Source organism: Dyadobacter jiangsuensis, from assembly GCF_003014695.1.
Lineage (GTDB): Bacteria > Bacteroidota > Bacteroidia > Cytophagales > Spirosomataceae > Dyadobacter > Dyadobacter jiangsuensis.
Genome location: NZ_PYAS01000001.1, coordinates 461,372 through 576,714, shown reverse-complemented (window position 1 = coordinate 576,714; position 115,343 = coordinate 461,372). Strand labels below are relative to the sequence as shown.

The 115,343-nt window shown below is 52.2% G+C and carries 94 protein-coding genes (1 of these 94 cut by a window edge); 52 read left to right on the top strand and 42 right to left on the bottom strand.

The window, feature by feature from the left end; all coding sequences use genetic code 11:
• Positions 1-174: 174 nt before the first annotated feature.
• Together CLV60_RS02145 and CLV60_RS02140 are read left to right on the top strand one after the other, a co-directional pair.
• Entirely contained in the window at positions 175-888 is a 714-nt protein-coding gene (locus tag CLV60_RS02145) for a hypothetical protein (RefSeq protein WP_106593725.1), read from the top strand.
• A 187-nt stretch (positions 889-1,075) separates the two neighbouring features.
• A complete protein-coding gene (locus CLV60_RS02140) occupies positions 1,076-1,642 on the top strand; it encodes an ExbD/TolR family protein (protein WP_106593724.1) in 567 nt (188 codons plus the stop codon).
• 38 nt (positions 1,643-1,680) lie between these two features.
• Here the strand turns inward: CLV60_RS02140 and CLV60_RS02135 are convergent, their stop codons facing one another.
• On the bottom strand, positions 1,681-2,880 hold the full coding sequence (locus CLV60_RS02135; protein WP_106593723.1) for an MFS transporter: 1,200 nt from the start codon (positions 2,878-2,880) through the stop codon (positions 1,681-1,683).
• Between the two features lie 139 nt (positions 2,881-3,019).
• Between CLV60_RS02135 and CLV60_RS02130 the strand changes: the two genes are divergently transcribed.
• Positions 3,020-4,183 (top strand): hypothetical protein, encoded by a 1,164-nt coding sequence (locus CLV60_RS02130; protein WP_106593722.1) that lies wholly within the window; start codon positions 3,020-3,022, stop codon positions 4,181-4,183.
• 111 nt (positions 4,184-4,294) lie between these two features.
• Here the strand turns inward: CLV60_RS02130 and CLV60_RS02125 are convergent, their stop codons facing one another.
• Positions 4,295-4,981 carry a porin family protein gene (locus CLV60_RS02125; protein WP_106593721.1) on the bottom strand — a complete coding sequence of 229 codons (687 nt, stop codon included), beginning with the start codon at positions 4,979-4,981 and terminating at the stop codon, positions 4,295-4,297.
• A 69-nt stretch (positions 4,982-5,050) separates the two neighbouring features.
• Here CLV60_RS02125 and CLV60_RS02120 point away from each other — a divergent pair, with 69 nt between their 5' ends.
• Together CLV60_RS02120 and CLV60_RS02115 are read left to right on the top strand one after the other, a co-directional pair.
• Positions 5,051-5,485, top strand: a complete 435-nt coding sequence (locus tag CLV60_RS02120; protein ID WP_229210773.1) for a TfoX/Sxy family protein — start codon at positions 5,051-5,053, stop codon at positions 5,483-5,485.
• Positions 5,486-5,585: 100 nt separating this feature from the next.
• Positions 5,586-6,512 (top strand): DUF3078 domain-containing protein, encoded by a 927-nt coding sequence (locus CLV60_RS02115; protein ID WP_106593720.1) that lies wholly within the window; start codon positions 5,586-5,588, stop codon positions 6,510-6,512.
• On the opposite strand, the gene CLV60_RS02110 is transcribed toward CLV60_RS02115, so the two are convergent.
• Positions 6,513-7,424, bottom strand: a complete 912-nt coding sequence (locus tag CLV60_RS02110; protein ID WP_106593719.1) for a ClpXP adapter SpxH family protein — start codon at positions 7,422-7,424, stop codon at positions 6,513-6,515. It abuts the gene before it with no gap.
• A gap of 121 nt (positions 7,425-7,545) precedes the next feature.
• On the opposite strand from CLV60_RS02110, the gene CLV60_RS02105 reads away from it, so the two are divergent.
• From CLV60_RS02105 to CLV60_RS02085, 5 genes are all read left to right on the top strand, one after another.
• Positions 7,546-7,902 carry a winged helix-turn-helix transcriptional regulator gene (locus CLV60_RS02105; protein WP_106593939.1) on the top strand — a complete coding sequence of 119 codons (357 nt, stop codon included), beginning with the start codon at positions 7,546-7,548 and terminating at the stop codon, positions 7,900-7,902.
• Between the two features lie 80 nt (positions 7,903-7,982).
• Positions 7,983-8,720 (top strand): porin family protein, encoded by a 738-nt coding sequence (locus tag CLV60_RS02100; protein ID WP_106593718.1) that lies wholly within the window; start codon positions 7,983-7,985, stop codon positions 8,718-8,720.
• Positions 8,721-8,726: 6 nt separating this feature from the next.
• Positions 8,727-10,130, top strand: coding sequence for an AraC family transcriptional regulator (locus tag CLV60_RS02095; protein ID WP_106593717.1), 1,404 nt, complete (start codon positions 8,727-8,729; stop codon positions 10,128-10,130).
• Positions 10,131-10,205: 75 nt separating this feature from the next.
• The gene (locus tag CLV60_RS02090; RefSeq protein WP_106593716.1) at positions 10,206-10,397 is read left to right on the top strand and encodes a cold-shock protein; all 192 of its coding nucleotides are present in this window, start codon (positions 10,206-10,208) and stop codon (positions 10,395-10,397) included.
• 160 nt (positions 10,398-10,557) lie between these two features.
• Entirely contained in the window at positions 10,558-13,695 is a 3,138-nt protein-coding gene (locus CLV60_RS02085) for a ligand-binding sensor domain-containing protein (RefSeq protein ID WP_146151510.1), read from the top strand.
• A gap of 10 nt (positions 13,696-13,705) precedes the next feature.
• Here CLV60_RS02085 and CLV60_RS02080 read toward each other — a convergent pair whose 3' ends face one another.
• From CLV60_RS02080 to CLV60_RS02040, 9 genes are all read right to left on the bottom strand, one after another.
• A complete protein-coding gene (locus CLV60_RS02080) occupies positions 13,706-14,353 on the bottom strand; it encodes a response regulator (protein ID WP_106593714.1) in 648 nt (215 codons plus the stop codon).
• A gap of 96 nt (positions 14,354-14,449) precedes the next feature.
• A complete protein-coding gene (locus tag CLV60_RS02075; RefSeq protein WP_106593713.1) occupies positions 14,450-14,887 on the bottom strand; it encodes a response regulator in 438 nt (145 codons plus the stop codon).
• 89 nt (positions 14,888-14,976) lie between these two features.
• On the bottom strand, positions 14,977-16,299 hold the full coding sequence (locus CLV60_RS02070; RefSeq protein ID WP_146151509.1) for a T9SS type A sorting domain-containing protein: 1,323 nt from the start codon (positions 16,297-16,299) through the stop codon (positions 14,977-14,979).
• Positions 16,300-16,382: 83 nt separating this feature from the next.
• Positions 16,383-17,135: a hypothetical protein gene (locus CLV60_RS02065; RefSeq protein ID WP_106593711.1), complete on the bottom strand. Its 753-nt coding sequence runs from the start codon at positions 17,133-17,135 to the stop codon at positions 16,383-16,385.
• A gap of 30 nt (positions 17,136-17,165) precedes the next feature.
• The gene (locus CLV60_RS02060) at positions 17,166-18,050 is read right to left on the bottom strand and encodes a tail fiber domain-containing protein (RefSeq protein WP_106593710.1); all 885 of its coding nucleotides are present in this window, start codon (positions 18,048-18,050) and stop codon (positions 17,166-17,168) included.
• 53 nt (positions 18,051-18,103) lie between these two features.
• Positions 18,104-18,829, bottom strand: a complete 726-nt coding sequence (locus CLV60_RS02055; RefSeq protein WP_229210772.1) for a hypothetical protein — start codon at positions 18,827-18,829, stop codon at positions 18,104-18,106.
• 257 nt (positions 18,830-19,086) lie between these two features.
• The gene (locus CLV60_RS02050) at positions 19,087-20,214 is read right to left on the bottom strand and encodes a hypothetical protein (RefSeq protein ID WP_106593709.1); all 1,128 of its coding nucleotides are present in this window, start codon (positions 20,212-20,214) and stop codon (positions 19,087-19,089) included.
• Between the two features lie 84 nt (positions 20,215-20,298).
• Positions 20,299-21,504, bottom strand: a complete 1,206-nt coding sequence (locus CLV60_RS02045; protein ID WP_106593708.1) for a hypothetical protein — start codon at positions 21,502-21,504, stop codon at positions 20,299-20,301.
• A gap of 337 nt (positions 21,505-21,841) precedes the next feature.
• The gene (locus tag CLV60_RS02040) at positions 21,842-25,966 is read right to left on the bottom strand and encodes a hybrid sensor histidine kinase/response regulator transcription factor (RefSeq protein WP_229210793.1); all 4,125 of its coding nucleotides are present in this window, start codon (positions 25,964-25,966) and stop codon (positions 21,842-21,844) included.
• 217 nt (positions 25,967-26,183) lie between these two features.
• On the opposite strand from CLV60_RS02040, the gene CLV60_RS02035 reads away from it, so the two are divergent.
• The 3 genes from CLV60_RS02035 (at position 26,184) to CLV60_RS02025 (ending at position 35,230) form a co-directional block, all read left to right on the top strand.
• A complete protein-coding gene (locus CLV60_RS02035) occupies positions 26,184-29,534 on the top strand; it encodes a SusC/RagA family TonB-linked outer membrane protein (RefSeq protein ID WP_106593706.1) in 3,351 nt (1,116 codons plus the stop codon).
• Between the two features lie 15 nt (positions 29,535-29,549).
• A complete protein-coding gene (locus tag CLV60_RS02030; protein WP_106593705.1) occupies positions 29,550-31,343 on the top strand; it encodes a RagB/SusD family nutrient uptake outer membrane protein in 1,794 nt (597 codons plus the stop codon).
• A gap of 89 nt (positions 31,344-31,432) precedes the next feature.
• Entirely contained in the window at positions 31,433-35,230 is a 3,798-nt protein-coding gene (locus CLV60_RS02025) for a polysaccharide lyase family 8 super-sandwich domain-containing protein (RefSeq protein WP_106593704.1), read from the top strand.
• A 53-nt stretch (positions 35,231-35,283) separates the two neighbouring features.
• Here the strand turns inward: CLV60_RS02025 and CLV60_RS02020 are convergent, their stop codons facing one another.
• Positions 35,284-35,679 carry a DUF1801 domain-containing protein gene (locus tag CLV60_RS02020; protein WP_106593703.1) on the bottom strand — a complete coding sequence of 132 codons (396 nt, stop codon included), beginning with the start codon at positions 35,677-35,679 and terminating at the stop codon, positions 35,284-35,286.
• A gap of 28 nt (positions 35,680-35,707) precedes the next feature.
• Entirely contained in the window at positions 35,708-36,079 is a 372-nt protein-coding gene (locus CLV60_RS02015; RefSeq protein ID WP_106593702.1) for a VOC family protein, read from the bottom strand.
• Positions 36,080-36,166: 87 nt separating this feature from the next.
• Between CLV60_RS02015 and CLV60_RS02010 the strand changes: the two genes are divergently transcribed.
• Together CLV60_RS02010 and CLV60_RS02005 are read left to right on the top strand one after the other, a co-directional pair.
• On the top strand, positions 36,167-36,646 hold the full coding sequence (locus CLV60_RS02010; protein ID WP_106593701.1) for an energy transducer TonB: 480 nt from the start codon (positions 36,167-36,169) through the stop codon (positions 36,644-36,646).
• A 68-nt stretch (positions 36,647-36,714) separates the two neighbouring features.
• Complete coding sequence (locus CLV60_RS02005; protein WP_106593700.1) at positions 36,715-37,203, top strand: energy transducer TonB; 489 nt, start codon at positions 36,715-36,717, stop codon at positions 37,201-37,203.
• A 56-nt stretch (positions 37,204-37,259) separates the two neighbouring features.
• Here the strand turns inward: CLV60_RS02005 and CLV60_RS02000 are convergent, their stop codons facing one another.
• Positions 37,260-37,709, bottom strand: coding sequence for a carboxymuconolactone decarboxylase family protein (locus CLV60_RS02000; protein WP_106593699.1), 450 nt, complete (start codon positions 37,707-37,709; stop codon positions 37,260-37,262).
• 67 nt (positions 37,710-37,776) lie between these two features.
• Positions 37,777-38,349 (bottom strand): Crp/Fnr family transcriptional regulator, encoded by a 573-nt coding sequence (locus CLV60_RS01995; protein WP_106593937.1) that lies wholly within the window; start codon positions 38,347-38,349, stop codon positions 37,777-37,779.
• A 145-nt stretch (positions 38,350-38,494) separates the two neighbouring features.
• On the opposite strand from CLV60_RS01995, the gene CLV60_RS01990 reads away from it, so the two are divergent.
• The 5 genes from CLV60_RS01990 to CLV60_RS01970 all read left to right on the top strand — a co-directional run bounded on the left by CLV60_RS01990 (position 38,495) and on the right by CLV60_RS01970 (position 47,320).
• Positions 38,495-39,079, top strand: coding sequence for an RNA polymerase sigma factor (locus CLV60_RS01990; protein WP_106593698.1), 585 nt, complete (start codon positions 38,495-38,497; stop codon positions 39,077-39,079).
• A gap of 132 nt (positions 39,080-39,211) precedes the next feature.
• A complete protein-coding gene (locus tag CLV60_RS01985) occupies positions 39,212-40,399 on the top strand; it encodes a FecR family protein (RefSeq protein WP_106593697.1) in 1,188 nt (395 codons plus the stop codon).
• A gap of 192 nt (positions 40,400-40,591) precedes the next feature.
• A complete protein-coding gene (locus CLV60_RS01980; RefSeq protein WP_229210771.1) occupies positions 40,592-44,188 on the top strand; it encodes a TonB-dependent receptor in 3,597 nt (1,198 codons plus the stop codon).
• A gap of 12 nt (positions 44,189-44,200) precedes the next feature.
• Positions 44,201-45,964, top strand: a complete 1,764-nt coding sequence (locus CLV60_RS01975) for a RagB/SusD family nutrient uptake outer membrane protein (RefSeq protein ID WP_106593696.1) — start codon at positions 44,201-44,203, stop codon at positions 45,962-45,964.
• Positions 45,965-46,102: 138 nt separating this feature from the next.
• On the top strand, positions 46,103-47,320 hold the full coding sequence (locus tag CLV60_RS01970; RefSeq protein WP_106593695.1) for a PQQ-dependent sugar dehydrogenase: 1,218 nt from the start codon (positions 46,103-46,105) through the stop codon (positions 47,318-47,320).
• A 52-nt stretch (positions 47,321-47,372) separates the two neighbouring features.
• On the opposite strand, the gene CLV60_RS01965 is transcribed toward CLV60_RS01970, so the two are convergent.
• Positions 47,373-48,416: a serine hydrolase domain-containing protein gene (locus tag CLV60_RS01965; RefSeq protein ID WP_170118691.1), complete on the bottom strand. Its 1,044-nt coding sequence runs from the start codon at positions 48,414-48,416 to the stop codon at positions 47,373-47,375.
• Positions 48,417-48,612: 196 nt separating this feature from the next.
• Here CLV60_RS01965 and CLV60_RS01960 point away from each other — a divergent pair, with 196 nt between their 5' ends.
• From CLV60_RS01960 to CLV60_RS01940, 5 genes are all read left to right on the top strand, one after another.
• On the top strand, positions 48,613-49,539 hold the full coding sequence (locus CLV60_RS01960; protein WP_106593693.1) for a TraB/GumN family protein: 927 nt from the start codon (positions 48,613-48,615) through the stop codon (positions 49,537-49,539).
• 105 nt (positions 49,540-49,644) lie between these two features.
• Complete coding sequence (locus CLV60_RS01955) at positions 49,645-50,328, top strand: response regulator transcription factor (RefSeq protein WP_106593692.1); 684 nt, start codon at positions 49,645-49,647, stop codon at positions 50,326-50,328.
• A complete protein-coding gene (locus CLV60_RS01950) occupies positions 50,316-51,596 on the top strand; it encodes a sensor histidine kinase (protein WP_106593691.1) in 1,281 nt (426 codons plus the stop codon). The genes CLV60_RS01955 and CLV60_RS01950 overlap by 13 nt, the downstream gene beginning before the upstream one ends.
• A gap of 63 nt (positions 51,597-51,659) precedes the next feature.
• A complete protein-coding gene (locus tag CLV60_RS01945; protein ID WP_106593690.1) occupies positions 51,660-54,083 on the top strand; it encodes a TonB-dependent receptor in 2,424 nt (807 codons plus the stop codon).
• A 13-nt stretch (positions 54,084-54,096) separates the two neighbouring features.
• A complete protein-coding gene (locus tag CLV60_RS01940; RefSeq protein ID WP_106593689.1) occupies positions 54,097-54,774 on the top strand; it encodes a phosphatase PAP2 family protein in 678 nt (225 codons plus the stop codon).
• Positions 54,775-54,778: 4 nt separating this feature from the next.
• Here the strand turns inward: CLV60_RS01940 and CLV60_RS01935 are convergent, their stop codons facing one another.
• Both CLV60_RS01935 and CLV60_RS01930 read right to left on the bottom strand, forming a co-directional pair.
• Complete coding sequence (locus CLV60_RS01935; protein WP_106593688.1) at positions 54,779-55,273, bottom strand: MEKHLA domain-containing protein; 495 nt, start codon at positions 55,271-55,273, stop codon at positions 54,779-54,781.
• A gap of 3 nt (positions 55,274-55,276) precedes the next feature.
• A complete protein-coding gene (locus CLV60_RS01930) occupies positions 55,277-57,040 on the bottom strand; it encodes a thiamine pyrophosphate-dependent enzyme (RefSeq protein WP_106593687.1) in 1,764 nt (587 codons plus the stop codon).
• A 408-nt stretch (positions 57,041-57,448) separates the two neighbouring features.
• Between CLV60_RS01930 and CLV60_RS01925 the strand changes: the two genes are divergently transcribed.
• Both CLV60_RS01925 and CLV60_RS01920 read left to right on the top strand, forming a co-directional pair.
• Positions 57,449-57,646 (top strand): hypothetical protein, encoded by a 198-nt coding sequence (locus CLV60_RS01925; RefSeq protein WP_146151508.1) that lies wholly within the window; start codon positions 57,449-57,451, stop codon positions 57,644-57,646.
• Positions 57,647-57,694: 48 nt separating this feature from the next.
• The gene (locus tag CLV60_RS01920; protein WP_106593685.1) at positions 57,695-58,441 is read left to right on the top strand and encodes a TylF/MycF/NovP-related O-methyltransferase; all 747 of its coding nucleotides are present in this window, start codon (positions 57,695-57,697) and stop codon (positions 58,439-58,441) included.
• A gap of 43 nt (positions 58,442-58,484) precedes the next feature.
• Here the strand turns inward: CLV60_RS01920 and CLV60_RS01915 are convergent, their stop codons facing one another.
• Entirely contained in the window at positions 58,485-59,624 is a 1,140-nt protein-coding gene (locus tag CLV60_RS01915; RefSeq protein WP_106593684.1) for a glycosyltransferase, read from the bottom strand.
• 260 nt (positions 59,625-59,884) lie between these two features.
• On the opposite strand from CLV60_RS01915, the gene CLV60_RS01910 reads away from it, so the two are divergent.
• Positions 59,885-60,601 carry a class I SAM-dependent methyltransferase gene (locus CLV60_RS01910; protein WP_106593683.1) on the top strand — a complete coding sequence of 239 codons (717 nt, stop codon included), beginning with the start codon at positions 59,885-59,887 and terminating at the stop codon, positions 60,599-60,601.
• 48 nt (positions 60,602-60,649) lie between these two features.
• On the top strand, positions 60,650-62,113 hold the full coding sequence (locus CLV60_RS01905; RefSeq protein WP_106593682.1) for a lipopolysaccharide biosynthesis protein: 1,464 nt from the start codon (positions 60,650-60,652) through the stop codon (positions 62,111-62,113).
• On the opposite strand, the gene CLV60_RS01900 is transcribed toward CLV60_RS01905, so the two are convergent.
• Positions 62,103-63,071 (bottom strand): methylenetetrahydrofolate reductase, encoded by a 969-nt coding sequence (locus CLV60_RS01900; RefSeq protein ID WP_106593935.1) that lies wholly within the window; start codon positions 63,069-63,071, stop codon positions 62,103-62,105. The genes CLV60_RS01905 and CLV60_RS01900 overlap by 11 nt on opposite strands.
• A 683-nt stretch (positions 63,072-63,754) precedes the next feature.
• On the opposite strand from CLV60_RS01900, the gene CLV60_RS01895 reads away from it, so the two are divergent.
• Together CLV60_RS01895 and CLV60_RS01890 are read left to right on the top strand one after the other, a co-directional pair.
• The gene (locus CLV60_RS01895; RefSeq protein ID WP_106593681.1) at positions 63,755-64,840 is read left to right on the top strand and encodes a T9SS type A sorting domain-containing protein; all 1,086 of its coding nucleotides are present in this window, start codon (positions 63,755-63,757) and stop codon (positions 64,838-64,840) included.
• A gap of 195 nt (positions 64,841-65,035) precedes the next feature.
• A complete protein-coding gene (locus tag CLV60_RS01890) occupies positions 65,036-66,382 on the top strand; it encodes a Gfo/Idh/MocA family oxidoreductase (RefSeq protein WP_106593680.1) in 1,347 nt (448 codons plus the stop codon).
• A 61-nt stretch (positions 66,383-66,443) separates the two neighbouring features.
• On the opposite strand, the gene CLV60_RS01885 is transcribed toward CLV60_RS01890, so the two are convergent.
• Entirely contained in the window at positions 66,444-66,893 is a 450-nt protein-coding gene (locus CLV60_RS01885; protein WP_106593679.1) for a DoxX family protein, read from the bottom strand.
• 75 nt (positions 66,894-66,968) lie between these two features.
• Positions 66,969-67,550, bottom strand: a complete 582-nt coding sequence (locus CLV60_RS01880) for a Crp/Fnr family transcriptional regulator (protein WP_106593678.1) — start codon at positions 67,548-67,550, stop codon at positions 66,969-66,971.
• 21 nt (positions 67,551-67,571) lie between these two features.
• On the opposite strand from CLV60_RS01880, the gene CLV60_RS34105 reads away from it, so the two are divergent.
• The 4 genes from CLV60_RS34105 (at position 67,572) to CLV60_RS01865 (ending at position 74,724) form a co-directional block, all read left to right on the top strand.
• Positions 67,572-67,787: a hypothetical protein gene (locus CLV60_RS34105; protein ID WP_146151507.1), complete on the top strand. Its 216-nt coding sequence runs from the start codon at positions 67,572-67,574 to the stop codon at positions 67,785-67,787.
• A gap of 267 nt (positions 67,788-68,054) precedes the next feature.
• A complete protein-coding gene (locus CLV60_RS01875; protein ID WP_229210770.1) occupies positions 68,055-71,186 on the top strand; it encodes a SusC/RagA family TonB-linked outer membrane protein in 3,132 nt (1,043 codons plus the stop codon).
• A gap of 18 nt (positions 71,187-71,204) precedes the next feature.
• The gene (locus tag CLV60_RS01870) at positions 71,205-72,713 is read left to right on the top strand and encodes a RagB/SusD family nutrient uptake outer membrane protein (protein WP_106593677.1); all 1,509 of its coding nucleotides are present in this window, start codon (positions 71,205-71,207) and stop codon (positions 72,711-72,713) included.
• Positions 72,714-72,936: 223 nt separating this feature from the next.
• A complete protein-coding gene (locus CLV60_RS01865) occupies positions 72,937-74,724 on the top strand; it encodes an Ig-like domain-containing protein (protein ID WP_106593676.1) in 1,788 nt (595 codons plus the stop codon).
• A gap of 117 nt (positions 74,725-74,841) precedes the next feature.
• Here CLV60_RS01865 and CLV60_RS01860 read toward each other — a convergent pair whose 3' ends face one another.
• Complete coding sequence (locus tag CLV60_RS01860) at positions 74,842-76,044, bottom strand: epoxide hydrolase family protein (protein WP_229210769.1); 1,203 nt, start codon at positions 76,042-76,044, stop codon at positions 74,842-74,844.
• Positions 76,045-76,142: 98 nt separating this feature from the next.
• On the bottom strand, positions 76,143-77,036 hold the full coding sequence (locus tag CLV60_RS01855; RefSeq protein WP_106593675.1) for a helix-turn-helix domain-containing protein: 894 nt from the start codon (positions 77,034-77,036) through the stop codon (positions 76,143-76,145).
• A 354-nt stretch (positions 77,037-77,390) separates the two neighbouring features.
• On the opposite strand from CLV60_RS01855, the gene tnpA reads away from it, so the two are divergent.
• On the top strand, positions 77,391-77,858 hold the full coding sequence (gene tnpA, locus CLV60_RS01845) for an IS200/IS605 family transposase (RefSeq protein WP_106593673.1): 468 nt from the start codon (positions 77,391-77,393) through the stop codon (positions 77,856-77,858).
• 166 nt (positions 77,859-78,024) lie between these two features.
• On the opposite strand, the gene CLV60_RS01840 is transcribed toward tnpA, so the two are convergent.
• Positions 78,025-81,201, bottom strand: coding sequence for a metallophosphoesterase (locus tag CLV60_RS01840; protein ID WP_170118690.1), 3,177 nt, complete (start codon positions 81,199-81,201; stop codon positions 78,025-78,027).
• 266 nt (positions 81,202-81,467) lie between these two features.
• Between CLV60_RS01840 and CLV60_RS01835 the strand changes: the two genes are divergently transcribed.
• Entirely contained in the window at positions 81,468-82,043 is a 576-nt protein-coding gene (locus tag CLV60_RS01835) for a hypothetical protein (protein WP_106593671.1), read from the top strand.
• A gap of 45 nt (positions 82,044-82,088) precedes the next feature.
• Here the strand turns inward: CLV60_RS01835 and CLV60_RS01830 are convergent, their stop codons facing one another.
• The 8 genes from CLV60_RS01830 to CLV60_RS01795 all read right to left on the bottom strand — a co-directional run bounded on the left by CLV60_RS01830 (position 82,089) and on the right by CLV60_RS01795 (position 91,705).
• Positions 82,089-82,688 (bottom strand): dihydrofolate reductase family protein, encoded by a 600-nt coding sequence (locus CLV60_RS01830; protein WP_106593670.1) that lies wholly within the window; start codon positions 82,686-82,688, stop codon positions 82,089-82,091.
• Positions 82,689-82,836: 148 nt separating this feature from the next.
• A complete protein-coding gene (locus CLV60_RS01825; protein ID WP_229210768.1) occupies positions 82,837-83,568 on the bottom strand; it encodes a helix-turn-helix domain-containing protein in 732 nt (243 codons plus the stop codon).
• A gap of 120 nt (positions 83,569-83,688) precedes the next feature.
• Positions 83,689-84,660, bottom strand: coding sequence for an aldo/keto reductase (locus CLV60_RS01820; protein WP_106593668.1), 972 nt, complete (start codon positions 84,658-84,660; stop codon positions 83,689-83,691).
• 101 nt (positions 84,661-84,761) lie between these two features.
• Positions 84,762-86,891 (bottom strand): cation:proton antiporter, encoded by a 2,130-nt coding sequence (locus tag CLV60_RS01815; RefSeq protein WP_229210767.1) that lies wholly within the window; start codon positions 86,889-86,891, stop codon positions 84,762-84,764.
• Positions 86,892-87,467 carry a hypothetical protein gene (locus CLV60_RS01810; protein ID WP_106593667.1) on the bottom strand — a complete coding sequence of 192 codons (576 nt, stop codon included), beginning with the start codon at positions 87,465-87,467 and terminating at the stop codon, positions 86,892-86,894.
• Between the two features lie 69 nt (positions 87,468-87,536).
• Positions 87,537-89,384 (bottom strand): chloride channel protein, encoded by a 1,848-nt coding sequence (locus CLV60_RS01805; protein WP_229210766.1) that lies wholly within the window; start codon positions 89,382-89,384, stop codon positions 87,537-87,539.
• A 148-nt stretch (positions 89,385-89,532) separates the two neighbouring features.
• Positions 89,533-90,999 (bottom strand): HAMP domain-containing sensor histidine kinase, encoded by a 1,467-nt coding sequence (locus tag CLV60_RS01800; protein WP_106593665.1) that lies wholly within the window; start codon positions 90,997-90,999, stop codon positions 89,533-89,535.
• Between the two features lies 1 nt (position 91,000).
• Positions 91,001-91,705, bottom strand: coding sequence for a response regulator transcription factor (locus tag CLV60_RS01795; RefSeq protein WP_106593664.1), 705 nt, complete (start codon positions 91,703-91,705; stop codon positions 91,001-91,003).
• 138 nt (positions 91,706-91,843) lie between these two features.
• On the opposite strand from CLV60_RS01795, the gene CLV60_RS01790 reads away from it, so the two are divergent.
• The 8 genes from CLV60_RS01790 to CLV60_RS01755 all read left to right on the top strand — a co-directional run bounded on the left by CLV60_RS01790 (position 91,844) and on the right by CLV60_RS01755 (position 99,249).
• The gene (locus tag CLV60_RS01790) at positions 91,844-93,130 is read left to right on the top strand and encodes a spondin domain-containing protein (protein WP_106593663.1); all 1,287 of its coding nucleotides are present in this window, start codon (positions 91,844-91,846) and stop codon (positions 93,128-93,130) included.
• Between the two features lie 2 nt (positions 93,131-93,132).
• Positions 93,133-93,600 carry a YHS domain-containing (seleno)protein gene (locus CLV60_RS01785; RefSeq protein ID WP_106593662.1) on the top strand — a complete coding sequence of 156 codons (468 nt, stop codon included), beginning with the start codon at positions 93,133-93,135 and terminating at the stop codon, positions 93,598-93,600.
• 15 nt (positions 93,601-93,615) lie between these two features.
• On the top strand, positions 93,616-94,056 hold the full coding sequence (locus tag CLV60_RS01780) for a YHS domain-containing (seleno)protein (RefSeq protein ID WP_229210765.1): 441 nt from the start codon (positions 93,616-93,618) through the stop codon (positions 94,054-94,056).
• Positions 94,056-94,451: a DoxX family protein gene (locus CLV60_RS01775; protein WP_106593661.1), complete on the top strand. Its 396-nt coding sequence runs from the start codon at positions 94,056-94,058 to the stop codon at positions 94,449-94,451. The genes CLV60_RS01780 and CLV60_RS01775 overlap by 1 nt, the downstream gene beginning before the upstream one ends.
• Before the next feature lie 61 nt (positions 94,452-94,512).
• Complete coding sequence (locus tag CLV60_RS01770) at positions 94,513-95,019, top strand: DinB family protein (RefSeq protein ID WP_146151506.1); 507 nt, start codon at positions 94,513-94,515, stop codon at positions 95,017-95,019.
• The gene (locus tag CLV60_RS01765; RefSeq protein WP_106593659.1) at positions 95,007-96,812 is read left to right on the top strand and encodes an NRDE family protein; all 1,806 of its coding nucleotides are present in this window, start codon (positions 95,007-95,009) and stop codon (positions 96,810-96,812) included. Before CLV60_RS01770 ends, CLV60_RS01765 begins: the two co-directional genes overlap by 13 nt.
• Before the next feature lie 84 nt (positions 96,813-96,896).
• Positions 96,897-97,334, top strand: a complete 438-nt coding sequence (locus CLV60_RS01760; RefSeq protein WP_106593658.1) for a hypothetical protein — start codon at positions 96,897-96,899, stop codon at positions 97,332-97,334.
• 184 nt (positions 97,335-97,518) lie between these two features.
• A complete protein-coding gene (locus CLV60_RS01755; RefSeq protein WP_106593657.1) occupies positions 97,519-99,249 on the top strand; it encodes a tetratricopeptide repeat protein in 1,731 nt (576 codons plus the stop codon).
• Positions 99,250-99,273: 24 nt separating this feature from the next.
• Here the strand turns inward: CLV60_RS01755 and CLV60_RS01750 are convergent, their stop codons facing one another.
• The gene (locus CLV60_RS01750; protein WP_146151505.1) at positions 99,274-100,500 is read right to left on the bottom strand and encodes a hypothetical protein; all 1,227 of its coding nucleotides are present in this window, start codon (positions 100,498-100,500) and stop codon (positions 99,274-99,276) included.
• 163 nt (positions 100,501-100,663) lie between these two features.
• On the opposite strand from CLV60_RS01750, the gene CLV60_RS01745 reads away from it, so the two are divergent.
• The 4 genes from CLV60_RS01745 (at position 100,664) to CLV60_RS01730 (ending at position 105,864) form a co-directional block, all read left to right on the top strand.
• The gene (locus CLV60_RS01745; RefSeq protein ID WP_106593655.1) at positions 100,664-101,476 is read left to right on the top strand and encodes a hypothetical protein; all 813 of its coding nucleotides are present in this window, start codon (positions 100,664-100,666) and stop codon (positions 101,474-101,476) included.
• 76 nt (positions 101,477-101,552) lie between these two features.
• Complete coding sequence (locus CLV60_RS01740; protein ID WP_106593654.1) at positions 101,553-102,074, top strand: RNA polymerase sigma-70 factor; 522 nt, start codon at positions 101,553-101,555, stop codon at positions 102,072-102,074.
• Positions 102,075-102,152: 78 nt separating this feature from the next.
• Positions 102,153-103,118, top strand: a complete 966-nt coding sequence (locus tag CLV60_RS01735; RefSeq protein ID WP_106593653.1) for a FecR family protein — start codon at positions 102,153-102,155, stop codon at positions 103,116-103,118.
• A 127-nt stretch (positions 103,119-103,245) separates the two neighbouring features.
• The gene (locus CLV60_RS01730; RefSeq protein ID WP_106593652.1) at positions 103,246-105,864 is read left to right on the top strand and encodes a TonB-dependent receptor; all 2,619 of its coding nucleotides are present in this window, start codon (positions 103,246-103,248) and stop codon (positions 105,862-105,864) included.
• Between the two features lie 133 nt (positions 105,865-105,997).
• Here CLV60_RS01730 and CLV60_RS01725 read toward each other — a convergent pair whose 3' ends face one another.
• Positions 105,998-106,405, bottom strand: a complete 408-nt coding sequence (locus tag CLV60_RS01725; protein ID WP_106593651.1) for a Dabb family protein — start codon at positions 106,403-106,405, stop codon at positions 105,998-106,000.
• A gap of 400 nt (positions 106,406-106,805) precedes the next feature.
• On the opposite strand from CLV60_RS01725, the gene CLV60_RS01720 reads away from it, so the two are divergent.
• The gene (locus CLV60_RS01720) at positions 106,806-107,474 is read left to right on the top strand and encodes a hypothetical protein (RefSeq protein ID WP_106593650.1); all 669 of its coding nucleotides are present in this window, start codon (positions 106,806-106,808) and stop codon (positions 107,472-107,474) included.
• A 138-nt stretch (positions 107,475-107,612) separates the two neighbouring features.
• Here CLV60_RS01720 and CLV60_RS01715 read toward each other — a convergent pair whose 3' ends face one another.
• Complete coding sequence (locus CLV60_RS01715; RefSeq protein WP_106593649.1) at positions 107,613-108,050, bottom strand: hypothetical protein; 438 nt, start codon at positions 108,048-108,050, stop codon at positions 107,613-107,615.
• A 565-nt stretch (positions 108,051-108,615) separates the two neighbouring features.
• On the opposite strand from CLV60_RS01715, the gene CLV60_RS01710 reads away from it, so the two are divergent.
• A complete protein-coding gene (locus CLV60_RS01710) occupies positions 108,616-109,275 on the top strand; it encodes a tetratricopeptide repeat protein (RefSeq protein WP_170118689.1) in 660 nt (219 codons plus the stop codon).
• Here CLV60_RS01710 and CLV60_RS01705 read toward each other — a convergent pair whose 3' ends face one another.
• The gene (locus CLV60_RS01705; protein ID WP_106593647.1) at positions 109,276-109,848 is read right to left on the bottom strand and encodes a hypothetical protein; all 573 of its coding nucleotides are present in this window, start codon (positions 109,846-109,848) and stop codon (positions 109,276-109,278) included. It lies immediately after the preceding gene.
• Between the two features lie 211 nt (positions 109,849-110,059).
• On the opposite strand from CLV60_RS01705, the gene CLV60_RS01700 reads away from it, so the two are divergent.
• On the top strand, positions 110,060-110,530 hold the full coding sequence (locus CLV60_RS01700; protein WP_106593646.1) for a hypothetical protein: 471 nt from the start codon (positions 110,060-110,062) through the stop codon (positions 110,528-110,530).
• A gap of 12 nt (positions 110,531-110,542) precedes the next feature.
• Here CLV60_RS01700 and CLV60_RS01695 read toward each other — a convergent pair whose 3' ends face one another.
• The 4 genes in view from CLV60_RS01695 to CLV60_RS01680 are tightly spaced (at most 10 nt apart) and all read right to left on the bottom strand, a layout consistent with a single transcriptional unit that may run on beyond the window.
• Positions 110,543-111,706, bottom strand: a complete 1,164-nt coding sequence (locus tag CLV60_RS01695; protein WP_106593645.1) for a sialidase family protein — start codon at positions 111,704-111,706, stop codon at positions 110,543-110,545.
• Between the two features lie 10 nt (positions 111,707-111,716).
• Complete coding sequence (locus tag CLV60_RS01690) at positions 111,717-112,934, bottom strand: AGE family epimerase/isomerase (protein ID WP_106593644.1); 1,218 nt, start codon at positions 112,932-112,934, stop codon at positions 111,717-111,719.
• A gap of 10 nt (positions 112,935-112,944) precedes the next feature.
• Positions 112,945-114,441: a sialate O-acetylesterase gene (locus CLV60_RS01685; protein ID WP_106593643.1), complete on the bottom strand. Its 1,497-nt coding sequence runs from the start codon at positions 114,439-114,441 to the stop codon at positions 112,945-112,947.
• Positions 114,438-115,343 carry the 3' portion of a sodium:solute symporter family protein gene (locus tag CLV60_RS01680; RefSeq protein WP_229210764.1) on the bottom strand. Its footprint extends 1,704 nt past the window's final position, so only the last 906 of its 2,610 coding nucleotides appear in the window; its start codon lies beyond the right edge, outside the window; it ends in the stop codon at positions 114,438-114,440. The genes CLV60_RS01685 and CLV60_RS01680 overlap by 4 nt, the downstream gene beginning before the upstream one ends.

Sequence of the window (115,343 nt, the reverse complement as noted above, 5' to 3'; positions counted from 1 at the left end):
CCTCCTAATCTAATCCAATGTAACCGTCAGTGAAGTAGTAATTAATACGATTTAATTGTCGAAAATTCGCTACATACAACAAGCCCGAGATGCTGTCTTTTAGAATTAAAAAATTCTTTAATTAACTTTGTAACACAAAGTACTTTTTAAATATTTGAAGAAAAATCAACTGCTATGTCACTTCTAAACCGCCTGGCTGCATTTTACGTGGAAGCGAAAGGGAACAAATGGTTCCGCTACTTTGCCATCTTTTGCCGCATTGGTGTGGCTATGGCGTTTATTCCTTCGGGGATGGTGAAGGTGATGGGTGAAAGGTTTACGGCACTGCCCTCAAACCATCCGCTTGGTCACTACTTCGATGCGCTGCATCTGACCGGCTACTATTATACATTTATCGGCGCGGGGCAGTTGATCACGGCCGCATTGCTCCTCATTCCGCGTACGGCGGTACTGGGAGCTCTCATGGCTTTCCCCATCATGCTCAATATCTCCGTGCTGGTGTACGCCACCCGTTTTGAAGGCACCCGCATTGTTACGCTGATCCTCCTGGCGAACGCCTATTTGCTTTGCTGGTACTTCGACAGGCTGCGGTACATTCTGCCATTCAAGACAGCCGACCTCGGCCTACCGGCCTACAAGACAAGCAGCAACAAGTTCCCATTCGCATTTTTCGGACTGGTCATCGCCGCCATTGCGGCCGTCATCATCGGTAATGCCTACCTGTACGACATTCGTCCCGGCAACTCCGCCGAGGAATGTACGAATGGCTGCCCGGGCAACAGCGATCCCGAAGCCTGCCAACAGTTCTGCGACTGCATTTACAACCAGGGTAAGCCGCTGGATACTTGCCTGAAAGAATATGAAAATGCTCCCCGGCAGAAGAAATGAAAATCGTCCCGGTCCAACTGCTTTGCCGGGGCGATGCTTTGATAACCCAAATTGCTTCGTCAGCCCAAAGCAGCGGTTTGAGGTTTTATCGAAAAAGACTGACCTATTCTTGTTTTTATATAAAATTAAATTATATATTTGATCAGTAAGGTTAAATGCTCTTTTAAACCACTAACCAACCTGACAAATGGCAGCGATAGAAGTATCCGGCAACGCCCGCAGTACAGGCTCCGGCAGAATGAGAACCCGCATGTCCACACGTGTCGACATGACGCCCATGGTAGACCTCGGCTTTTTGCTGATCACATTTTTTATGCTTGCCACCACCATGAGCAAGCCTACTTCGATCTCCGCATTCTTTCCCGCCAAAGGAAACGAAGACGGCCTGCCAATCAAGGGATCGGGCGCCCTGACCATTTTTCTGGGTAGCCATGACCAAGTCTATTATCTGGATGGCATCGCTCCGAACGATGAAAAGGCTTCCGCCTCACTCAAAACCACAGACGCGGGAATCGGGCTACGGAACGTTATTTTCGCCGCACACAAGCGGGTAAGTACGCTCGAAGGCAGGCCCAGTGACGACCGCAATGCCCTCGTGATCGTGATCAAACCTACCGCAGTTTCCACCTACAAAAACATGGTCGATGTGATGGATGAAATGGCGATTACCAAGTCGCGGCGCTACGCTTTGGTGGATTACCTGACGGATGCAGAAAAGGAACTGCTCGGCGACAGGATCGAAGAAAAGAAATAGTACGTTTACATCCCTCCGTAACCGGACCGATCGCCCTCCTACTGAGCTACTTGCGATTTCCGTTCCGTTATGGCATACCATTGCAGGATCGTGAAAGCGGCGATGAGCAAGGGAGCGGCGATCAGGTTCACGACATTCCACCCCCAACGGTCGAGCGCTGCGCCGGCAGTGAAGGATGATAAGGTAGCAACGGCGTATACCATGAAGTCATGAAAAGCCTGGCTTTGGGCTCTGCCGCCCGTCGCGTACGACTTTGTAAGCAGTGCGGTGCCGCCGATAAACATGAAGTTCCAGCCAACGCCCAGGAAGATCAGCCCGGTGGTGAAATGGAACAGTTCCGTACCCGACAGCGCCAGGGATAAATGGAGAAGGAATATCAGAATCCCGCAGGAAATGACCCGAACCGCGCCAAAACGCTGAATAAGGTCACCGGTAAAAAAGGACGGCACAAACATGCCCAGCACATGCCATTGTATGACGAGCGAGGAATCATCGGCATTGTAGCCGCAGAGCTTCATCGTGATGGGCGTGGCGGTCATGACCATCACCATCACGGCTGACCCTACCGTCGAAGAGGCGATGGCGGCAATGAATGCGGGGCGTTTCAGAATCTCCGAAAGCGTGCGCTCTCCCTGCGCAGTTTCCTGGACAGCCGCCTGATGCGTGTCGTGCCGGATGCGCGAAACGGCCGCGACTGCCAGCAGCGACAGCCCCATGATCGACAAATAGGAATACAGGAAAGGGATTTCGCCGATGTCTTTGGTAAGCCGCGCAATGGACGGCCCCGCCACAGCCGCAAACACCCCTCCCGAAACGACCCACGAAATGGCCTTGCTGCGGTCGGCCTCCGGCACGGATTCCGCCGCCGCGAAACGGTAATACTGTGAAAAGCCCTGATATGCCCCGACAAACATATTACCGACGACGAAAAGCCAGAAATTAACCAGATAGATCCCCAGCGAAGTCAATGCCCCGGCCAGGAATCCCAGCCCGATCCCGATGATAAAGCCCGTTTTCCGGCCGTATTTTTTCATCAGCATCGATGCGGGAATCAATGCTGACGCTGTGCCGATGCTGACTACTGCGACGGGTAACGTTGCCAGCGCTTTGTCGGCAGCCAGATTATACCCGACAAGCCCCGACAATGCCGCGACCAATATGCCCACCGTCTGAAAAAAAGCCTGGCCGGCTACCAACGGGAAGATACTTGCAAGAAAACGGCCTTTCGGATCAGTCATAACAGGACTTCTTCATTTAATCGGGCGAAACCAACGCAATATTATGGTTATGCCCGAAACGTCCACACCTTTCAGTAGGTTATTTCGATTCGCCTCTTTCGTTTTGCTATTTTTAATCCCGTAAGGAAAACAATCCGATATGCATATACCTTCTCCGGACGAAGTGCGGGCCATTGCGGCAATCTCCGACCCGACGATCCGTAACCTGCGCATCACGCAATGCTATTGCGAACTTTCGGCAGCATTTATCGGCCGCACCGGCCCGGTTGCCAACTGGTGTACGTTTGCCACCTGGGCTTCGAAGCAGGCCGGCCAGAGCATCCGGCGCGAAGATCTGCTCCGAAGCGTGGAAGCCCGGCTGAACCTGGCCCAGCTGGAAGAGTTGAAGGTCCTCTGGCGCGTAGCCGATGAACTGGGAATCAATACCGGTTTGGAGCAAAAGCTGCACGGCATTATCCGCAACACCTGGCTTGCGGGCATTATCAACGGTATCAGCGAAGCCGTAGGCCGGGGTAACCGCAAAGTCTTCGAGGAAATAGGCTGGGAATTTGCGCGGTTCTTTTCTTCCGGTTTCGGTGACGAGGCTTTCGATCAGCAGCGCTTGGACGCTTTTTGCGCGACTTTGCGGCCAGGCAATCCACCCGACGGCCAGCAATATCTTAAACAGGCCTTTGCCCATTACCACGAGGCATTCTTTGAACAGGATGCCCAGCTACAAACGGAGTTACAGCTATTGGCCAATCTTGAAATCGGGTTTCATGAACAGACCCGCCTGCAACCGGAAATCGCGGCCTCGCTGAATGCAGCATTTACCGCTGACAAGGAGATTGTCCGCAAGAAGATCACCGATGCCTTTTTCCCGCCCGACAGCTGGCTGGCGCGGGCACGCCTGGCATACCTGAAAATCACGGGCAGGAAATCCCGGCTGGACGCGGCGATCGATCAACTCATGAATCGCTTGCAGGGTATCGTCCGCGAACAACTCACGGCGCATCTCATGACGTTGACAATCCCGCCCGATCTGCGTTTGTCACTGGGCAGGGATTTGAACAAGCCTTACCCGGCTGCTTTGCTGCACCTCTCGTACCCGGGCCTGACGGCATTGCTCTCACAAATAGATCCCACGCCCGATAACCTGGCTCAAAGCGGCGCGGTCGACTGGGCCGATTTGCCGGATCGCATGCATTTCATCGCAGAACTTTTCCGCTGTTACCACCTCGATCTGGCTCTTTATCACGATGCATTTACCCCGCAGCAAGTTGTTTTTATGAAGGAAGGAAAATTACCTTCGGGGCGGCTATGAAATAATCCATTGCGACTATTGGTAAGTCTTCAAAACAATTGAGCAAGAATTATTTTTTTCTTTCATGCGCATTGAAATAAGAAATTAAACGCACAAAAAAAGCTTACCTGATTATTTTTTAACAGGTATTAAAACTCCCAGATGTATGGATATACCTTTATTGTATACATCTCCGTTGGCCGCCAGCTTTCTTAATCCGTAATGATATCTTGCTTCTGTAAATATCTTGCCAAATTGTAACGGATAACTAACTCCGGCGCCGCCCGTCAATCCAAAATCGAATACCCGGTAGCCATGCGGTTGAGTCAGATCATATTCCATATAAGTATCCTCGACCAATACCCCCTCCTCGTATTTCCGGGTAGTTGTTTCTATTTTCTGAGGCCCTAAACGGAAGCGAAATTCGGGTCCCAGAGAAACGATACCCTCGAATTTACCGAACCGCGGCTTATATTGAAACAACACAGGAACTTCCACATAACCCAGCAAAATCTCACCAAACATCCGGGTCCTTTGCCGGGTGCTGCCCACAAGCCATTCCCCATCAATATCAAATTTTGCGCCGCGCTTTGAAAACCCCGGCTCTATTTGCAGACTAAAATATCGATGGAAAGGAATATTCAATAGCAGTGCCGCATTTATACCGGCTTTCGAATCATAATCAATTGGACTTGGCACTCGCATATTCGAGAAATTGACACCGCCGCGGAGGCCAACATTCATTTGGGCACTCGCATCACGGCAAAGAAATAAGAACAAAGCCGCGGAAATAATGGAAAACCGTATCATTTTTTTCATGAACTAATAGAGATTTGTGAGTTAGCTTATTCCAGAAACGGAAAGGATTAGTTATTCGATATTCCATGAATGCAGATTTTACAGCTTTTAGGTTTGCAAAAATATAACTACCTTAAATCGGGCTATTTCATCTTTCATTATATGGCATTCAACGAAATATTGAGCGATCGCATCCGGGAAGCATTGTCGGAGCAGGAAAACGTAGTCGAGAAGCGGATGTTCGGAGGCATTTGTTATATGGTCAACGATAAAATGTGCGTGGGGGTAATCGGCGAAGAGATGATGTGCCGCGTGGGGGAAGAAGCCTTCGAGTCGGCTCTCGAACGTCCGGGGTGCCGTGAAATGGATTTTGCCAGTCGGCCCATGAAAGGTTACGTGTATGTGAGCGACGAGGGCATGCGTACGCGCGAGGATTTCCAGTATTGGATCAATCTTTGTCTGGCCCACAATCCGCAGGCCAACGCTTCGAAAAAGAAAACCGCAACAAAAAAGGCCAAATTGTGAAAGCAAGCCCTTTTCGAGCAAATTTTAACGTCCAAAAACTTGCTTGAAAAGCCCAAACGCGGATATATTCGCCCGATTGTTAAATAGTATTTTTTCGGGTATGCACACAAGGACGGTAATTCCGGTTGTAGTTTTTCTTCTTATTTTCTCATTATCAGCAGCATTTGCACAAAACAAAGCAGAGTTCGCCAACGCCATCAATGCCGGCCGGCTCAAAACAGCCAAAGATACAGCCTGGCATAAGATCGAATTCGGGGCAAATCTCAACCAGGGGTCGTTTTCTTCCAACTGGACAGGCGGGGGCGTCAACTCCGTGGCGCTCGGTGTGTTTTTCAATGCATTGAACGAAAAGAAGAAGGGGAAGAACTCGTGGCGCAACGATTTCCAGTCGCAATACGGCATTGTCCGTAACAAGGGCCAGGAAAGCCGGAAGAACGTCGACCGGATTTTCTTCGATACCAAATATAACCGCGAGCTCTCCCCGAAATGGAGCTTCTTCGCCAACATCAACTTCCTGTCGCAGTTTGCCGCGGGTTATGAATACAGCGCCGCCACCGATACGGTTGCGTTCAAGAAAAAGGTTTCCGGCCTGTTTTCGCCTGCTTACCTGACCGAAGCGATCGGTATCGAGTACCGCCCGGCCCCCTATTTTTTCGTGGACCTGGCACCGGGCGCATTGCGGCAGACAATCGTCGCCGACCGCGACTTGTACGTCAACACGCCCGACCAGAAGAACTACGGCGTTCCCATAGGCAAGCGTGTGCGTACGGAAGCCGCGCTGATCCAGCTCGTAGCCAACTTTGACAAAGACATTGCCAAGGATGTCAATCTGAAATTCCGGTACCTGATGTTTTCAACCTTTCAGGATCCGCTGGAAATCGATAACCGCCTAGACGCCCAGCTGACGGCCAAGATCAACAAGTATGTGAATGTGAACCTGGGCGCTATCATGGTCTACGATAAAGATCAGAGTACCAAAATCCAGTTCGCCCAGGCGTTGAGCATCGGCTTCCTTTTTGCGCTGTAATCAGGAAACCGGGGATTTCCATAAGATACCGTTCGGCGTTGCATAGGTTTGCAAAAAGCCGTCCTTCGCGAGTGTGCTGAGTTGATTTTCGGCAGTGTCAAAATCCTGACCTGCCAGCACGGCAAATTCCTGGGTAGTGAGCGTCGGATACTTACTGAACAAATCCTGCCAGTTTTTGCTGTACCAGGCCTTTGGCGCGCCCGGATGCATTTTGGCAATCGCGCCTTCGAACACCTCGTAGGGTTTAAATCCGTACACTTTCTCATGCCGGCCTTCCCTGTTGAATACCAAGAGCGTAGGAAAGCCCCGGACCGCCCATTGAGCTGCCAGTTGCAGATCTTCCTGGAAAAGCACTACCGCACGGGTCCGGTAATCCTGTTCAAACAGCGCGACGTCCAGCCCGGCATAGCCTGCCGCTTCCGACAAATGCTCCCAGCGAGTGATGTTCTTCTTTTCCAGGAACACCATTTCCCTGATCCGCCGAAGGAACACGATGGCTTTGTCCTCATCCTGTATTTGCGCCGCTTTGAAAGCTACGGACGGCGGATAAGACGAATGTAAGGGATCTTCCAGCCACACGTCGCCCACGATAGGCATCTTGTAATAATGGCTCACCTCGTCCCAATGCGGCGCCACGTCCGTCGGCTTGCTGATGCCCCCGCTGTTATAGGACCAGTCGGGCAGCAAGCCGCCCATCCGGTATTCAACCTCCACCAGTTGTCCGTATTCCAGTTTCAGTTTCCGAAGCTGCGGCTCGATCCCCCAGCATGTGGAGCAGATCGGGTCGGTGAAGTAAATGATTTTGACCGGCTTTGTACCGGGTTCGATAGTGCCTTCAATGTTTTCAACAGGCGCCGACGGCAGTTCACAAATGCCGCTTTCGGTGTCGCAGAGCAATGGATTGTTTTTCATACACGAAAGTACCCTCCGCCCGGTTTCCGATTGTTATGAATTTCCCTTTGGTAACCAGTTACCTCTTGGAAACTATCAAGCGCGGTTTTACCTTTACGGACAACCCTATCAGGCAAAGAGCATGAAGAAACAGGCATCGTGCAATACCTCACAGCAATGCAGGAAAAGAATCCTCGCGATCAAGGACGCCATGGAGATCCTTTCGGGCAAATGGAAGTTCCATATTTTGGGAACGCTGCTGCTCAATGATAAAATGCGTTTCATGGACTTGCTGCGCGAAGTGGATGGCATTGCCGCCAAAATGCTCTCCAAGGAATTGCACGATATGGAAATGAACCAGCTCATCACCCGCCGCGTCCTGGACACGAAGCCCGTAACCGTGGAATACGAGCTCACCGAATACGGCCGATCCGTGGAGCCGATCATCAACGAAATCGCCGGCTGGGGAATGCTCTACCGCAAGGGCGTGGTGGCGTAATAAACACGAATAGACCTCCGGTTACTTAAAGTTTTTTTGTTAATTGCCGCCGATCTATTGTACCAAAAAACGAACTAGCCATGCGACCATTACCAAAACTCCTCAAAGTAGCCCTATCCGCAACTGCCTGCTATCTGATGGCCAACACAGCCCATGCTCAAATGAGCCTGGGATTGAAGGGAGGCGTCAATTTCAGCACCATTTCAGCCCAAAACAGCGGTATCGGCAATTTCGAAAACCGGACCGCCCCCAATTTTGCGGTGATCTTTAATTATCAGTTGGGACCTGCATTCAGCATTCAGGCCGAACCGGGTTTTTCGTCCCGCGGGGCAACTGTCCACCCGGTTCAAGAAGAGCCGGGTGTCGTCCTAACTCCCGGCTGGCCCTATCAACGGGCAGTGAAGGGAGTGGCCAAGTTCAATTATTTCGAATTGCCGATTGTGGCACAATACCGGCCTCACCTGACCGAAAAACTCGAAGCCATTATTTCGGCCGGACCTGAAATTCGCTTCCGTACCGGACCACAGAAGCTGGAAACCACCACCGCAACTTACATCAGCGGCGAGAAAACATCGTCGGTTACAATCACGAAATCCTACTCGGGCGGCGAAGCAGTAAGCACGTTCGACGCGGGCTTGACGGCCGGTGCGGGCGTTGCATATCCGATAGGCCGTTTTAAATTGTTTTTAGAAGGACGCTATCACCTGGGCTTGTACAATATTGCATCCAGCGCCGATGATCGGCGTGATGATGCTGTTAAAATTCACAATCGTGGCGCCTCGGTAGTTCTGGGCGTGACGGTACCCATACTCAAATAATCCATTATGCTGCCTGTAAATCTACCGTCCGCCCCCATATCCATCGCCGTTCTTCCATTTAATAACCTGAGCAGCGATCCCGAAGAAGAGTATTTCAGTGACGGTGTAACGGAGGAGATTATCAATGTGCTAAGTCGTGTGCCCGGCTTGCAGGTGGCGGGCCGGACATCGGCTTTCACATTCAAGGGCAAAGCATACGACCCGCAATCCGTCGGAGCGCAGCTGCAAGTCGGGCATATCCTGGAAGGCAGCCTGCATACCTCCGCCAGCCAGCTGCATATTACCGCCAAACTGGTGAATGCCGCAAATGGTACCGCCATCTGGTCTGAGCAATACGACCGGGAGCTGGAAGACATATTCGATGTGCAGGAGGAGATTGCACAGGCCATATTGGGCGCGGTGAAAATTGAGCTATTGGGTGAAGAGCCCGCAATGACATTCAAACGCTATACCCACAACAAGGAAGCTTACCAGCTTTATCTCCGGGCCCGGTATTACCACAACAAGTTCGGGGGAAGCGACGATTACCACAAAGCCATCGGGTATTTCCGGGAAGCGCTGGAAATCGACCCTGCTTATGCGATAGCCTACTCCGGCATTGCTTCCTGTTATCTGAACATGTGGTTTTACCGCCATATGCCGGCGGCGAAGGCTTTGCCCCTGATGAAAGAAGCCACGGGGCAAGCGCTCGCGCTCGACGACACCATTGCGGAAAGTTACCTCGCCCTCGCGCGCATGCAAATGCTGTACGAATGGGATTTCACCGCCGCGTCCGAGTCGTTCGCGAAGGCGCTGGAACTCAATTGGAATACGGCCGACCTCCATGGGCAGTACGCATTGTACCTCGCCCTGACCGACCACCCTGCGAAAGCTGAGGCAGAAGCCGCCCTGGCGCTGACGCTCGAACCATTCTCGCTGATCAACAATTTTTACGCTGCCTATGTATATTGGATTTCTGCCCGGTTCGACCTCGCCGTTGAGCAGGGACGTAAACTGGTAGCGTTGGACCCGGCTTTCTGGGGCGGACACATGATCACGGGGCTCAATCTGATCACGCTAAAACAATATCCGGCAGCCCAGGACGCGCTTGAAGCGGCATTGGAAATCAATTATAACGGCATTACGCTCAGCGCATGCGGAGTACTTTTCGGCTTGTCGGGCGAAATTGAAAGCGCGCGCGATATTCTCACGCAAATGAACGCATTGCACCAAACGAGTGTCGTGTCGGACTATGATATGGGGATCGTCAACGCATCGATCGGCGAAACCGAGACTGCGCTTGCGCATTTCCATGCGGCCATCGACAAACACGAGCCGCCGATGCTTTTCTTTAAGTATATCATAAGAGACTGGCTTTCAGGAAATTTATATGACGAGCGTTACCGAAGGCTGGTTGCCGTCCGCCATTAATTTTACAATTACCATATTTGCGTTACAACATCAGAATTTTATCCTACCTTTGAAGCTTAACAAAAAAGTAAAAGTATGAACAAGGGAAGGGTTAAGTTTTTTAATGAAACGAAAGGTTTCGGCTTCATTACTCCGGAAGATGGAGGAAATGACATTTTTGTACACACATCAGGGCTGAAAGACAATGTTCGTGAAAACGACCTTGTAACTTACGAAGTAGAGAACGGCCGGAAAGGTCTCAATGCTGTGAACGTTACGTTAGCCTGAGCCATCGCTTGACTCGGCATACAAAAAATCCTCCTTCCCGGAGGATTTTTTGTTTTAAGGACTTCGCACTACACATGAGCGACTACCGCGCATTTCGTTCATCGAAATACGTAGAATAATTTCTATATTGTCGATCATTCAGTACGCATTAGCCTTACCAGTGAATACAAGCGCCCATCCTTTTTATCTTTTGTTCTTTTTCCTGTTTTGCAATCCACTCTGTGCCTGGTCTCAACATGCCCGTCAGCCAGTAGTAGAGGAATTCCGCGTTGAACACTACACCGACGAGGATGGCCTGCCGCAAAACAGTGTGTATGCCATCGCGCAGGATGAACTGGGCTATATGTGGCTGTCTACCCAGCGCGGTCTAGCGCGGTTCGACGGCAAGAATTTCAAAGTTTTCGACGATTTCGGGAAAACCTATTCCGCGGCTAGCATCGGCTCTTTCCATATTGACCCACGTCCGGCCCCGGTCGGCTTTTTCGCGTTGAACGACGACTGGGAGTTTATTCACGTGCACCAGGGCAAGGCTACCCTCGACTCCGGCCTGCATCAATTCATTAAGCAGCAACCTTTTCTGTACCCTAGAAAGCACGAGGGGCATATCATGGAACGCCATCCAAGGCTTTACTACGGAAATCCTTATCCCAACTACGCGGTGTATCCCGTCGGCCGTGACCGCTTTTTCGTATTCAACGGCACCACGCTGGCTTACTACAAGCAAAAAAAGCGGGCGGGCAGCATCGGGTGGATCGATGAAGTTCCCTGGCACTTCTTCCGCACCGGAAATAACCTATATCACCTTAAAAATGGCCAACTCAGCCAGTTTCCCATTGATTCGACACCCTTCGGTCCGCGACCGGCCGTTTTAAGAGGGCCGCTCACCCAGGAGACTTTATACCGTCAAGGCAATTACCGAATGTACTGGAACAATGCAACGGAACAGACATTCATACAGCTGGGCACCTCGGTCTACCGGCTGGTACCCGAGCGGAATGGTGATTTAAACTCCGAACTGATCCTGACCGGGTTTGATTTTATCAAAGAACAGATCAACGCTATTTATTACGACGCCAAGGCCCAGCGCATCTTTATCGGCAGCCAGCTCAGCGGCCTTTTTGTATTAACCCGAAAAAAATTCAGCGCGCTGGCATCGCCCTACCCCAACACCGACCAGGTGTACTACGGGCAAACGCTGATCGACAAAAACACCATATTATCCAACCAGGGCATTGCCTACACCACCGACGGCTCCGGAAACATCACAAGCAGGCAGCTCCCACTGGTTACCAGCAGCGTGTTTTGGGACAAATCCAGTATTCTGAAAGACCATAACGGCTTCATTTGGTGTAAACGCGCTACCAGGCTGATGATGCTCACTCCCGACGGATCGGCCATGAAACTCGCCTGGACATTGCCGTCGGAAATCACGCAACTCTACCAGGGGGCCGATAAGACGATCTGGATCGCGACGCGAACGGAAGGCCTGTTTTCCATCAGCGCACCTTTCACGATTAACAGCCAGCCCTTGCCATTCCTCAAAGGGCCGCTCACCAATGTATCGTGGGTGGTGGAACAACCGGCCGGGACGCTCTGGGTCGGGACCGGCCAGGGGCTGTTTAAGGTTATACGGAAAACGAAGCAAGTTTCGGAAATCAGGGGATTGGAGGGTATCTATATCCGGAGCCTCTACCTCTCGCCCAATAATACCGAGCTGTGGGTAACGACCTACAAAGACGGCTTTTTTCTGCTTAGAAACGGAAAACTGACGCACTTCCCACTCGACCGCAAAGGCTATCTGGCCAATGCACACTGCATTGTTGAAGACAGAAACGGCTTTTTCTGGATTCCGACCAACCGCGGATTGTTTCAGGTATTAAAAAAAGACCTCTGGGATTATGCCGACAGACCGGCTGAGCTGTACTATCATCACTACTCGAAAACCGACGGGTTCAACACCAACGAATTCAATGGAGGGTGCGAACCCTGTGCGGTCCGGCTGCCTTCGGGAATAGTGTCGTTGCCCTCCATCAATGGATTGGTGTGGTTCAAACCGGAACAAGTTCCGGCGGAAATGCCCGATAAGAAAATTGTCATCGACCGGATCGAGATCGACCAGAAAACCCTGCTCGCGCCCCAGAAGCATATTTCCTTCCTGCAAAGTCAAAAGCAGCTGAAATTGGAGGTTAACACGCCGTTTTTCGGGAATGATTACAATGTCGAATTTTCCTATGCACTGGCTGAGCGCGGCAGCACACCTGCTGCCACCGACTGGCTCGCCATCGACGCGCCGGTTGCCAACAAGGCGACGATCAACATTTCCACCCTCGGCAAAGGGCATTATACCCTGCATGTTCGTAAAAAGAATGGCTTCGGCACCGGTAATTACGGGTACGAAACCCTCGACATCGACGTGCCGCCATTCTGGTACCAGACCTGGTGGTTTTACCTCTCGATCCTGCTGGCGGCTTTTCTGGCTGCATTCTTCTACCTGAAATACCGGATCCGGTCGGTGCAGCGAAGGAGCCGGCTGCTCGAACTTCAGATCAATGAGCGTACCAGCCAGTTGCAGGGTACGTTACGCGATCTGGAAAGTTCCCAAAACGAGCTTCTGAGCCAGATGCACCTGCAATCACGCCTGATGGCCTCCATCGCACACGACGTCCGCTCCCCACTCGGGGCAGCCATTATCGTCGCGGGTGAAATGCAGAAGATGATCGAGCGGCAACAGTTCGATATGGTGTCGCTTTTTGGCAAAAATATTGAGGATGCATTGCGCATGGTGAAGGGATCACTGGAAGACCTGCTGGCCTATGTAAAAATCCAGGTCTACAAACACGAGCCGAAGAGTGAAACCGTATCACTGCACGAGTTGCTGGAAGAGAATATGCAGCTCTACGGTAAAAACACGAAAATCAATTCCAACACATTCCTGAACCTGATACCCGCCGGCACGTTCATCGAAACGCACCAGCAACTGCTGAAAATCGTGATCCACAATATCATCGACAATGCCAACAAGTACACCGACAGCGGCGAGATCAGGGCTTATATTGCCCACCAAAACAACCGGCTGCAGCTGATCATCGAAGACACCGGCCGGGGAATATCCAAAGATCTGCTTGCATGGTTTATGGAAGACATACCCCTACCAGCATCATCGCCGCAGACCGGGATAGGACTTGCGATGATCAAGGAGCTGGCGCCGTCGGTGACCGATCGCATTGAAATGGAACGGCTCGAACCCGGTACGAGGGTGACATTGACGTTCCGGGCATTTTCGCAAAGTGGTACCTGACGATCGGAAGTCAGGGGCGTTCCGGAATTTCGGGCTCCCTGATTTTGGCAGCCAGGTCGATCACATTATCAACGCCCAGTTTTTCGAAGATTCTTGCCTTGTAAGTGCTGACGGTATTGGATTGAATGTCGAGGTGGGCAGCTATTTCCTTCACCCATTTACCGGCAATCAACAACTCGGTGATCTCCCTTTCCCGACCAGAGAGGCTTTTAATACCGAAGGGGCGCGTCCGCTTCTGCTTGCCGTACGTCGCCACATCGAGTAACCGCTCCTGAACCGCCTGGCTTACATAGCGGCTCTTTTTAACCACGGTCATAATGGCCTTGATGGTCTCGCTTTTTTCGGCGGTCTTGGATAGGAACCCGTTTGCGCCGGCGGCGATGAATGCGAGTGCGTTCTGTTGCTCATCGGCCGCGGAACACACCAGAATCGGCGTTTCGGGTTGAAACTGGCGGATTCTGCCCACCATTCCGGTCCCCTGTCCACCGGGAAGTTCGATATCGAGCAGGATCAGATCATACGCATTACCACGCATACGGGCAATTGCATGGTCGAAACTATCCGATTCGTCGATGCTGGCCTGGCTGTAAAGCTCTTGCAGCACAATTTTCATACTCATCCGAACCAGAAAGTGATCTTCAACGACAAGGATGTTCATGAGCTAAACGTATAGTAGAGGTTTTCCTATAAAACAATATGCAATTGTAGTAATAATTCGCAAATCATCATTTCTTAAATTTGCTAAAATCAAAACTTAGCCTTTCCGACGATTTTCAGGACCAGCCGCAATATCCGACAGGAGTATTTGCTGAATATCAAAACTGATAAACCGCAATCGTTGCGAGGCGCGGTGCAATGCCTCCGCTACCTCCACCGCGTCGGACTTCCTGGAAATTAACGCAGTGATGCCGGCCTTTGCAAATGCATAAATATATTCAAATTCATCGCCTAAATACACCACCACCGCTGCCTGCGGATTGGCCTTCTTAAAAGTATCGAGCAAAGCGATGTTTTTTCCATCGGCCACACCGACATCGAGGACCACGATGCTCGCGGGTTGGCCGAAAGTTACTGCAATCGCTTTTTGAAGCGTTTCCGCTTCGAAGATGGTAATATCAGGAAATTCACCGATGATAATGGTGCGTAAACCGATGTTCAGAGTGGGGTTATCCGTAACGATCAATATCGCCATGTTGCAGAGCGAGGTTATTCTTTTTAATGGGTGCAGGTTATTCTCCCGGGCTTATGAACAAAGCCCGGGAGAAGCCGGATGTCTTTGCGCTACCTGGTAACGGCTACTTTGTGTGTGCTGATAGTGCCGTCAAACAGGGTCACGGTTACGATATAGACGCCAGGCGTTAGTTTCCTGACATCGATTCCGTCGTTGGACACCTTTTGAACCTGCATAAAGTTCTGTCCGGCAGTATTTTTAACCGATACTTCCTTCACTTTGACATAACTGTCGATCAGTAATCTGTCCGACACCGGGTTAGGATAAGGCCTTATCGCCTCCCCTTTCACCTGCACATTACGGATCGCGCTATACGCGTAGGTATCGTCCTTGTCCACCATTTTCAGGCGATAGAGATTCTCGCCAGCCAGCGGCGCAATATCCGTGAACTTATAATTTACGAGTACTTTGCTTTCGCCCGTAGATGCCACCGAGCCGATCATAGCCCATTTCTTGCCATCGGCGCTGCGCTCCACTTCGAAGCGATCGCTGTTGGTTTCCTCCGTCGTTGCCCAGGCGAGCAGCGCGGTTTTCCCTTCCGCAACGGCCGTAAAGCGGGTGAGTGTCACCGGCAACGGCAGCGTAAGCGACGCGAATGTATAGGCCGTATAGGTGTTCGGTGCGAGTGGCGAAATGGTGGTGATAGAACCGGCCGTCAGATCGCTCGTGCCGCCCAGTATCGAGGTTACATCCACCTTCGAAGGAATCGCTACCCATTGTACACCGTCCCATCCTACAATCGATAGTTTGTTGAGCTGGTTGGTTGTCAACGTGCCGATCGCACTTCCGGCATCCCATGTCAAGGTCAGCGGAGTTGCATTGGTGCCGTCAATATCCCAATACTCAATCGTGCTCACGACGTCCACATTCGTACCCATGTTGCTGGTCGGGAAAGGCCCGCCGGTTGGTAGCGGCGCATAATTGGAACCTGTAAAAAGGTTGCTCGTAACGGCGGTGTTGGCATCGGCATGGAAGTAAGCGCCCATTACCCCGTCGGCGGAAGCCGCAAACTGGCCCACAAAACCGTTGTCGCCCACGGGAAACACGAATGCGCCCGCTCCGTACTTGCGTACGTACCCATCCACGTAACCCGCGTCGGACGCGCCTGTGGAAGTAAGGTTATCACCTGCGAAGTTGAGCACACCGAAATTCCCAGCCGCACGTTCGGTCAGGATTACGCCCGGCTGAGCGCCCCCGCCTCCGGTCACGAAATTATGGTTGCTGAAAAACGTCATCTCGGCCCCGCCGAAAATCGTCGTATTTCCCTGGCTGCCCTCCTGGGCCTGGGCCAGGTGCCCTGTTAGCAGAAGGGCTGCCGAGGCCGCCATGCTGAGCCATCCTTTTCTAGACGGGTTGGTATATTCTCGTTTCATTGATTCGTCTGTTTGTGGCATTAGGAAACCCTAACGACCTGTTGCGTTACTGTGGAAATTGAAATAATCTCAATTAATCAATTCTAGTTTTTATTACAATCGATACGGGTACCGGAGAAAAAAATCGCGGCGGTAGTCACCGAATCCGGCTTGACCCCGCTGACATGATCGGAATTTATCTGAAACGTTACCTTATCACCTGCTATAAAATAATTGGCAGAGGTTATGTCCTGCCAAGCCCCAACTCCATATGCCAATTCCGGCGAAACAGTATGACTTAAAAGACCCTTAGATACTGAAATCAAATCGATAGAGGTATTTCTGGTGCCAGTATTCCCGATAGCAACATTATAAGTGCCCACCGACCCGTGAAAGATATAGAATCCATTCTCAGGGATGGTATACTCCCCGGTTGCACTATTATAGGCACCGGATGGAGAGTAAGAAACATTGCCGGCAATCAGCTTTACAGGGGAATACACGCCGGCATCAGCTACTGGTGTAGTTGTATCATCCCCCTTCGCATCAAAGCTGGCACACCCTGCCCCGCTCGTTTGCCAGCTTCCCCCACCATTGGCATCGGAGGTAAATACTTTTCCAGCACCCTCAGTACCATCGGTAATGGTGACCTGCCCTGTCGTCTTGTCAATTCTCGTTTTACGTCCGGGCGTAGAGGCTTCCACTTCCAGGTTGGAATTCGGCTCGATGGTCGTTGGATTGGCTCCAATCTTCACCTGGGCAAAAGCGACGGAACAACCGGTAAGCAATACAACTGTAAACAGCGCCCTTGCTACCTTACTTCCGCAAGTATTAGATAATAGATATTGTGTTTTCATGTCGATATCGATGAGATTTAAAATGTTCGTTTACCGGCTCACGGATTTTGTGTTCTCCGCGCCGTTAAGCATATTTTCTACTTGGGTTAACCGCTTGCCGAACTCTGCATAGGCATCCTCTTTAAGCTTCAACTCCGCGCTAAGCTGAGCTTTCTCCTTTTTCAGCAGTTCTACTTCGTCGCTGAGCTCCTGCACCGATTTCACCAGCATCGGCACCAGCTTGCTGTAATCTACCTGCCAGGGTTTAACCTTTTCATCGGCACCGCCAACGGTAACCGCTTGCGGGTATACCTTGTGCAGCTCCTGGGCCAGTACACCTGTGGAAAGTGTTTTCCTGGAATCGGATTTGAAATTATAATCGTACACCCTGACCGCTTTCAGCGCCTCTAACCCGAATCGGGTCGAATGAATGTTCTCTTTCAGACGCTGGTCCGAGGTAGTATTGTAAATGACCCCTGCTACGCCATCGTACAGGATCGCCCCCACGCCGCCCGGAACGCCATCCACACTGAAAATGGCAAACGAGTGTTCAATCGTACCGGATGGTTTGGAAAGGTGAAGCGGCGCACCGCCTCTCCGCTGAATGCCAACCCAGCAATCGCCCGCGCCGGCGCTGATCTCGACTCCGTCCATATTGGATGTTCCCGTCCAGATTACCCCGGTTTGTGTGCCGGTTTGGGATAGGATCTTGGTCGTCCCCCGGATATCCAGGTAGGATTGCGGCGCGGCAGTGTTAATGCCGACGGCGCCGGATTCCATTACGACGGTGTGCGTGTTGGCGACCGACTCCACGTCCAGCTGAGCTCCCGGTGTGATTGCTGTGGGGTTTAATCCGATTTTTACCTGCGCAAAAGATGCATTCGGAACCGCCGCAGCAGCAAAAAGCATCATGGATAATAGTCGTCTTGTTTTCATAAAGAATCGTTGTGTTTTAACTAATAATCATTGAGAATATGGTTGCTGATCCGTTAGTCGATCTTCGTGACGGTCATGTATGCACGGCCGCAAGTACCGGTCCAGATGTTGTTTACCGGCGGGTTGCCGTCGGTTTGCATGGTGTAGCCTTCCAGCGAGATACCGTCGCCGGCATTCAGTTTTCCCGTATAAACCACCGATTGCCAGTCACCGGCGGTGAGGCCCATCGGGCTGGTACCTTTGAAGATCGGGCCGCCATTCTCGGACACTACCCAGATCCGCGTCCACAACGTTACGCCTGCACCTGTTGTACTGATACACGACAAGCCGACCTGCACCGAGTAGGTTCCGGCCACCGGAACGATAAACCGCTTGGTACTTGCGTTCCAGTCCGCTGCACCTAGCGTAGGGACAAGCGGAAGCCGCTGGTCGATCTGATCGTGGGTAGTGAAGGTGGGGATCGTAGCCAGGCCGGTAATGGCCCCGCTGAATGCAGTAACCGGAATCGCCAGTTCCGACTGGCTTTGCCAGGTTGCTACGCCATTCGCGTCGGAGGTCAGCACCTTTTTGTCGCCCTGCGAGCCGTCGGCGATGGTTAGTTTCCCCGTAGTTTTGTGAATGCTGATTTTTTTCGTCGGATCAGCACTTTCAACTTCAAGGTTGTTGTTGGGATCGATCGTTGTAGGATTGGAGCCAATCTTTACCTGACCGAAAGTGGCAGCGCCTGTTGCCAGGGTCATCGTGAGCGCCAGAGCCGAAAGGAGTCGAATTGCTTTCATGTAGTGATTTGTTTGTGGAACTTTGGTTGAGTTTGAAACAGAACAAACCTACTACCCCCGGATTATTTGAGCCTGTCGACATCAGAAATAGTTATCGTAGACTAAGCCCTACAAAGTAGAATTTATACTACTTTACAATAGGAATAATTCGCGTAATCAACTCCTGAATATCGACAAGAGCAATCCCGCTACAAAGCAAAAAAGTCTGCAAACCAGTGGAATGCAGACGCTCAGTATTCTTTAAAATATACTATTTCTCAACCCGCCCCCACGTAGCTACGGATATCAAAAACATTTAGACCCAGTACCACGGGAATCCCAGGTGAGGACTTAAACTGGATTGTCGTCGATCCGGGGGCAGTCGTGATCGTGTTCGAAATCGCCGATGAAGCTACGGGGCAGTAAGCCGGCCAGTCTCCAATCGCCGCAAGGCCTTTGATAAGCGTTTGTTCCATTGGAGTGAAGTCGGCGTCCGATGTGAGGGTGAGGGTAATACCGTCGGCCGCAAGTATGGAGCCCACCGCGTGGGTAAGGCTTCCGCTGTCTCCGAAATAGGTCTGCCAGTCGGAACTGTCGATCCACGGCGGAGTCGACTGCGACGCCCAGGCCTGGTGCAGCAACGAGGAATTGTACCATTGTCCAGGCGTGACGGTTACCACCGCAAAATGATCGAATTGTATGGAAACAGTGATTTTGCTCGACGCAAACTTCCTGCTTACGAGAAACGCCGCCGAACTGCCGGTCCATATCCCGAAATAGTTGGGGTCATCGCCCGGCACCCAGGAATTGGAAACGTCCGGGTCGTCGTCGGTCGAGTCGAAGAAGAAACTCGTTCCGGGCGATGCGCGTAATGTGTTTTTAAGGTCTGAAAACGAAGGGAAAAAGTCGGCAGGTTTCGCATTTGGGCCTTCATAGGGTTCCAGCGCCGCCTGCGCACCGCTGATCAGCAGTTGGGTGGCAAGGTCGGAGCGACCTATATTGGCCACCGAGGGGGCATTCACCATCGCCCATTGAAACCACACCGTCGGCAAGGTATTGGCGGGGGGCGGAGGCGAAAGCGTTTTCAGATAAGCCTGCCACTGAGCATAGGTATCGGCACCGATGTCTTCCACGAAAGCGCTCTCCGGGAACGACAGCCCGTTCACCACCGCGGCATACTGGCTGAAAAACGTCGGCTGCTGATAATACCAGCGGTTGTATTTGAGCGTGGCGGGAGGTACTACATTGAAACAATCCCACAGGGCCTGATCGCTTACAGGCACACCCGGCGGTTGCAGCAACTGGAAATGCCGGATGGATAAGTTGAGACTGGCGGCCAACCGGTTGTACCATCCGTCGGTAACGGCTGTCATCGTTTCGGCAGGGCTATCGTAGGTAGTTATCATTTTGCTTCCTGAATGATGGTTTCCGGGCACACGGTAAAAATCAAAAGAAGAAGGCTGGGATCACCCAGCCTTCCAAAGCAAACATTATGCAGCAGCCAGAATTTCGGCAGCAAATGCCTTGGCTGATTCGAAGAGCGAAATGCCCAGGCTCGAAGAATGGCCCACAAACTCACCGGCCGACAATACATTCACGCCCAGCACCACAGGTACACCCGGAATGCTGCTGGTAGTGATGGTCATATTGCCTTCCTGGTTAAACGACACACGGTTGGTCGACGTGCTGCCGCTATCACCGGAATAGAACGGCCAGAAACCGGACGAGCCGCTGGAAGTGATCGTCTGCTGATCGACAGAAGAATACTTCGCATTGGATGTAATGGTAATGGACATACCCGACGCAACGATCACGTTCGCCGAGAAATATTGCATGTTACCGTTCGGCCCGAATGTGTTGTTCCAGTTGATCGACGATTTATCGCTCCATGGATTGCCCGTTTGGTTGGCATAAGCCAGGCCCATTGCGGACGAGTAGTACCATGCACCCGGCGTGTTGGAAAACACCAGGATACGTTCAAAACTGGCGTCCACCGTAACATTGCTGGAAGCAAATTGCTCGCTGAGCGTCGAGGTGGAGCTGCTACCGCCCCACAGGCCGAAGAAGCCCGAGGTGGAGCCGCCAGCCCATGAGGTGCTTACATTTTTGTTCATGGTACCGCTGTTGAAATTGAAAGAGCGGGAAGGTGCGCTGGCCAGTTGGTTAACCATATCAGCGTAGTTCAGCTGCCAGTCGAAGTTGACCGGCAGGCCCTTTTCATTGGTATACACTAATGTGAGCTCATTCTGTGCCGTAGCGATGGGGTCGAGCAGAATGGCCGCGTAATCGGACGAACCGATGTTGGCCACCTCCGGCGCGTTGAACATCGCCCAGTTTCTGAACATGGTCGGGATCTGGTTCATGCTCGGTGCAGGTTGTGTTTGCACGTAGGCATGCCACGCCGCAAAGTTTTCGGCTCCGATATCCGCTTTCACGTCAATCTGCCGCGAAGGGACCAGTGCCGAAAGCAAGCCTCTGTAATTGTTATAAAACTGGTTACCACCGCTGGCAACAAACTGGGCGGTCAGTGTTTTCGGAGGGATATTGTTATAGTAAGCCCAGAAAGTCGGGTTTGCGGCAGTGCCGCTGGCGATCGGAGGTGCTGGCTGAATGATCTGAAAAGATTCCTCGCTCTGGCCTAATCCCTGGATCAAACCGTTGTACCAGCCGTTTTGTAAATCAAGAAAATTGCTCATTGTGACGTATGAATAATCCCCTGTTGTAAGACGTGCAGGATCCGTCCCCGTAATGATGCCTTTACAGGTAAGCCCGTTTTTTCAAGTGGTAGCTGATCTCCACCGTACAAAAGCTTTTGCCCGACAAAGGTTCGTAGAAATAATTCTTCAAAAACGACTACAAACACGTGTTTTGAAAAACAGGTGTTTACACTTGTTGGGGAGAAGGAGGATGGAAGGGGAGGAAAGGGAGGAGGGAGGAAGGGGAAGATGGGGGAAGGGTAAGATGGAGGAAAGGGAAGAGAGGGAAGTTTCCCCTTCCTCCCTTTCCTCCCCTTCCTCCCTTTCCTCCCTCTCCTTAAATTTCTACCTCCCCGGATTCCAACGCATATTCGGTAGGCGTTTTACCGAACTGTTTCTTGAATTCCCGGCTGAAATACTTCCGGTCGTCGTACCCTACGGCGTAGGCGACTTCGTAGATGGTCATTTTTTGCTGCCGCAAAAGTTGCGCGGCCCTTTTGAGACGGATCGATTTCAGGAAATCATTGACCGAAAGGTCTGTCACCGCTTTGAGTTTCTTATACAGCACCGACTGGCTCATCCCGATCTTTTCTGTCAGCATGGCCACGCCGAAATCCGGATTGTCCATCAGCTCCTCCGTAATCGCAACGATCCGGGACAGGAATTGCTCGTCCAGGGATTCAATCACCACATTCTGCGGCTGAAGCGTAATCTGGCGACTGTATTTTTGCTGCATGAGTTTCCTGGAAGCCAGCAGGTTCCGGACATTCAATTCCAGCAACTGGATACTGAAAGGCTTCGGGATGTAAGCATCCGCACCGGTTTTCAACCCGCTAAGCTGGTGGTTCAGCGAGGCTTTGGCCGTCAGCAGGATCACCGGAATATGGCTCGTACGCTCGTCGGTTTTCAGTTTCGCACACAATGCAAGCCCGTCCATTTCCGCCATCATCACGTCGCTGATAATCAGTTCGGGAATAGATTCGGTAGCCGTCGCCCAGCCCTGTTCGCCGTTTTCAGCCTGAACAATGCGGTAACGCCCGCCCAGCGCCCCGGCGATAAACGCCCGCACTTCTTCATTGTCTTCCACGAGCAGCACCACAGGTTTATCACCTTCGGGTTCCGCCACGCCTAACGCCGCAGCTTCCGCCAGAAGATTTGTTTCACCCGTGGCCATGGCCGCCTGCGTTTCCAGCTGTTCCGCTGCAAAATGCCCGTTTCCTTTTCGGAGCGTGATCGTGAAGCAGGTTCTCCCCTTCCGGTGCTGCTCCTCCACTGTACTTTCAACTGCGAGCTCCCCTTTGTGCAATTCCACAATGCTTTTGGAAAGCGCCAGCCCGATTCCGTAACCGGTGTTCTGCTTGCCGTGGTCGTAAATCTGGAAGAAGTTAGCAAACAGCTTACCGAGGTATTGCGGCGCAATGCCGATGCCGTCGTCTTCGATGCGGATCTTCACCCAATCGTTGTGTTCCGTGACTTTGAGCAAAACCTTCCCACCATCGTGCGTAAACTTGTATGCGTTGCTGAGCAGGTTGAAAATCACCTTCTCCATTTGCCCGGCGTCGAAATACAGCGAAGTTTCTTCGGCCTCATATTCAAACACCGATTCGATTTTCCGGTGCTGCGAAATGAAGCTGAAATCGCTGAAAACACCTCGCAGAAACGGCACGAGGTCGTTGTGCGTCACGTGCAATGCGAGGTGGTTGGTCTCGGCTTTCCGGAAATCCATCAGCTCGCTCACAAGCCGGAGCAGCCGGTTCGCATTTTTGCGTACCAGCGAGAGATTCGTTTGCACCTCCTCGTCCTGTTGGCGCGCCAGCATAAGCCCTTCCACAGGCCCCTGTATGAGCGTCAGGTGCGTACGGATCTCGTGCGAGACATTGGTGAAAAAATTCAGTTTTACCTGGTGCAGCTCATGTTCCCGCTTGAAAAGCGCGGTCATATAAAAGTACCGGGTTACAAAAAGCACGACCGCAAGCGCCGCAACCACATACAGGCAATACGCCCACCAGGTTTTCCATACCGGCGGCAGAACGTGGATTGTGATACTGGCAGGCGCTTTGCTCCAAATTCCATCATTATTAGCTCCTTTTACCAAAAAGGTATAGGTCCCCGGCGGCAGATTGGTGTAAGTGACTGACGACGCCTTCACATAGTTCCAGTCCTTTTCAAAGCCGTCGAGCCGGTAAGCATAAGCGTTCTTCTCGGGCTTGATGTAATTCAGCAGGGCAAAATCGATGGTAAAAATGTTCTGCGCATGCGTGAACGTGATTTCACGCGTCAGACCGATATCCTTTTGCAGCAGCTCGTCCTGCCCGCCGATGCGCACCGGCGTATTGAACAGTTTCAGCCCCGTAAACACAACTGGCGCGGCAAAATCATTGGTTTCAATAGCGGCAGGCATAAAACTCACCAGACCGTTAAGACCACCGAAAAATAGCTCGCCGGATTCATCCTGGTAATGGGTATTGGAAATAAACTCATTGCCGGGAAGTCCGTCGGCGACGGTGTAATGCTTGAAAACACGCCTGGCCGTATCGAACCGAGATAGCCCGTTGGAGGTGCTGATCCACAGATTACCCCGCTCGTCGTCGAGGATACCGAGCACATTATCGTTCGGCAGGCCGTCTTTCCGGGTAAAATTGATAAATGTATTGCTGGTACGATCGTAGCGGGTGAGCCCACCGTAATAGGAACCGATCCAGACGATTCCGCGCCGGTCTTCCAGCACGCAGTTGATAATTTTCGGGAACCGTTTTTCGGGAGATTCCCCGCGCGGCCTGATCCACTCGATACCGCCCGAATCGCTTCGAAGCACATTCACACCCTCATTGGTACCGATCCAGAGGTTGTGTTTCGAGTCTTCGTAAAAATTACGCACAAAATTCCCGCTTAGCTTAAACGGGGCCTGAGTACCGACGTTGAAATGCCGGAAAGTGCCGGTTTGTTTGTCCAGCAGGTCTACCCCCTTCTGATCGGTCCCGACCCAGAGCCGTCCGCGGCTGTCTTCGAAAACCGCACTGACATTATCCGAACTGAGCGACCCCGCATCCGCCGGATTGTTCCGAAATGCCCTGAACGTATCTCCATTGTAATAATTCAACCCGCCCAAATGCGTACCGATCCACAAGCCGCGGTTCTTATCCTGTACAATGGCTTTCACCAGATTGGAAGTCATGCCGGACGCGCCCGGTCCGCTCCTGAAATTCCGGACGGCGCCCGTGCGGATGTCGAGATGGTCGAAGCCGCCGCCCTCCGTACCGATCCACAGGTTGCCGGCCCTGTCCTTCACCACGGCGCTTACTACATTGTGGTTAATGCTGTACTTTGATTTTCCTGCCTGGTAAACCTTGAATGGTGTTTCATGCGAATACACAATGTTGACACCATTGTAGTAGGTGCCGAGCCACACCGAGCCGTTGGCATCCCGGAAAATATCATACAGTGAGTTCTGGCTCAGGCTAGTCGGGTTTTCGGCCTCGTGCTGATAGGTGGTAAATGTGCGTGTAGCCGGATCCAGAATGCTAAGCCCTTCCAGCGTCGCGATCCAGAGCTTGCCGGCCTTGTCGGTAAATATCTTGCGGATATTGTTGTGAGCCAAGCCATTAGCCCCCTCCCGTTTCTGGTAATGTGTAAATGTCTCCGTAGATGGATCCAGCAAATTCAGCCCGCCGTGCTTCGTACCTACCCATATATTACCTTTCCTGTCCTCCGCAACAGCTGTTACAAAATTGTCGCTCAACCCGCCCGTAACCGGGTAGCCCACAGCCGCATTGCCCTCGCTTTCACGCTTCGACATTCGCGCAACAAAACTCCTGAAACGGATTCCATTATTACCAAGCGTGATTCTGGTCAGCCCCGTGGTGGTTCCCACCCAAAGACGCCGCTGTGAGTCTTCGAAAATACAACGTATATCATCCCCCGCCAGGGTGGGTTCGGACGCGCCCCCATAATACTGCCTGAAACGCAAACGCTGCCGGTCGATGAGCTCATTCAGTCCGCGACCGGTACCCACCCACACTATCCCGCGGCTGTCCTCGAAAATACAGTTGACCGTATTGTTGCTGAGCTTGGCTTCCTCCCCCGGCTTCCCTGCCAGCACAGACTCGAACGAATCGCTTTCGGGTAAATAGCGGTTCAGGCCATGGCTCGTACCGACCCACAGTGTACGTTTCGAATCGCTGAGTGCCGAAAGGATATAGTTCCCGCTCAAACTACCCTTTACGGACGGCTCATGCTGGTATATTTTGAAATTACGGCCGTCAAACCGGTTGAGCCCGTAGCTGGTGCCGAGCCACATAAACCCGGCATGATCCTGCGCAATCGCCAGCACGGAATTCTGCGACAATCCGTTCTCTGCATTCAGCTTATTAAAAACCAACCGCTGGGGCGCCAGCCGCCGGGATGCCGGCCACTGTGCGTTTGCACCGGAGCGCGGCCCGCCTACGTACAACGCAATTATCATCAGGAGCACACTCCCTAATCTCATCATTTGTCGCCTCCCAGGCACAATTATGCCCACTGTTTTTTTGGTACTAAAATACGATAAAATTATCCCGCCGCTGAAAAACACCCCTATTCGAAATGGATTTTCACCCCGTCGGACGGCCCGGTTAGCGGAATTTTGTTTAAACATTTTTCTATCAAACAAAATAATCCACCTTCAAACCCCGGGAAATACGATGAAGTATTCTACCAAAACAAAAAATACCCCTCCTGCCCCGCTTCCGCCCGTGCGGCACCTTCGCGGTCGCGCGGGTGCGGCGTTCGTTGCGCTGTCCCTGCTGTCGGCCCCGGGCATTGTGCCGCTTGCCAGTGCCGCCCCGACCGCCTTCGCTCAGAAAGCAGCGGCCGAACTCACCGGTAAAGTAACAGACGAAAAAGGTGAAGGTCTTCCCGGAGTAAGCGTTATTCTGAAAGGCTCCCAGCAGGGAACCGTTACCGATGCCGACGGCCGGTTCAAGCTCGCGATCAGCGATGTCGCGGGCAAATCGCTCGTGTTCAGTTTTGTCGGCTATGAATCCAGCGAGCAGGAGATCGGCGGCCGGACCGAGTTCAGCATCAGCCTCGCTCCGCTGGCGAGTAACCTCAACGAACTCGTAGTCGTAGGTTACGGCGAGCAGAAGAAAGTCAACCTGACCGGCTCCGTGGCTACAATCGATTCCAAGAGCATTGAAAGCCGCCCTGTTACCAACCTTTCTTCGTCGCTTGCAGGCCTTGGGCAGGGTGTGTACGTGCGCCAGAGCTCGGGTAAGCCCGGCGACGACGGCGCCACGATCCGCATCCGGGGCACGGGCACTCTCAACGACAACAGCCCGCTGGTGCTCATCGACGGCATTATCGGGGTAATGGATGCCGTGAATCCTAACGACGTGGAGAGCATTTCCATCCTGAAAGACGCTGCTTCTTCGGCCATTTACGGTTCCCAGGCTGCCAACGGGGTCATTCTCATTACCACCAAAAAGGGCTCCAAAAACAAGACGACCGTTTCTTACAGCGGGTTGTTCTCGACGGCAAGCCCCAGCAACCTGCCGCAGTTCGTGTCCGATTATCCGCGCCACATGCGCCTTTTCAACGAAGGTGCCGCCAACATCGGCCGCGCAGTACCTATTTACTCGGATCAGACGATCCAAACCTGGGAATATGCCAAACAGCACCCCGACGAGCTGAATGTAAACGGCGTTCCCAACTGGCTCGCCTATCCCAATACCGACTGGGGCAAAGTGATTTTTGAAAACAACGTGGTCCAGAACCACAATATATCCGTGAATGGCGGAAGCGAAAAGTCACTTTTCAATATCTCGCTGGGCTATCTGAACAACCCTGGTGTAATGCAGAACACCGGCCTGAAACGCTACCAGCTCCGTGCCAACGTGCAGACCAAGATCGGTAATGCGGTAACCGTGGGTACGCAGACGTTCGCCCAGACCCAATCCAAAGACATGGGGAATACCGCCAATGCGTTCAACTTCCTCCGCCAGACCGTACCCGGTATTGTGCCCTATTACGACGGTCGTTACGGCCTCCCGGCGGCAGCGGACGAAATCCAGACCGCCAACGGCATCCTGGCCTACCTGAACACCACAGGCGGCAAAGATTCGGAATCGCGGTTCAACAGCACGCTTTTTGCGAATGTCGACATTCTCAAAGGTTTGAAGTTTGAAACCAAGATGAACTACCAGATCCGGTTTGCGGAATACAACTCGCATGCCATCCCGGTATTGCGCTGGAATTTCGCCAACAATGTGGCCGACGACGTGAACCAAACCAACGATCCGACCACAATGAGTACGCGGTACACCTACAACAAAAACTACCAGATCACCTTCGACAACGTTCTCCGATATAACACCACCATCGGGCGCGATCACGAGATTGGCGCATTAGCAGGGTACAACCAGTATTACTACAATTACTACGATATCGACGCCACAAAAACCGGCCTGATCGACTGGACCATTACGACCCTCGGCTCGGCGACCGATATGACCAACACCACGGGCACCGAATACGACCGTGCTATGCGCTCCTGGTTCGGAAGGCTCAATTACTCCTTCCGCTCAAAATACCTCTTTGAAGCAAACATTCGCTACGACGGTTCTTCAAGGTTCTCTCCGGATACGCGCTGGGGTACATTCCCGTCGTTCTCTGCCGGCTGGCGGATTTCCGAGGAAAACTTCTTCGCCGGCTTGCGCAACCACATTCCGAACCTGAAACTACGCGCTTCGTGGGGTAAACTGGGTAACAATGCCTCCGGCGATTACGATTACCAGGCCAACTACGGAAAGGTTAACTACTCGTTCAACGGCACGATCGCCTCCGGCCTCGCACAAGGCAAGATCGCCAACCCGTTCCTGAGATGGGAATCGACTACGGTAACCAACATCGGTCTCGACGGAAATGCGTGGAACAACCGCGCGAGCTTCGAATTGGAATGGTATGACAAATACACCGACGGTATCCTTACCACCCCGCCTATTCCGCTCACGGCCGGGACCGTTTCCGCACCCACACAAAACACCGCTGCGGTACGCAACCGCGGGATCGAGTTCTCGCTCGGATGGCGCGATAAAGTGGGCGGCGTGAACTACTCGATCAACGGGAACTTCGCCTATAACATCAACCGAGTGACGACCTACAAAGGCAAACTGAACGAGCAATGGGTTACCAATGCCGACGGAACACGAAGCTATACCAGCAACCTCGGCGACGTTTCGACCGGTGGTGATAACCGCATTCTGGAAGACCGCGCGATCAACGAGTTCTATCTCCGCGAACGTTATCGCGGCAACGGCACCTACAAAGCCGGCGGTGAGGTGGATATCAATGCGGGGCCGAAAGACGGTATGATCCGTACGCAGGACGACCTCGCCTGGGTGAATGCCATGAAAGCCGCAGGCTATTCGTTCTCGCCCGTGAACAGCGTGGGCAAGGCGCAGCTTTACTACGGCGATTTCATTTTCGCCGACCTCAACGGCGACGGCAACTACGGCAACAGCTACGACCGGAAATTTACCGGCACCACTTCGAACCCCAAATACGTATTCGGGGTGAATATGGATGCCAGCTGGAAAGGCTTCGACCTGTCGATGATCTGGGCAGGCTCGGCCGGTATGCAGTATTATTACAACTTCGAAGGGTATAACAACTCCATCGTCCGCGACGGTAACGGCATTGCATCGCGCGTGGCCGACGACCATTACTACTACAACGATGCCAACCCGAACGACCCTAATAACAACATCACCGGCTCGTTCCCGAGGCTGAAATACAATGGCGACGCCATTAACACGACTTCCAGCACCACCTGGCTGTACGACGCTTCCTACATCAAGCTGAAAAACCTGCAACTGGGCTATTCGATCCCCGATGTTTGGAGCAAAAAGCTGAAAATCAGTCGTGCGAGGCTGTTCCTTTCGGGTGAAAACCTGCTGATCATCACCAAATACCCGGGCCTCGACCCCGAGATCGGTGCCGGCGTAGGTTATCCGACCATGAAGCAATACTCACTGGGAGTGAATGTAACCCTTTAATTTTCAATCAGCATTATGAGATTTCCTGTTCATATATTCAAAAGAAAAGTCTGCCAATTCGGTATTCCGGCGCTTTCGCTGCTCGCGTTGAGCGCCTGCGAGCCCGACCTGCTCGACACCAGCCCTTACGGCTCCATTTCGTCGAATACGATGTGGACCACCGACAACCTCACCGACCTCGGCATGACCGGTGTCTACAACGGGCTGCGCCTCGGTATCAGCACCAGCTCCGCTTCCGGCCGGGAGCTTTACCACTTCGACCGCATGGGCATGAGCGGCCAGCAACGCGATGGCGACGCATTCATGAACGGCACCGCCACCGTGGGTAATGGCAACGTCAGCAGCGTATGGTCCGAGCTCTACGAAGGCGTGCACCGCGCGAACGACGCCATCAAAAATCTCACCGAAAAATCACCGTCCTCGCCCGAAAAGAAGGCGCGTTACATGGCCGAGGCCAAATTTCTCCGCGCTTACTATTATTTCAGGCTGAACCAGCTTTTCAAGGGTGTCCCTATCTACCTCGAACCCGTACAACTCGAAGAGATTACCAAAGGCCGCGAAACCGAAGCGAAAGTCTGGGAGCAGGTTGTAAAAGACCTCACCGAGGCCATCAACGAGCCTGCATTGCCCAACAAATATGCCAAAGGCAATGCTGCATTCGGGCATGTGACCAAAGGAGCGGCCTATGCATTGCGCGGCAAGGCTTATATGTATACCAAACAATGGGACCTCGCCATTGCCGATTTCGAAAAGGTGAAAGCGGCCGGTTATGCATTGTTCTCGGGCGCTGGCGCCGACAGCTACCGGTTGCTGTTCAAGCAGGCCAACGAGCAGAGCGACGAGGCGATTTTCTCCATCCAGCATATGGGCGTGAGCGGCTATGGTTCCACGACGCAGTTCTTCTGCGGCACCCGTTCTTCGACAGGTTCTTGCTGGAATACTTACCTGATATCCCCCAATGTCGTGGATTTGTATGAAAACAAAGACGGCAGCAAGTTCAACTGGGACGCGATCATCCCTGGCTATAATGCGATGCCCGTAGCCAAAAGAGAGGTTTACTTCCTGAGAAACAACCTCACAGCCACGGAAATCGCCGCCATGACCGCCAAAGGCCTCGATATGAGCCTCTACCTCCCCACCGGAAACGAGGAGCGCGTTATGAAGGCATACGAAAACCGCGATCCGCGTTTGCAAGCCAACGTGATCACTCCATATGCGTCCTACAACGGCACCACGCCCGTGGTTTCGCGCTGGCCCTACCGCGTCGCGAACGGGCTGCCCATTGCCGACCTCCGTACCGACACCGGTAACCTCTTCTACTACCTGCACCGCAAATTCGTTTACGAAGGCGCGCCGGGCGTGGAAATCGAGAACCGCACCTACGGCGCCACCGACTTCCCACTCATCCGTTATGCCGATGTGCTGCTGATGTGGGCCGAGGCGCTGAACGAAAAAGGCAATACCGCCGGCGCCGTTGCACTCGTGAACGAGGTGCGTACGCGGGCAGGTGTGGCATTGCTCAATTCCAATGCCGCTACAACCGTGGCCGGGCAGGCCGATCTCCGCGAGCGCATCCGCAATGAGCGCCGCGCCGAGTTCGTCAACGAGGGTATCGATTACTTCGATGAGCTGCGCTGGGGTACTTTGAAAGAAACCGTTTTCTATACCGGGAATGGCGTGAAACAGATTTGGGGAACGGTAGTGGTACCTTACGTTTGGTCCGGCGACTTCCTGAATACCTGGCCTATCCCGCAGTCGGAAATCGAGCGGAACGGCAACTTGCAACAGAATCCAGGCTGGATGAATTAAGTATATTCCCAAAAGCGGAGTGCGGCTTGGTCCGGCTCCGCTTTTGTATTTTGTCAAAAACAGGCTTATCCATTTAATTTCAAAACATCATGAAACAATGTAAGTCCTTTACCTCAATGCTTTTCCTGGCAATAACGATCGCTTTCCTGCCGGGTTCCAAAGTACACAGCCAGAACGATTTCACCACCATTTCTGACCGTATTTTTGACAATTTCCAGGCGACCAGCGCTTCCACCGTCGATACGCAGACCGCCTCCCTCCTCAGCACATTACAAGCCGACTTTTCCTGGCCGGATATCAATTACGCGTCCACCGCCCAAACCGACTGGGCGCCCGGCAACCATTTGGCCAGAATGGGTACCCTTGCCAAAGCCTATTCCAAACCCACCAGCATTTACTACGGCGACGCCGCCCTGAAAGCCAAAATCGAGGGCGTGATGAACTATTGGCTGGCATTAAGCCCCGCGCCAACCAGTACCAACTGGTTCTACCTGTCTATCAGCGTGCCCAAAGACATCGGTAACACGCTCATTTGCCTCCGGAGATCGCCGTCAGGCATTTCCCAAACCCTTGAAAACCAAATGATCGCCTGGATGACCAAAGGTGTTTCGATCACCGTATCGCCTGCGAAAGACGGCTCCAACCTCACGGACGTCGCGCAGCATTACATCATGCGCGCCTGCCTCACCGAAAACCAGAGCCTGCTCAACCAGGCCATTACCGCGGTGGCCGGGTCGATCGTCGTCACTACGGGCGAAGGTATCCAGATCGACGACTCCTACACCGCGCACGGCCCGCAGCTGTATGTGTACGGGTACGGGCGCGAGTACGTATCGGGCATCAGCAATATTGCGGTGTATGTGGCCGGCACCTCCTATGCATTTTCGAGCGACAAGCTGGCGATATTCTCGGATTTTGTCAGAAAAGGTTTCGTGAAACCTTCCCGCGGCGCCTATGCGGATTACAATCTCTACGGACGCGGTGTGAGCCGTGCCAATGCGGGTAAGGCCGATGTCGCCCTCATCGAAAAAGTGAAAGCATTCGACCTCCCCGCCTACGCCACCGAATACGACAATGCGATCCAGCGTATGCGCGGATTACAGCCGCCTTCGTACAATGTCTCGCCCGAGCACGTGCATTACTGGCGTACCGATTACACCGTGCACCACCGGCCCGGGTATATGTTCGGGCAGCGCAGCATTTCCAACCGCAATGCGAAGTCGGAAATGGGTAACGGGGAAAACATCAAGGGCTATTACCTGACCGAAGGCGTGAATTACATTGCCGTGAATGGCGATGAGTACTACAACATTTTCCCGGTTTGGGAATGGAACAAAATCCCCGGCACGACTGTCCCCGAGATTACGACCTACCCCGTGCGGACTTCCTGGGGCGTGAATTTCGGTACCGTGCCATTTGTGGGCGGCGTGTCCGACGGCGTCTACGGAGCCAGCGCGTTCGCGATGAACGATTACAGTACCACCGCTAAAAAAGCCTGGTTTTATTTCGATAATGAAATCGTTTGCCTCGGAGCGGGCATCAACTCGTCCGCGGCCCAGGCTATCAACACGACCGTGAACCAATGCCTCCTGCAAACCGGTGTGACGGTGTCCGACGCCTCCGACAATGTGAGCACCCTGGCCAACGGCTCACGTGATTATGCGGGTAATCTGAAATGGGCTTTGCAGGGTAATGTGGGCTACTATTTCCCGCAAGCAGGCCTCGTTTCACTGAGCAACCAAACGCAGACCGGAAGCTGGTCGTCCATCAATACCACCGGCTCCTCGGCCTCGGTATCGGCCGACGTTTTCAAGCTGTGGTTCAAACACGGTGTTGCTCCGAGCAATGCTTCTTATGCCTATTTCGTGCTTCCGGGCAAAACATCGGCTGCCGAAATGCAGGCTTACAATGCATCGGATATCAGCATATTAACCAATACTTCGACAGTGCAAGCCGTACGCCACAATGGACTGGGCATCTGGCAGATCGTATTTTACCAGGCCGGCGAATTCACCGCCGATCAGGTGACCGTCAAAGTCGACAAAGCCTGCGTGGTGATGCTGAAAAACGCCGCCAGTAGTGACGTCACTGTGCATATTGCCGATCCGGCGCAGAGTGCGCAGCAGGTTTATGTGGGTATTAAAAATAACCAGTTCACTACCATGAAAGCCGCGACCATCACCATGCCCGCAGGGGCCAGCGCAGGAAGCTCGGTGGAAACCCATATTACCAACAGCAACCCGGATTATCAGCAACCGGTTGAGCCTCTGGCCACCCTCACCGCCGTGGCCGATGCCTTCGTCCGCAGTGGCGGAAGCGGCAGCACAGCCGCCTACGCGACCACCAACTATGGTACCGATGCAGTGCTGACCGTGAAGAAAGAAAGCGCCGGATACGACCGCGAGACATTCATCAAGTTTGACCTGAGTACGGTTACCTCCACGCCGGATAGCGCTATACTGCAATTGCGGGTAAACAATGCTAACACGTCCATTGCAAGTACCAAATGGGCATTCTACCTGGTTGAAAACAACAGCTGGACAGAAACGGGCATCACCTGGTCGAACAAACCGGCGCATACCACCCGCCTCGGCGATATGACCGGCACCGTGAGCGGCTCCACCATCCGGTTCAATGTGTCGTCGGCGGTCATAGGCCGGCTTTCGGCCGACAAAATCCTGTCGCTGCACATTGTATCCGAGCCGACCACCACCGACGCAGCGGTGATCAGCAAAACCGACGCGAGTTTCAATGCAAGGGAAAACACCAATGCGCTCTACCGGCCGCAAGTCCTGATTTACGGCAACAACACCCCAAGCCCGCAAACATTGAAAGATTCCGTACTTACCACGGCCGATTCATACGTGCGCAGCAACGGCAATGCGGCCAACAACTACGGCACGCAGGGGTACCTCGTAGCCCGCAACAAGTCCGACGACACCCAGGAAGTGTATCTGGCGTTCGACCTGCACGGGATGCATCGCAATGTCTCGAACGCCAAAATCCGGCTCTGGGGCATTGAAAGCGGTCTCAGCACCGGCTGGAACCTCTCCGTGGCTTCCAACAACTATTCCACCAGCGCCACCCCGTGGACCGAAACCGGCGTGAACTGGAACAACAAGCCGCAGGCAGGCAGCACCATCGCCAGCGCCACCGCACCCGCAACGGCAGGGTATGTCTATTTTGATATTACATCCGCATTGGGTAGCATTTCGTCCGACAGCATCCTGACCGTCAGGATTGCCGCCACCACCGACGTTTACAGCTCGTTCCGGTCCCGAAACTTCGCCACGGATGCCCTCCGCCCCAAACTTATTTACGAGTACAGCAGCGGACAGTCGCCAACGCTTCCGGTGGAGCTGGTGTATTTCAGAGGAAATGCAGTGAATGACGCGGTAAGGTTATCATGGGAAACGGCCGCGGAAGAGAACAACAGCCATTTTGAAGTCGAGCGCAGCGCCGATGCCCGCACTTTCCACACGATTGGCCGCGTAGACGGTTTCGGAACCACCTCAATCGCTAGAAAATATGCACTGGTAGATAACGAGGTTGTGAGCGGGCGTGTTTATTACCGCCTCCGGCAAGTCGACCATGACGGAACGTCCACGGTTTCTTCCATTATTTCAGTGTTGTCAAAATCGAAGGAAACATTGTTCAGCATCGGGCCAAACCCTGCTTCCGAGCGCCTGGATGTATTTCTGGGTGACGAGGGTGCCGATGCCTCGCTGTCCATTATCAATGCGAATGGGCGCATACTCGCTGTAAAACAGGTTTCCAAAACGCCCACAGCCAATTTCGACCTCACCGGCTATTTGCCGGGCACTTATCTGATCCGCATCAGTAAAGGACAGACGGTGCAGACTCACCGGTTTGTGATTACAAAATAGGTTAATATCCCGCCGGCTGGTGCGCATTTGCCCCGGCTGGCGGTAATTATTGGTTAAAGAGTTTCGATTGTCGCCGCGATCCACTCCCGCACAATGGCCGACAATGCCAGCCTGCCCGCCTCAACAGCCTCCTTATTCTTGAAAGCGGCGATTGCCCGGTCGTTTTCTTTCCACGCCAGCAGCCGGGATGCATCCGCTACGAGCCGTTCTTTCGGCTGTTCCTTCACCTTCGCCCCGCGGTGGAAAACCAGTTGAATCTGCTTCGGAGGCTGAATTTTCATCGTAATCCTGTCTTCCGCTCCAACCGAATAGTTGGGGCCATTCCATTTGATGTTTTCTTCCAGCAACGGGCTGGCATCCAGAATAAGCAGGCGCAGCGCTTCGATCTCTTGCCGCAGCGGATGGTCAAGTTCATCTAAAAATTGGGTAACATTTTTGTTGAGAGGCATTTGAAAGGGAATTTATATTGATAAAAACCTAATCCTGAATCAGTTGACAAAACCGCAACGTATTCCCGTCCGCGTCCGTCACATAGAACTCCCTCCTTCCCCACGTCTGATCCACCGGCCCCTCGTGTACCGGTGACCCGGCCTTTTGCGACGTATCCAACCCCCGCTCCTTGTATTTCGCGAACAATACGTCCACATCTTCCACCCAAACATACACCACGGAACCGAACAACCTTTCACATTCGGCCGTCGTGATCTGGAAGTTGTCACCATCCCTACCCAGGTCTACCACCGGCGAATCGGCAGTATCGTCCGGGTCGGTCATTTTAAAATCCAGCACTTCGGTATAGTGCCGGATGGCCTCGGCCATGTTTGAGATTTTGAATAATGGGACGATCATAGCGGTCAGGTATTTTTCGGTTCAGTTGTTTTGAGGCTTGGATTATATCAAATTTTAGATGATATTTAATTAAATTATATATTAATCATGGATTATTTTAGAAATATCCTACCATTCATCCTGTCGATCGTATCCGCATTCACAAATGCACAAATTCGCGAGGTTCCGCTTCAAACTCACAATAGCATTCCATTCGTCTGCGAGCTACCCGCCCCCGGCCTTTCAAACAATGGGACGGCCACTAGAGAGTTGGACTGTTTACTGACCGTTGAGCAGCAACCTGAATACCCCGGTGGTCCCAAAGCGATGTACAAATTTATGGAAGCCAACCTTCATATACCTCCCGCCGCCAGACAGGCTGGCATTTCGGGAAAGGTTTTCGTCAGCTTTGCGATAAACAAAACAGGTGATATCACAAATGTTACTGTTTTAAAAGGGCTCGGATTGGGCTGTGATAGTGAAGCCGTCCGATTGGTAAAATCAATGCCTAAATGGAAGCCGGGCAGACAAAACGACCAATCTGTATCGGTCAAATACATGTTGCCGATTTTATTTAAATCAAAATAACTGACCAAAAGGCGTCTCTCCAATTGCTTGTAAAATACTCGTAGTATCCACGTTACGCCAAGTCAACCATGAATTACCTTTTCACTCCACTTCTATTTCTGCTTCCGATCCTTTGCGCTCCGGCCTGCGCTCGTGCCCAGGTACGCAAGGCTGCATTACCATTGGACACGGGTGTGCTAAACGTCGCGCAGCCCATTGTACCCTACGACATCCCTTCTAAACCCAGCTCGCCGTCGTCCGAAAAATATTTTGGCCCCGTCGAACAACAACCCCAATTCCCGGGTGGCACCAAGGCTTTGTACAAATTTATTGAAGCCAACCTTCGGATACCCTCAATGGCTAGGGAAATCGGCATTTCGGGCAAGGTATTTACCACTTTTACAATTGAAATAACAGGTGAGATTACTAACGTCACAGTTTTGAGAGGACTGGGATTTGGTTGCGACGAAGAAGCGATTCGTCTGGTGGAGTCGATGCCAAATTGGAAACCAGGCACACAGTCTGGCAAAATCGTGAAAGTCAAATACAATCTGCCGATTTCATTTATGACAAAATAGGTTATCGGAAATTTGCCGAATGCAAATCTCCGATAACCTAACCTGCGTTTCTATCTCTAATACGCCACCGTCTTCGTAGAAACCCCAATCCGGTTCAGGAAATTGATATGGCTGATGCAAATCATTATATCCCCGATCTCGCTGGTATTGAAATGCGTTTTGATATTGTCATAGGTGGCATCAGCGACGCCGTCGATGGAAATATGCGTGATCTCCTCTGTCAGTTGAAGGGCGGCTCGTTCGCTTTCCGTGAAGAGCGGGCTTTCTTTCCAGGCGGAGAGAGCGAATATCCTCCGGGTCGATTCCCCTATTTGCAAGGCCTCGGTGGTATGGTAATCGATGCAATAGGCGCATTTGTTGATCTGCGAGGCACGAATCTTGATCAGTTCGATCAACGTGCGGGGAATGGATGAGGCGTAGATCCGCTTTTCGATGGCTGCCATGTGCGTCCAATAGGAAGGTTCTTCTTTCCAGACGTCCAGGCGGTGTTTAACAACTTTTGACATGATTGACATTGTTTTGTTTTGGTATGACAAAATTCGCCAGCCATACAGAGGATCTTCTTAAACTGGTTTAAGAAACGGATTTCTTGCGTATCTCACTCAGGTATTCGGGGGTAAAGCCCAGGAACGAGGCGAGCAGGTACTGCGGTACGCGCTGCATAAAGGCGGGATAATTCCTGCTGAAATCCTGGTACAGATCTTCCTTCGATAGTTCGTACGTCTTTCGTATCCGCATTTGTGACGCCGCGTAGGCCCGCTGGAACATGAGGTGAAAGTATTCGTGGAGTTCGGGGAGCGCGGCCAGCAACTCCTGCTGCCGTGCGGCGGAAAGCACGAGCGCTTCCGTAGTCTCAACGGCACGAATGGAAAATTGCGCGACGCCGCCCTGCTGAAAAGCCATGAAATCGCTCGTCCACCAGTTTTCCAATGCGAAATCGATCGTTTGCTCCACGCCGTTCCGTCGCAGGTAATACAAATGCACGCATCCTTTCGCGACGAAAAACTTCTCATGGCACCGCTGACCTTCCAGCAGCAGCGGCTCCTTTTTTTTGAAAGTCCGTACCTCGAAAAAGTCGGCGATAGGTTCCAGTTTTTCTGGCTTTATCGAACTGTGGCGGGTAATATGGTCAATCAGTTGCTGCATCGGTACGCGTACGAATGGTGTGGGGATAAAATTACGTGTTTGGGCCTTTGGGTAAATCGCGCTGTCAAAAAATATGCGTTTTCGTGCACGCACCATAAATCATCCTGAGAGAAATTACTAAATTCGTTTTTCCCAAGAACTTTTTATGCACAACGACGACCATCTTGATGATCTGGAATTGTACGGCCTCGCAAAGTCCGGCGACGAAAACGCCTTCACGATGCTGTACCGCCGTCATTGGCAGAGCCTTTTCAACGGGGCCTATAAGCGGCTGCAATGCAAGGACCAGTCGCAGGACATCGTGCAGAACATATTCATCGATTTCTGGGAAAGGAGAAACGCCGTGGAAGTAGGCAACGTGCAGGCCTACCTGCATACGGCCGTCCGTTTCCAGGTTTTCAAATACACCGCCCGCCAGCCTCAGAACGCACAATTGCTCAACAGTTTTGAAGCAACCCTTGCAGCCGCAGGCCACGCCGACGACGCGGTGCTCGAAGAAGAAACCCGGACGCTTTTAAGCTTATGGATCCAGGCCTTGCCATTGAAACGTCGGGAGATCTTCTTGCAACACTATTTCGAGGGCCTGTCTACCTCCGAGATCGCCGCACGGCTCAATATCGCACAGAAAACCGTGCAGAACCAGCTCAATACGGCCACGATCGAGCTCCGGACGAAGTTTGATAAAATTTTGTGTCTCGACCTGATCGCATTCGCAATTTTCTTCCAATAATACCTTCCTGGGGGTTTTTATTCGGCCTTTTTTAAAAAAATTAGAAAAAATCCTGATCCGCTTTGGGAGTAATGGGAGCCTTCCGGTACATGTGTCAGAGAACGGCACCGAAACCGCCGTACGCCCCTACACATGAAAGCATTTAAAGGCCAGGAGGATTTCCTCAGAATGATACGGAAGTACCTCAGCGGCAATGCCGACGAAAAAGAACGTGCCTTTCTGGAAAGGTTTTACGAAAGCCGGGATAACGGGCAGAAAGTGCTCGACCATTACACCGACTACGACCGGGAAATGCTCGGCAGGGAAATGGAGGAGAATATCCTGCGCGGGATCGCAGCAAACCGCTCAAAGAGGCGCTGGCTGCTTACGTGGCCCCGGTTCGCGGCGGCGGCCGTTGTGCTGATCGCTTTGGGAATACTCTTCTTCTCCCGCCAGCGACCCGAAACACCTGCGCAGCATATTGCCGCACAACCGACCGATTTTGCGCCGGGAGGCGAGCGCGCCGTACTCACACTCGCCGACGGCTCCACGGTAGTGCTCGACAGCGCCGCCCTGGGACGCATTGCCAGCCAGGGTAATGCCACTGTCACGAAAAACGCGGATGGCGAGTTGTCGTACCAGGTAAGTGAAAACGACAAAACGGTAGCCGGCATGAATACGATCAGCACACCCGCCGGCGGGCAATACAGTATCAGGCTCCCCGACGGCAGCCAGGTATGGCTGAATGCGAAATCGTCGATCACTTTCTCGACCGCTTTTGCCGGCAAGGACCGCCGCGTGAAGGTGCAGGGCGAGGTCTATTTCGAGGTTAGAAAAGAAAATGGCAGGCCATTCGTGGTCGATGTAGACGGGCGGCAGCAGGTAATTGTTACCGGAACGCAGTTCAACGTAAATGCTTACACCGATGAACCGGAAATACGAACCACGTTGCTCGAAGGAGCCGTGCGCGTCGCTGACACGCGGCGCGAAAGCCTGCAACTTGCGCCCGGAGAGCAGGCCAGTTTTCAGACCGGCGGCAGGTTTCGCAAAGCGACCGTCGACGTAGCCGAAGCCGTTGCGTGGAAAAACGGGCTCTTCCAGTTTCGTGAAACATCGCTGGCTACCATCATGCGGGACATTGAGCGGTGGTACAATGTGGAGGTAACCTATCCCGAGGGCATTCCGCAAAAGCGGTTTTCCGGAAAACTGCGGCGCAACTCCAAAGCTTCGGAAATACTCGAAATATTAAAATTTGCCGGTGTGAATTTCCGTATCGAAGCCAGCGAATCGGCCGGATACGACGGCAGGATCGTCGTGCTGCCGGCCGAGAAGAACTTATAGTCCAGTTTGTTTTTCCACTTAACCTGACACTTAATGACAGCAAATCTACGAAGCCCCTAGCCCCGCCCACCCGGTTACAGAAAAAACCGCAGACGTGCTCGAACCACATCTACGGCCTCATTCAGGCTAACCGCCACGGCATTGCCGTGCAAGAATCTCACATCTTTTGTTAACCCAAACTTTGTAAAAGTAATGAATTTTCATTCACAAGGGAAGACTGTGCCCGATGCACAGCCGGGTTTCCTGTGCCCGCCACACAGGCCCTCGAAACTGCTGCGCATCTCAACGTTATCCAAGCACCAGATCATTATGCGCATTAACCTAACTATGATACTGCTGGCCGCCCTGCTCGTCCGGGCACAGGCAGGAAGTTTCGCGCAGCCTATTACGCTCTCCGAAAAAAATGCGCCCATCGAACGCGTTTTCGGGGTAATAGAGGCACAAAGCGGACATGTATTTTTCTATGACAGCGAGGACGTACGCGGACTGAAAGTGAGCGTCAATATGAAGAACGCTTCTCTTCAGGAAACATTAAAGCAATGCTTTCAGGGCCTCCCGCTGACGTACAAGATCGTAGACAAAACCGTGGTGGTGCGTCGGCTGGAAAGCCAGGCCAGAAAAGCGGCAGAATCGCAGCCGGTTTCGCTGGTCCGTGAGGTCCGGGCCGAAATCAGAATCACAGGAAAGGTGCTCGACGACAAAGGCGACGCATTACCGGGTGTGAGCATCCTGCTCAAAGGATCGAGCCAGGGAACGTCGTCGGATATCAACGGGAACTGGGAGCTGTCGGTACCCGAAAGAGGTGCTATCCTGGTTTTCAGTTTCGTAGGCTTTACTACCCAGGAGGTGACCGTGGGCAGCCAGTCGGCGATCGACATCACCATGGCGCCCGACATCCGCGGATTGGAGGAGTTGGTGGTGGTAGGTTATGGGGCACAGAAAAAGGTGAACCTGACCGGCGCCATTACGTCCGTCAATTCGGTGGATCTGAACAACCAGTCGGCATCCAACCTCTCGAACACGCTCGCGGGCCGCGCGCCCGGCGTGAACGTAACGAACACATCCGGGCTCTCGGGCGCGTCCTCGTCCATACGTATGCGGGGAAGCTTCGGCGATCCGCTCTATGTGATCGACGGTATCGTGCGCGACAAGGAGGCATTCGATGTGCTGGAAGCGAACGAGATCGACCAGATGAACTTCCTCAAAGACGCCGCTACGGCATCCATTTACGGTTCGCGGGCGGGTAACGGGGTGGTGATGGTCACTACCAAATCGGGCGTCCAGCAGAAACCCACATTCAATTTCCAATCGAACTATTCGACCAACCGCCCTACCCAGACGCTCCTTTCCGACCTGACTACCGCCGAGGATGAGCTCATTTACCAAAACCGCGTGGCGGAGTTCAACGGTACGCCGATCCCCAACGGACAACGCGAGTTCGACTATTTCAAAGACAAGCGTTACAATGTCCACGACTTCATCTGGCAAAACCCGTACAGCCACCGGCATTCACTGAGCGTGACAGGCGGTGATAAGAAAATCACCTACTATTCGCTGCTGAGCTACCGGGGCGAAGAAGGCTCTTACAAAAGCCTGGAAAACAGCAAGTTCAACATGCGCACCAATGTGACGGCGCAGATTAACGACGCTGTGAAAGTAGGTCTCAATATCGCTGCTTACCAGCAGAATTTCGACCGTTTTTACTGGCCTTTCACCGGCGACGATGATTTCGATGTGTCGGATTTGTACCGGGTGACTTTCAACTGGCCCAAATTGTACCCTTTCTACACCACCGCCGACGGCACGCCGGCCAACTATCCGACCGCGTACCCCGTGCAAACGCCGATGGGGAGCTGGCAGGCATGGAGCGTGATCGACCAGGTGATCGGCGACCGGTACATCAAGACCCGCAACCGCAATCTCAACTCGATCCTCACCCTGGACATCAAGCTCGACAAGCTCACTCCGGGGCTTTCGACCAAGGTGATCGGCAACTACATCGCAGAGGACTACATGCGGAAGAAATACATGACCTTCCAGAAAAACTATGTTTTCAACCAGGCCGATCCCAACGGTAACCGTTTCATCCCCGGCGCACCTGACGAAAACAAGATCAATATCTTCACATTCAGCCAGAACCAGCAGTCGCTGAACTACGTCATTTCGACCGGATGGAGCTACCAGTTTGACTGGTTTCTGAATTACAGCCGTACTTTCGGGAAACACGGTGTAGATGGGCTGGTGGTTTTCGAGCAGGCGCAGAATGGCTCCTACCTGGCCAGTGCGCAGTTGGAAGAGCCTTTGACCGCTTATGATCAGCCGTTTGTGTACTCCACCGACACCCAGCGCCGCAATGGCAGTGCCTTCGAGGAAATTGGGGCGAGAAGGTCGTGGATCGGGCGTTTCAACTACAATTTCGACAGCAGGTATATTGCCGAATTCTCGTTCCGTTACGACGGCAACACGCTGTTCCCGAAAGGAAAGCGCTGGGGCTTTTTCCCTTCCGTATCGGCCGCCTGGCGCATTTCGGAGGAGAATTTCATGAAAAACAATACTTCCTTCCTCCACGACCTCAAACTGCGCCTTTCTTACGGAACGACGGGTAATGACCTGGACGTGAGCAACAATAAAATCAACCCATTCTCGTACAGCTACCGCTACCAGAATGCGGGCAGCTATATATTCGGGGATAAACTGTACCAGAGCATTGCGCCGGGCGCAACACCTAACCCGAATCTGACCTGGGCTACATCGACTACCTACAACGCCGGTCTCGATTTCGGATTTCTCAAAAACCGCCTTTACGGAACGCTGGATGTATTCCTGAAAAAAGAGACCAACATCCTGGGCTCACGCGTGGTGACACTGCCCGATAACTACGGTCAGGGCCTGGCGCCTGAAAACTACGCGGCGCGGTCGTGGCGTGGCGGCGAGTTGTTCATGGAATGGCGCGATAAGGCATTCGATAACCAGATCAACTATTCGATCAATGCAAACATCGGTTATTCCAAAGACCGCTGGGACATTCTCGACGAGTCGGCGGCATTCCAGCCCGGCGGCAACCGTCACTTCCAGAGCCAGGTAGGACAGCCCGCCAACCGCATTATCGGTCTGAAAACCATTGGCATGGTGCGCACGCAGGATCAACTGGATGCATTGCTCGCTTCGGGTTTGAAACAATATGGCCGCAATCCCTACCTGGGCGGGCTCTATTTTGAAGATTTCCGCGGGGATGGCTATTCGCCGGGTCCCGACGGCAAGATCGACGGCAACGATATCCAGGTGCTTTCTACCAACGCGACGCCGCGCATCAATTTCGGTTTCGGGCTGAATGTTTCTTACAAAGGACTTTCGATCAACTCCCATTTCCAGGGCGTAGGCGCTTACGACCGCATTATCAGCAACCAGGAAGGGGAAGGCATGCGGCAGCATGGCGGTACCGTGCGCCCTTACTACCCTATCTGGGCCGACGACGTTTGGACGCCCGAAAACCCGAATGCCAAATATCCACGGCCCATCGGCCAGAACTGGTTTGAATCGGGCACCGGCGCTACGTCCTTCTGGATCCGGAATGGTGCTTACCTAAGGCTCAAAAACCTGAACATCGCCTACAATATCCCGAAAAAATGGGCTTCCATGCTTAAACTGGGCAGCCTGCAAGTATACGCGAACGGCACCAACCTGTTTGCAATGTCCAAAGTGAAGGAATTTCACGATCCGGAACAGAAGAACTACGATTCGTTCCCGATCATGAAAACCTATACCATCGGTCTCGATCTCAAATTCTAAGCTGAACAAGACATGAAGAAAATATTCTCCCTGATCATCGGTATCTCGCTTTTCTGCACATCCTGCAACGATGTGCTCGACGTTGAGGATATCAGCAATTACAATCCCGAGCTCGTATGGAACGATGCCAACCTCGCGAATGCTTACATGGCCAACCTCTACCCGATGTTCGGGAACTGGAACACCGGTGCCGACGCATTCAGCCAGCAGTTGGCAGGCATTAATTTCTATTCCGACCGGATTACGATCACCAATGGCGAATTCAAGCTCTGGAATTACAACCGCATCCGGCTGATCAACCAGGCTATCGTGGATGTCAATAAAGGAAGGCTTTCGGACGCCGTGAAGGCCAACATTACTGCACAGGCGCTTTTCATGCGTGCTTACACCTATTTTGAAATGGTGAAATTCCACGGCGGCGTGCCGTACATCACCGTGCCGCAGGATCGCTACACAGACGAGCTGGCCGTTCCGCGCAACTCCACCGCCGAGTGTTTCGACCTCATCGTGAAGGACCTCGATCAGGCGATTGCGGGGCTCCCCAAGAGGATAGTACCTACCTCCGCCGATTTCGGTAAAATCGACGGCAATTTTGCGCTGGCTTTCAAGGCAAAAGTATTGTTATGGAAAGCTTCCCCGCAATTCAACCCTTCGAAGCCGTTCAGCAATTCGTATTGGGCGGCCGCTTATGAGGTTAACAAAAAAGCCTATGAAGACCTGAAAGCACAGGGCTACGGACTGGTTGACAACTACTCGGATATCGCGCTGGTGGAACGAGGTAAGGAATCGATTTTTACCGTCATCAACTCCTATCCCAACAAGGTAGCTTCCTGGGACAATGGCGTACGCCCCGGTTCGGAAAGCCGTGGTCCGGCATCGGCAGTGCCTACCTGGGAGTTTATTAAGGAATACCCCATGAAGGACGGTAAGATGTTCAACGACCCCACCGGGAAGTATTACAAAACCGAAGAAGCGTTGCTGCAAAGTTTCTGGAAAGACCGCGATCCCCGATTTGACAAGTCGATCGTCTGGAATGGCAAGCTGTACGAGGTATCCGGAAAAGCCGGGAAGCGGCAGTATACCGCCCTGGGCGTCGCGCATGAACTGGATGATTTCGGTACCAATCCGAAAGCTGGTGTCAATTCCACGAACCTCGACCGCTATACAGGCTTTTTTATCCTCAAAAACAGCCTTCTGAAACTCGCCCAGGCAGAAGTGCAGCAGTACGACCTGGATTTCGTGGCGATGCGTTTCGCAGAGGTTATGCTCAACTACGCCGAGACTGCCAACGAAACAGGCAAGACCGCCGAGGCGCTGGATATTCTCAGACAAATCCGCAAACGGGCCGGTATCGAACCGGGAGCTGACGGCAACTATGGTATTTCTGCCACCTCGGCAGCTTCCATGCGCGAGGCGATCCTGGCGGAACGGAACGTCGAGCTGGCCTTCGAAGGCCATCGTTTCTACGATCTCCGTCGCCTCCGGATGCTCGACCGCCTCGATGGTACCACCAAACATGGTGTAGAAGCAATCGCCGTGCTTCCTAACGGGCAGGATATGCCCATCGGCGAAGCCCGTGAGAAAGCCAACAAGTACGAATTGGTGGAAACTAATTTTAAGTACAGCCTGCTGCAAGTGCCGCGGTCGGGGGTGAAGGTGAATGTGGTACCCGACAAGTACTATTTCTTTCCTATTCAGCGAGATATCCTCGACAGGAACAAGAGCCTCGAACAGAATAAGGATTGGGGAGGGACGTTCGACCCTACCCTGCCGTAACAAGCCCTATTCACTCACTTTTAACAAAGCCGGAAACGTTTTCTTCCGGCTTTGGCGTTCGTTGTGGAATGAAAATAGTAAATTCGCAACCACCCGCCCTGATCAACCCAGGGCTTTAAGACTAAACTTCCTGATAAAATGAAATTTGCAATCCACGCGTTCGTCGCCGGCGCATCCCTGGCCCTTGCGCCATCTCTTTCGATCGCCCAGCAGAGCGCCCCGGCTGCCGGCAGCCCCGTCGAGACCAAGAAACCCAATTCGGAATACAAGTCTGCATTCGCAGGCCAAACCCGCATCGGATCGGTCGTGACCAAGACCCCGTATGAAGGAAAAGTGCTGACTTCCTCCCTGGAAAGACCGTGGGGAATCGCGGTATTGCCCGACGGCAAGTTTCTGGTGACGGAAAAAGGCGGGACAATGCGTATCGTGTCGGCCACCGGAGAAATTGGAAAACCCATCGACGGTGTCCCCAAAGTAAATAGCGACGGCCAGGGCGGCTTGCTCGGAATTACCCTCGACCCCGCTTTTGCACAAAACAGAATGGTGTACTGGGCATTCTCGGAACCGCTTGCCGACGGTAACCTGACGGCCGTAGCCAAAGGGAAACTGTCTGCGGATGGAACAAAACTGGAAAATGTAAAAGTCATTTATCAGGCAACACCCGCGTACAAAGGCACACTCCACTACGGCGGCCGTGTGAAATTTGCGAAGGACGGAAACCTGTTCGTTTCCACAGGCGAGCGTTCCGACCTCGTTACCCGTCCGCAGGCGCAGGACCTCAACTCCGGCCTGGGTAAAGTGATCCGTATCACCACCGACGGAAAACCTGCCAAGGGGAACCCGTTCATCGGCAAAGAGGGTGCACGCCCTGAACTGTATTCTTACGGTCACCGCAACGTCCAGGGATTGGCGATCAACCCGGTTACAGGCGATTTGTGGGAAACGGAGTTCGGCCCGAGAGGCGGTGACGAGATCAACCGCGTATTGCCGGGTAAAAACTACGGCTGGCCTACCATCACTTACGGAATTGAATACAGCGGCAAGCAGATCGGTGACGTGATTCAGCAAAAAGAAGGAATGGAACAACCCGTGTATTACTACGACCCCGTTATTTCTCCGAGCGGCATCACTTTCTACGACGGCAAGCAAATCCCTGAATGGAAAAACAACCTGTTCATTTCATCGCTCAGCGGCATGCACGTTTGCCGTATCGTGATCAAAGACAACAAGGTAGTAGGTGAAGAAAGACTTCTTTCGGGCGAAAACCAACGTTTCCGCGACATCATTGAAGGACATGACGGCGCACTTTACGCCGTTACCGACCAGGGAAGGTTGTATAAAATAGGTAAGAAATAGATTTCAGGAGTATTCTCCATATGCGAAACCCCGTAACTGTCTGATCGACGGCTTACGGGGTTTTCTTCGTTTCTATCGCCACGATAGCCTGACCTTGCGCACCAAGATAGTACCCGAGCAGATCCGGGTAAATCTGAATGCCATTGTCGGAATTCGTGAAAATAACCAGTGCTCTGTTGGATTTGGGCAGTACAACGGCGAGGGTATGCACTCCGGGGTCATGACCTCCGTGCGACAATGCATATTCCTCCCTTCCTACCGGATCATATATTACCCAACCGAGCCCCATATACGAGTCGGTCTTCCGCGTGACCTGCCGGCTTGCCATTTCCCGGAACAATTCCTTGCTTACCCCGGCTCCGTTCAAAACCCAGGTAATGAACTTGCAGTAATCGGGCATAGTGGTTTTAAGCAAGTCCGCTGCGTTGGGCATTGCATTTCTAACCACTTCCAATTGTTTTAATTCGGCGTCGAAAGGGTAAGCAAAACGCCCCTCATCGGCTGAATTCCAGACAAATCGCGTGTCGTGCATGCCAAGCGGCTTGAAAATGATAGAATCGGCCAGTTGATCCAGCGAACGGTGAAATTTACTTTCCAAAGCGTGCCTCAGATACTCGAACCCTTCGCCGGAATACTGGTACCGGGTTCCCGGGTCAAATTGGAATGCCAGCTTTCCCTCCGGTAATTCCGATCGCCAATTTGGAAACCCGCTACGGTGCGTGAGGATATCCCTCGTGGTGAGCCGCGTGCTCCTGGGATCATCTTTTACGTCGGGATCTGTAAAGTAACGCGCCACGGGCTCGTCCAACCTCCACTTTCCCGCATTCACCAGATTAAGCGCGACCATCGAGGTGATTGTCTTGGTGATCGAGGCCACGTTGAAAATTGCGTCTTTCCTCGCCGGAACACCGGTTCTTAGTTCTCCGAAAGCGTGGATATCCTTCACACTCCCATTTTCGATATAGCCAACGGCCAATGCGGGAATGCGCTTTTCTTTTAGCCATTTTACTACGGCTACCGAATCCCGCATATCCGGCACGGAGTTGGGCTGTTGCGCGTTTGTGCTAAAACTTATCAGGACAAACAGCAAAATCATGTATTTAACAGGCACCCTCAGAAAACCTGTTACTTCCCAAAAACGAAATTGTGGTAAAATCTGCATCTCGGTATTTTTTTAGCTCCACCCATAAGAGAACAAATTCACCACACCGGTTACAAATTTTCAGAAACAATGTTTTCGAAAGTGCGCCTGCATCGTATTTTCACAATTCACCAGCAAACTGACGCTATCCATGAAAATTTTACCTTCCATTTGTATTGCGCTAATCCTATTCCAGATGGCGGCCAGCCATGCGTGGGCACAAAAAGGTAATCCGGACAGCGCGCCAAATCCCCGTACAATTCTTTGGAAAGTGACCGGGCCCAACTGTCCCAAACCTTCGTATTTGCTGGGGACGTTCCACCTCTCCGACGCCGAATGGCTTTTGAAAACACCTCAAATGAGCAAGGTCGTTGATAGTACAGAGTATATTCTGAATGAGCAATTTACAACTCAGCCGCCACCAATGACACCCAAAAAGGAGATCTTGAAGGCATTACCGCTGCTTGACAAAAAACAATTCGAGACGCTGGATTCATTCTTTGTCGCCCGCGTTGGTGAAGGTATCCGCAACAACCCTGATGCCGCGGCCATGACGGTGGCGGAGATGGAGTCAGCCATTATGGTAACGTTGGTGTCAGGAAACAATAAGGCCAATGCCTTTACAAAATTCATGGATAAAGACTTGTTTGAGTTATATGTGAAGCTCGGAAGACAGGGCGACCGCCTGGACCGGGTGAAAGTCACCGATTTCGACTCGACGGAAATCGGGCATGCGAGGCAATACCTTACCCGCGCCGTCAATTATACGATTGGGAGCGACAAACCGGATTGGAATTTCTACGGCATGCCTAGCGTAGAAGATACGCTTGCACACTACAAAACCATGAGATTTGAATATCATCTTGACAAATATTCCACCAACACTGCGAGTGCCCCTCATTTCGATTTTGTTCCTCTCGCGCAACGGAACAAAGAGTGGATGCCCAAAATCATATCTTGCATTTCAAGCCGGCCTACGTTGATTGCCGTCGGCCTCGGTCATTTATACTACAAAACGGGCGTGATCATGCTGTTACGCGCTGAGGGCTACCGGGTCGAACCGGTGATGTTTGATTGACTCTTGGCTAAATTGAACTTGCGTACGCCGGCGTATCAAATTCAGTCGCATCGGGCATAGTTTTCCTTCAAAAAGAATTCCAAATTGTTGCCTTAAATTGCCCGAATGAAGATCCTGATCATTGAAGACGAACCCGGCCTGGCCGAAAGCATCGGCGCCTACCTCACGGCGCAGGACTACCTGTGCGAGTACGCGGCCACCTGGGCGCAGGCACGCGAGAAAGTGGAGCTATACCGGTACGACTGCATTCTGCTGGATCTCATGCTGCCCGGCGGCGACGGGATGGACATCCTCGAAACGCTTAAACAGCAGGGACAGCAGGGACAGCAAGACGGCGTGATCATCATTTCGGCCAAGGGCGATTATGAGACCAAAATCAGGGGCCTGCACGCGGGAGCGGACGACTACCTGGCGAAACCTTTCCATTTACCCGAACTCGCCGCACGCATTTACTCGGTAATCCGCAGGCGGAGCTTCGCCAACCATAACCAGGTCGTACAGAGCGAATTGAAGGTAGATCTACTAAGCAAAATGGTGACCGTCAATGGTCAGGTGGTGGTACTCACGAAGAAAGAGCTTGATCTTCTGCTGTTTTTTATCGGGAACAAAAACCGGGTAATTTCCAAAAGCGCATTAGCCGAGCATTTATCGGGCGACATTGCCGATATGTTCGATAACCACGACTTCGTGTACGCGCATGTGAAAAACCTGAAAAAGAAGCTGAGCGAGGCCGGTTATGGCAATTATCTCAAAACGATTTACGGAACCGGGTATAAATGGGAAGGATGAAAAAGCTGCTCGACCAAAGCCTGCGCCCGTTGGTGATTTATGCATTCACGGTGCTGGTGATCAGCATTCCGGTGTATTTCCTGATCATCGACGTGATTTGGGAGAATGAGCTGGACAAGCACCATTATGCCATCCGCGAAAAGCTGGAAAAACGCCTCACACACCTCAGCCTGCCAGATACCGCGGTGGACAATATGATCGCCGTGCTCGATAAAATACAGCCCGGCTTCTCGTTCAACGAAACCACCACTCCCCGCCCCGACAGCCTTTATACCGTTATCCGGTTCGATAGTTTTATGAACGACCGTGAACAGTTCCGGTGCCTCACGACCGACATCCGCGTCAACCACAAACTGTACCGCGTGTTGGTTGAAACCAATATGGAGGAGGTCGACGAGACGATCCTGGCTATTGGCGGGGTGACCGTCTTTTTCATCATGCTGCTGCTTGCCGGATTTATCTATCTCAACCGCAAAACGGCCCTGCGTATCTGGCAGCCATTTTACGATACGCTGGCAGGCCTTCGCACTTTTCGCCTGGAAAGCGGCAAGGCCGTGCCGCTGCCGGTTTCGGATGTGACCGAATTTACCGATCTGAATGCCAGCCTGGATACCCTGATGCAAGGCAGCCTCGCCTCTTACCGCCAGCAAAAAGAATTCACTGAAAATGCATCGCACGAATTGCAGACGCCGCTGGCGATCGTCAAATCCCGGCTGGACATGCTCTTGCAAAGCCAGTCGCTGGACGCCGGGCAAATGCGCATCGTAGAGCAAGTGTACCAGGCGATCAACCGCGTTTCGCGCATCAATAAAAACCTGCTCCTGCTTGCACGTATCGAACACGCGCAATTTGAGGAAAAGGAACAAATAGCATTGGACGAAACGCTGGCAGGCGTTGCCGAGCAGTTCGCCGACCGTTTTGAAAACAATGCATTGCATTATACCGAAAGCATCGAACCGTTTCGGGTTGAGGCCAATCCGGTATTGACCGAAATCCTGGTCACCAACCTGCTTGTGAATGCGGTACGCTACACGCCAACCGGCGGGGAAGTACTTGTGCATTTGGCCGGCGGTGTGCTTACCGTTTCCAACACCGGCGCGGAGGCATTACTGGCTAAAAACCTTTTCAGGAGGTTCGCGCAGGCGTCGGACGAGCATGCAGGCAGTGGGCTCGGGCTCGCGATCGCGCGCGAGATATGCGACCGCTATGGCTGGCAGATCGGCTATGATTTCGCCCAGGGTATGCACCGGTTTTCTGTCCGCTTCTGAATTCGAAATTTCTTCCAAATCACTACTCATTTTTGCCATCAGATCATCAAACACAACATCTGAATGGCTTTCAAAAGAATCCTGACCTGCCTATGCTTCCTGCTTACCCTCTCGCAACTCAAAGCGCAGGTCAGCAAGGTAACGCTCTCCGGGCAGGTCACTTCCGTGGCAAGCGGGCAAGCACTCCCATTTGCCAATATTGTTCTCAAAACTGAAAATGACAGCGCATTTGTAACAGGCACCATTACCAACGAGCTCGGGCGATTCAGCCTCCCCGACGTTCGAAGCGGCAATTACCGCATTGAATGCGTGTCGCTGGGCTATAAAGCATTGCGCCAACGCATCACCGTGGGCACCCTGAGCCCCTTCCTCGATCTCGGCGAGTTCAGGATGGCCGACGATTCCCAAAATTTGCAGGAAGTGACCATCGCCGGCCAGGCAGCCGAGGGAGTCGACGATAAACTTGACCGGAAGACCTTCAACATCGGCCGGAACGTGAGCCAAAGTGGTGGATCGGTATTGCAGGCGCTGAAAAACCTGCCGGGTGTAACGGCCGGGGAAGATGGCAAAGTGCTGCTGCGCGGCAGCGACAAAGTGGCCATTCTGGTAGACGGCCGCCAGACAGCCCTCACCGGATTCGGCAGCCAGACGAGCCTCGATAACATCCCGGCTTCGGCTATCGAGCGGATCGAGATCATCAACAACCCATCGGCCCGTTACGATGCGAACGGCAATGCAGGCATCATCAACATTATTTATAAAAAAGAAAAAAAGGAAGGTTTCAACGGCAAAATAGGAATGGCCGCGGGACTGGGCGCATTGTGGGTACGGAAGGAAAACTTGCCTGATATCCGCCCGCAATACCGGAATACCCTCAAATTGAACCCTTCATTGGCCTTGAATTATAAGAAGAAGAAAGTCAATGTGTTTTTTCAGGGCGACTACCTGCACACGCCGACGCTCAACAAGAACGAGTTTGTAGATCGCTACTACGACAGCGGAGATACCGTCAGGCAGCAAACCAAGCGGAACCGGAGTACCAATGTAGTTACCGGCAAAACCGGCATCGACTGGACCTTCGATGAAAGCAATGCGTTGTCGGTTTCGGCGCTGTTCAGCAGCGAGAAGATCCTCGACCGCGGCGATGAACCGTTTTTTAATGCAAAACTGACCCAGCGAAGCCGGCTCTGGCAATTCCTGGAAGACGAATTGAAAACCACTGTGACCGCGAGCGCGTCGTACCAGCACAAATACGCGCAACCCGGACATTTGCTCAACATTGGCCTCAACTACACCTTCCACCGCGAAAACGAGCAGTATTTTTTTACCAACATCATACCCGATTTCACCGGCAAGGAGGCCTTCAAGCTGCTTTCGGATGAAAACGTGTTCGACTTCAATGCCGATTACATCCGTCCGCTGCGGTACGGCAGGCTGGAAGGCGGTTTGAAACTGCGCAGGCGTTTCATCCCGACCAATATGCAGTTCTTTCCGGGCGTCGCCACGCCGGGACGTAACTCCCCTATCGACAGTCTGGCCGGCGGCTGGGCCGACTACAAAGAGACCATTCCCGCAGTCTACGGCAATTATGTTTTTGAAAACAGGAACTTCGAGGTGGAAGCAGGTTTGCGGGTCGAGTATATCAATCTCCGTTACGACGTCAACCCGACCCACCCTACCTACCACTCCGACGGTTACACTTATGCAAAGCCTTTCCCTAATGTGCGGTTTGCCTATAAAATCGACGACCGAAACAAGGTGTCGCTGTTCTACAACCGCCGCGTCGATAGGCCCAATGAAGTGGACATCCGTATTTTCCCGAAATACGACGATGCAGAAATTATCAAAATCGGTAACCCTGCCCTCAAACCGCAGTTTACCAGCTCCTGGGAAGCGGGGTACAAAACCAGCTGGAACAATGGCTCGCTCTACGCCGCATTGTACCACAAGCAAATCAACGGAACCATTACGCGTATCGGCACGATCGTGCCCGGCAGCACTTTGATCTACAACATTTTCCAGAATGCCGGCAAGAGCTACAATGCGGGTGGCGAGCTGGTGTTGCAGCAAGATCTGGCGCCGTGGTTTTCGGTGAATATAAATGGGAATATTTATAAAAATACGGTCAATGCATTCTCCGTCGAGAACCTGTATCCTGTAAAATCCATTTACAGTGCCTCCAAACAAACGCTCACCTCCGGCAGTGCCAAAGTGAGCGCCGTATTGAAAGGCAAAAAAACCGAGGTGCAGGTGGTGACCATTTACCAGGCGCCCGACATCGTACCGCAGGGCCGCACAGGCTACCGTTTCTCGGTCGATGCCGGTGCCAAACGACAGTTGCCCAAAGGCGAGATCTTCATCAACGCCACCGACCTTTTCGGTACGCTGGTCATCCGCAAAACCGTGTACGGTGACGGCTTCCATTACAACAGCCGTGATTATTACGAGACCCAGCTAGTACGGGCCGGTTACAGTTTCAAATTTTAAAAATGATTACCCCATGCGCCTCCTCATCATTTTCCTACTGTTTTCAACTACTTCGTTTGCACAGTCGCTCACGGCTGCCGACAGTTTGCCCGTGCGTAAGCCGCTCACATTGCAGCAATTTTACGCACCTGCATCGCTGATCATCGGCGGCCTCATAGCCAACGGGCATTCGGAGGAATCCATCAAAAACGAACTCGCCGAAAGCCGGAACCGGCACATTCCGCGTTTCCATACACATATCGACGATTACATGCAGTTTTCGCCGCTGGTAGTCGCCTATGGCCTCGATGCGTTCGGTATCAAATCCAAAACCGACGTGCTCAACCGCACTGCGATACTCGTCAAAGGCGAGGCAATGGCACTCACCACGGCCACCATTCTGAAATCGGCCACGCATACACTACGCCCGGATGGGAGCACGTATAATTCCTTCCCGTCCGGCCATACCACCCAGGCATTCGCCGCGGCCACGTTCCTCAATGAAGAATACAAAGACCGCTATCCCTGGATGCCCTATGCGTCGTACACTGTCGCGTCATCCGTGGGCCTGCTGCGCGTCGCCAACAACCGGCATTACATCAGCGATGTCCTCGTGGGCGCGGGAATCGGGTATTTGTCGATGAAAGTAGCCTACTGGACTCACCGGTATAAAGGGGGAAAACCCCGGGCGAACTCGCAGCCGGTATATTGACAGGCTAAGTTCTTACCGGCCGGAACCACTCGGGACGTTTGAACTCGTCCGTCCAGAACAGCGCAGCCTGTCCCCACACCCGACCGTCCGGATCGCACAGCTGCCACACTATTCCATCGTAAATCATAAAACTCCGGCCGTATTTATCGACCCTGGGGCCTGAATAGTTGTAAACAATGCCATCGCGTAAGACAATTTCGAGCATTCGCTGCCGCTCAGGTCTGTCCTGCTCCGAGGCGCTCAGCCTCGACGGTACGGCAAGTATTTCCTCCGGCGTGTATTTAAATGAGGCCAGCGCATGCCCATTGGCATATATAAAATGCGGGTCGGCGTCGGTATTATGCGCTAGAATGCCGTAGGGAGCATCTTCGTGGAGCCATTGGTAGACGTTGGCTCCGGGAGCGGATGCTTCGGGAGCGGCATAGAGGGGTTGGCCTGATAGCTGTTGGAAACTGTCGCCGATCCGCCGGATCAACGTGTCTTTTGGTGTGAGGTTCATATACTACAAATTCTTCAGACGTGGATTTTTACCTAATACCTGATTGGGATCAACCGGAACTTCAATAAGCAGAGACTTCACCGGCCCCGCTTCTACGCGCCGAAGTATTTCATCGAGGTTACTAAGGTCGGTCGTGAGGCGTATGCCATCCCAATTGTTGGCCCGCGCAATCGCACAATAGTCAACCGCGCCAAGCCTCGAATGGTAGTACGCCGTGCCGATATCCGGCAAGACCTTTCTCAGTCCCTGCTCCACAATGCCGAATGTCTCATTGTTAAGCAGAAACACCACCAGCCCGAGATGACTCACCTCGCCCAGTGAGCCCGAAAACAACCGGAAGCAGCCGTCGCCGGTGAACAAAAATACCTGTCGGCCAGGATCTGCGAGTTTCGCACCTATGGCCACACCAAACGCCCCGCCCATGGCTGAGCCACGATACAGCGAAAAAAAACGGATATGGTTGTTCGGCCGCTGAGTCACATATTGGCGATCCTTGTAGGCGAGGCAAGTGTCATCGATTCCGATAGAACCCTTGGGCCACCAGCGGTCGAGATGCTGATACAATGCGGCCATATCCGCATACGCACCGCGCGCACGGGCAAAGGACTGGTCGTTCAAATCGGGCGGCGCTGTCTCCGCCGGGATGTTGACAAACGGCAATTGGGTTGCAGCATCTGCCAAAGTTTGCAGTAACGAATCCAGCGGCGCATTCACCCGATAATAGCGGCCATCTACCACATGCTGCAAACTGTTATCCACCAAGCCATAAGCCTGCGGAATATTGCTCAAATGAAATGTAGCAGCGGCAGATATCCTCCTGAAGTTGACCGTGTATTCATCCGGACACGCGCCGATCACCAGCAACACATCCTGCTCCCCCAATGAATGATATAACGAAACAGCCCTGTCGTTGCCGCCAAATGAAATATAACCATAGCCATAAGGATTGTTACGGCTGACGGCATTGGCGCCATTGATACTCCATATCACAGCGGCCTGAAGTACTTCGCTGAGCCGGGTGGTGAGGTCGGCGGCATGCGGGTAACGCGCCATTTCCTCACCGACGAACAACACCACGCGCTTCCCCTCTGTTTCCCTCCGGAATGTCGTCAGAAACGTCTCCTGGCAATGGTTCTCCCTTATGCGAGCGTTCGGTACGGTCGGAAGGAGATCTGAATCCGTCTGAGAAATGCTGAGCCCTTCATTGTCCAGTACCAGCACAACGGGCTTCGAACGATCCAGCTGTTCTTTGGCAAGCGATAGCTGTTCATTTAAAGTTGCCCTGCTGTCCAGCACAAAGACGGATTCAGGTAATTCGGCCCGCAGCTGCATGAGTATATTGCTACCATGTTCCGTTGTGTCCTGTAACGGTGAAAATCCGGCCGTGCTTCCGTTCGATACCGGTACGATATATACGGCGGGAATATCGTGCAGCTTGGCATCGCTTAATCCGCAGCATATGAGCTTGGTAGCGGCACCGGTAGTCGCAACGGACGCGGCAATCCGGCCGCTTGCCAGGTAGTATCCCAGCGGAATAAAACCCGCCGTATATTCCCCGATGGTCAGCAAGGATGGCATTCCGGTGTCCGTCCGGTCGAGTGGCGCGAGGTGTTTGAGCAGATGGATTACCCCTCCGCCGTTTACCCCGGCATACAATCGTATCCCCCAACTGCTTAATGTTGTAATGATGATCTGATAGCTGTCCAGATTAAACTGTTCGTCCAGTTCAATGATACAGGACGCGGATTCGCGCGCTTCTAGGCCCATGATGATGTTGTTGTTGAGTAAATGATCTGAAATGAATAACTATTCTGCTGTTGCGGCGATGCGTCAAAAGTAAAACTAGTTGTATTATTATAATGTCAAATCATTCATATTTTGTAGTAGATATTTATCTATAAATAAGAATAAATTCTATAACTTGAATATAGGGCTTCCCAATTCAATCTTGGCCTCTGAAATCGTTCCCCGCACCAACCTCACATTTTTGAAAATGTCGACGAAGTGTCGATGTCGGCCATATGATAATTTAACATCACCTTACACTAATCAATACAGCACTTTTAGGTCCTGTACAGGGGTTAAAATCTTGATACCAGGTTTGGAATTGCTGAGAATCTTTTCTATCGTTGATGCAAAATGCGAACAGTTGCGAGACCGATTATCCGCCTGGCTATGAAACAATTTGTACTGGAAACGCACCCGAAAGATCAGGAAACTGAGGGCGAAGAGCTGAGCCTGATTTTGAATGAACTGGTCGCCGACGACGAGCAAGGGCAGACCTTCATCTTTGCACTCGTCGCCTTAGCCATCCTCACGGGCTCGACATTGGTGGGTATCGGCTTGTATCTGGGCATTTTTTGGGGACTATGAGCATCTGCGCCTGAACATTTAATTCACTTACACTATACCTGCCAGTTTATGATCAATTCGCTTCTGTTGAAACCTTTTGGGCTACAAGTCTCCCGGATCAAAAAAGAAGAAAAATTTACCGATGATGAAACGTTCCTCGCATTGTACGAACAATGCAGGCCGTATACCATGACGTCCATCGAACGCATGTACGCTTTGTTCAATGCGGTGAAATATGTCGTGAAAAACAATATTCCCGGGGACTTTGTCGAATGCGGCGTTTGGCGTGGAGGAAGCTCGATGATGATCGCCCTTACCCTACTTCACCTGCGCAGCACCGACAGGCGGCTGTACCTCTACGACACTTTTGAGGGGATGTCGGAGCCCACTGAGCATGACAAAACTTTCCGAGGGGAAGATGCGGACAAGCTGCTCGAAAAAAACATCGATAATAAGGAAACATCGGTCTGGTGCTTAGCCGACATTACCGACGTGAAACAAAACATGGGTATCACGAAATACCCGTCGGCCAACATCCATTACGTGAAAGGCAAGGTGGAAGATACGATCCCATCCACATTACCAGCCAACGGCATTGCATTGCTTCGGCTCGATACCGACTGGTACGAATCCACTGCACACGAGTTGAAACACCTCTACCCGCTCCTGATCGTCTCCGGTGTGCTGATCATCGATGATTACGGACACTGGGACGGCTGCAAAAAAGCCGTGGACGAGTATTTTGCGGATAAACCGCTTTTGCTGAACAGAATCGACTACACAGGAAGAATTGCGGTAAAGTCTCAATCGCTTTAAAGTAACTGCGAAAAATCCAGTCAGTGCGAAACGTGGGAGCCTGTTACAACCCCGCGAACACTGACTGGATTTTTGTTTCCATACCATTGGCGCTAAAATGGGCCACTATCGTTTGCCTTGCCGCTACACCCAACCTACGCCGTAGGTCCCGGTCCCGGATCAGCATTTCAAGCGCAACAGCCAGGCCCTCGTTATCCTTTTCCCCGACGAGCAGGCCGTTTACACCGTCCTGAATCGCCTGGGGAATTCCCGCATGATAGGTAGACACAACCGGCTTCTCCATACTCATTGCTTCTAAAATAGAATTCGGCAAGCCTTCCATATCCCCCTTATGGTCAGTCCGACTGTTGAGCACGTAAATGTCGGCGTCCTTCATATGCTCGTTGACCACGCCGTGCGGCTTGGAACCGAGCAGCGATACTTTTTCGCCTAAGTTCAGCCTTTCAACCAGGTCCTTGCACAACGGCATCTCCGGACCATCGCCGATGATGCGCAGTTCCAGATTGTCGTACCGACCGCAAAGTGTGCTGAATGCCGTGATTAAGTCAGGTACACCCTTTTTGGCTACCAGACGGCCCACATGCTGTATCACGATTTGCTCCCGCTGCGGCGTTTCCGCCGGAGTGAATTTCTGCTCGTCGGCACCATAAGGAATCAAGTGCACCTTGCTGCTGAATCGGCTCAGGTTGAGCGTGTCGATAAAATGCGGGCTAACGATGATGACCGCCTTCGCGTATTCGATTACTTCCCGAATGCTATCCGCATACTCGCGGTTATTCAGCATGGCCGGAGCCGCGTCGATTCCATGAAAACTGACGACCATGGGTATGCCCAGCTTTTTTGCCACAGGCAGCATTTCAATTCCCGAGGGACCGAAATGGGCGTGAATCACGTCAATTCTCCCCTTTTGCAGTAAATCAGACACCCGTGACCGGTTTTGAAAGCTCAGCCTGTGCGCTTCCTTCCCTGCCAACACGCGTAAAACCTTCGTAATCAGCTTATCGGGCAAGCCCTCGTACGGGGCCAGGGTCAATTTTTTAGCATTGACAGGAAACTTATCTTCATTTTCGTAGCGATAAGTGAGCATCGTTACATCGTGATACCTGGACAAGCCAACTACCTGACGGTGTACAAACGTTTCACTAAGCGGGAAAAATGATTGATTGAATACCAGAATGTTCATATCGTAAAACTTCGGCCATATGCCGGTTGAATAGTGTGTAGATAAAAATGATCCGCAAAATTAAAAAACTTCCGATCGATGTTAACGAACCGTTCGTTAACCACGGATTACCGATGGTTGTAAAAAGGTCAAATATACATTCGCCGGTCTGCAATTCGCCCGAAAAGAGTTATAAATTGCACCTTCGGTAGCCGGAAACCGTCTGATTCAGGCGCTGACCAGCGACCTGCATACTACAAACACTATACTTTTATTTCAGCATGACAGAAAGAGAACCAGGAGTCGAACGCTTGTATCCGTCGATATTCGGACGCATGGCCACACGCTATTATTACCTTCGCCAACTTCGCCAGGCTATTGAAGATGTTGTCCGGGATTTTGTGGCGCGCGATTCGCGAAGCTTAACTTTGGCCGACTATGGATGTGGGAACAGGCCTTACGAGTCAATAGTGGCGCCGTACGTTCATAAATACATCGGTATCGACCTCCCCGGCAACAAAGTGGCCGATATTTTGATTTCTCCCGAGGGCCGAATCGAGCTGCCCGATGAAGCACTCGATGTGGTGCTATCGACCCAGGCGCTGGAACATGTTGTCAATCCGACCGAATATCTAAAGGAAGCGCTGAGAGTACTCAAAACCGACGGACAATTGATTCTGAGCACACATGGTTACTGGATGTTCCACCCCGACCCTACCGATTTCTGGCGCTGGACTTCCACCGGTTTGAAAAAAGTGGTAACCGATGCGGGCTTTGAAGTAATTCACTTCCGCGGGATCATCGGCCGGTCGGCCATGGGCCTCCAACTCTTCCAGGATGGCTTCACATTTGCGCTGCCGCCTTTCCTGCGACCCGTCCTGGCGATCATATTTCAACCGCTTATCTACCTCTTCGACCAGATTCCCTCGCAGGGCGGCAAGGATAAGGATGCCTGCACTTACATTCTTGTAGCGAAAAAGAACGCCCCGAAAGCTTAGTGATTCATTTCTCAGTCCGGAGCGGGCATGTAATCAAACTTACAGAAAATGCGGGTTGACCAAGAAATCAAGAGGGGGACTTTTTTTGTTTTTATATCCAAATACAGCAACATACTGATCGGGCTGGTAATCAATTCCATACTGGCCAGATTTCTATCCCCGAATGAATACGGTATTGTGGGAGTGGTGACCGTATTCATTACTTTTTTCAGCATCCTGGGCGACATCGGTGTGGGGACAGCGATCGTCCAAAACCGGGACCTCACGCGGAAGGACATTTCCGATATCTTCAAAATCAACATTCTGCTGAGTACCTGCCTCGGGCTGGCTTTCTACCTGCTGTCCTATGGTATTGCCTGGTTTTACGAAAGCGACGTTTACATCCGCATCGGTCAAATGCTTTCCATCAGCGTGTTTTTCAGCTCGTTATCGGGTGTCCCGAGGAGTCTGCTGATGCGGGAAAAATCATTCAAATTACTGGGTGGGATAGAAATCATTGCCAGCGTTACCACGGGGGTACTGGTTGTATTGCTTGCCGTAAAAGGTTACAGCTATTATTCGATCATCTGGCGATCGATCCTCTCGAACATCATGATTTGCGTAATGTGCTTTTACTTTTCCAAGCTGAGGCTCCTCGCAGGTTTCGGTTTCGACGGTTTCAGAAAAATTGCAAGGTATTCGGGTTTCCAGTTTGCATTCAACTTTATCAACTATTTCTCCCGCAATCTGGACAACATACTGATAGGCAAATTCATGGGCAACCAGAATCTGGGAATTTACAGCCAATCGTACCAGCTCATGATGTACCCGGTCGCGAACCTTACGCACGTGATCACGCCTGTGCTCCACCCCGTGCTCGCGCGCTATGTGGATCATCCGAAAACCATTTTTGAAGAATACCTGAAGGTCGTGAACATCCTGGCCATGCTAGGCATCCCCATTTCGGTGTTCGTTTTCTTTTCCTCGACGGAGATCGTCTACTTTGTACTGGGCTCCAAATGGATGGAAGTCGCTCCGGTCCTGCAAATTTTTGGCGCGTCCATCTGGCTCCAAATGGTCAATTCGAGCGGCGGTGCTATTTTCCAGTCTATGGGCCGCACGGATAAACTATTCAAAATGGGGATTCTCAGCACATTCACGACCATCTCGGCGACGCTGCTCGGCATTCTGTACTTCAAGTCGCTGACCATGACAGCCCTGTGCATTTCGGTCGCGATCGCCGCCAACTTTGTGATCGTATACTATGTGCTGATCAACAGAATATTAGGTGCAAGTTTCCTGAGATTCCTGAAAGTCATTGCGAAACATTTAAAACTGGCCGCAGTACTCACCCTTCTCCTGTATTTAACACAAGTTTTTGGCGATTTCAGGCAGGATAACGCCGGGCTGATCTACCTGTCCCTGATCAAATCGGCCATTCTGGCTATAACCTTCCTGGCATTTCATTTCGAAATGGTTATGGGTTTGATCAAAAAGGTTTTAGCCAATGTGGCCGGGAGGATCAAGTCGTAGGCCTGAGAACCGACTGTGTACGCTCCGATTTACGCACACCTTTATCTTTCAGCATCTGGCTGATCTGGCCTGCCATGTAAATCGACGCCTCGATTTCCGCTTTACGAATGGCGACGCTTTCGATATTGAAGCCAAATGGGATGGAACGTTCCATACAGAACGCGGTGAGCTCGGAGGCAATGTCGAGACAAATATTGACCGATCGTTCCAGAATATCCCCGGACTTCCGCAAGTCTTCTTTCACGTCCTCCGGAACATTGATGCCCAGCCAATCCATAAACTGCAACGTTTTTTCGGAGCCACAGGCGGTGATTGTGAAAATAATGGTCGGCGGGGTAATTTGCTCCCGATCACAACGCAGCGCGAGGTCTTCGATCACCTGCCGCGCATATTCGAGATTGAACACACATTGCGAGATGAAGTACGACACGCCGCACTCCATTTTGTCCAGCATCCGCGTATCCTCGTCTTGCAGGATCTTGTGGCGTTCAGGAATCGTCACCGCGCCGATGACGGATGTTTCCTCATTCTTACGCCAGATTTTGTAGGCTTCGGGAAGGCTCGTCTTCACGGGAAAGTCCGGCGCAGGTACGCCAACGAACACGGGGTAAAAACTTTGCTTGTTCAGTGCATCCAGCCATTCGGACAGCTCTTCCGGCGAAAACTTGCCGGCGGGGCGGTAGATGATCTTCGGAACATCCAGACTGCCGAGGTATTCCGAAGCAAAATGCAGCGGGTCGAGCGAATTCATGAACGGAAAAGGTCTTTCTTCCTTGGTGCGGGCTGATTCGTCCTGCACGTCATATACTACCAATGCATCAATATCCAGTGCGGCCAATCGCTCGATGGTTTTCTGGGCGATTTCGGTAACGCGTTCAATAGTGGTGTCGGCTTTGGGTGGCGTGATGCCATAAAGCACCACTCCTGATTCTTGGGATTTGATCTTGTTTAGAAACATGACATTACTTGATGGCCTTCCTGCCGCTTCGCTTAAAAAGAATACCTGCAAACGGACGTCCTGCTGCACTTACCTATTCCTCTTTTCGTCCATTCTTCAAACTAAACATCATTTTCTGGATTTATTACTAACCTGATTATCCTGCTGCGCATTTTTTTTATTAATCAGCATCCCGCTCACACCTGCCCGACTCCCGGCCACTCACGCCGGTTAACCAGTCATAGCAAGCCGAAAATCAGCTCAGATCTACCGATCACGTATACAATACACCGATCAAAGCCTATTCGGGAACGTCAGCTGACAAAATAGTACTGCACCAAGAAACAGTCGATCTAAAAAATTGAACTTTTCAAATACAGCACATTTGACGAATTTTTAATTCAAAATAACTATCAGCGAAACAGCTGTTTTTTATAGTTTCTTAAAATCCACTGCAAGAAATAGTTCAATATGATTTACAAATTACTTACTATCAATACAATATACCTTTTGGAAAGTATACGTTGAGATGTAATTCTACAAGAAAGAGGAGTATTTCATAGACAGTTGCATGTAGTTTTACATAACAAAACACTACGCTCAATTTTAGAAAAACTATTTAATATTCACAAAAAATATTTAATTATTTCAAGATATAGGATGTATATTAATATATAACAAATACCTACTAAACGTCCTGTATTATGAAAACACTTCACGCGTTGGGATTGATTTTGATGGTAAGTTTTCCGGCCTCCGTTTCGCTGGCCGACCCGTGTAGTTTGAGTGATGACCTGGTTGAATTAAACAGTGTTTCAGCCTCCGGTGGAAATTGCATCGTTAATGTTAAATACTCTTTTACACTCACTAAAAACAACGGCAACAAATTCGCTTACATCCATTTCTGGCTGACGAGCAACTACTCCGCTCCCGACTACAAAAAGGGCCCAACCAAAGATGAGCTCGGCGATGTATTGGCAACCATCGCGCTCAGCACCGACTCTCCCGTAACCCTGTTACCCGATTACGACCCGGATAACACGGTTACGCCACTGTTCGCAGGGCTCACGGTGAGTGAAACCGATCTGGGTGGCGGCTCTTTCAGGATAACCGTAGATAATATCCAGCTGATCGTTCCGGGCGCTTGCTCGGGATTACCTGACATTCAGGCCGATGTTTGGGCATCGCAGTCCAATGACAAGGAAACTCCACCCGTGCATTGCGTTCTCAAAGGAGGCAATGTGATTCTGCCCGTGACATTAGCCCGCTTCGACGGAACATTACTCGACAATGCGATCAGCCTTTCATGGACTACAACCGAACAAACGAACAGCCGTTACTTTGACGTCGAAAGAAGCGGCGATGCCCGGGAATTTGCGCAGGTAGGCCGGGTAGCTGTACGCGGAAACTCGCTGGCTGTGGAACGATATCAGTTCATGGACCTCCAACCGCTTTCTGGAATGAATTACTACCGCCTGCGGATCGTCGATTTTGACGGCGGTTCCGAAATCTCGCGCCTGATTGCGATCGACAACAGCGCGAACAGCATTGCATTTGAGCTGCTCGGAAATCCGGCGTCGGGCAGGGAGATCCGCTTCCTGCTGAAAAATGAACCCGCATCCGCTATTCACTTCTATAATCTGTCCGGAAAGTCACTTGGGTTTTCGCTGGCCAGGACAGGAAACGAATTCACGCTGAAACCCAAAGATCCTCTGACGGCAGGCTTGTACCTCATTTCGCTTCAAGGCATTAGCACAGGCCGCCGGACGAAAAAAGTACTCGTTCCTTAGCAGCACGACAGACAACCCCTGAAACCAATAGAGGATTGTGACTAAAGGGGGATTTTCGGCAGTAGCAGACGAAAGACTGCTACTGCTTTTTTTCTAAGTCCCTCAACGGCGCGGAAATCTGTGAATTTGCCTGCCACGGAAAGGTATATACCGGAGCCGCATTGCTTAGTAAATCGAATCAATACATTACAAGTCATGGCTAACAGACGCGAATTTTTAAAAACTACCGCAGCAGGCTCGCTGGGGATCGCCATCGGCGGTACGGCCATGGGTTTCAGCGCAAAGAGCTACAACCGCATTATCGGAGCCAACGACCTCATCCGCGTGGCAACGATCGGGGTCAACAGCCGGGGCAAAAGCATGAGCGGGACTTTTGCAGGTCAGAAAAACACGGAAGTAGGCACGGTTTGCGACGTGGACGAGCGGGCTATCCCGAAAGCCATTGAGGCAGTGATGGAGGCCAAACAAACCGCCAAACCCAAATCCGAAAAAGACTGCCGCAAAGTACTGGAAGACAAGTCGATCGACGCCATATATATCGCCACGCCCGACCACTGGCACGCGCCGCTTACAATTATGGGCTGTCAGGCGGGCAAGCATGTGTATGTGGAGAAGCCATTGAGCCACAACCCGCGCGAGGGCGAGCTCGCGATCGAGGCCGCGCGCAAGTACAAGCGCGTGGTGCAAATGGGCGCGCAGCGCAGATCCGCGCCTGTACTCACGGAAGGCATCAAACAACTGCACCAGGGCATTATCGGGCGTGTGTATATGGCCAAAACATGGTATACCAATAAAAGAAAGGCTACCTACCTGAAACCCGGCACTGTCCCTTCCTGGCTTGACTATGAGCTGTGGCAGGGACCGGCGCCACGCATGCCCTACAAGGAAGGCCTGATCCATTACGACTGGCACTGGTTCTGGCATTGGGGCACCGGCGAAGCGCTCAACAACGGTACGCACGAAGTAGACGTGGCGCGGTGGGGCCTCGGCGTAGACTTCCCGACGCGCGTGAGCTCGGTAGGAGGACGGTACGAATTCAAAGACGACTGGGAAACGCCCGATACGCAGATCATCGCCATGGATTACCCCGGCCGCATTTCGCTGGTATGGGAATCCAGAAGCTCCAATGGCCGCAAAATCGAAGGCCAGGACCGGGGGATTATATTCTACGGCGAGAATGGCAGCCTCGACACCGGCGGCGATGCTTACAAAGTGTACGATCTCGACGGGAAACTCATTAAAGAGGTAAACTCTCCCACCGAGGAAGCCGGTATGCAAGGCCGGAACCTCGCCAGCCCCAGCTTGGGCATGGACAACCTCCACGTGGCCGATTTCCTCGACGCGATCCGCAATAACCGCAAACCGAATTGCGACGTGGAGCTGGGTTACAAGAGCGTCGTAGCCATGCAGCTCGGCAATATCGCCTGGCGGGTGGGCCGCGACCTGAAAATCGATCCGAAGAACGGGCATATCATCGGAGACAAGGAAGCCGAGAAACTCTGGTCGCGCGAGTACGCGAAGGGCTGGGACCCGATTGTGTAAATGTAAGGGCCCCTGCAAAGACTCATTTGCAGGGGCCCATTCATCCTGTGTCTTTCCAAAATTAACCCGCCGGCGACAATTTCCTGTCGACCGAAAACCGCCCGCTGCCCTGTACGATCACTGCCAGCGCCAGTCCGATTACCAGCAAATGGTATTCATAACCTTCGCCCTGCTGGTTGCCGAACCAGTTCATAAAGAAGCCATTCTGAGTGTGCCCCCCCACAAAAATAATCCCGGCAAACAGCCCGATAATAGCCACCGACCAAACCCGTGAAGCGAAACCTGCGATCAATGCGATCGCGCCGGCAAATTCGATCAGGATCACCAGGAAGGCGATCAGCCAGGGTATTTGAAGGGTTTGGGTGAAAAACTGCATTTCACCGGCGAAACCCGGGCCGCCGAACCAGCCCAGTACTTTTTGCGCGCCATGCGGGAAGAGGATCAAACCTATGGTAAGCCGGAGAATAAGGCCGGTCCAGTCGTTGTTCGTTTTAAAAATGATTGCTTTCATTACTTTGCCAATTGTTGTTTGAGGCAGCAAAGGACCGGAAAGCGGCGGTCGAAAAAATTAAAGTAGTTGAAGAAATCAGCCCTTCGTCATTTTTTTACGGAGCATACTGAGAAATACAGGCGTAATGCCAAGGTAGGCGGCGATCTGCTTTTGCGGAATACGCTGCCCAAATGCCGGATACTTGCGGATAAATTGTTCATACCGCCCCGCAGCGTCCAGCGAAAGCGACTGGTCAATCCGCTCCATGTGGGCAATGAATGCATTTTGCAGGAGTATCCTGAAAAATCGCTCCATTTTGGGCACTTGTTCGTAAAGCTGGTCGAGGTCCGGCTTGGTGACTTGCAGCAATTCGGTATCCTCCAATGCCTCGATATGGTAGCGGCTTTCCCGGCCCGTCAGAAAGCTGAACAAATCGCCCACCCACCAACCTTCAATCCCAAACATCAGGATATGCTCAAACCCGTTTTCATCAAGTGAATACACCTTGACACACCCCTTCACAATGAAACTTTCCGACCGGCATACCTCACCCTGCCGCAAAAGAAGCGCCTTCCGCTTCAATACCTTCGGCTGAAACAGGGAAAGCAGCAACTCCGCTTCCGCCGCATCGAGCCGAACATGATTTTCAATATTTTGAATTAAGAGGCTGGTATTCATCGCCTGAACTTGCTGTTTATCATGAAAGAGGTGCTCCGCTCCAATCAAATTGCCGTCAAGGGCAGTTTACCTTACCGGAACGTGGAGAACGGAGATTGGAAATTAATACAACATCCCGATTCCCGAAAGTATACGGGTGAGATACTGGTGATCGGCCCACGCCCTGCTACCCAGCGCGTTGACTTCCCTACCCCTCTGTCCAGGGTGCATTTTAATCTTAATTTAAGGCCATTTTAACGGCGTTTAAATCTGCACGGGCCTTTTTTGGACTATATTTTTTAAAAATATTAATATCCCCCCTCCCCTGACATCATACCGAATTACGCCTGCTGAGCGGCATTAGGCGTTGGCATTGCCCTATTCGGAAAATCACTAAAACCTGAAATTATTACTAAACCTGTTGAAAATCATGACTAACATCCGCTCCCCCGTCGTGCCCGCACGGACGCCCTTCCACGTATTTTTTTTACACAAAACGCTTGATAAACACTAACTAATTTCTACATGAAAAGTTATGTACAACCGCCCGTCCTGCGGTCGGGATGGATTATGAAAATAGTCCTGCTAAACCTATTGCTCCTGATCTCGCTGTGCTCTCACGCCCGCACAGCCACCGACAAAAAAATCACCGGAAAAGTACTGGATTCCAAAGACGCCTCCCCGCTTCCCGGTGTGAATGTGCTCATCAAAGGGACCGGCATCGGTACTTCCACAGATGCTTCCGGAAATTACGAAATCAATGTCCCGAATGAATCCAGCGTACTCGTATTCAGCTTTGTAGGATTTTCCAGCCAGGAAATCACCGTGGGTAACCAGTCGGTAATCGACGTCAACCTCGCTACCGACGCAAAAGCTTTAACGGAAGTGGTCGTGATCGGGTACGGTACCGTCCGCAAATCGGACCTTACCGGTGCGGTGGCTACCATTAAGGGTGAGCAGCTCGTAGACAAGCCGGTTCCGAACGTTTCCCAGGCCCTGCAAGGCAAAATTGCGGGTGTCGAGGTGAGTGTCAACAGCAATGCGCCCGGTGCTGCGGCCAAGGTGCGCGTGCGGGGTATCGGCTCCATCAACTCCAACATCGACCCGCTCTACGTGGTGGACGGTGTGATCGGCGTAGATGGCAACTCGATCAACCCGAACGACATTGCCTCGCTGGAAGTACTCAAAGACGCCTCATCCACGGCTATTTATGGGGCCAGGGGCGCAAACGGGGTGATCATGATCTCGACGAAACGCGGCCGTGCCGGTGCCATGAAAGTTTCCTATGACGGGAATGTGAACGTGAGCGACCTGTACCGCCATGTTAAAACCCTGAATTCCGACGAATTTGTAAAGGTTTACAATGAGGCCTACGCTAACGGCACCAAATTTGACCCCGCCGGCGGTACCTGGGCGCCCCCGGCGGCACTCAACCACGCCAACTTCCCGCTATTGTTCGATGCCAACGACAAGCCGCTGTACAATACCAATTGGGAGAAAGAAGTGTACAAACCGGCTACCTCGACGAACCATTCGCTTAACTTCCAGGGAGGAAACGATAAGACGCTGTTCAGTTTGTCGCTGGGTTACCTCAATCAGAATGGTCTGATGGCGACCTCCGCTTTCAAACGCTACAACCTCCGGTTCACGGTGGATACGGACATTAATAAATGGCTCAGAGTCGGCGGAAGCCTCTCGCTGATCAGCAGCCGGCAGCGCATGGTGTCCGACGGTAACGGCGGGCTGAATGTGCCCCGCATGGTATCGGAAGAAGTGCCGATCCTGCCGGTGAAATACCCCGATGGCACCTGGGCGGGCAACAACGACATCGCCGGACTGGAAGGCGGGCCGAACCCCGTGAATATCGCCCACAACCGGTATACGATCAACAACACGCTCCAATCCCTCGGCAATACGTATTTACTATTCCATATTGCCAAAGACCTGGATTTCAAAACCGATCTCGGATTTAACCTGCAATCCCAGAAAAACAACTTCTTCTCCTCCCAGAACCTCGCGCACATGTCGGCCGACCAGGGCGGGGTGGCCAACATCCGGGGTTACCTGAACACCTACTGGCAGTCGGAGAACTACCTGACCTGGAACAAGACGATCAACCAGCGCCACCGCTTTACCGCATTGCTCGGGGCATCGTGGCAGCAGTACAACCAGGAAACCAATTTCGTTGAAACCCAGAACTTTATCGACGACATTTTCCAATGGCATACCCTCGGCTCCGGTTCCGTAAGAAGTTCCTCTACCTCAGCCGATTACAAATGGGCCATGAATTCGTATTTCGCCCGGGCGACCTATAACCTCGACGAGAAATACCTTTTCACAGCGACAGGCCGTTACGATGGCTCCTCGAAATTCGGAGCAAACAACAAGTATGCGTTTTTCCCGTCCGTGGGGGCAGCGTGGCGTGTTTCGGAGGAGGCCTTCCTGAAAGGCAACAAGACGATCACCAATTTGAAGGTACGCGCGAGCTATGGGCTCTCAGGGAACCAGGAAATTGGTCAGTACCAGTCCATTGCACAGATTCAGCCGGGAACTACCAACGCTACCAGCACGGTGTTGAACGGCGCATTGCAATCGACGCTGTTGCCGAGCTATTTGGGTAACCCTAACCTGAAATGGGAAAAATCCTTGCAGTTCGATGCGGGTGTCGAACTCGGCCTGGGAGAAAAAATTGACCTGACGGTGGACTATTACAACCGTGTCACCAAAGACCTTCTGCTGCAAGCGCCTATTCCATGGTCGGCCGGTGAAGTGAATGCGAATGTGTACCAAAACGTAGGTTCAGTCCGGAACTCGGGTTTTGAAGTGAGTTTGAATACAACCAACATCGAGACGCGTAACTTCTCCTGGACGACCAACTTCATATTTGCAACGAATGCGAACAAGATCCTGAAACTGAACAAGGGCAATGCCGATATTTTCCCCGGCCCGAACTTCCTCGGCCAGACCAACATCCTGCGCGTAGGCGAGCCGATAGGTTCGTTGTACGGCATGACGCGCATCGGGACTTACAGCTCCGATGAGGCAGCCCTTGCTGCCGAGCATAACCTGAAACCAGGCGACAGAAAGTACATCTACAATGCCGACGGAAGCAATTATTACAGCATTATCGGCCGTACGACCCCCAAATGGACGGGCAGCATCAACAGCACCATGAAGTACAAGGGCTGGGATTTCTCATTCAATATCCGTTTTGTGGAAGGCCTGAATACCGCCGCGACTTTCAAGCACTCGGTGGAAGACAGACAGACCATTGCAAACAGCCTCGCTACTGTGCTCGACGCTTGGACGCCGGAGCACCAGAATACGATGATCTCGCAGGTGCGTAACTACAAATTTGCGCAGGATTCGCATTTCGATACCTGGTGGGTAGAAAACGGCTCGTTCATCCGCGGCCAGAACTTCATGCTCGGCTATTCATTCAACGACCCTGTTCTTGAAAAACTGAGAATCGACCGGCTGCGTCTGTACGCAAGTGTTCAAAACCTGTTTGTGATCACGAAATACACGGGTTATGACCCCGAGGTTGACACATTCAACTCCGGCTATGGTGCCAATACCGCTTTCTCGCAAAACCTGGACTTCTTTGCCAATCCCCGTCCGCGGGTTTGGAACCTGGGCTTGACACTTACTTTTTAAACCGCAACTACAAAAGATATGAAAGTGCTAAAAAATATATTGCTGGCCGCTTCCTTGCTGACTATGGGTTCCTGCTCGGATTTCCTGGAAGAAACCCCGACGGGCTTCCTGACGCCCGAATCGGAGGCTTCCAGCAGCAAAGTGGCCCGGGCTTATGCCAACTCCGCCTATGTGAACTTGCAGGGACTTCTGGCCGGCCAGCCGGCTTCCTACGGCGGCAACACGTACAATCTGCTGGAATTCATGACCGGCAAGGCAAACAGCGACCTCGGCCAGACCGGATTCGTGAACTACCAGAACCTGGGTTACACCAATACCTCTTTTTACTTCGACACCTGGTGGCAGCAAATGTACCTCGGCGTAGGAGCCTGTAACCTGGCTCTGCAAAGTATTCCGGGCATTAATGCGGCCGGGCTTACCGACGAGGCCAAGAACAATATGCTGGCCGAAGTCCACACGCTGCGGGCGCTGTATTACTTCTACCTGGTGCGGATGTACGGTGCGGTTCCTGCCGTAACGACTACGCCTACCAGCCTCGACCTGAATGTCGCGAGAACACCGGCCAAGGAGATTTACGACAAGATCATCATCCCCGACCTGCTTGCTGCGGAAGCATCGACGCTGCCATGGTCGAACACGACGGGCAATGTATCCATGTCGGCGGTGGAATCGATCCTTGCGGATGTGTACCTTACCTACGCGGGTGCGGCGATCAACGGCGGGCAGCAATACTATGCCGAATCGGCGAAGCGGTCGCTAAATGTGATCCAGAAGGGTGGTTACTCCCTTTTCAAAAATTACACGGACATGATCAATCCGGCGAACAAGAACCTCGGCGAATTCATTTTCCAGGTGCAATATGCTGCCAGCGTGCCACTGACCAACCCACTCACGCCGCTGACGATCCCCAACTATTCGGGTATTTCGAAATATGCGGATGAGTACGGCTCGGTATACCCTACGCCCGAGTTTATCAAGTCGTTCCCGGCGGGCGACAAGCGCGTAGAAGAGAAGCAGTTCTTTTACACAACTGCGCCGAGCATTAAAACCGGCCAGCCTGTGAAGTTCAAGAACACCTACATTTACAAGTGGTTCGATGCAAATGCGGTCACGAATACAATCAAATCGGATTTGAACTACACCTTATACCGCCTCGCGGACGTGTACCTCATGTATGCGGAGGCGTCCAACCGCGCGGACGGCGCACCTAACGCGAAGGCGGTCGAGTACGTAAATGCGATCCGCACGCGCGCCAACCTGGCACCGGTATCGGGTTTAAGCCAGGCGGCATTTGAGCAGGAAGTATGGTCACAGCGCTATTTCGAATTGTGTTTTGAAAACAAAATGTGGTTCGATATGCTCCGGACCCGGAAAGTACGCAACGACGTGACCGGCAAATGGGATGATTTTGTAGGCCACAAAACCGTATTCGGTGCCACTTTCAGCGAAAAGCAGTTGCTGTTCCCCGTACCGAGACAAGAATCGGACGTGAACCCGAATTTGCTGCCTAACAATCCTGGATTTTAATTTAGAATAAGGTTAGAATGGAAACAGCCGGCTCTCTGAGTCGGCTGTTTTTGTTTGAACGGCTGCGCAGCGCGGGGTAGCTAGCGACTGTCTGAACAGTAAACACCCGCCTTTCGCACACATTCTTTTCGGCACTGCTTTACGGAGAATAATTATATTTATTTAAAATATAATTATATTTAATATGAAATTCATCACCGAGTGAACCCTATCATCCGTTACCATGAAAAACATTACCAGGCTTTTACCCGTCGGGGTTTGCTGCTTTGTAATTGTTGCAGCATTATGGCTTCCGGTCGCCGTTCTTCACGCCCAACCGCTAACCAGCCCCATTTGCTCTTCTACGTCACAACATCAGAAACTGATTCTTTCGAAATCCCAGAGACAAATTTTTGACGATGCACAGAAACGGTTGAAGGCCCACATGGCCGCTGCCAAAATGCAACGCACTCAGGCCGCCGACCAGGTTTACACGATTCCGGTCGTCGTGCATATCCTGGAACCCATCGGGCGTTCGCTGATCACCGACCTGCAAATCCATGAAGGCATCGCCGAATTGAACAAAGCATTCCGAAACCAGCTCGCCGAATCCGACGGGGTGGACACTCAAATCCAATTCCAGCTGGCGGTGCGATCTCCACAATGCACACCGACCACGGGAATCGACAGGATTTATACCAACAATGCGGCCTACACCACATTTGGTGTCACCGGGCCCGGCGGCTCCGGGTTACCCTATGACCAGGTGTATCCAATGGGTTACTGGAATAATCTCGAATACTACAATGTATGGCTTGTCAACTACATGGACCAGGCCGCTGGTCTGGCCGGATATCCAACCGGCGCTTCTTCGCCGACCGACGGCGTGCTGCTCGTTGCCAACTATTTCGGAACAAAGCTGCTCGCCCACGAATTCGGGCATGGCATGTTCCTGGGGCACACGTTCTCACGGGGAATCGGCGAAGGCGATCTTGGGACGATAGAATGCCCGCTCAACGACAACTGCGCGGCACAGGGGGATAACATCTGCGACACGGAGCCGGTCAATCAAAGCTCCAACTACCTGTGCCCCGGAAATCCTAACCCGCTTAATCCATGCAACAACAACAATCCGTACGGTAACGTCCTCAAAAATTACATGGGTTACAACAGTTTCAGCTGCCAGACGCAGTTTACCAATGATCAACGCACGAGAATGCGGAACGCTATTGAAACATTACGCTCCGGACTGATCAACAGCAAGGGGCTCGACCCCGTCGTGGCGGGACTGAATATCCCGAAAGGCACCAACGCGACACTCACCGCCACGGGCTGCAATGGGCTGATACAGTGGTACGACGCACCCGCCAATGGCAACCACCTCGGATCCGGCAGCAGCTACACCACGCCCATTCTCGAAGAATCCCGAACCTATTACGCCTCATGCCTCCGCGCCGACTGCCCCAGCGATGTGCGGGTGCCGGCTGTGGTCACCGTCGGCGCGCTGCCAGTGACGCTTGTCAGCTTCGGAGCGGAGCTACTGGATCAAAACCAGGTAATGCTAAGCTGGACGACGTCATTTGAAACCATGCACGACCATTTCGATGTGGAATCGGCCCCGGACGCTAAAACATTCCAAACGGCCGGGCAGGTATGGGAGCCTTTCCGGCTGGCAGCGGGGCTTTCGGAATACCAGTTTAAGCATTTACCCGATTTGCCGACGAACCTAATCTACTACCGGCTCAAACAGATCGATACGGATGGCAGCTACGCCTATTCCAAAACAGTGTCCGTGAGATTGCCCGAAATACGAGATATTACCATTAGCCCCAATCCGGCTGAAAACAACATCACCGTCAGCGGCGTCTCGCAAAACTGGGATATCGAAGTCATCAATGCAATTGGCGTGGTAGTGCAACAGACCAGGAATCAGCACCATATCGACTCAAAACGGCTCCCGGCCGGTCTTTACGTGGTGCGCGTAACGACACAAAACGGATACACCGTCTCCCGAAAAATCATCAAGAAATAACGCAAAACGCCGGCGGAGCGGTTAAAACCAAAACCCTCCGCCAGCGTCAACCCAAGTCCTTCCTCCTTCCTCCCCTTCCTCCCCTTCCTCCCCTTCCTCCCTCTCCCAATCATTTCATCAATCAATACTATAAAAAAAGCTTCTCAATTCCGTCGCGAAGCTGTCCGGCACTTCCAGCGCTGCGAAATGCCCTCCTTCGCTCATTTTACGGAAGCTGACGACATTCACAAAACGCTCCGCCCATTCTTTCGGAAATTGCGCTTCCCTCGGGTACAAAGCCACACCGGCCGGCACTTTCGATTTTTGCAGCGGCTGCGCCCCGCTCCATTGCGCGATGGCATCCGCCTTATACATCCGCATCGAGGTGGCGATGGTCTGCGTCGTCCAGTAGATCATGATGTTGGTAAGCAATGCATCGCGCCCGCCAAAGGCCGCTTCCAGGATTTCAGGGGACGCACCCGCATTACCGAAGCTTAGTATCCAGGCCGCCAGCCCGGTCGGCGAATCATTCAGTCCGTAGGCGAGCGACTGCGGCTTGGTGGCATGCACCATGGCATAGGCACCCTCGCTGTACCACCACTGCTGCACAAACTGGGCGAACTGCTTCTCGGCTTCGCTCATGGTAGCAGGATCTTCCTGGCCCATCGGATAGCCTACGTCGGTAAAATGCACACCGGACACCACATCGGGATATTTCGAAGCCAATGCCTTGGTAACGCCCATGCCCACATCACCGCCCGCCGCGTAGAATTTATCGTAGCCCAGGTTCTCCGTCATCAGTTCTTTCCAGAGATCCGCCACGGCCTCGCTCGTCATAGCCACTTTGCCCGAGAACCCGAAACCCGGAATGGATGGGATCACGAGGTCAAACCCCTGCTCGCCCTCGGTCAGGAGCGGGATGATCTTGTGGAAGCGGTAATAGCTATCCGGCCAGCCGTGCGTCAGGATAAGCGGTTTGGCATTTTTACCTTTTCCTTTGATATATTGAAAATGAACCTTCACGCCCTTCACATCGGCAATGTACTGCGGGTACTTATTGAGTTCGGCTTCCTGTTTGCGCCAGTCGTAGCTGGTGAGCCAGTATTGTACCAGTTCTTTCAGATAGGCTTCGCTCGTACCGAAATGCCAGCCCGAGCCTTCCGCTTCGCCCGGCCAGCGGGTGTTTTGCAAACGGCTTTTTAAATCATCCAGTACTTGCTGCGAAACCGATACTTTAAATACCTCCATGTTTTTCATAGTTGCGTTTTTTTTGGTTTGTGAAAAAGTGACCATCGAACTCAGAATGAGCGATGTGAGCATCAAAAAGCGAAGTGTTTTCATGGCGTCCTGTTGTTTGAATGAAACAAAGGTATCACCATGGAGCCGGGCGCCGTTAGGAAGGATTTCGGGAAAGATAGTAAAAAACTCCGCTGCACAAATCAGCTCTTCCGGTATTCGGTAGGCGTCATGTTCGTGAGTTTTTTAAACGATTTGTTGAAATGCGAGGCGTCCTCAAAGCCCAGCCAGTAGCAGATTTCCTGGATCGACAGGGCCGTCTGTTTCAGCAAACTTTTGGCTTCCATCACTACATATTCGTCAATAAAAGCCTTCGCCGGCTTGCCCAGTTCCGACTGTAAAACTTCGCTCAGGTATTTAGGGGTAATGTGCAATGCAGTTGCGTAAAACGCTACTTCCTTATGCTCCGGGAAATGCTCCGCGACGAGCTTTCTGAACGACTGGGCTATTTTTTCTCTGTTGGAAATACCATTTGAAACGCTATTGTAGGTACCTCCGTTAGGTGTGCGGCTCTCGGGATCGGCGTGAAACGACTCCGCCAGCATCAGCAGCGAATGGACCATCCCGGGAATGGCACTTCGGTCGTCTTTCAACTCTTTCAGCAAACCGAACAGGGAAGCCATTTTTCTGGTCTGATCGTCCGATAGCCGGATTACGTGCCTCCCCCCGTGGAAGAAAAAGGGAAGCGAATGCAGGAAGGCATTGTTTTTCATCCCCTCAAACAACTCCTCGGTGAAATAGACCGTGTCGTGCTCGGCGGTATAGTTTCCTGTCCACTGGCAAACCATCCCGGGCCCCACCGTGGTAAGGCAGCCGGCCGTCACCAGATAATCGGTGCTGCCGATCTTGAATACGTCGCCCTCGCCCGTGTAAGTAATGCCCAGCCCGAAAGTAAATGTCCTGAAGGGAAAGTTGACATGGGCGCTTTGATAGGTGTGCCTGTCGGCTAAAAAGAAGGGTACATTGAAACTATGGGCATTCTGATGTTTGAGAAATTCGTAAAGATTAAAGGACGTCAAGTTGAATTTTTTCTGCATAACATGCTGGTTTCGATGTTCCTGTTTGTTGATTGGCGGGCGAATGATTTTCCCGGCGCCCAAAATAGTAAAAATCCTTACTTCCCATTCTTAAATCCGCATTTGATATCGTCACCCATGAAAGCCATGAGCTATCTTTTCATGCGCGCAGCCGCGTTCGCCGACAGAATAGAGAAGAGGTTACGGCGAATTTTTTGCATATTGAGTAAGCGGTGCTCCTGAACTGCTGACTCGCCAGGCCGCAGAGCGGCTTCCTGTTTATAGAAAACGGCAAGCGGCCTCCGTCTTGGCCCCCGAGGGGCCTCCTCTAACACCCGCGTTACGATTATTAACCACACTATAATTGAATTGAACATGGCTAACACCTATTCCCAAATCTATCTCCAATTTGTATTTAGCGTTAAACATCGGCAATGCCTGATCCCTAAACATCACAAGGATGAGTTACATCGCTACATAACCGGGCTGGTGCAAAACAGAAATGCTAAAATGCTAGCGGTGCATTGCATGCCGGACCACACGCACTTATTCGTCGGGTTTAAGCCAGCAATGTCGATTTCAGATTTTGTAAAGGAAATCAAGGTTGAAAGCAACCAGTTTATCAATCAAAAGCGATGGACAAGCCATAAATTTGAATGGCAGGAAGGATACGGTGTTTTTTCATATTCTCAGTCGCACATAGATCACGTTGTCCGGTATATTCTTGGTCAGGAAGAACATCATCGCAAACGGACATTTGGAGAAGAATACCGGGATCTGCTGCGGAAATTTCAGCTATCGTTTGAAGAGAAACATCTGTTTGATTTTTTTGACACGCACTGATCCGGGGCGACGTGTATTAGGAGGCCCCTCCGGGGCCGAAACAAATAACGTTCACCTTCATGCTAGAAACAGGATGGCCCTCCGGGCCAATGAGTACAAAATATCTTCCCCGGACACCGTAACGCTGGCGTGCCTGACAAATAGCATCGGACACGCCAGCCAAGTGTTATTTTTTGATCACTTTATAATGCCGCACCTCGCCTTTGTACTGGCTGGAAAGAATGAAAATGCCCGCAGGAAGTCCCGAAATATCCAGCTCCTTCAAAGTACCCGGCGTGGACACGTAACGCCGCACGATGCCTTTCGAGTCCGTGATCCGCATTGTTTCGTATTCCAGCGGCTTGTCGAACACGATCCTGTCCTGATCTACGGGATTGGGATAAATAATAAACTCCGACGACAGGCCCCGGGGCTCAGTCATGGGCGCGAGGCGCGTCGGGGCGGTCAGCACTTCGGGACTCATGGTGATATCCATATCAAAATGCAGATCCGAGCTTGTCGCGCTGGTTTGGTGCAACTCTGCCGCTATCGTATTCTGTCCCAGCCTGAAAAAGCTCCCGTCGTTCGGCACCACGACCGTCTGCCAGGTATACTCCGGCGAGGCATTGCTGGCGGTTGTATTAAAGGTAACGGGAGTGGTAGTGCCCATATTCCCGTCCGGCAGGTTTAGCGCTTTGCCGTTGATATAAATAACCACGCCATCGTCTCTTTTGTAATTGATAATGAATGATTTATGATAAGCCATACTCTGCGAGCTTATGCGGGCCGTATGTCGGAAATAAGAAGTAATCCAACGCGTTGCACACGGCGTGGTAACGCAACCCGCGCGCAGGTAAGAGTTGGGCCCCAGGGCCTCGTAGCAATCCAGCTCAGCCTGACATGCCGGGAGAAGCGTCCTTTCCCCATCTTCGCGGTTAGGCGAATAGCCGAAAGGCGCCGGACCGGAGGGCCAGTTTGAATCTGAATCATAGTTTGGCGGGTCTTCCACATTCACTTCGTCGGGATCCTGTCCGCCTTTCCAGTTAAATATACCATGGTCGGGAGGGACGATGCCCCGGGCAAAATAGCGCCAGTAACTTCCTGCGTGCAGCAGCACCACGGTACCGCGGGGATTCAGGTTGTAGGCCTGGCCTCCTATGCCGCCTCCGCCATTCAGCCGCCCTACTACAAACTCGCCGGAATAGAAAGCGTGTAGTTTCGTCGGGTAAAAGAATATCTCCGGCTGATTGAACCCATACCGCCATTTGTATTCAAGCGGCGTGGATTGCTGAAAAGTGACATCGGTTTGTTTCACATCGTACAGCCAGATACCATCCTGGTTGAAATTTTTGGCGGCTAAGATTTTGTTATGGTCGCCCTGCGTGGGATCCAGGTTATAAGTTTTTGATATGCTGTTTATTTTGTAAAACCGCAGGCTTTGGTGCCATATCGGCTCGTAGTTGCCTTCGTTGAGACGCAAATAGCCCAGGTCCGAATCCTTGTAATAATGCCGCACAGTTACCTGCTGCTTTCCTGTTAGCTCGGGATTGGGTTTAATCGTCCAATAGCGGTTCATCACCCGCCAGTTGGAACTGAATGTCCTCACCCTGTTCGCCCACACATAGTTAAGCGAAGGGCCAAGCGCGCTTACCTCCGTTCTGCCGGGCGCTCCGCCCAGTTTTACTTCAAAGGGAGCTACGCCCGCTTTCCCGATGCTCAGGTCGTGCTTGTTGATCGACAGCAGCAGATTGCCTTTATTGTCGACGTAATGCGTGAAATTATCGCCTCCCGGCTGTGCATCCGCGCATTCGCATATGGCCGTGCGTACAGTATTGTCGGTTTCTGGCACGGTAAAGCCGTCCAGGTCTTTGAAAATCGTAAACTGGTCGACCACCTGTTTGTTGGCGCTGATATACTTGGCTGTCAACCGCTTGTTCTCCACCTCAATATACATCGACCCGCCCGACAACAATGCAGAGGCAGCCATAAGCCGGCTAACCAGGCCGGGATTTTTGACATTGCTGCTATATTCCTTTTCCCCCTTTCGCCCCCCAGCCCCGTTCACGACATACACGATCCCCTCATTTTTCGCGGCCGCACTGTTTTTGTAATAAAAGCAGGAGTTAGGCGTCCCGTCATAGCGGGCATTGTCCTGTGCATTACTGGTCAGCACGGGGTTGTGGGTATTGCTTACAAAATCGGCCGAAGCGGTCTTAAGTCCGCGCATCAAACGGGAGCGTTCATAACCGTGGCTATGCCCGGTCACGAGCAGGTCCACCTTATAGTCGTCCAGAATAGGCACAAGATTCTGCCGGATATACATCAATTCAGACTCGTCGTCCGAATTATGTGAACCACCCGTGTAGGGCGGCATATGCGTAAATACGATCACCCAGTTGATATCCGGATTGGCATTCGCTTTGGCAAGATCCCTCCTAAGCCACTGTGCCTGAACGCTGGCGGGCGCCAGAATCGACGACTTGTCATCACCTTCTTTTTCAAATCCAAAAGAATCCAGACTGATGAAGTGGATGTTGGCATAATCAAATGAATAATAGGCCTCGGTAAAGGACGGCTCCCCGCCTCCTTCACCGTTTGTAAAATTGTCGACAACACTATAATAATGGATTTTCTTATCTAACCTTCTCGCTTTAAGGTCATCTTCGGTCTTCGTGCTGTCGTAATAATCGTGATTACCCGGCGTAGCGAAGAATGGCGTCTGCCGGAACATAAAATCGTACCGCAACCTGCGCCGGTCGAAAACATGGTCCTGGTATTGGTCCTTTGTTCCCTGCTCATAAGCATTATCGCCCAGCCAGAGCCAAAGGTCCATCGGGCCCGTTTTGTTCACCGTCATATAGTCCTTCCACGAATTGATCACGCTATCCTGGCGGCTGGCCGTATCAGGTTGGGAAGGTGTATAGCCAAAATCGCCCAGTACCCACATTTTCACTTTCTTTTTAACACCCGGCAAGGGGGGCGTCCTGAAAAAGTTATCGGGTGTTTTTTCCAGCTGCTCGGGGAATGCCGGAGGTATCCAGCTGCCAATATAGTACCGGTACTGCTGGTCGGGTTTCAGGCCCGTGAGCGTGATGATGTGATCAGTGGTCGCCGCCGGCTCCTCCGCGATCGGCGACCCATTTCCGAGCAATTCATACTCCGGTTCCGATGAATAAACGACCCGCCCGATATTCTTGATATCGGTCTGCCAGCGGATGGTTATGGAAGCAGTTGAAGCAAACTCATTTAGCTTTTTTGAATACGCCATTTGCAGATACGGGCCGCGCGTTATTTTGGGTGTCTGAGCGAAACACGCCGAAAATAACAGGAGGCAAAATGAGAGCACAGATAGAGTCGGTCTCATAAGCATCAGGATTTAAAGATGGAAGAAGAGGGACTTGTATGCACAAATAATTGTATAGAAAAATTGCTATTTATTCTTTATATATCCAAATTAAATTCAATATATTTACCCATATGAAACCCTAATTATCAGACAGTTACATCTGTTTGCAGCATAGCCTCTATCGGTACTCGCCTCCCGTTTTGCGCGGGAAAGTGAGGTGGTAAATTATGGTGTTTACCAACGCGTTTCGAAACGTTTGCTCATCCCCTTCCTACTTTGAAATCATGATGAAAACGATACCCCTCCCCGGCAAAACCTGCCTTTGGATACTCCTGTTAATTGCACTGATATTAGCTTGTAAAGGCCCGGACGGCGACACCGGCCCTGCCGGCCCACAAGGTCCTCAGGGAACGCCGGGCCAAAACGGCGCACCAGGCCCCGCCGGACCCGCCGGATCGGCAAATCTCATTGTCTCGCCGTGGATCAAAGTCCCTAATACGGCCTGGCAGCGTGAGGATTCGACCTATTTCATGGTGACGCACGCCGATAATAATATCACCCAGGCGGTGCTCGACAGTGCCCTGGTGATGGCCTATTACCGCAATGAAGGCCGGCCTAATGTGGTATTTTCCCTGCCTTCCGCCAATGAAGAACTCACGCTGGGCTTTTTTATGCAGGTGCAGAACCAGGCCGGGGCGATCAATTTCGATGTGACCTATTTCAAACCCAGGCTTACGCCCATCGATTTCGATCTCGAATTTCGGTGGATTATCATCCCGCCCAACAAGCGGGGCCGCATCAGCATCGCCGACCTGAAAGATTATCAATTTGTTAAACAGCAACTGGGCCTGACTGACTAGCCAGGCCCGGTTACGTGCGGATACCATTATACGTGACTGAAATGCCTAGGCCTCTTCCCCCGGCAACGCCCCTGCCGGGCGGTAGGTGTTGATGATCATGCCGGTTGAGGTGACTTTCGAATCGACCAGCGACAGTGCTCCGGCGGGAACACCGCTCTCGAACAAACGCTTTCCGCCGCCGAGTACGACGGGCGCAATCCACAGCCGGTGTTCATCAATGAGCCCGGCTGAAATCAGCGTTTGCAGGAGGTTGCTGCTGCCCCAGATGTGGATTTCCGGACCTTCCGCTGCCCGCAAGCGCCCCACTTCCTCCACCACATCCCGCAGGATCTGCGCATTATTCCAGTCGAGGTGTTCGAGTGTTTGTGTCGCAACGTATTTCTTCGCTTTGTTGAATGCTTTTCCGATGGGATCGTCGTCGTGCAATGGCCAGTAGGACGCAAAAATATCATAAGTCCGGCGCCCCAGGAGTATCTCAAAATCTCCCGAGATAATTTCGCTGATGGTTTTATGCAGCAGGTCGTCCCCGTAATGCATAAACCAGCCGCCATGTTTGAATTCGCTGCTCGGATCTTCTTCGGGGCCGCCGGGCGCCTGCATGACGCCGTCGATTGACAGTTGGGTAATGGCGATGATCTTTCCCATGTAGTTTGCTCTTTGTGTTTTCAGTTGAATTGTGACACAACAAAGGTACATGGTCATTCTCCGTGAATGCGGGTGCAAACTTGCCAAAAGAAGGGGCTGATCACGCCTGGCCGGCGGCGCCTGGCCGCGCCCGGCCGGCATCAATATGCTATGCAGACCATTCGGTAGGCGCCTTTCCGAATTTCTTCTTGAAGGAATGGGAGAAATGCGACAGGCTTTCAAACCCCAGATCGAGGTAGATTGCCGAGGGCTTTTTCCCCTTGGCTTCGATCAGGTACCGGGCCTCCGCGAGCCTCCTTTCTTGGAGCCAATGCCGCGGCGCCATGCCGAATATGCGCTGAAAGTCACGCTTAAAGCCCGCCAGGCTCCTTCCGGTAAGCCTCGCAAACTTTTCGACCGGAACATTGTAGTGAAAATTGCTGAGCATGAATTTTTCCAGATCCATCTTGTAGGGTTCCGAAAAATCGAACAGCAGCTCTTCCAACTCGGGCATAGCGTGCATCAGCAAATGCACCGCCTCCTTCACTTTCAGCATCCCCAGCTTCTCCGTTACCGCTTCATGCGGGTTGCGGATATACGGCATCACCGATTGAAAGAATGCCCGCAGAAAATCGTTTACCGGAACCAGCACATTCGGCGGCCCGGAATACTTGTGCCCGGTTTCCACCTGCTCTTCCAGCGCGATGGTGCGCAGCAGATCCTCTTGCAGGCATATTACCACCGTTTGATAATCCTCGCCTTCGAGGGGTGTTTTGGTGATTTCTCCGAGCTGGTTCTTCTGCACCAGCAGCATTTCGCCCGCCCCCATCGAGATTTTCTGCGTGGCCGTTTCCAGTGAGAAACGGCCCGAGACCTGCAATATCAGCGTATTATGCTCCATGAAAGCGACTTTATCCTTCCTCTGCTTGGAGAAATAGGAATAAAATATCACTCCGGGGATTATTTCTGTTGGATTCGTCACACGGTAAAGATATAAAAAGAAGGGTCTGAAAGTATCCCGCTATCGTTGCAGGTATGTTCCGCCAACGATCGCCCCCGGAGCAAAATGCGTGTTAAGGGTTTCTATTTCCGCGGGGGTAAATGTGATACCCATCGCTTCCATGTTTTCGGGCAGCCGCGCGCGCCGGCTCATGCTCACGAGCGGCATGATGTGCCCGCCCTGCGCATTCACCCAGGCAATCGCAAGCTGCGCGGGCGTATGCCCTTTTTCCTTTGCCATTTGCTTCAAAACTTCCACCGTAGCCAGGTTTTTGATGAGATTTTCGCCCTGGAAACGCGAAAAATGATGCTGGTAACTGCCTGCCGGAAGCGGCGCTTTCATCTCGCCGGTGAGGAGCCCCTCGGCGGTATTGGCAAAAGTTACGACGCCAATGCCCAGTTCCTCCGCCGTCGGCAGCAAGTCGCTTTCGATCTGGCGGTCGGCGAGCGAATAGCCTATTTCCAACGCGGTTACCGGGTGGACGCTGTGCGCCTGGCGCAATTGGGCTGCGGTGATTTCGGAAACGCCCAGGTGACGGACCTTGCCTTCCGCAATGAGGTCGGCCACGGTACCGATCACATCTTCCACCGGTACGCTGCCATCGAGGCGGCATGGCTGGTAGAGGTCGATGGTATCTATCCCCAGCCGCACCAGCGAATAGTTGATGAAGTTCTTAATCGCTATCGGGCGCAAGTCCAACCCCAGCCATTGATTATTGTAAAAAACAGCCCCGAACTTGACGCTGATAAATGCATCGTCGCGACGGCCCCTGATCGCTTTGCCCACCAGCAATTCGTTGTGCCCGGCTCCGTAGAAATCTCCGGTATTGAGGAAATTAATGCCTTTGTCCAATGCAGCCTGAATGGTAGCAATGCTTTCGGATTCGTCGCTGGCCGTACTTCCCCAGACAGGTGACATACGCATACATCCTAATCCGAGTTTGGAAACAAGCGGGCCGTTCTGGCCCAGGTTCATTTTGGTTATCGTGGTCATCTTTTTTGTTGATTTTAACAATGCAAAGATGACCCATTGCCGCTCGGGGCCGATTTCCTCCACGGCTCAAATTACTTGCTTGTACGGTTCAGCCGGGCTGCCTACCCCGGGAACATCTTGCCGATCATCCGGCTGATCTCCACAAAATCGTCGTGATTGCTCACCGACCGCTTTTCGGTTTCATCCGCATTCTGTTGCGAGAATGGGTAAATCAGCAAAAAGGTGTTTTCCAGCGCATGTTGGTTCAGGAAATCAGGCATTTGGCCCATACGCGGGAAGAACGACGCCATTCCGCGTTTGGCCATGAACAATATCAGCCCCTCATCGGCCGCAACCGATACGGCAGCCTGCTCGGCCTCTCCCCAGTAGTCGATCGTGTGCAGCGACAGCTCAATGGCCGATTTGCCCGCTACCCTTTCAATAATGCTGATGATCGGCGCACTGGCGTAGAATGCCATTTCCGAGCCCGACGACTTTCCGATGTTCCATACCCGCAGCAGGGCATGGAAGAAGCCGGGCTCCTTGTCCGCTTTAGGAGGAATCAGGACAATGTATTTTTTAATGGTTGAAATAGGTTGGGCCGCGTGGTAAATCAGCGTATTCACATTTTCATTCTGCAAATAGCCATTCGTGAGATTGTAAACAAACGACGGAGTCAAACCTTTGCCGGGCTGCAAAGCGACGATCAGATCGGTGATCTTCTGCTCCTTGATCACATTACTTATGCCGGTAGCCACATCACTGTCGTACCGGGTCAGCGGCCGGATCTGCACGTCGGCTGCCGCAGCAAGGGTTACCGCCGTGTGGAGCGTTTTTTCCGCATTCCTGACGGACGATTCATTCTTTTCATCGTTGATCACATTCAATGCAAACAGCCGGTCCTTGTTATGCCCGGCCTTAATAAGCAAACCCAGGTTCACCGACTTTTCTACCGCATCTTCATAGTTGACGGCGATCAGGATATTCTCGGTTTCCGGATTCGCGCCCGACGCCGTTGCCTCATTGTCAGCCTCGGCAATCTTCGCCGCGCTCGACATCGAGACGAACGACGAGATCGTACAGGAAATGAGGATCAGCAAAATACTGCCATTGAGCACATGCTCGCTCAGCAAGCGAACCGGCTCCCCACTCTCGGTTTCGGAAAGAATGATGTTATAACCGACCATTACCGCCGCCAACGTTGCCGCGGCCGAGGCCGAGCTCAATCCGAAAATGATCATCCCTTCATCCTTCGTCAGCCGGAATGTCTTTTGCGTAAACACCGCCGCCAGGTACTTCCCGCCAATAGACGCCACGAGCATTACGGCAGCGACAATCAGCGTTTCCAGGCTTTTGAAAAACACGGTAAAGTCGATCAGCATACCTACGCTGATCAGGAAGAAAGGAATGAAAATAGCATTACCGACAAACTCTACGCGGTTCATCAGCGCGGAAGTGTGCGGGATGAGCCGGTTGAGTGCCAGACCGGCAAAAAAAGCGCCGATAATAGCCTCGATACCGGCCAGTTCAGCCAGCACCGCCGCGAGGTATATCATCACCAGCACAAATATGTATTGGGATATCTTGTCATCGACCTTCTTGAAAAACCACCTTCCAATGATGGGGAACACAAATAATACCGTGAGGCTGAATGCCGCCACGGAAAGTCCCAGCCGGAGCCAGAATGCGCTGTTTACCTCTCCCTGGGTCATCCCCACCACCACAGCCAGTACCAGCAGTGAAAGCACGTCCGTCAGCATCGTTCCTCCGACGGTGATATTGACGGAGAGGTTTTTGGCCACCCCCATCTTGCTCACGATCGGATAGGCAATGAGCGTATGCGAAGAAAAGAGGCTGGCAAACAGCACCGAGGTGAGCATCGAGAAATGCAGCACATAATAGCCTCCCAGCAATCCTAAAATGAATGGAACGGCAAATGTAAATACGGTGAATGTGATGCTCTTGCCCATGTTCTTCTTGAAATCGCCCATATCGATTTCAAGCCCGGCCAGGAACATAATGTAAAGCAGGCCGGTGGTACCGGTTACCACCACGCTGCTATCGCGGGAAAGGAGGTTGAGGCCGTTGGGCCCTACCACGGCACCGGCGATCAGCAGCCCCAGCAAATGCGGAACTTTGATCTTATTGAGCAGCAGCGGCGCACTCAGAATGATGATCAGTTCGAGCAGAAACTTCAATACCGGATCCTCGATCGGTAAACTGCCGATGTGGAGGTTGAGCAGCGTCATCATCTAGCGGTTGGTTAGGCGGTTTAGCTCAATGGAAAATTTCGCGGTGCAGGATTTGTCGATGGCTGTCGTCTGCATTCCCTTGATCAGATTCTTGTTATCACGGGTCAATTCCACATTCATTTCCATATTCTTCGCGGCCGACGAGTCGCTGGTATAATGGAGCTGGATGCTGGTACTATCGTACTTTGCCGAATACACCCTGACTACCTTGTTGTTATTGATCACACGGGTATAAAGCCCGGTGGAGTCACTTACAAATTCCCAGGTGTTGGAACGCAGATCCCCTATCACATATTCGCTGCAATTGGACTCCCGGCATACCGACTTACCCGCCCAGATCCCGGCGATCTCCTCGGGCCAGCGCTGGATTACAACCGCCGTGTCCTTCCGGGTCAGCAGGCTGTCGCGCATTCGCATAAGCGACTGGTAGTCAGCTTCTTTAATCGCAAATTCTTTCTCGCGCGCAAGTATGCCCTGCTCGCGTACGTCGAGCTCGTGGGCTCTTTCCTTGTCCTGGCAGCCGCTCAGCAGGCTCAGGGCGACGAGGGTAGCAAAAAGGTATCTGTTGAATGCCATAGCACGTGGTTCTGGTGAGAAATACAGGGCTGGCAAGTTAAAAAAGTATTCTTTTAAACAAAGGCAAAATCAGCCCGAATGCGCTTGAAGCAAGCTGCGGTAACGATCGAGCAACCTCGATTTTGCGATAAAACCGATGTAACGGCCCTGAGGATCAACGACCGGCAAATGCCAGGAACCGGTTTGGTCAAATCGGGTCACAATCCGGGCGACGGGCTCGTTTTCCCCGACGGTCGCCGGCGGCTGGCGTACGAACGACGCTACCGATAAGCCAGCAACTTCTCCCGTTGCAAAAAGGTAGGGATAGAGGTCTTTCACGAGGATCATCCCACGAAAAATACCATTACGGTCCACCACAGCCAGGTGGTTATGGCTGTTTTCATGCAATGCATCAACGAAATTTTCAAATGGCAGGTCGATGTCCACGACGGGCACGTCCCTGTCGATGAAATCCAGGGTATTCAACTGCGAAAGCAGGTTCCGGTCGTGTTCCCGGGTGAATATTTTGCCCTCATCGGCCAGCCTTTGCAAATCGGGAGAAATGGTAGAAAACCATTTGGAGATCAGGAACGACATCACGCCTACCACCATGAGGGGAATAAACAGGTCGTATCCCGAGCTGGATTCGGCGATAAGAAATATGGCCGTCAGCGGGGCATAAAGCACGCCGCTCATGACGCCCGCCATCCCCACCAGCACCAGGTTGGCTACGGGTACATCGGAAATGCCGATAAAGTTGCAGAATAATGCAAATACAAATCCGAGGGTACCGCCTGCAAAAAGCGACGGCGCAAAGTTACCGCCATTACCGCCGCTGAAAATGGTGATGGAACTGGCAAATGCTTTCAGGAGGCAAACAATCGTCAGAAACACCACAACCGCCCACCGCTGCCCGCCGACGATACCGAAAAAACTGTTTTCCATCAACTCCCCCACCTGCCCGTTGACCAGTGCCTTGACGGTTTCGTAACCCTCCCCGAACAACGGTGGGTACAACACGCAAAGTACCGACAGCATCCCGCCCCCGATCATGGCTTTTCTTAACCTTCCGCCTTTCAGGTTGCCAAAAAATCGCTCGACCTGATGCCCGATTACCACAAAATACCGGGCATAAAGTCCACACAATGCGCCCAACACAAGGTAAAAGGGCAGATTATGGTAGTTAAACGGGTGCCGGCTGCTGAAATGGAAAAGGGTTTCCTCATTGAGCAGCATTCTGGAAAGCACATTGCCGCAGACGGCAGCCAGTACGAGCGGTATGAAATCGGTGAACACCACACCGGTAAGCAGTATTTCGACAGCGAACATCATCCCGGCAATCGGAGCGTTGAATGCCGAAGCGATCCCCGCCGTGGCGCCCGCGGCAAGCAACAAAGTACGCTCGCGGTAATCGAGTTTATAGGTTTGTGCGAAATTGGATCCGATCGCCGAACCGGTTACCGCAATAGGACTTTCCAGACCGGCCGAGCCCCCAAGCCCCACGGTTATAGCACTTTGCACCACCTGGGAGTACATTTTTACCGGAGCCACGATACTGGAATTCTGCGCGATCTCGTGCAAAATGGCAGGTATGCCTTTCCGGTCATTGCCCCCGAAGAACAGGACAACGACAAGGGAAGTGAGTACGATCCCCAGGAAGGGGAACACCGCATAAAAGAAAATCTGGGTTTCGAAATGGACCTTGTGGGTAATCAGGTGATGAATGGCATGGACCAGCGATTTTAAGACCACACCGGCCAATCCAGCACTGCATCCCACCAATATCCCCGATAGGATCAGGAACTGCGACCGGGTAAGGATGCTTTTAAGCCAAAAGACAATGACTTCATAGAGTTTGAACTTTCTTAAACTGTACGCAGTCAGCCCCCTTTTGAATTTCAGGAATGAGCGAAATTTCTTAATGGTCGCTTGTTTCACAATAATCAGCTTAGTCTCCTTTACAATGCGCTCCCGTTAGCCGCTTAAAGTAAACGTAAAAATTTATGCGGGGCAAGCGTTGCCCGGCAACCCTTGCGGGGCAACCTTTGTCGGGCAACGCTTGCGCGGCAACGTTTCCCAGCCAATATTATGCCCGGTGCATGACAAATTCAAAAGCAGCACCTTTCCCACTCTCGCTGACTACCTCGATCGTGGTTTGATGTAATTCCAGTATTTTCCGAACGATCGCCAAGCCGAGGCCTGCGCCCTTCTGCCCCGACGGGTACATTTCCGCCTGCTTGTAGCGTTCGAAAATCTGCTCCTGGTAAGCCTTCGCAATACCTACTCCTGTGTCGGCAACCCGGATTTTGATCCCTTTACCGGAGTCTTCGAGGCGTACGGTAATCTGCCCGCCTTCCGGGGTAAACTTGAAAGCATTGTCGAGCAGGTTCTGGAACACCCGTTCCGTCAGCGCGATATCGGCAAAAACGGGCGGCAGGGCGGGAACGGTTTCCATCGAGAGCCGGATGCCCCGCTCGTCGGCTTTCAGTTGGTACGAGCTGAGGATGTCCGAAACCAGCTCATCCAGGGGAAATACCTCTTTTTGTACCGACACCACATTCGCTTCCAGTTTCGAGTATTGAAACAACTGGTCCACCAGCCCCGAAAGCTTGCGGGTCCCTTCCTGCACAATAGCCAGGTACCGCTCCTTCTCCGGCTCCGAGAGCGTATCCTTTTTGATCATCATCGTCTCGACGTACCCCTGCATAATCGAAAGCGGTGTCCGTAAATCGTGCGAAACATTGGCGATCAGTTCCTGCCGGAGCCGGTCGGTGGCGGTGATCTTTTCGATATTATCGACGATCACATCGGCCATGTCGTTGAATGTGGAGGTTAGTACGCCCAGGTTCCCCGTCGCATACCCGTGCACGCGTGCAGCGTGATCGCCATCCTTGAACCTTTTCACGACGCCGGCAATGCTGCATATGCTATCGGTGATGAGAAAGAATGTGACAATTCCCACGACAAACGCCCCAAGCAATGCAGCGAAAAAAATGTAGGCAGCCAGCCTGAAATTCAGGTCGTCGGTCAGCGAGGCGAGAATCTGTTTCTGGGTCTCGCTCGCGAGCACCGCGTACACATACCCGACCTTCACGCCGTTTTCCAGCACCGGTGCCACCGAGAAAATACTGGCTTCGCCGGGATGCTTCGGATTATCGCCCATGGGTTTACCGGCATCCGAGGCAAGCCATTCGCGCACGATCGCCATATCGACCCGCTTCATCTGTACGGAGGCCTGGGGCACCACGTAGTCGGTAATGTTCCCGAGCGTGTCGAGGAGGTATACTTCTACGCTCGGATTCGCGACCATGGTGGAATGGATAATGTCGTGCGTAACCGTCGTATCGGGCTTGCCATTTTTAATGGGCTGGGTAAATGTGGCCAGGTGCTGCGCGATTCCACCGTACAGCTGTTGGTGGGCTGTCATATAATACGACTTCGAAAACCGGGAGGCGATCATGACGAATATGATGCCGAGGATGATCAGCAGGCTCGTAAAAACACCGCTTATTTTCCAGAAGAGAAGGTTACCCCCGATGGTTCTTACTGACATTTCACAGATCTTCGTTAAACCGGTAGCCGATGCCCCAGGTGGTTAAAACAAATACAGGATTGGAAGCATCGGCCTCGATTTTTCCTCTCAGCCGATTGATATGCGTATTGACCGTATGCTCGTATCCCTCGAAATCGTAGCCCCACACGAGACTCAGCAGCTGCTTGCGGCTGTAACTTTTCCCCGGATTCGACGCCAACAGCACGATCAGTTCAAATTCACGCGGCGATAAATCGAGCCGTTCGCCGTGCAGCATTACCTTGCGCTTGTCCATATCGATTTCCAGCCCTGCAATACGGATCAGCTGCGGCACCGGCGCCGCGTAACGTGCCTTCTCCTCACTTCTTCTGAATATCACCCGCACCCGTGCAATAAACTCGCGCACGCTGAAAGGCTTGGTAAGGTAATCGTCGGCACCGGTTTCGAGGCCCATTACCTTGTCTATTTCCTCCGAACGCGCGGTAAGCATCATGATGGGCGTCTGCCGGTCGGCCTGCCTGATTTTCCGGCATATCTCCATTCCATTCAGGCCAGGCAGCATCACATCAAGTATGATCAGGTCAAAATTTTCGTCTTGCGCCCGCGTGAGGCCGTTCTGCCCGTTTTTCTCTGAGACCACCTTGCATCCCAGGTCCGAAAGGTGGATCGAAAGCAATTCGGTAATGTTGGTATCGTCCTCGACGATCAACACGTTTTTGGTGTCCATATCCGCTGATTTTCTGCAAAGTTTACAAATAAAACAGCGCGGAATACCGCTGTGATACTTTTGTTATAATTCCGTGACGCTGCCGGGATACCGTGTTGGTTGCTTTGCATCATCCAACGATTCAAAACGGAAACAGACATGATCAGATCACTACTCGGGCTGTCGCTGACGGCCCTCATTTTCGGAGCCTGCACCGACGACCACGACCCGCAGCCGACCGCCAAAACCCTTACCATTGAAAACGTCCTCGACGCCAAACCGCTTGTGCAATCGGGCACATTCAAAGGAACCGGCACGCCGCCCGTGATATTGCCGGGCCAATCGGTATCCTTCTCGTTTTCAGCCGCCAAAAACCAGCGCCTTACCTTCGCCACCATGTACGGATGGAGCAATGACCTTTTCTTTGCCCCTGCCAATCCGGGGATCAGGCTGTACGACGACAATGGTGCCCCTATTACGGGCGACGTTTCCACCCAGATCAAACTCTGGGACAATGGCTCCCGCGTGAACCAGGCGCCCGGCATGGGCGTAACGCACCCGGGTACAGCCGAAGCCACGCCGCGCAATATCAAGGAAGTAACGGGAATGGACGACTATGGCCATGCATTCCTGCCTGCCTCCCAGCTCATGAACGTCTCCCTGGCCTATGACGGCAGCTCGATGTTTACCATTACGATTAAAAACCAGTCGGGGGGCACCGCCAACGAGACGCCTTTCAGCCCCGGCGTATGGGCCATTTCTTACGTGGCAGGCGGTAACCTGCTGCTTCCCGAACCCGTTTATTCCGAAGGCAAAGCCACCACCGATGCACTGACCCCCATCGCCGAAGCCGGCGACAATGCCCCGATGAGTACCTGGCTGGCCTCGCAAACCGGCATTTTCACGCCACTTTCACCGGTATTGGTGGTGGTTTACAACGGTAATGAAAATCCGTTTTTCAAATCCGGCGAGAATGACCGCGGCGAAGGCCTGAAAGAACTTGCACAAAAAGGAAATGCCGACGTGCTGGCTGCCGCATTGAAAATGAAAGCCGGCATTAAAAATGTATACGTCCTCAAAGAACCGATGAGCACGGTGCTATTGCCGAAAATCGGCGGGAATACAGGCGGCAAAGTTTCGCAACCGCTCACGCTTACATCCGGCGACCGCATCGCCATTGCGACCATGTACGGCTTCTCGAACGACTGGTTCTTTGCTACAAGTGGCAACGATATCGACGGTAATGCCAGCGGCGATATTTCGGGGGCTGTCGGATTATATGATAACGGCACGGCCATCGACCAGTTCCCCGGCGCGGGCATTACGCAATTCAATCTGGCAGGCACACCATTGAATGAGAGCAAAGCCATCGCGCCCGTCCCCAACCCGAACAAGTTCACGACGCTTCCGGCGATCAACAATATCATTAAAGTGACATTGCAATAACCATGAAAAGCCAGATCAATATCCTGTTGCTTCTGCTGCTGGTGACGGGCACCGTCTTCGCGCAGCATGCAGAGACTCGGAAAAAACAGTATAACCTCGAATCATCCGGCCTCGCGATACAGGGTTACGACCCGGTGGCCTATTTCACCATGAACAAGGCCGTGGTTGGCCAAAAGGACCTTTCGGCCAACCACAACGGGGTTACCTACCGCTTTGCTTCCAAGCAAAATAAGGACGAGTTCCTGCGCAACCCCGTCCGATACGAGCCGCAATTCGGTGGCTGGTGCGCTTATGCCATGGGCAAGAAAGGCGAAAAGGTGGAGATCGACCCGGAGACTTTCAAAATTGTGGACGCAAAGCTCTACCTGTTTTATAATAAGTTCTTCAACAACACCCTCAAAAGCTGGAACCAGGATGAGGCACGCCTGAAAACGCAGGCCGACCGTAACTGGATGAAGTTTGTACCTTAAAAACTCGAATTACCAATGAACAAAGTCCTATTCGTTGCCGCATTCATGCTCGCGGCCCAGGTAACATTTGCACAGAAATCCGAAATTTTCGCGCCGAAAGGAAAGGCAATCAAGGGTTACGACGTCGTGGCATTTTTCAAAGACGCCGGACCCGTTGAAGGTGCCGATAGCCTTTCCTACCATTACAAGGACGCCGATTGGCTGTTCGCCACCCGCGCCAACCTCGACGCATTCAAGGCCGCTCCCGAGATGTATGTGCCGCAGTACGGCGGCTACTGCGCCTACGGGACTTCCGAGGGCCACAAAGCGCCTACCGAAGCAGAAACCTGGACGATCACAGACAACAAGTTGTATTTCAATTATAATATGAAAGTCAGAAACAACTGGTCGAAAAAACGGGAAGAATTCATCGAAAAAGCAGACATACAATGGCCACTAATCAAAGACAAGGAGTGATGAAACCGCAAACACATCCGGGGTGGTCGTGGTTGCTGCGGCTGACAGCGGCAGTGATTATGCTGCAAACCCTCTATTTCAAATTTTCCGCCGCACCCGAATCCGTTTACATCTTTTCGACCGTCGGTATGGAGCCCTGGGGACGTATATTCGTAGGCGTATTGGAGCTGATCGCCTCCGTTCTGATTCTGATCCCACGCACTACCGCCTACGGCGCGCTGATCGGCATCGGCGTGATGACCGGCGCCGTCTTTATGCACCTCACACGCCTGGGGATCGTGGTGCTAAACGACTCGGGCAAGCTTTTTGTTATGGCGTTGGTTGTACTCATTACCTGCCTGGTGCTCGTGTACTGGCATCGCAGCAGCATTTCGGGCGTCAAATCCCGCGATTAAACGTAAACCCCAATCTTCAAAAAACCGGGCATTGTTTTTGTCCTATTCCAAAATCAACGAAATGAACAGGCAACTAACAAAATCAATTAAAGCCACATTGGCGCAGATCGGCACAATGCTCGATGCATTGTCCGACGAGCAGTATGGGCGCAGCTTGCCCGTACTCTCGGGCGCGTCGCTGGGCGGGCACGTACGCCACGTGATCGAGTTCTTCATCGAGCTCGACCGCGGTTACCGGACAGGCCGTGTGAACTACGACGCCAGGCAACGCGATAAAGCCATTGAACACCAGCGGGAACTGGCGCTAACTACCCTGCACGGGATTGCAGCTGCGCTGGAAAAGGAGAACAAAATGCTGCTGTTAACAACCGCCACCGAGGCCAGCCATAGCGGCTTCCAGGTGACCACCAACTATGAGCGGGAGCTGGTTTACAACCTTGAACATGCGGTGCATCATATGGCTTTGATGAAAATCGGCATCCGGGCGCTCGCCGCCGTGCAACTGCCGGAGAATTTCGGAGTAGCCAGTTCCACCATCCGATACCGCCAGGCGCAATGTGCACCGTAACCTACATTCCGACCAGTAAAGGCGCGTTCCTGACATCCAACCGGGATGAACGCACCGATCGTGCGCCTGCCGAGCCTCCCGCAACCCGCCACGCAGGCGCCTCGCTCACCTACCCGAAAGATGCCCAGGCTGGCGGCACCTGGATTGCACTGAAAGGCCGGCGCGACGCGGCCGTGCTGCTCAACGGGGGCTTCAAAAATCATGTACGCAAGCCCTCGTACAACAGAAGCCGCGGCCTGGTAATGCTGGAAATCGTGGAGGCGTCTTCTCCGGCAGACTGTTTTGAAACGACGGTTTTGGAAGGAATCGAACCCTTTACGCTGATCCTGTTCACAGACGGCAGGCTCATGCGCTGTACCTGGGACGGCAGCCGCAAACACCGGAACGAACTTGATGCCCATCAGCCGCATATATGGGCATCGGCGACGCTGTATAATGATGATGCACGGCAAATGCGGGCGCAAAGGCTGCAACAATGGTACGGCAAAAGCGCCGTCACCAGGGAAAGCATCCTGGATTTTCACACCCAAAACGGCATTATGTTCGATCCCAGCCACAGCTGTCATGAACATCGCGACGCAATAGCTACCGTGAGCGTTACTTCCGTCGATCTGACCGGCCCCGAGCCCGCCATGCATTACCATGACCTCCGCGCCGGAACCACTTTTGTTTCCCGGCCGGCAGAGGCGCCGCCGGGTGAGCAAATGGCATTTGACAGCCTCCGCTGGAAGGCCAGGCGCTTTCTGATCCGCCTCCGTAATTGGGAATACTGGCCGTTGGAATGCGTGTATGCGCCCACGCTACCAGCCTGGCTTTGGTTAAGCATAAAGGCGCGTGCAATCTGCTTTTTCGGCGCGGCCAACCCCTCGATGCGGTATGCGGGCTTCGCCGAAGAACGTAAGAGCAGGATTTACGCGCTCATGCCAAAGGGCTCGTACCCTGAAACTTTGGTGTGTGAGGCAGGCATTCCGCGGGAGAAAATACAAATGCTGTTACAGCGCTCCTCGTTCACATTCCCCTTGATCGCTAAACCCGACATCGGCGAACGCGGCGTGCAGGTAAAGCTCCTGGAAAATGAAACCGATCTCGAAGATTATCGCCTGCACAGCCGGGTCGATTTCCTCATGCAGCCCTACATCGACTACCCGAACGAAGCGGGCATATTCTATCACCGAATGCCGGGCGAACAAAGCGGACACATTTCGGGCATCGTCGGGAAGGAGCTGTTGAGCGTCACCGGAGACGGCGCATCGGACATCCTGACGCTGATGATGCAGGACGACCGGGCGATTTTGCAACTCCCCGCCCTGCATGAGTCCCTGGGCGAGCGGTTAAGGTCAGTTCCTGCAAGGGGTGAAAAAATCGGCCTCGTCCCTTACGGCAACCATAGCCGCGGCGCGAAATTCATAGACCTCAGCCGTCGCATCACCCCCGCGCTCACACAGGCGATCGACCGGATATGCGCGCGCATACCCGGCTTCCATTTCGGGCGGCTCGACATCCGCTTCAAAAGCTGGGAAGCACTCGAAGCCGGACAGCATTTCTCAATCATCGAACTCAACGGCGCGGCCAGCGAACCGACACACATCTACGATCCGCAGCATTCGCTGTTCTTCGCCTGGAAAGAGATTTACCGGCATTGGAAAATACTTTTTGAAATCAGCATGGCAAATGCGAAAAAAGGGGCACCTCAAATGACGCTCAGGGATGGTGTCGAGATGGTGCGGGAGCATCAGCGGCATTTGAAATTGATGCGTTGCCATCGGATTCGACGCTTCGAAAATGAAGCGTAAAATGGCAAAAAAACAGGGTGGAGTGTTATCAACTTTACAACGTTTCTACCGTCACAAGCATCTAAGTAATAAATTGGTGACATTATGAAACGACTTGTACTTCTCCTGCTTCTCTCTTTGGCATTTACCTATTGCAAACGCGATAAAAATGCAGAACCCGAACCACAGCCTGTGCCCGAGATCGCAGGCATCGTCGGCGATTGGCTTTTGGTGGAAACCCGATACACGTTAGGCGATTCTACCGTGATTAAAAACATGACCAACGAACCGCAAAGGGCCTTTTCGATACGCTTCGACGGCGTAATGCTATACGACGGGTTGGGGGCTTGCTGCGCCACGTCCGAATACGAGGTGAACGGAAAGGTGTTTAAAGTAAAACCGCAGAAAGACATCCCCTTCGACGAGAATTGCAGGCTCGTCGATTGCATCATTTGCCCGAAGCTGATCATTACGCAAACAGGGGATGAAATGACGATTAAGTCGTGCCTGGGAGGAATTAGCAAGTATCGGAGGAAAAAATAGCAGCGTATAAGATGCAGAGTTAGTCATCCTGCTTCTTTGCAGGCATATTACAAACCTGCATCAACCGTTCACTAAAAACCCTCCAACCAACTCATTACCAGTTCGATATTTTCTATATTTGCGGGTACCGCACCTCGCGGGATACTTTCCTTCTACATGATCTGTGACTCAAACTTCTACGCTCATGAAGCACGGCCATTGTTACCTCGCATTGATTGTACTCCTTTCGTCCTGCTTCAAAAAAAAGGAGCAATCGGAAAAACCGGCCTCCGACACTACGGGGCGGATTACGGTTTGCTACAATCCCAAAACCACCGACGCCGAATGGTATAGTTCGGGCAAAAAGGCACCCATGCTCGACGGATTGAAGGGCATCGATTTCAAGATTACCACTTCCAGTCCGGAGGCACAGGCCTATTTTAACCAGGGACTGATGCTTTCCTACGGTTTCAACCACGCTGAGGCCGCCCGGTCGTTTTACCAGGCTACCCGCCTCGATTCGACCTGCGCCATGGCCTATTGGGGCTATGCCTATGTGCTGGGCCCTAATTACAATGCGGGCATGGAGCCGGACAATTTCCAGCGCGCCTGGGCGGCTACTCAAAAAGGACAAAAACTGGCGGCCAAATGCACCCCCAAAGAAAAGGCGCTGATCGGCGCACTGACCACGCGGTATACCGAAACCCCTCCTGCCGACAGGTCGCCGCTGGATATCGCGTTCGCGGCCGCGATGAAAAAAGTGTACGACCAATTCCCTACCGATCCCGACATCGGGGCGCTGTACGCCGAAGCGCAAATGGACCTGCATCCTTGGGATTTGTACGACAAAAAGACGAAAGCCGCCAAATCCTGGACGCCGACGCTGCTCGCTGTACTGGAAAGCCTGCTGAAAAAGAACCCGCGGCATCCGGGCGCACATCACCTGTACATACACGCCGTGGAGGCTTCCGCCATGCCTGAAAAAGCGATGGCGTCGGCCGCATTACTCGACTCGCTGGTTCCGGGCGCAGGCCACCTGCTCCACATGCCGTCGCATATTTACATCAATACCGGCGATTATCATTTGGGGTCGCTTTCCAATGTAAGTTCGGTCGAGGCAGACAGCAACTACATCACCACTTGTCACGCGCAAGGTGCCTACCCGCTCGCCTATTTCCCGCACAACTACCACTTCCTGGTAGCTACCGCCACCCTTGAAGGCAACTCCGACCTGGCCTGGCTCGCTGCCCGGAAAGTGCAGCATTACACCGCGAAGGAAGTGATGCGCCAGCCCGGATGGGGCACGCTGCAGCATTATTACACTATCCCGTATTATGTAGCGACAAAATTCTCGATGTGGGATACCCTCCTGGCCGAGCCCAAGCCGGGCAACGATCTGATTTATCCGCAGGCAATCTGGCATTACGCGAGGGGAATGGCGTTTCTGGGCAAACATGACCTGCCCCACGCGCAGGAAGAAATGAAGTCGCTTGCCGCATTGGCCGCTGACACAACGCTGAAAAACATTACGGTATGGAACATCAACACCTCCGTGGATCTCGTGCAAATCGCCTCCAAGGTATTGTCGGCCGGTATCGCCGCGCAGCAAAACCAGCTCGACAAATCTGCCGCCCTGCTCAATGAGGCCATCGCCCTCGAAGATAACCTCAACTACAACGAGCCGCCCGACTGGTTTTTCTCCGTCAGGCACCACCTCGGTGCGGTACTGCTCAAAGCCGGAAAAAATGCCGAAGCGGAACGTGTCTACCGGCAGGATCTCCTGACGTGGAGGAAAAACGGCTGGGCATTGATCGGCCTGTACAATGCTTTGGAAAAACAAAAAAACAACGAAGCACAGGCAGTCAAATCGGCATTTGAGAAGTCCTGGCAGCATGCCGATATTAAACTTGCGGCTTCGTCCAGCATTGCGGATTAGGAATTAGCATGCAGGGATTGGTTTTCAAAGCGCAAAACCAATCCCTGCCTTGGCCCGTAATTCGGCATAGTTAACCCTGAAAACGGTTTCCCGCATGCTACCGCCGGAAAAGCTGACCGAAGCATCGAAATAAAGCTTATTGAACAAACGCTGCTGATACCCCGCCATCATACCCGCAGAAGTGTACCAGGTATTGAATGCGCTCCTTCCCCTGAGAACGGTCCGGTAATAGTTATATGCAAATAGTGGCCCCAGGTACAACCCCGATAAATTGTCCGAAGCCTTACCCTTTCGCACTTCGCTTTTTTGAAGATAAAACCAGCGAATCTGCGCCTCGCCTACTGCCGTAATGGATGACAGAATTTCAAAAGAAGAAAAGGCCGTTTCACTACCAACGCTCAGATTCACCGACAGCGGACTCTTGCCCAGCTTTCGCTCATAGCCTGCTTCCGCACGGAATGACTGGGATTCTAACCCGATATTCACTTCCGGTAACCGGATTTTAAAATGCTGCTTCACGAAATAGTCGCAATGCAAGACGTCACATAATGGCCCGCTGCCGCTCCGTTTCCAATCCCCAAATGCGAGGCCAAGCAATGCACGCGAAGCAATAACGACATTCCGCTCGTTAAAACCCGACGACAGTCGATCGCCCCTATCCCACAGGGACAAGTACGGACTCGCATAGTAGACACCCAGCGAGAAATCGAGAAAGCCATTGGCCAGAAAACGGCTTTGAAACCCGTAGACCAGACTAAAATGCTCCCGCGGCCTGTCACTCTGAATGGCCGCCAGCGACCTTTCATACGCAACCCCCAGATAACTGCCGCTGAAATTATTGGCACTTTGGTGGCGGGCAATCCGCTTGTTCATTTCAAAATACCACCGGCTTCCGATGCTCGCAAACAGATTGTTCCCGCTGAATTGCCGCTCGAACCGCTCCAATGTGATAGCGTTTCCGGTACGGTTGGTCCGGCCGGTGAGCGCCAACTCCACCGATAAAGCCGGTAAAACCTTGTACTCAAACGCGGCATTGAACCCGAGCCCGTTGTAAGTCGTCGCCAGATAACCCAGTTTGAACATCTTTCGGGTAGGGATTTTAGTCATGAAAACATTCTCATAACGATCGATAAACCGCTGTTCTGCCACGGGGCTATTCTCTTCCGTAAATGTGACGGCAGTAGTGTCCTGAGCAAAAGACCGGGCGGCACATGCCACCAACGGGATTAGTACAAGAAGAAGTTGACGCATTGATTGGCTAAATAAAACCCGTCGCCGCATGAGACACAGGCTTGGCATAAAGAGGCAGAGGGTGACATCAATCGTTGTATGAAGTCAAAATAAATGTTCCTTCCAATCTCAAACATATATATAAATAAATTATATACATTTGGTCAATTTAGCAACAACCCGAATGATTAGCCACCGAATTGCCGCCACGTTAACACTCATACTGCTTTGTAGCAGCATTGCCTTTGCCCAGCCGGAAAAGTTGAAGGGAATCTGGATTTCGTCACAGCTGGAAATGATTGAAATCCTGCACACCGGACCGGAGTCGGTCAACTATATGTGCAGCAGAGAGTTGAAAGAAAATTTCTTCCATTTGTTTATCCATGGCGATACATTGAGTTTTCAGGCGAGATACTCGACGTCTTCTACCCACAATCAGGTTGAATACGTAGACCGCTACGACCTGAAAATTGTCAGAAGCAGTGATTCCGAGTTGGTCGTGGAACCGATATCCGATTTTTCAAAAGCCTTTTTTTGGGATAAACCCTCCATTACCCTTAGAAAAAAAGAGTCTCTCACAGACCGGACAATTGCCTTCGAGAAACTGGTTTACCATTCGTTTTATGGTGGAAGTGCCCCTTACGTATCCTTGCAGGTCGACAGCGCCCAAAATCTCTATGTACATTTTCGCAATGAATATGGCGACAAAAACCTGCGAAAAGGGACCTACTCGGCTGTGCTCGACGACGATACTTACAATAAATTGATTGATCAACTCCAAAACGCCCAACTCCGGGCATTACGGTTCAGCGACGTCAAAGGTGCCGACTCGCCCATCACTACCCTGATCGTCTATTTCAACGGCAAGCGCAAGCACCTGAAAAGCATCGCCCCACCTCGCGTTGCCCGCGACCTCCTCGGCTTCATTGCCTCGCAATTGGCCCGTTATCCCGGTCTGAAACCCACCAGCGAAGTCCGTGAGCTCGAATGGCCATAATACTTAATTTGTAATTAAACTAAATAAGCCATTTCTTTGCCGAAAATCCGCCACTAACGGCGCTACACCACAGGCAATGCAAAACCGTCCGTCGCAGCTGACTACCATTGACGAGCAATCGTTCGAGATGCTGTACACGACGTATGCCAAAAAACTTTTCCGCCTTTGCTGCTCCTACCTGCGCGATGAGGAGGAGTCGAAGGAGATTGTGCAGGGAATCTTTCAGACGCTTTGGGAACGCCGCGGCGACTTGGAAATCAGGACCTCGCCGGAGCATTACCTGATCCGCGCCGCCAAATTGCAGGTTAACAGGCACTTCCGCGACAAAGCAATTCACGACCGACACCTCGAAGCGATCGGAAGACAGGCTACCGCCCAGGAAAATACCACGGAGGAAATGGTCTCATTCGAGCAACTTTCCGGCACAGTTTCCAGCCTCCTGGCACAGCTGCCGGCAGCTACCCGGCGCATCTTCCAACTCAGCCGTGAGCAGGGAATGGGCAACCGGGAAATCGCCGAGGAAATGCAGGTTTCGGTCAAAACGGTGGAGTACCATATCGGCAAGAGCATCGCATTGCTTCGGAGCGGGCTCGAATAATTCGTGGTTTTTCAGGTAAGTCGTTTAGGGATGCATGGGGAGTTATGGAACTAACCTCATGTACACGTCGAGTTCCCCATGCGCATTACACCCGAATTACTGCAAAAATACCACCAGGGGCTTTGTTCCGAAGATGAAGCCCTGGCCGTAACGCAATGGCTTGCCGCGACGGACGACCTCGACCAATATGCGGAGCAGGACGAAGAAGATGCCGCAACGGACGAAATCTGGCAAAAACTTGATTTGGGAAAAGCAAATGAACCCAAAAACAACCGCCTTGCATGGCTTTACCCGTTCCTCGCGGCTGTCGCTGCATGCCTTTTACTGGTCGCGTCCTGGAATTATTTCCGGCAAACGCTAACCTCAAAAGATATTGCAGCCTCCACAATAAGCAGGAAAACCGAATACCGGTATCTGCAAACGGCTACCGGTGAACGCAGACGTTTTTTACTGCCCGACAGCACGGTCGTATACCTCAACGCAGGCAGCCGGCTCACCTACCCGGTCGGGTTCAGCGACACGGCTCGCACCGCGTGGCTTACCGGCGAAGGCTATTTCGAAGTAGCCAAAGACAGCACCAGGCCATTTACCATTCACACAGTCACCACCCGCACGACCGTACTCGGTACTGCATTTAATCTCAAATCATACCCGGGCAGCAGCGTGACCCTCGTCGTAAGCGAGGGAAAAGTTCGCTTCGCTCCGAAAGGCTCCGGCACGTCTCATCTCATACTCACCGCCAATGAACGCGGCATTTACGATCACGCCAATGGCCGGCTCGCGCAGGATCGCGTGTATGCGCAAGGACATTTCGGCTGGGTACGCAACAGGCTTACGTTCGATAACCTGCCGCTCGCGGAGATCGCGCCCGTGTTGGAAAGATGGTATGGCGTAAAAGTGGTGATTACCGCACCGGAACTGGCCTCTCGCCGCTGTACCGGTTCATTCGCAGATGCATCGCTGGAAAACGTGATGAACAGCGTGGCCTACTCGCTGAATATCAAATACAAGATTGTAAACAAAAAACTGACCATTTACCAATGACGTAAGCCCCCTGACAGACTATAAAAACCCCACGGCCAAGCCGTGGAGCTGTTCCGGCGTGCGTTTGGCGACAGAACGCCGGAGTCGACAGCCAATCGAGTGATCAATTAACCATTCTTTCAAAAGTATGCATTCTTATTTACAATCCGGCTACCGCAAGCTGTGGATGCTCGCGGCCATGCTGGTCGTTCAAATCGGCGTCAGCCACGCCCAGCAATCGATCCTGGACAAACCCATTACCCTGAAACTCACGCAGGTGAGCGTGGCCGACGCGTTACGCGCGCTGGAAGACCAGGCCGGCTGCACATTCGTGTACAGCAGCACATTGATGGACACTCAACGTACAGTAAGTCCCGACTACGAGGCCGTCGCGCTGGGCGATTTGCTCGGGCACCTGCTCGGGGATTACGCACGGGGCATTCAGGTGCAGGGAACGCGCATTCACATCAGGCCCGCGAAAGGGGAAGCCAGGGGGCATTTGAAGGGAAGCGTCCTCACCGCTGACGCGAAACCGGCCGTGGAAGTAACGGTAAGAATTAAAGGTACTCCGCGTGGCGGCCAAACCGACCAGGAGGGAGAATACAGCATCCGCAATATTCCTGCCGGTACGCAAACGGTGGTGGCAAGTATGGTCGGGTATGCGCCTGTGGAAGTGGAAGTGAGCATCCAGGATGGCAAAACGACCGTTTTCCCGCCCATTTTACTGAACGAGGACAGCCAGTCTCTGCGTGAGGTGATCGTAAGCGGGAATGTCAACAAATTTGCCCGAAAGGAAACCGAGACCGTGGCGCGCCTGCCCCTCAAAAACCTCGAAAACCCGCAGGTGTACAATGTGATCGGCAAGGCGCTGATGCAGGAGCAGCTCGTTACCGAACGGACCGATTTGTACCGGAATGTGCCTGGCGCCGTGCCCAATTCGGCCGGCGGCGGATCGCAGGGCATGACCCTACGCGGTTTTGCCAACTTCAACGGCGTCCGCAACGGACTCACTACCAGCGCCATTCTCCCCATGAACCCGGTAATTCTCGAAAGTGTGGAAGTACTGAAAGGCCCCTCAGGTACACTGTACGGCAACAGCCGCTCGGCTACTTTTGGCGGAGTTTTCAATTACGTTACCAAAAAGCCTTACGATACCTTCGGCGGCGAAGTGAGCTATACCGCAGGCAGTTACCGCTTCGCGCGCGCAGCCGTGGACGTGAATGCGCCCGTGAACGAAAAGCGCACGGCATTGTTCCGGCTCAATGCGGCCGGACAGACCGAGGGTTCATTCCAGGACCAGGGTTATGCTAAAAACTTCACCATCGCCCCAAGCTTTTCGTACCAGGTAAACGACCGGCTGAAATTCCTTGTTGACTTAGACATTACCCAGGCAGCCTATACGACTTCGACCTTCAACATCGGCTCGTTATCAAAAGTGACCGCGCGCAATTTCAAAGACCTCGCTTTGGGCTACAAACAATCCCTGCTGAACAACGGCATCGACGCCTCCGTAGGCGTGTACAACTTGCAGGCGCAAATCGAGTACAAACTTTCCTCGCGATGGAAATCTCAGACCAACTACCTGTTTTCCAACGGCTTTTACAAACACCTCTACCTGGTCACATTCTCCATGCTGACCGACTCGACTGTTTCGCGCACCGCCCGAAACCAGACGCCCGAAACTTTCGGCAATATCCAGCTGCAACAGAACTTCGTCGGCGATTTCGAGATCGGGCGCATGCGCAACCGCCTCGTGCTGGGCGCGGATTACAACCAGAACTACTATGACCTCTACCGGGTAACCGTCCGCTACGACACCGTCAATATCCGCAAGCCCCTCCCCGATTTCAACGCTGATAAGCTCAATCAACGATCCTCGCAGCAGGGTTTCGTAGGCACCAGCTACAAAGGCACGAGCTTCGGCGTGTATGCGTCCGACGTCATCAATATCACACCATCACTGATGGCTATGCTCAGCCTCCGCTTCGACCGCTTCACAACCGACGGTACCATGGCCGTTGCCGCGGGCAAATATGCCGGTAATTATAGCCAAAACTCCCTTTCGCCAAAGCTGGGGATTGTATATCAGCCTATTCCGGAGCGATTGTCGGTTTTTGTGAACTACCTGAACGGCTTTGTCAACCAGGCGCCCGTCACCCAGCCCGATAACACGGTACTGAACCTGAAACCGCAATTTGGAAATCAATGGGAAGGAGGTATCAAGTTCGACCTGATCCGCAACAAACTGAACGGGTCGCTCAGCTACTACAACATCGCCGTCACCAATTCGACGCGCACCGAGGTCATCAACAGCCAGAATTTTACCGTGCAGGACGGGACGCAAAAAAGCAAGGGTATGGAACTGGAACTAATCGCCAACCCCATATCGGGCCTGAACTTTGTGGCCGGCTACGCTTACAACGACAACCGTTACGATAAAGCGGCCGAAGCATTGCAAGGAAAACTGCTCGCCAACAGTCCACAGCATGTGGCCAACATCTGGGCAAGCTACTACATCCTGAAAGGCAATGCGAAAGGGCTCGGCATCGGCGCGGGAGGCAACTATGTAGGCGCGTCCTGGTTTGAGAGTACCAATACCTTTAAAGTACCCGCCTACACGCTGGTGAATGCGTCGCTTTTCTACGATCAGCCGCGGTACCGCCTGGCCCTCAAAGCCAACAACCTGCTCAACGAGCATTACTGGAACTCCAACGGCACGCCGCAAAAGCCAGCCAACATCCTCGCGAGCGTTACTTTTAAGTGGTAATTAAGGAGGAAAGGGAAGAAAGGGAGGAAAGGGAGGAAAGGGAGGAAGGGAATAAAGAAGGAAAGGGATAAAGCTGATTGCGGTTTCCCTTTCCTCCATCCTCCCCTTCCTCCCTTTCTCCCCTTCAAACACCCTAAACGTCAATAGCGTCGTACACGATTACTTTGTCCCACAGGTGACTGCAATCCTTGATGAATTTCTGATGGATGGGGTGATCCTGATACGTTGCCTGGCCTGCGAGATCTTCGAAAAACATCAGCTCGGACACCCCCCAGCTGTTGTCGACGACATCCCGCTTCTCCGTGCTGGCCACGACCCCGATACGAAGCTCCTTGATGGCCTCGATTTTCCGCAAGGTTTTCAACCCCTCGATGATTTTGTCCCGATCGGCCACGGAGCCAGGATTTTTGAGCCAGAAAAACACGTGGTGCACCAAAGGGGCCTTACTTTTCTCCGGGCTAACCGGGGCCGCTACGGACGCAGCAGCACCTGCTGCAAGGGTGACAGAGCTTGCAATGAATTTACGACGGGAATTTGTCATAGTAAATGTTGAGATATATTGAAGAATTAAAAGTCTACGGAAGTGAATATGTTGATGAAGACGCCGAAGATAGGAAGGAAAGCTGGCTCCTGAAAGCCCGTACTCCACTATAACCCACCAAAAATAAGCGCTCGGTGGCCACCACCGAAAACAAGTAAAAAAAGCACGATGGCCCAGCCAAGCACCGATAGAATAAAAATCCAAAGTGCGAGTCGAACCAAAATGCGCAAGTACTTCATCAATGTTGCCAGATAATTTCTATCAAAGATCAACTAAAACTCGACACAGCCGAACCACTGGAAGCGTCTTTACACCCAACAGAGGCCACACCTCCCCGAGTAGTATTTGATAGTCAGTTACTTATAATTTGTAACTTCCATCAACCTTACTGCTCAGTACCATGAAATATTTCTCCTTAATCAAGACCGCCGCATTTTCGGCCATTCTTGTAACCGCAATGGCATTCTCATGCCAGGATCACCATGTCCCGGATCCAGATCCCATCTCAAATTGTAATCGGGTCGACGGAACGCCCAGGGCGTTGCCTTGTGAATTCGAAGTTACCCGCGTGGAATTCTTTAAAACCAATACCAAGCAAATCATTGAAACGATCGACGCCCAGCATTTGCAAGGCGAACTAATAAGAGGAAATGCCGCGAGAGTACAACCGCTTACAGGTCACGATGGAGAAGTTTTCATCGTTTTCAATACGAAAGTTTATGTAAAACGAATCGCAAATAGTCCATCTACCGATTGGAATAAATATCGTATTGCACAATTTAAGCTAGGGAAACATCCGGAGCATGGAGATGTTATAGACTTGCCTATACAATGGAGAAACGACTTAGCGTACTTCCAGGAAATATCGTCCTGGGCGGTCGGAGAGACCAAAACATTTGAGACTCAAGTGGCTTTTGAATCCTATCCGGAAGAAAATATCGACATTTACTGCCCCATTATTAACTATAATGCTTGGGAGATGCTGGTGGCACCGCCATACAACTATGAGTTGGTAAGGGATGTAGCGGAAGCTACGCTTAAATACAAGGTTCAAATGAGACTTCAGTAGCTGGAAATTCATTTGTGTGGATCAAGACGACGATGGCCCTAACTAAATAATGTCAGCTTTCGCCGCATTTCGGCCATTCTAGCGACCGCAATGGCACTTTCGTGCCAGGCTCATAATGTTCCGGAACCGATTTGGAGTTTATCTGTGCAATACCAACGTCTTTGACCATTTAGATCCATCGATGCCACTCGTTTCTTGAATTTGGGCGATCAACTTACCGTCAACAATGCTTGCCGTTCCCGCGTACATAAAAATTGTGCTAGGGCTGGCTCTTGAATAATTTAGTATCATGTTGTCGGATTCGTCTATTCTTACTTTATACACCTGTGTTTCAACTGCAAAAGAAGGAAGAAAGTCCTCCATTCTGGACACGACGCTATCTGTGGTGGCGATGTTGACGATATTCGGACCACCTCGTTCGATTTTCCAAAATGTCTGAAAAGTAAACAGGCTCGAGTCTGCTAGCTCTGTTCTCCAATTTCCGATGAATGGTGTGGCCCGATCAGGCTTCGGATCTTTCGAACAAGCGGTTAAAAATGCCAGGCAGATCGCAAAGAGGTAAATCAGCTTTTTCAAAATTTCGTGTATTTCAGGAATATGACCGAAATATACTAAGCTTTCGAAAATCCCTATCTGCCGACCGATTTTTTTTGTAACTCCGAGATAATTGGCGCACAGAAGCTATTTTCGCCCTGGCATTCTACGGTCGTGCAGAGTTACCTAAAAGCCATAGACCAGCTGCCTGTATGGCAAATAACAAACACGAGTAGTGCAGTGAATACGGTCATCTCAATCAGAAGCAGCCATAGGGCCACGCGAAGCAAAATGTACAAGTGTTTCATCGATGTCGCCTGGTGATTTGTAACTGGTTATGACCAAGATGCGTTCGGGACGGCCAACGCCGCCAGCAAACAGACATACGCTTTCTCCGACTAAATGGATGGTTTCTAGCCGGATAAATTCGCCTGAGGAAGCTTCTGAGATTTAGCTAAAAGACAAAGCGTAAAGATTACCAGCATTGATCTGCTTTAAAGAAATTGAAATGAGACATAGATTATACAACCTTCTCTTTATACCAGTTTTGATGCTGATTTTGCCCGATTCTACATGCCTTGCTCAGACGTCGGGGCAAAAGTCTCAAATGGAGAAAAACATAGAAGCGGCACGCATCATGATTCCCCAAAAGCAATACGAAGAAGCCCTTACCTTGCTTTCGAAAGTAATCCGGAATAATCCAAACAATTATCAGGCCTATTTGCTAAGGAGCCAGGCAAAATACGGCTTGCAGGACTATCTGGGATCAATGAATGACGCCCAGGAAATTTTGGCGGAAAGATTTAAAGCTGACAGTAATTCAATATTTATTGCACATCACAATATTGGCACTTGTTACAATAATTTGGGGCTATATGAAAAGGCAATAACATCTCTGAACCTTGCGAAGTCGCTGAATAGTTCTGATGTTTCAGTCCATTTTTCTTTAAGTTATAGCTATATGCAACTGCAAGTTCTTGACTCGGCAATTGTTGAGTTGGATGCATTGTTGAAGCTGGCTCCCAAGGATAAAAGGGGGTATTACGGCAAAGGTAAGGTTTACATTATGAAGGAAAAGTACCAGGAAGCGATACTCGAATTTGATAAAGCGATTGACGTGGACCCTAATTATGTGATGGCATATCAAAACAGAGGTGAAGCCAAGCGGCTAATAGGAGACAATGCAGGAAGTTGTAGTGATTGGCAAAAATGCGTTGAGCTTGGACTGGAAGATATAAAGCCTTATCTAAAAATGGTATGTCAGTGATTAATTTTTCGATTGAATCGAATAGCCAGGACTTCGATTCACAAAAAACACCCCGTCAGTTACTTGAAATTTTTCATGCAAGCGAATAATACTATTTGGGTCCTCTTCCACAACACCGGAAAATACCCCTCTAATTTTATGATCGGTCAACTCTGTGACTTCTACTGTACCCTCATAAAATGACCAGTATGCCCGATATACAAGTGGATTTTTAGTTTTAAGATGCACCCAGCTCATCAGTACGTCAGAAGTTCGATAAATATCGGTTGAAACTTTCCATACGCCTTTTGTCACTGGCTCTCCGTTCCAAATGGTTATCCAAAAAGAAGGGGCCTTTTCTGTTGAATCCCTACCAGCTACTCCTAATTTGTATCCCAAAGGATTGTCTCCTGTTTTACCATAAAAAAAGCTAATATACTGACTACCATTGCCGTGCTCTAAACGATATTTTTGACCATCAATTGAATAGCTAACGTAACTCTTCGCATTTTCTTCCGGGTCGACGTGTTCCTTCTTTTCACATCCCAGAAAAAAAATAGAAAGGCCCAAAAACAATAGTGCTCTTAACTCCATGGAATGTAAAGAAACGTTTACACTCCTTAAAGATATGCGTTTTACATCAGTCAGTCAACTCAACCAAATTGCCACTTCCATACTCGCAAATCATTATATCTTTCCAGTGCCCCAAGGCCATTCAAGCTGCACAAAGTCACACAAAATAAAAACTATTTTGACATTTGATTAGATTGTGATAAGATTAGGATAATTACAACCTCACCGCTCTATGACCCGATACTTACTTCTCCTGGTTTTTGTGTTTCTATTTTCCTGCAAAAAGGATAAAGACCCCGCCCCCGATCTAACCCGGGACCTTGTTGGAGTTTATCAAACCAAAAACTCTCAGACGGTATTTGACGATATCAACGTGACCATTACAGTGCGTTGGACAATTGATAAATTATCCGAAAATAAGATCCGGCTTACACATGACGAGGAAACGATTTTTGAGGGAGATGGGTGGCAGGAATATCTCGATTCCATACCACCCAGAAAAGTAATTTTCGATAATATCGAATTGACCGAGCCAAACAAATTCCACGTTAAACAGAAGGTAGAATCAATGATCGACGGGGTGATTCAATCCTCCGATGTCGAAATCACAGCGGAGCTCGCCGGCAAGCATCTGGATGCTAATATCAAAGAGACATACGACGGAGGTAGTTATCAGGGTGATGTCTTGATGAAAAGGCAGTAGCCTAAATTATCTTCATCTCCCCCACTCCACATTCTTAAACACAATCGCCTTGTATCCGTCCCTTTCATAGAGGACGCCAATTGTCTTTTTGCCGGTTTTGACGATATCCGAATAGGCCGTAAAATCTCTTTCGCCAGCCGCACTTTTATCAACGAGATAACTTTTCTTCCAGGTTTTACCGTCGTCGAAACTGATGCGCAATGTCAGGTTATCACGCATTTTGGTGTCGGCTGCGTTGCAGAATGCGAGTATATTTTGGCGTTTGTCCTGGCTAATGGTCAGAATGCTGCCTTCGCAGACGGGGTCGGGCAGGTTACGGTCGAAATAGGTGGTGTCCCATTTGGCGCCGCCGTCGGAGCTAACTGCCACGATCCTTGCGCGGACGTCGCCCTTCTGGTTGCGCGCGTTGAACATCAGGCGCCCGCCCGAGAGCTCGGCGGCTGTCGCTTCGTTACCGCCTTCCACGGGAATGGTCTCGCTAAGTTCGAAGGTTTTGCCATGATCGTCGGTGTAAAAGCCGTGGGCCTGGTAGTCGGCAAAATTACTTTTGGGAGTGCCGGCACTGTGGTTGGCGGCAATGTAAATGCGGCCTTTGTGTCGGCCTTCGGTGAGTTGCATGCCGTGGCCGGGCGTATTGGCATAGCTTCGCCAGTCGTCCGGGAAATTGTAGGCGGCATTCAGCGCCGGTTGCTTGGGCCGGTGCACCTGCGTGGTGATGTTCACGGGGTCGCCCCAGGTAATGCCCCCGTCGGTCGAAGTTTTGTACCATACTTCACGCAGGCCCTTCCCTTTTCTCACTTCGCCTTCATGGTTGTTACCCGTATTGAAAAACAGGAACAGCCGCCCTTTGGGAAAAGCGGGGTCGGTCAGGTCCATCACGGGCGCCGGGTTTCCGGCCTGCAAATCGTCATAAGTAGCCACCACGTGGATTTTGGACCAGGATTTGCCGCCGTCCTGGCTGCGTTTCATCACAATGTCGATATCCCCGAAATCACCGCTGCCGCCCACCCTGCCTTCGGCAAATGCCAACAGCTCGCCTGTGGGAGTACGCACGATGGCGGGGATGCGATACGATTTATAGCCATCATTCCCCGATACAAAAACCGGTGTTTGAGCCACCGAGAAAAAGCTTACCGCCACCAACTTAGCAAACAGAAAACACTTCAATAATTTCATGATCAAAACTTTAAATTTTCAAATCCAAAACCTCCTCTACCTGTTCTTTTCCGGCAAGTGAACCCAGCAATTGCATGCAATACCACTCCTGCCGCGGCAAATGGAATGGTCCTTTGAACAAATTGCCCTTCGCACTCTGCGCTACCGAACCATCGCGGTGCAGGTAACCGAACCATTCGCCATGTTCCTTGTCGTGGAAATGCCTGTACGCATAGTCGTGCACCAGCCGGTGCCATGCTGCATATTTGGCATCGCCGGTCAGCGTGTAGGCCAGCAATGTAGCAATGATGGTCTCATTATGCGGCCACCAGAATTTCATATCCTGCCAATACTCCTGCACGGGCTTGTCGTAAACATCCCTGAAATAGAGAATGCCTCCGAACTCCCTGTCCCAGCCGCGCTCCCACATGTAGTCGAGCATTTTACAGCCGAGGGCGATCAGCCGGGGATCATTGTTACGGTATTTCGCTTCATGCAGGATAAACCAGGCGCCTTCGATCGCGTGGCCGGGGTTGAGCGTGCGTCCGTCGACATGATCGATAATGCTGCCGTCCGGCGCCACCTGTTCCATCACGCAGCGGATATCGTCTTTCACAAAATCCCGTTCGATTTCAGTGATAAAACCATCGATCAGCGCATCACAACGCGGGTCGCCGATGGTCTCGCGGAGTTGCTGGGCGGTGTTCATGAGGATCATCGGCACACCTATGCCTTTGGCCGGGCGCGTACCGGTAAATTTCGGTTCCAGCAAGCCCGGTACCGTCGCATATTCGATGCATTTCCCGAACAGCTCCCGGGCCCGGTCCGCCGCCTCGGCGCTCCCGCTGGCTTTCGCGTAAGCGGCATTCGCAATGACGGCAAAGGTTTCCGAGAAAAAATAGCGTCGTTTCCGGATCGGCTCACCCGCACGGGTCATATGAAAAAACATACGGCCGTCGGTGTCGAATGCATGTTTGTTCATAAAATCAATGCCCGATCTGGCACCTTCCAGCCACTCCTGCCGCGGCTCCACGGTGTTGTACAACGTAGCGAGCAGCCACGCCGCCCGACCAAGGAACCATACCGACTTATCGTCATCGAGCAAAGTCCCGTCGCGGTCGCGCATGAAAAGGTAACCGCCATGTTCCGCGTCGAACGACCGCGGGAACCAGAACGGCAGCGTATTACCGAGTAGCTGATTTTTATAAAATGCGTGCAGACTTTCGAGTTCTGCCGGGTTGTAGTTCATGGGTTTTACATTAATGTACTGAAATAGAAAAAGTCGCTGCCGGTAGTCCGGCCTCGTTGTACAAATTGGCCCTTGTGAATGGTCGGTAGGCGTACAGCACCGTTTCGATGGCCTCTCCCGCAGGTACGGGAATGCGGACGCGATTATTCCAAATCACTGCCTGTGCCGGCAAGCGCCTGCCGCTTTTCGTAAGCAGTTCGAAGCCCGTCAGCGGTTGGTTATCCGGCGTCAAAAGCCTTTGAGCCGATGTAAAATCCAGCAAAATACCATCGCTCCGCAAGCTAGCTTTCCGGATCACCGGACCATTCGCTACTACCGGCTTACCATAATATCCTTGCAATGCCAGCAGCGCCAGGCGTTCGCCTACTTCCTTTTTGCGTACCGGATGCACATCCAGGGAATCGCCCAGATCGTAACTCACCGCCAGACCCGAATGGGCGATCTTGCCGAGCATTTTCCGCTGCGAGTCCCGGAATTCGGGCCAGTTGGGCCGCTCGATGCCCGAAAGCTGCACGTAATAAAATGGTAGCGCATTACCCCGGCTCTGCCGCCAGCTTTTCACGAGCGTTTCAAAAAGCGCCTCGTGCAACGCCACATTGTGCACATTGCTTTCGCCCTGGTACCAGATGATCCCCGCGACCGGAAAATCGTTCAGCGGCGCGATACCCGCCTCGTAGTTGTAGCCCGGTTTGAATGGGTGCCGCTGGTCCGGCGACTGCGCATGCTTCGTGTTCACGCCGGCGCGCTCGCGGCACCAAGCCATTACCTGCTCCGAATGCTGCCAGTCGGCAAGCATCTCCGCAAAGCGGCCATCGCGGGCGAGCACCTTTTTATCGATCCACGATTCCGTAGGCGAGCCGCCCACCGCCACCTGAATGAGGCCGATCGGGACGTTTTCCTCTGCGGCAATTTTCTGACCGAAATAGTAAGCTACTGCCGAAAACGCGGCTGCCGAACTCGCGTCAGGTATTTTCCATTCACCTTTGAAAAACTCGAAACGGTTGACCCTCGCCAGCGTCGCCGAATCCCACGAAACATCCCCCCAGGGTACCGAGCCACCGCATTTCAGCAGCCTGAGCCGCTGGTTAAAACTCCCTTTTTTCAGCTCTTCCGAACCGGTCGCGGCGTTTTTCAACTGGAAATCCATATTCGACTGGCCCGAGCAAAGCCACACATCGCCGATGAGAATGTCGTTCAAAACCACCTTGCTATGCCTGCCGGAAACCGTCAGCTCATACGGGCCACCTGCCTTTTGCGCAGGAAAAACGACCTTCCATTTCCCTTCGCGATCCGCGGCGGCTTCCCTGTTAATGCCCTGCAAGCGCACGCGCACCGTCTCGCCCGCACGCGCGCGGCCATAAATCTGCACCGGCTTGTTCCTTTGCAGCACCATATGATCGGTGAAAACGGGCGCGAGAACGAGGCTGTCGCCCGAAAGACTTTGCGCTCCGGCAATGCCCGTATGGACGATGAGAATGAGTAAGCAAAACAGGGTCCGGAAGCTCATTTGTAAATCGTTAGGCCTGACAAATCACGTTCGGCAGGCATGAGTAAACTTAAAACATACCCGAATACGACGCAGCTCACCAGCCCGGTGCAGGCGTACATCAGCAGGTGGATGTCGGTATATTGCTGGATCAGCAGCTGGGTAATGCAGCTGAGCGCCATTCCGGCCATCACGCCGTTGCCGCTGGCTTTGGTCGTAAAAATCCCCAGCACAAATGCCCCGCCGATGCACCCCGTGAACAATCCCAGAATGGTGTTGAACCGGTCCCAAAGCGACGACACGCCCTTATGCGCCATGTACAACGCAATGCAAGTCACGAAGATACCGAGCAGCAAGGTGGCGGTGCGCGCGAAAAAGAGTGTTTGTTTGGGTGTAACGGCAGGGTTCAGTTTCTGGTAAAAATCGGTCGTAAGCAGGGTTGCGGTGGAATTCATGCTCGCTTCGGTACTGCTCATGGCGGCCGCGAAAATACCGGCGATCAGCAAACCCGAGAGCCCCGCCGGCAACTGGCTCACAATGTACCAGGGGAAAATATTATCAACATTATCCAGCGCCATATTGACCTTCTCCGGCTGCTCGCGAAAGAACAAGAACAGCAGCGTACCGATCGAAAAGAAAACCAGCGTGGAAGGCAATGTGAGCCAGGCGCCCAGTTTCAGACTCCGCACCGATTCGGTCTCGGATTTGGTGGTCAGATACCGCTGCACGGTGGTCTGGTCGGTGCCGTAGGTGAGCAGGTTAATCGCCAGTCCGCCGATCACCACCACCCAGAAAGAAGGTTCGGTAAAATCGAGGCGGAAGTCGAACACTTTCAGTTTTTCGGCCTGCACCAATACTTGCCTGGTAGCACCCCAGTCTTCGATCTGGAATGGCAGGTAAAAAAGGCAGAACAATGCGCCCGC

Coding starts and splice junctions, on each gene's coding strand:
- CLV60_RS01875 (WP_229210770.1), top strand. CDS start 68,055: ATGAAAAGTTATGTACAACCGCCCGTCCTGCGGTCGGGATGGATTATG.
- CLV60_RS02010 (WP_106593701.1), top strand. CDS start 36,167: ATGGATTATTTTAGAAATATCCTACCATTCATCCTGTCGATCGTATCC.
- CLV60_RS02020 (WP_106593703.1), bottom strand. CDS start 35,679: ATGCCTCTCAACAAAAATGTTACCCAATTTTTAGATGAACTTGACCAT.
- CLV60_RS01720 (WP_106593650.1), top strand. CDS start 106,806: ATGAAATATTTCTCCTTAATCAAGACCGCCGCATTTTCGGCCATTCTT.
- CLV60_RS01710 (WP_170118689.1), top strand. CDS start 108,616: ATGGAGAAAAACATAGAAGCGGCACGCATCATGATTCCCCAAAAGCAA.
- CLV60_RS02015 (WP_106593702.1), bottom strand. CDS start 36,079: ATGATCGTCCCATTATTCAAAATCTCAAACATGGCCGAGGCCATCCGG.
- CLV60_RS01990 (WP_106593698.1), top strand. CDS start 38,495: ATGCACAACGACGACCATCTTGATGATCTGGAATTGTACGGCCTCGCA.
- CLV60_RS02055 (WP_229210772.1), bottom strand. CDS start 18,829: ATGAAAGCAATTCGACTCCTTTCGGCTCTGGCGCTCACGATGACCCTG.
- CLV60_RS02125 (WP_106593721.1), bottom strand. CDS start 4,981: ATGAAAAAAATGATACGGTTTTCCATTATTTCCGCGGCTTTGTTCTTA.
- CLV60_RS01765 (WP_106593659.1), top strand. CDS start 95,007: ATGTGCACCGTAACCTACATTCCGACCAGTAAAGGCGCGTTCCTGACA.
- CLV60_RS01910 (WP_106593683.1), top strand. CDS start 59,885: ATGACAGAAAGAGAACCAGGAGTCGAACGCTTGTATCCGTCGATATTC.
- CLV60_RS01860 (WP_229210769.1), bottom strand. CDS start 76,044: ATGAAAACACTTCGCTTTTTGATGCTCACATCGCTCATTCTGAGTTCG.
- CLV60_RS01795 (WP_106593664.1), bottom strand. CDS start 91,705: ATGGACACCAAAAACGTGTTGATCGTCGAGGACGATACCAACATTACC.
- CLV60_RS01915 (WP_106593684.1), bottom strand. CDS start 59,624: ATGAACATTCTGGTATTCAATCAATCATTTTTCCCGCTTAGTGAAACG.
- CLV60_RS01920 (WP_106593685.1), top strand. CDS start 57,695: ATGATCAATTCGCTTCTGTTGAAACCTTTTGGGCTACAAGTCTCCCGG.
- CLV60_RS01760 (WP_106593658.1), top strand. CDS start 96,897: ATGAAACGACTTGTACTTCTCCTGCTTCTCTCTTTGGCATTTACCTAT.
- CLV60_RS01830 (WP_106593670.1), bottom strand. CDS start 82,688: ATGGGAAAGATCATCGCCATTACCCAACTGTCAATCGACGGCGTCATG.
- CLV60_RS01800 (WP_106593665.1), bottom strand. CDS start 90,999: ATGTCAGTAAGAACCATCGGGGGTAACCTTCTCTTCTGGAAAATAAGC.
- CLV60_RS02005 (WP_106593700.1), top strand. CDS start 36,715: ATGAATTACCTTTTCACTCCACTTCTATTTCTGCTTCCGATCCTTTGC.
- CLV60_RS02145 (WP_106593725.1), top strand. CDS start 175: ATGTCACTTCTAAACCGCCTGGCTGCATTTTACGTGGAAGCGAAAGGG.
- CLV60_RS01980 (WP_229210771.1), top strand. CDS start 40,592: ATGAATTTTCATTCACAAGGGAAGACTGTGCCCGATGCACAGCCGGGT.
- CLV60_RS01685 (WP_106593643.1), bottom strand. CDS start 114,441: ATGAGCTTCCGGACCCTGTTTTGCTTACTCATTCTCATCGTCCATACG.
- CLV60_RS02070 (WP_146151509.1), bottom strand. CDS start 16,299: ATGAAACGAGAATATACCAACCCGTCTAGAAAAGGATGGCTCAGCATG.
- CLV60_RS02115 (WP_106593720.1), top strand. CDS start 5,586: ATGCACACAAGGACGGTAATTCCGGTTGTAGTTTTTCTTCTTATTTTC.
- CLV60_RS01755 (WP_106593657.1), top strand. CDS start 97,519: ATGAAGCACGGCCATTGTTACCTCGCATTGATTGTACTCCTTTCGTCC.
- CLV60_RS02075 (WP_106593713.1), bottom strand. CDS start 14,887: ATGGCGATATTGATCGTTACGGATAACCCCACTCTGAACATCGGTTTA.
- CLV60_RS02100 (WP_106593718.1), top strand. CDS start 7,983: ATGCGACCATTACCAAAACTCCTCAAAGTAGCCCTATCCGCAACTGCC.
- CLV60_RS01700 (WP_106593646.1), top strand. CDS start 110,060: ATGACCCGATACTTACTTCTCCTGGTTTTTGTGTTTCTATTTTCCTGC.
- CLV60_RS01775 (WP_106593661.1), top strand. CDS start 94,056: ATGAAACCGCAAACACATCCGGGGTGGTCGTGGTTGCTGCGGCTGACA.
- CLV60_RS02065 (WP_106593711.1), bottom strand. CDS start 17,135: ATGAAAACACAATATCTATTATCTAATACTTGCGGAAGTAAGGTAGCA.
- CLV60_RS01705 (WP_106593647.1), bottom strand. CDS start 109,848: ATGGAGTTAAGAGCACTATTGTTTTTGGGCCTTTCTATTTTTTTTCTG.
- CLV60_RS01815 (WP_229210767.1), bottom strand. CDS start 86,891: ATGATGACGCTGCTCAACCTCCACATCGGCAGTTTACCGATCGAGGAT.
- CLV60_RS02135 (WP_106593723.1), bottom strand. CDS start 2,880: ATGACTGATCCGAAAGGCCGTTTTCTTGCAAGTATCTTCCCGTTGGTA.
- CLV60_RS02045 (WP_106593708.1), bottom strand. CDS start 21,504: ATGAGCAATTTTCTTGATTTACAAAACGGCTGGTACAACGGTTTGATC.
- CLV60_RS01840 (WP_170118690.1), bottom strand. CDS start 81,201: ATGAGACCGACTCTATCTGTGCTCTCATTTTGCCTCCTGTTATTTTCG.
- CLV60_RS02130 (WP_106593722.1), top strand. CDS start 3,020: ATGCATATACCTTCTCCGGACGAAGTGCGGGCCATTGCGGCAATCTCC.
- CLV60_RS01770 (WP_146151506.1), top strand. CDS start 94,513: ATGAACAGGCAACTAACAAAATCAATTAAAGCCACATTGGCGCAGATC.
- CLV60_RS01950 (WP_106593691.1), top strand. CDS start 50,316: ATGGGAAGGATGAAAAAGCTGCTCGACCAAAGCCTGCGCCCGTTGGTG.
- CLV60_RS01935 (WP_106593688.1), bottom strand. CDS start 55,273: ATGAACCTCACACCAAAAGACACGTTGATCCGGCGGATCGGCGACAGT.
- CLV60_RS01855 (WP_106593675.1), bottom strand. CDS start 77,036: ATGCAGAAAAAATTCAACTTGACGTCCTTTAATCTTTACGAATTTCTC.
- CLV60_RS02110 (WP_106593719.1), bottom strand. CDS start 7,424: ATGAAAAACAATCCATTGCTCTGCGACACCGAAAGCGGCATTTGTGAA.
- CLV60_RS01900 (WP_106593935.1), bottom strand. CDS start 63,071: ATGTTTCTAAACAAGATCAAATCCCAAGAATCAGGAGTGGTGCTTTAT.
- CLV60_RS34105 (WP_146151507.1), top strand. CDS start 67,572: ATGAAAGAGGTGCTCCGCTCCAATCAAATTGCCGTCAAGGGCAGTTTA.
- CLV60_RS01975 (WP_106593696.1), top strand. CDS start 44,201: ATGAAGAAAATATTCTCCCTGATCATCGGTATCTCGCTTTTCTGCACA.
- CLV60_RS01780 (WP_229210765.1), top strand. CDS start 93,616: ATGAACAAAGTCCTATTCGTTGCCGCATTCATGCTCGCGGCCCAGGTA.
- CLV60_RS01895 (WP_106593681.1), top strand. CDS start 63,755: ATGAAAACACTTCACGCGTTGGGATTGATTTTGATGGTAAGTTTTCCG.
- CLV60_RS02000 (WP_106593699.1), bottom strand. CDS start 37,709: ATGTCAAAAGTTGTTAAACACCGCCTGGACGTCTGGAAAGAAGAACCT.
- CLV60_RS01690 (WP_106593644.1), bottom strand. CDS start 112,934: ATGAACTACAACCCGGCAGAACTCGAAAGTCTGCACGCATTTTATAAA.
- CLV60_RS01925 (WP_146151508.1), top strand. CDS start 57,449: ATGAAACAATTTGTACTGGAAACGCACCCGAAAGATCAGGAAACTGAG.
- CLV60_RS01820 (WP_106593668.1), bottom strand. CDS start 84,660: ATGACCACGATAACCAAAATGAACCTGGGCCAGAACGGCCCGCTTGTT.
- CLV60_RS01965 (WP_170118691.1), bottom strand. CDS start 48,416: ATGATTTTGCTGTTTGTCCTGATAAGTTTTAGCACAAACGCGCAACAG.
- CLV60_RS02060 (WP_106593710.1), bottom strand. CDS start 18,050: ATGAAAACAAGACGACTATTATCCATGATGCTTTTTGCTGCTGCGGCG.
- CLV60_RS01995 (WP_106593937.1), bottom strand. CDS start 38,349: ATGCAGCAACTGATTGACCATATTACCCGCCACAGTTCGATAAAGCCA.
- CLV60_RS02025 (WP_106593704.1), top strand. CDS start 31,433: ATGAAACAATGTAAGTCCTTTACCTCAATGCTTTTCCTGGCAATAACG.
- CLV60_RS01835 (WP_106593671.1), top strand. CDS start 81,468: ATGATGAAAACGATACCCCTCCCCGGCAAAACCTGCCTTTGGATACTC.
- CLV60_RS01745 (WP_106593655.1), top strand. CDS start 100,664: ATGATTAGCCACCGAATTGCCGCCACGTTAACACTCATACTGCTTTGT.
- CLV60_RS02035 (WP_106593706.1), top strand. CDS start 26,184: ATGAAGTATTCTACCAAAACAAAAAATACCCCTCCTGCCCCGCTTCCG.
- CLV60_RS02105 (WP_106593939.1), top strand. CDS start 7,546: ATGAAGAAACAGGCATCGTGCAATACCTCACAGCAATGCAGGAAAAGA.
- CLV60_RS01940 (WP_106593689.1), top strand. CDS start 54,097: ATGCGCCTCCTCATCATTTTCCTACTGTTTTCAACTACTTCGTTTGCA.
- CLV60_RS02050 (WP_106593709.1), bottom strand. CDS start 20,214: ATGATAACTACCTACGATAGCCCTGCCGAAACGATGACAGCCGTTACC.
- CLV60_RS01945 (WP_106593690.1), top strand. CDS start 51,660: ATGGCTTTCAAAAGAATCCTGACCTGCCTATGCTTCCTGCTTACCCTC.
- CLV60_RS02040 (WP_229210793.1), bottom strand. CDS start 25,966: ATGATAATTGCGTTGTACGTAGGCGGGCCGCGCTCCGGTGCAAACGCA.
- CLV60_RS01725 (WP_106593651.1), bottom strand. CDS start 106,405: ATGACAAATTCCCGTCGTAAATTCATTGCAAGCTCTGTCACCCTTGCA.
- CLV60_RS02090 (WP_106593716.1), top strand. CDS start 10,206: ATGAACAAGGGAAGGGTTAAGTTTTTTAATGAAACGAAAGGTTTCGGC.
- CLV60_RS02080 (WP_106593714.1), bottom strand. CDS start 14,353: ATGAACATCCTTGTCGTTGAAGATCACTTTCTGGTTCGGATGAGTATG.
- CLV60_RS01870 (WP_106593677.1), top strand. CDS start 71,205: ATGAAAGTGCTAAAAAATATATTGCTGGCCGCTTCCTTGCTGACTATG.
- CLV60_RS01885 (WP_106593679.1), bottom strand. CDS start 66,893: ATGAAAGCAATCATTTTTAAAACGAACAACGACTGGACCGGCCTTATT.
- CLV60_RS02140 (WP_106593724.1), top strand. CDS start 1,076: ATGGCAGCGATAGAAGTATCCGGCAACGCCCGCAGTACAGGCTCCGGC.
- CLV60_RS01750 (WP_146151505.1), bottom strand. CDS start 100,500: ATGCGTCAACTTCTTCTTGTACTAATCCCGTTGGTGGCATGTGCCGCC.
- CLV60_RS01695 (WP_106593645.1), bottom strand. CDS start 111,706: ATGAAATTATTGAAGTGTTTTCTGTTTGCTAAGTTGGTGGCGGTAAGC.
- CLV60_RS01880 (WP_106593678.1), bottom strand. CDS start 67,550: ATGAATACCAGCCTCTTAATTCAAAATATTGAAAATCATGTTCGGCTC.
- CLV60_RS01735 (WP_106593653.1), top strand. CDS start 102,153: ATGCGCATTACACCCGAATTACTGCAAAAATACCACCAGGGGCTTTGT.
- CLV60_RS01740 (WP_106593654.1), top strand. CDS start 101,553: ATGCAAAACCGTCCGTCGCAGCTGACTACCATTGACGAGCAATCGTTC.
- CLV60_RS01825 (WP_229210768.1), bottom strand. CDS start 83,568: ATGGAGCATAATACGCTGATATTGCAGGTCTCGGGCCGTTTCTCACTG.
- CLV60_RS01865 (WP_106593676.1), top strand. CDS start 72,937: ATGAAAAACATTACCAGGCTTTTACCCGTCGGGGTTTGCTGCTTTGTA.
- CLV60_RS01790 (WP_106593663.1), top strand. CDS start 91,844: ATGATCAGATCACTACTCGGGCTGTCGCTGACGGCCCTCATTTTCGGA.
- CLV60_RS02120 (WP_229210773.1), top strand. CDS start 5,051: ATGCAGATTTTACAGCTTTTAGGTTTGCAAAAATATAACTACCTTAAA.
- CLV60_RS01985 (WP_106593697.1), top strand. CDS start 39,212: ATGAAAGCATTTAAAGGCCAGGAGGATTTCCTCAGAATGATACGGAAG.
- CLV60_RS01890 (WP_106593680.1), top strand. CDS start 65,036: ATGGCTAACAGACGCGAATTTTTAAAAACTACCGCAGCAGGCTCGCTG.
- tnpA (WP_106593673.1), top strand. CDS start 77,391: ATGGCTAACACCTATTCCCAAATCTATCTCCAATTTGTATTTAGCGTT.
- CLV60_RS02095 (WP_106593717.1), top strand. CDS start 8,727: ATGCTGCCTGTAAATCTACCGTCCGCCCCCATATCCATCGCCGTTCTT.
- CLV60_RS01810 (WP_106593667.1), bottom strand. CDS start 87,467: ATGGCATTCAACAGATACCTTTTTGCTACCCTCGTCGCCCTGAGCCTG.
- CLV60_RS01930 (WP_106593687.1), bottom strand. CDS start 57,040: ATGGGCCTAGAAGCGCGCGAATCCGCGTCCTGTATCATTGAACTGGAC.
- CLV60_RS01905 (WP_106593682.1), top strand. CDS start 60,650: ATGCGGGTTGACCAAGAAATCAAGAGGGGGACTTTTTTTGTTTTTATA.
- CLV60_RS01960 (WP_106593693.1), top strand. CDS start 48,613: ATGAAAATTTTACCTTCCATTTGTATTGCGCTAATCCTATTCCAGATG.
- CLV60_RS01730 (WP_106593652.1), top strand. CDS start 103,246: ATGCATTCTTATTTACAATCCGGCTACCGCAAGCTGTGGATGCTCGCG.
- CLV60_RS02030 (WP_106593705.1), top strand. CDS start 29,550: ATGAGATTTCCTGTTCATATATTCAAAAGAAAAGTCTGCCAATTCGGT.
- CLV60_RS01955 (WP_106593692.1), top strand. CDS start 49,645: ATGAAGATCCTGATCATTGAAGACGAACCCGGCCTGGCCGAAAGCATC.
- CLV60_RS01970 (WP_106593695.1), top strand. CDS start 46,103: ATGAAATTTGCAATCCACGCGTTCGTCGCCGGCGCATCCCTGGCCCTT.
- CLV60_RS01785 (WP_106593662.1), top strand. CDS start 93,133: ATGAAAAGCCAGATCAATATCCTGTTGCTTCTGCTGCTGGTGACGGGC.